At 67.0% G+C, this 87,830-nt stretch carries 86 protein-coding genes, 3 tRNA genes, 1 rRNA gene and 1 riboswitch (1 of these 91 running past the window's edge); of the genes, 48 read left to right on the top strand and 42 right to left on the bottom strand.

Annotated elements, in window-relative coordinates:
• The 4 genes from rrf to JQX08_RS05810 form a co-directional block, all read left to right on the top strand.
• Positions 1-97, top strand: a 5S ribosomal RNA gene (gene rrf, locus JQX08_RS05825); the annotation flags it as partial.
• A gap of 139 nt (positions 98-236) precedes the next feature.
• On the top strand, positions 237-893 hold the full coding sequence (locus JQX08_RS05820; protein WP_204915296.1) for a paraquat-inducible protein A: 657 nt from the start codon (positions 237-239) through the stop codon (positions 891-893).
• A complete protein-coding gene (locus JQX08_RS05815; RefSeq protein WP_204915295.1) occupies positions 880-1,503 on the top strand; it encodes a paraquat-inducible protein A in 624 nt (207 codons plus the stop codon). Before JQX08_RS05820 ends, JQX08_RS05815 begins: the two co-directional genes overlap by 14 nt.
• Complete coding sequence (locus JQX08_RS05810; protein WP_204915294.1) at positions 1,496-3,796, top strand: PqiB family protein; 2,301 nt, start codon at positions 1,496-1,498, stop codon at positions 3,794-3,796. Before JQX08_RS05815 ends, JQX08_RS05810 begins: the two co-directional genes overlap by 8 nt.
• Positions 3,797-3,857: 61 nt before the next feature.
• Here JQX08_RS05810 and mksF read toward each other — a convergent pair whose 3' ends face one another.
• From mksF to mksB, 3 genes are read right to left on the bottom strand one after another with little or no spacing between them, the layout of a single operon-like run.
• A complete protein-coding gene (gene mksF / locus JQX08_RS05805) occupies positions 3,858-6,692 on the bottom strand; it encodes an Mks condensin complex protein MksF (protein ID WP_204915293.1) in 2,835 nt (944 codons plus the stop codon).
• Complete coding sequence (mksE, locus tag JQX08_RS05800; RefSeq protein ID WP_204915292.1) at positions 6,689-7,378, bottom strand: Mks condensin complex protein MksE; 690 nt, start codon at positions 7,376-7,378, stop codon at positions 6,689-6,691. Before mksE ends, mksF begins: the two co-directional genes overlap by 4 nt.
• Positions 7,375-8,628: an Mks condensin complex protein MksB gene (gene mksB, locus JQX08_RS05795; protein WP_204915291.1), complete on the bottom strand. Its 1,254-nt coding sequence runs from the start codon at positions 8,626-8,628 to the stop codon at positions 7,375-7,377. The genes mksE and mksB overlap by 4 nt, the downstream gene beginning before the upstream one ends.
• A gap of 272 nt (positions 8,629-8,900) precedes the next feature.
• Here mksB and JQX08_RS05790 point away from each other — a divergent pair, with 272 nt between their 5' ends.
• The 10 genes from JQX08_RS05790 to JQX08_RS05745 all read left to right on the top strand — a co-directional run bounded on the left by JQX08_RS05790 (position 8,901) and on the right by JQX08_RS05745 (position 20,752).
• Positions 8,901-9,977, top strand: coding sequence for a DUF6160 family protein (locus JQX08_RS05790; RefSeq protein ID WP_239481967.1), 1,077 nt, complete (start codon positions 8,901-8,903; stop codon positions 9,975-9,977).
• A gap of 2 nt (positions 9,978-9,979) precedes the next feature.
• On the top strand, positions 9,980-11,158 hold the full coding sequence (locus JQX08_RS05785) for a hypothetical protein (protein WP_204915290.1): 1,179 nt from the start codon (positions 9,980-9,982) through the stop codon (positions 11,156-11,158).
• Positions 11,145-11,753: a DUF6160 family protein gene (locus tag JQX08_RS05780; protein WP_204915289.1), complete on the top strand. Its 609-nt coding sequence runs from the start codon at positions 11,145-11,147 to the stop codon at positions 11,751-11,753. The genes JQX08_RS05785 and JQX08_RS05780 overlap by 14 nt, the downstream gene beginning before the upstream one ends.
• Positions 11,754-11,764: 11 nt before the next feature.
• Positions 11,765-14,122, top strand: coding sequence for a DUF6160 family protein (locus JQX08_RS05775; protein WP_204915288.1), 2,358 nt, complete (start codon positions 11,765-11,767; stop codon positions 14,120-14,122).
• Positions 14,123-14,365: 243 nt separating this feature from the next.
• Positions 14,366-15,184, top strand: a complete 819-nt coding sequence (locus JQX08_RS05770) for an energy transducer TonB (protein WP_204915287.1) — start codon at positions 14,366-14,368, stop codon at positions 15,182-15,184.
• Entirely contained in the window at positions 15,177-15,632 is a 456-nt protein-coding gene (gene rimI, locus JQX08_RS05765; protein WP_204915286.1) for a ribosomal protein S18-alanine N-acetyltransferase, read from the top strand. The genes JQX08_RS05770 and rimI overlap by 8 nt, the downstream gene beginning before the upstream one ends.
• A gap of 184 nt (positions 15,633-15,816) precedes the next feature.
• Entirely contained in the window at positions 15,817-17,163 is a 1,347-nt protein-coding gene (locus tag JQX08_RS05760) for a flavin monoamine oxidase family protein (protein ID WP_204915285.1), read from the top strand.
• Positions 17,164-17,214: 51 nt separating this feature from the next.
• A complete protein-coding gene (locus tag JQX08_RS05755) occupies positions 17,215-19,128 on the top strand; it encodes a bifunctional metallophosphatase/5'-nucleotidase (RefSeq protein WP_204915284.1) in 1,914 nt (637 codons plus the stop codon).
• Positions 19,129-19,188: 60 nt separating this feature from the next.
• Positions 19,189-19,827, top strand: coding sequence for a carbonate dehydratase (gene can / locus JQX08_RS05750; RefSeq protein WP_204915283.1), 639 nt, complete (start codon positions 19,189-19,191; stop codon positions 19,825-19,827).
• A gap of 16 nt (positions 19,828-19,843) precedes the next feature.
• Positions 19,844-20,752: a DMT family transporter gene (locus JQX08_RS05745; RefSeq protein ID WP_204915282.1), complete on the top strand. Its 909-nt coding sequence runs from the start codon at positions 19,844-19,846 to the stop codon at positions 20,750-20,752.
• Positions 20,753-20,779: 27 nt separating this feature from the next.
• Here JQX08_RS05745 and JQX08_RS05740 read toward each other — a convergent pair whose 3' ends face one another.
• Complete coding sequence (locus JQX08_RS05740) at positions 20,780-21,121, bottom strand: hypothetical protein (RefSeq protein ID WP_204915281.1); 342 nt, start codon at positions 21,119-21,121, stop codon at positions 20,780-20,782.
• A 220-nt stretch (positions 21,122-21,341) separates the two neighbouring features.
• Here JQX08_RS05740 and JQX08_RS05735 point away from each other — a divergent pair, with 220 nt between their 5' ends.
• Positions 21,342-21,503 carry a hypothetical protein gene (locus JQX08_RS05735; protein ID WP_204915280.1) on the top strand — a complete coding sequence of 54 codons (162 nt, stop codon included), beginning with the start codon at positions 21,342-21,344 and terminating at the stop codon, positions 21,501-21,503.
• A gap of 118 nt (positions 21,504-21,621) precedes the next feature.
• Here the strand turns inward: JQX08_RS05735 and JQX08_RS05730 are convergent.
• The 6 genes from JQX08_RS05730 to JQX08_RS05705 all read right to left on the bottom strand — a co-directional run bounded on the left by JQX08_RS05730 (position 21,622) and on the right by JQX08_RS05705 (position 24,935).
• Positions 21,622-21,698 (bottom strand) — tRNA-Met (locus JQX08_RS05730).
• Between the two features lie 126 nt (positions 21,699-21,824).
• Entirely contained in the window at positions 21,825-22,550 is a 726-nt protein-coding gene (msrA, locus tag JQX08_RS05725) for a peptide-methionine (S)-S-oxide reductase MsrA (protein ID WP_204915279.1), read from the bottom strand.
• 31 nt (positions 22,551-22,581) lie between these two features.
• On the bottom strand, positions 22,582-23,097 hold the full coding sequence (msrB, locus tag JQX08_RS05720; protein WP_204915278.1) for a peptide-methionine (R)-S-oxide reductase MsrB: 516 nt from the start codon (positions 23,095-23,097) through the stop codon (positions 22,582-22,584).
• 57 nt (positions 23,098-23,154) lie between these two features.
• The gene (locus JQX08_RS05715; RefSeq protein WP_204915277.1) at positions 23,155-23,439 is read right to left on the bottom strand and encodes a pentapeptide MXKDX repeat protein; all 285 of its coding nucleotides are present in this window, start codon (positions 23,437-23,439) and stop codon (positions 23,155-23,157) included.
• A gap of 67 nt (positions 23,440-23,506) precedes the next feature.
• Entirely contained in the window at positions 23,507-24,289 is a 783-nt protein-coding gene (locus JQX08_RS05710; RefSeq protein WP_204915276.1) for a molybdopterin-dependent oxidoreductase, read from the bottom strand.
• Between the two features lie 10 nt (positions 24,290-24,299).
• The gene (locus tag JQX08_RS05705) at positions 24,300-24,935 is read right to left on the bottom strand and encodes a cytochrome b/b6 domain-containing protein (RefSeq protein ID WP_204915275.1); all 636 of its coding nucleotides are present in this window, start codon (positions 24,933-24,935) and stop codon (positions 24,300-24,302) included.
• 149 nt (positions 24,936-25,084) lie between these two features.
• On the opposite strand from JQX08_RS05705, the gene JQX08_RS05700 reads away from it, so the two are divergent.
• Entirely contained in the window at positions 25,085-25,804 is a 720-nt protein-coding gene (locus tag JQX08_RS05700; protein ID WP_204915274.1) for a response regulator transcription factor, read from the top strand.
• Positions 25,801-27,264 carry a sensor histidine kinase gene (locus JQX08_RS05695; RefSeq protein ID WP_204915273.1) on the top strand — a complete coding sequence of 488 codons (1,464 nt, stop codon included), beginning with the start codon at positions 25,801-25,803 and terminating at the stop codon, positions 27,262-27,264. The genes JQX08_RS05700 and JQX08_RS05695 overlap by 4 nt, the downstream gene beginning before the upstream one ends.
• A gap of 66 nt (positions 27,265-27,330) precedes the next feature.
• Here JQX08_RS05695 and ychF read toward each other — a convergent pair whose 3' ends face one another.
• The 9 genes from ychF to JQX08_RS05650 all read right to left on the bottom strand — a co-directional run bounded on the left by ychF (position 27,331) and on the right by JQX08_RS05650 (position 34,211).
• Positions 27,331-28,431: a redox-regulated ATPase YchF gene (ychF, locus tag JQX08_RS05690; RefSeq protein WP_204915272.1), complete on the bottom strand. Its 1,101-nt coding sequence runs from the start codon at positions 28,429-28,431 to the stop codon at positions 27,331-27,333.
• A 39-nt stretch (positions 28,432-28,470) separates the two neighbouring features.
• A complete protein-coding gene (pth, locus tag JQX08_RS05685) occupies positions 28,471-29,055 on the bottom strand; it encodes an aminoacyl-tRNA hydrolase (protein ID WP_204915271.1) in 585 nt (194 codons plus the stop codon).
• A gap of 30 nt (positions 29,056-29,085) precedes the next feature.
• Positions 29,086-29,688, bottom strand: a complete 603-nt coding sequence (locus tag JQX08_RS05680; protein ID WP_204915270.1) for a 50S ribosomal protein L25/general stress protein Ctc — start codon at positions 29,686-29,688, stop codon at positions 29,086-29,088.
• A 110-nt stretch (positions 29,689-29,798) separates the two neighbouring features.
• Positions 29,799-30,740, bottom strand: coding sequence for a ribose-phosphate diphosphokinase (locus JQX08_RS05675; protein ID WP_204915269.1), 942 nt, complete (start codon positions 30,738-30,740; stop codon positions 29,799-29,801).
• 47 nt (positions 30,741-30,787) lie between these two features.
• Positions 30,788-30,862, bottom strand: a tRNA-Gln gene (locus tag JQX08_RS05670).
• Between the two features lie 47 nt (positions 30,863-30,909).
• A tRNA-Gln gene (locus JQX08_RS05665) sits at positions 30,910-30,984 on the bottom strand.
• Positions 30,985-31,009: 25 nt separating this feature from the next.
• The gene (ispE, locus tag JQX08_RS05660) at positions 31,010-31,858 is read right to left on the bottom strand and encodes a 4-(cytidine 5'-diphospho)-2-C-methyl-D-erythritol kinase (RefSeq protein WP_204915268.1); all 849 of its coding nucleotides are present in this window, start codon (positions 31,856-31,858) and stop codon (positions 31,010-31,012) included.
• Between the two features lies 1 nt (position 31,859).
• Entirely contained in the window at positions 31,860-32,477 is a 618-nt protein-coding gene (lolB, locus tag JQX08_RS05655; protein WP_204915267.1) for a lipoprotein insertase outer membrane protein LolB, read from the bottom strand.
• Positions 32,478-32,480: 3 nt separating this feature from the next.
• Positions 32,481-34,211: a tetratricopeptide repeat protein gene (locus JQX08_RS05650; protein ID WP_204915266.1), complete on the bottom strand. Its 1,731-nt coding sequence runs from the start codon at positions 34,209-34,211 to the stop codon at positions 32,481-32,483.
• 194 nt (positions 34,212-34,405) lie between these two features.
• Between JQX08_RS05650 and hemA the strand changes: the two genes are divergently transcribed.
• The 6 genes from hemA to JQX08_RS05620 all read left to right on the top strand — a co-directional run bounded on the left by hemA (position 34,406) and on the right by JQX08_RS05620 (position 39,895).
• Positions 34,406-35,680 carry a glutamyl-tRNA reductase gene (hemA, locus tag JQX08_RS05645; RefSeq protein ID WP_204915265.1) on the top strand — a complete coding sequence of 425 codons (1,275 nt, stop codon included), beginning with the start codon at positions 34,406-34,408 and terminating at the stop codon, positions 35,678-35,680.
• On the top strand, positions 35,677-36,759 hold the full coding sequence (gene prfA / locus JQX08_RS05640; protein WP_204915264.1) for a peptide chain release factor 1: 1,083 nt from the start codon (positions 35,677-35,679) through the stop codon (positions 36,757-36,759). Before hemA ends, prfA begins: the two co-directional genes overlap by 4 nt.
• Before the next feature lie 79 nt (positions 36,760-36,838).
• A complete protein-coding gene (gene prmC, locus JQX08_RS05635) occupies positions 36,839-37,666 on the top strand; it encodes a peptide chain release factor N(5)-glutamine methyltransferase (protein WP_204915263.1) in 828 nt (275 codons plus the stop codon).
• A gap of 21 nt (positions 37,667-37,687) precedes the next feature.
• Entirely contained in the window at positions 37,688-38,446 is a 759-nt protein-coding gene (locus JQX08_RS05630) for a molybdopterin-synthase adenylyltransferase MoeB (protein WP_204915344.1), read from the top strand.
• On the top strand, positions 38,436-39,230 hold the full coding sequence (murI, locus tag JQX08_RS05625; protein ID WP_204915262.1) for a glutamate racemase: 795 nt from the start codon (positions 38,436-38,438) through the stop codon (positions 39,228-39,230). The genes JQX08_RS05630 and murI overlap by 11 nt, the downstream gene beginning before the upstream one ends.
• Positions 39,231-39,382: 152 nt before the next feature.
• Positions 39,383-39,895, top strand: a complete 513-nt coding sequence (locus JQX08_RS05620) for an acyloxyacyl hydrolase (RefSeq protein WP_204915261.1) — start codon at positions 39,383-39,385, stop codon at positions 39,893-39,895.
• A gap of 69 nt (positions 39,896-39,964) precedes the next feature.
• On the opposite strand, the gene JQX08_RS05615 is transcribed toward JQX08_RS05620, so the two are convergent.
• The 6 genes from JQX08_RS05615 to JQX08_RS05590 form a co-directional block, all read right to left on the bottom strand.
• Positions 39,965-40,282, bottom strand: a complete 318-nt coding sequence (locus JQX08_RS05615; RefSeq protein ID WP_204915260.1) for a YkgJ family cysteine cluster protein — start codon at positions 40,280-40,282, stop codon at positions 39,965-39,967.
• A gap of 85 nt (positions 40,283-40,367) precedes the next feature.
• Positions 40,368-40,832 carry a sn-glycerol-3-phosphate transporter gene (locus JQX08_RS05610; protein WP_204915259.1) on the bottom strand — a complete coding sequence of 155 codons (465 nt, stop codon included), beginning with the start codon at positions 40,830-40,832 and terminating at the stop codon, positions 40,368-40,370.
• 183 nt (positions 40,833-41,015) lie between these two features.
• Entirely contained in the window at positions 41,016-42,440 is a 1,425-nt protein-coding gene (phrB, locus tag JQX08_RS05605; RefSeq protein WP_204915258.1) for a deoxyribodipyrimidine photo-lyase, read from the bottom strand.
• A gap of 1 nt (position 42,441) precedes the next feature.
• Positions 42,442-43,377, bottom strand: coding sequence for a MerR family transcriptional regulator (locus tag JQX08_RS05600; RefSeq protein WP_204915257.1), 936 nt, complete (start codon positions 43,375-43,377; stop codon positions 42,442-42,444).
• On the bottom strand, positions 43,370-43,999 hold the full coding sequence (locus JQX08_RS05595; RefSeq protein WP_204915256.1) for a YbgA family protein: 630 nt from the start codon (positions 43,997-43,999) through the stop codon (positions 43,370-43,372). The genes JQX08_RS05600 and JQX08_RS05595 overlap by 8 nt, the downstream gene beginning before the upstream one ends.
• Positions 44,000-44,152: 153 nt before the next feature.
• Positions 44,153-45,139 (bottom strand): NAD(P)/FAD-dependent oxidoreductase, encoded by a 987-nt coding sequence (locus JQX08_RS05590; protein WP_204915255.1) that lies wholly within the window; start codon positions 45,137-45,139, stop codon positions 44,153-44,155.
• 196 nt (positions 45,140-45,335) lie between these two features.
• Between JQX08_RS05590 and JQX08_RS05585 the strand changes: the two genes are divergently transcribed.
• From JQX08_RS05585 to JQX08_RS05575, 3 genes are all read left to right on the top strand, one after another.
• On the top strand, positions 45,336-46,241 hold the full coding sequence (locus JQX08_RS05585) for a TIGR01777 family oxidoreductase (RefSeq protein WP_204915254.1): 906 nt from the start codon (positions 45,336-45,338) through the stop codon (positions 46,239-46,241).
• Between the two features lie 8 nt (positions 46,242-46,249).
• Positions 46,250-47,278, top strand: coding sequence for a ferrochelatase (gene hemH / locus JQX08_RS05580; protein ID WP_204915253.1), 1,029 nt, complete (start codon positions 46,250-46,252; stop codon positions 47,276-47,278).
• A gap of 145 nt (positions 47,279-47,423) precedes the next feature.
• Positions 47,424-48,794 carry a spinster family MFS transporter gene (locus JQX08_RS05575; protein WP_204915252.1) on the top strand — a complete coding sequence of 457 codons (1,371 nt, stop codon included), beginning with the start codon at positions 47,424-47,426 and terminating at the stop codon, positions 48,792-48,794.
• A gap of 50 nt (positions 48,795-48,844) precedes the next feature.
• On the opposite strand, the gene JQX08_RS05570 is transcribed toward JQX08_RS05575, so the two are convergent.
• Complete coding sequence (locus tag JQX08_RS05570; RefSeq protein ID WP_204915251.1) at positions 48,845-50,119, bottom strand: uracil-xanthine permease family protein; 1,275 nt, start codon at positions 50,117-50,119, stop codon at positions 48,845-48,847.
• A 3-nt stretch (positions 50,120-50,122) separates the two neighbouring features.
• Positions 50,123-50,761: a uracil phosphoribosyltransferase gene (upp, locus tag JQX08_RS05565; protein WP_204915250.1), complete on the bottom strand. Its 639-nt coding sequence runs from the start codon at positions 50,759-50,761 to the stop codon at positions 50,123-50,125.
• A 228-nt stretch (positions 50,762-50,989) separates the two neighbouring features.
• On the opposite strand from upp, the gene JQX08_RS05560 reads away from it, so the two are divergent.
• The 5 genes from JQX08_RS05560 (at position 50,990) to JQX08_RS05540 (ending at position 53,435) form a co-directional block, all read left to right on the top strand.
• The gene (locus JQX08_RS05560; protein ID WP_204915249.1) at positions 50,990-51,547 is read left to right on the top strand and encodes a hypoxanthine-guanine phosphoribosyltransferase; all 558 of its coding nucleotides are present in this window, start codon (positions 50,990-50,992) and stop codon (positions 51,545-51,547) included.
• A 3-nt stretch (positions 51,548-51,550) separates the two neighbouring features.
• Positions 51,551-52,030 (top strand): WbuC family cupin fold metalloprotein, encoded by a 480-nt coding sequence (locus JQX08_RS05555; RefSeq protein ID WP_204915248.1) that lies wholly within the window; start codon positions 51,551-51,553, stop codon positions 52,028-52,030.
• A gap of 52 nt (positions 52,031-52,082) precedes the next feature.
• Positions 52,083-52,571: a hypothetical protein gene (locus tag JQX08_RS05550; RefSeq protein ID WP_204915247.1), complete on the top strand. Its 489-nt coding sequence runs from the start codon at positions 52,083-52,085 to the stop codon at positions 52,569-52,571.
• 64 nt (positions 52,572-52,635) lie between these two features.
• Entirely contained in the window at positions 52,636-52,923 is a 288-nt protein-coding gene (locus JQX08_RS05545; RefSeq protein WP_204915246.1) for a PA4642 family protein, read from the top strand.
• Between the two features lie 98 nt (positions 52,924-53,021).
• A complete protein-coding gene (locus tag JQX08_RS05540; RefSeq protein WP_204915245.1) occupies positions 53,022-53,435 on the top strand; it encodes a VOC family protein in 414 nt (137 codons plus the stop codon).
• A gap of 57 nt (positions 53,436-53,492) precedes the next feature.
• Here JQX08_RS05540 and mqo read toward each other — a convergent pair whose 3' ends face one another.
• Both mqo and JQX08_RS05530 read right to left on the bottom strand, forming a co-directional pair.
• Positions 53,493-55,004: a malate dehydrogenase (quinone) gene (mqo, locus tag JQX08_RS05535; protein ID WP_204915244.1), complete on the bottom strand. Its 1,512-nt coding sequence runs from the start codon at positions 55,002-55,004 to the stop codon at positions 53,493-53,495.
• A 449-nt stretch (positions 55,005-55,453) separates the two neighbouring features.
• A complete protein-coding gene (locus JQX08_RS05530) occupies positions 55,454-55,672 on the bottom strand; it encodes a hypothetical protein (protein ID WP_204915243.1) in 219 nt (72 codons plus the stop codon).
• 174 nt (positions 55,673-55,846) lie between these two features.
• Between JQX08_RS05530 and JQX08_RS05525 the strand changes: the two genes are divergently transcribed.
• Positions 55,847-56,434, top strand: a complete 588-nt coding sequence (locus JQX08_RS05525; RefSeq protein WP_204915242.1) for a YajG family lipoprotein — start codon at positions 55,847-55,849, stop codon at positions 56,432-56,434.
• Between the two features lie 66 nt (positions 56,435-56,500).
• Here the strand turns inward: JQX08_RS05525 and JQX08_RS05520 are convergent, their stop codons facing one another.
• On the bottom strand, positions 56,501-56,707 hold the full coding sequence (locus JQX08_RS05520; protein ID WP_204915241.1) for a hypothetical protein: 207 nt from the start codon (positions 56,705-56,707) through the stop codon (positions 56,501-56,503).
• Positions 56,708-56,916: 209 nt separating this feature from the next.
• On the opposite strand from JQX08_RS05520, the gene JQX08_RS05515 reads away from it, so the two are divergent.
• Complete coding sequence (locus JQX08_RS05515; RefSeq protein ID WP_204915240.1) at positions 56,917-57,204, top strand: hypothetical protein; 288 nt, start codon at positions 56,917-56,919, stop codon at positions 57,202-57,204.
• Between the two features lie 68 nt (positions 57,205-57,272).
• Here the strand turns inward: JQX08_RS05515 and JQX08_RS05510 are convergent, their stop codons facing one another.
• On the bottom strand, positions 57,273-58,436 hold the full coding sequence (locus JQX08_RS05510; RefSeq protein WP_430472501.1) for a 1-acyl-sn-glycerol-3-phosphate acyltransferase: 1,164 nt from the start codon (positions 58,434-58,436) through the stop codon (positions 57,273-57,275).
• Between the two features lie 102 nt (positions 58,437-58,538).
• Between JQX08_RS05510 and JQX08_RS05505 the strand changes: the two genes are divergently transcribed.
• The 3 genes from JQX08_RS05505 (at position 58,539) to JQX08_RS05495 (ending at position 59,663) form a co-directional block, all read left to right on the top strand.
• Entirely contained in the window at positions 58,539-58,721 is a 183-nt protein-coding gene (locus JQX08_RS05505) for a CPXCG motif-containing cysteine-rich protein (RefSeq protein WP_204915238.1), read from the top strand.
• Positions 58,721-58,981, top strand: coding sequence for a putative signal transducing protein (locus tag JQX08_RS05500; protein ID WP_204915237.1), 261 nt, complete (start codon positions 58,721-58,723; stop codon positions 58,979-58,981). Before JQX08_RS05505 ends, JQX08_RS05500 begins: the two co-directional genes overlap by 1 nt.
• Positions 58,982-59,045: 64 nt before the next feature.
• On the top strand, positions 59,046-59,663 hold the full coding sequence (locus JQX08_RS05495) for an SOS response-associated peptidase (protein WP_204915236.1): 618 nt from the start codon (positions 59,046-59,048) through the stop codon (positions 59,661-59,663).
• 32 nt (positions 59,664-59,695) lie between these two features.
• On the opposite strand, the gene JQX08_RS05490 is transcribed toward JQX08_RS05495, so the two are convergent.
• A complete protein-coding gene (locus JQX08_RS05490) occupies positions 59,696-61,831 on the bottom strand; it encodes a methyl-accepting chemotaxis protein (RefSeq protein WP_204915235.1) in 2,136 nt (711 codons plus the stop codon).
• Positions 61,832-61,998: 167 nt separating this feature from the next.
• Here JQX08_RS05490 and JQX08_RS05485 point away from each other — a divergent pair, with 167 nt between their 5' ends.
• Together JQX08_RS05485 and JQX08_RS05480 are read left to right on the top strand one after the other, a co-directional pair.
• On the top strand, positions 61,999-62,814 hold the full coding sequence (locus tag JQX08_RS05485; RefSeq protein WP_204915234.1) for a M48 family metallopeptidase: 816 nt from the start codon (positions 61,999-62,001) through the stop codon (positions 62,812-62,814).
• Between the two features lie 69 nt (positions 62,815-62,883).
• Complete coding sequence (locus JQX08_RS05480; RefSeq protein ID WP_204915233.1) at positions 62,884-63,867, top strand: NAD-dependent epimerase/dehydratase family protein; 984 nt, start codon at positions 62,884-62,886, stop codon at positions 63,865-63,867.
• 10 nt (positions 63,868-63,877) lie between these two features.
• On the opposite strand, the gene JQX08_RS05475 is transcribed toward JQX08_RS05480, so the two are convergent.
• From JQX08_RS05475 to JQX08_RS05455, 5 genes are all read right to left on the bottom strand, one after another.
• On the bottom strand, positions 63,878-64,321 hold the full coding sequence (locus JQX08_RS05475; RefSeq protein ID WP_204915232.1) for a ketosteroid isomerase-related protein: 444 nt from the start codon (positions 64,319-64,321) through the stop codon (positions 63,878-63,880).
• Between the two features lie 102 nt (positions 64,322-64,423).
• On the bottom strand, positions 64,424-65,011 hold the full coding sequence (locus JQX08_RS05470; RefSeq protein ID WP_204915231.1) for a TMEM165/GDT1 family protein: 588 nt from the start codon (positions 65,009-65,011) through the stop codon (positions 64,424-64,426).
• Positions 65,012-65,101: 90 nt separating this feature from the next.
• Positions 65,102-65,221: riboswitch (yybP-ykoY riboswitch) on the bottom strand.
• Positions 65,222-65,259: 38 nt separating this feature from the next.
• Entirely contained in the window at positions 65,260-66,735 is a 1,476-nt protein-coding gene (locus JQX08_RS05465; protein WP_283246508.1) for an amino acid permease, read from the bottom strand.
• A 157-nt stretch (positions 66,736-66,892) separates the two neighbouring features.
• Positions 66,893-67,891, bottom strand: coding sequence for a methyltransferase (locus JQX08_RS05460; protein ID WP_204915229.1), 999 nt, complete (start codon positions 67,889-67,891; stop codon positions 66,893-66,895).
• Positions 67,892-67,924: 33 nt separating this feature from the next.
• The gene (locus JQX08_RS05455) at positions 67,925-68,884 is read right to left on the bottom strand and encodes a 2-hydroxyacid dehydrogenase (RefSeq protein ID WP_204915228.1); all 960 of its coding nucleotides are present in this window, start codon (positions 68,882-68,884) and stop codon (positions 67,925-67,927) included.
• A 144-nt stretch (positions 68,885-69,028) separates the two neighbouring features.
• Here JQX08_RS05455 and JQX08_RS05450 point away from each other — a divergent pair, with 144 nt between their 5' ends.
• Positions 69,029-70,606, top strand: coding sequence for a sensor domain-containing diguanylate cyclase (locus JQX08_RS05450; protein ID WP_204915227.1), 1,578 nt, complete (start codon positions 69,029-69,031; stop codon positions 70,604-70,606).
• Positions 70,607-70,696: 90 nt separating this feature from the next.
• Complete coding sequence (locus JQX08_RS05445) at positions 70,697-71,326, top strand: LysE family transporter (RefSeq protein WP_204915226.1); 630 nt, start codon at positions 70,697-70,699, stop codon at positions 71,324-71,326.
• A gap of 7 nt (positions 71,327-71,333) precedes the next feature.
• Here the strand turns inward: JQX08_RS05445 and JQX08_RS05440 are convergent, their stop codons facing one another.
• Positions 71,334-72,110: an AraC family transcriptional regulator gene (locus JQX08_RS05440; protein ID WP_204915225.1), complete on the bottom strand. Its 777-nt coding sequence runs from the start codon at positions 72,108-72,110 to the stop codon at positions 71,334-71,336.
• A 90-nt stretch (positions 72,111-72,200) separates the two neighbouring features.
• On the opposite strand from JQX08_RS05440, the gene JQX08_RS05435 reads away from it, so the two are divergent.
• Entirely contained in the window at positions 72,201-73,382 is a 1,182-nt protein-coding gene (locus JQX08_RS05435; RefSeq protein WP_204915224.1) for an MFS transporter, read from the top strand.
• Between the two features lie 183 nt (positions 73,383-73,565).
• On the opposite strand, the gene JQX08_RS05430 is transcribed toward JQX08_RS05435, so the two are convergent.
• Positions 73,566-74,741 carry a thiolase family protein gene (locus tag JQX08_RS05430; protein WP_204915223.1) on the bottom strand — a complete coding sequence of 392 codons (1,176 nt, stop codon included), beginning with the start codon at positions 74,739-74,741 and terminating at the stop codon, positions 73,566-73,568.
• A gap of 154 nt (positions 74,742-74,895) precedes the next feature.
• Here JQX08_RS05430 and JQX08_RS05425 point away from each other — a divergent pair, with 154 nt between their 5' ends.
• The 4 genes from JQX08_RS05425 to JQX08_RS05410 all read left to right on the top strand — a co-directional run bounded on the left by JQX08_RS05425 (position 74,896) and on the right by JQX08_RS05410 (position 83,023).
• Positions 74,896-76,578, top strand: a complete 1,683-nt coding sequence (locus tag JQX08_RS05425) for a fatty acid--CoA ligase (RefSeq protein ID WP_204915222.1) — start codon at positions 74,896-74,898, stop codon at positions 76,576-76,578.
• A gap of 219 nt (positions 76,579-76,797) precedes the next feature.
• The gene (locus JQX08_RS05420; protein WP_204915221.1) at positions 76,798-78,756 is read left to right on the top strand and encodes a DUF1302 domain-containing protein; all 1,959 of its coding nucleotides are present in this window, start codon (positions 76,798-76,800) and stop codon (positions 78,754-78,756) included.
• A 28-nt stretch (positions 78,757-78,784) separates the two neighbouring features.
• The gene (locus JQX08_RS05415; RefSeq protein ID WP_204915220.1) at positions 78,785-80,149 is read left to right on the top strand and encodes a DUF1329 domain-containing protein; all 1,365 of its coding nucleotides are present in this window, start codon (positions 78,785-78,787) and stop codon (positions 80,147-80,149) included.
• A gap of 144 nt (positions 80,150-80,293) precedes the next feature.
• The gene (locus JQX08_RS05410) at positions 80,294-83,023 is read left to right on the top strand and encodes a winged helix-turn-helix domain-containing protein (RefSeq protein ID WP_204915219.1); all 2,730 of its coding nucleotides are present in this window, start codon (positions 80,294-80,296) and stop codon (positions 83,021-83,023) included.
• Positions 83,024-83,048: 25 nt separating this feature from the next.
• Here the strand turns inward: JQX08_RS05410 and JQX08_RS05405 are convergent, their stop codons facing one another.
• Positions 83,049-83,906, bottom strand: a complete 858-nt coding sequence (locus JQX08_RS05405; protein ID WP_204915218.1) for a hypothetical protein — start codon at positions 83,904-83,906, stop codon at positions 83,049-83,051.
• A gap of 90 nt (positions 83,907-83,996) precedes the next feature.
• Here JQX08_RS05405 and JQX08_RS05400 point away from each other — a divergent pair, with 90 nt between their 5' ends.
• The 3 genes from JQX08_RS05400 to JQX08_RS05390 all read left to right on the top strand — a co-directional run bounded on the left by JQX08_RS05400 (position 83,997) and on the right by JQX08_RS05390 (position 86,069).
• Positions 83,997-84,665: a TetR/AcrR family transcriptional regulator gene (locus tag JQX08_RS05400; protein WP_204915217.1), complete on the top strand. Its 669-nt coding sequence runs from the start codon at positions 83,997-83,999 to the stop codon at positions 84,663-84,665.
• 71 nt (positions 84,666-84,736) lie between these two features.
• Positions 84,737-85,678, top strand: a complete 942-nt coding sequence (locus JQX08_RS05395; RefSeq protein WP_204915216.1) for an alpha/beta fold hydrolase — start codon at positions 84,737-84,739, stop codon at positions 85,676-85,678.
• Positions 85,679-85,826: 148 nt separating this feature from the next.
• The gene (locus JQX08_RS05390; protein ID WP_204915215.1) at positions 85,827-86,069 is read left to right on the top strand and encodes a DUF3079 domain-containing protein; all 243 of its coding nucleotides are present in this window, start codon (positions 85,827-85,829) and stop codon (positions 86,067-86,069) included.
• An 85-nt stretch (positions 86,070-86,154) separates the two neighbouring features.
• Here the strand turns inward: JQX08_RS05390 and JQX08_RS05385 are convergent, their stop codons facing one another.
• The gene (locus JQX08_RS05385) at positions 86,155-86,997 is read right to left on the bottom strand and encodes a metal-dependent hydrolase (protein ID WP_204915214.1); all 843 of its coding nucleotides are present in this window, start codon (positions 86,995-86,997) and stop codon (positions 86,155-86,157) included.
• A gap of 178 nt (positions 86,998-87,175) precedes the next feature.
• Positions 87,176-87,830, bottom strand: partial view of a metal-dependent hydrolase gene (locus tag JQX08_RS05380; RefSeq protein ID WP_204915213.1) — the 3' portion only. Its footprint extends 182 nt past the window's final position; 655 of the gene's 837 nt are visible here — the last part of the coding sequence; the start codon falls outside the window, past its right edge; its stop codon occupies positions 87,176-87,178.

Here is an 87,830-nt window from a genome sequence, read left to right as displayed (position 1 = left end):
TGGAACCACCTGATCCCTTCCCGAACTCAGTAGTGAAACGACTCATCGCCGATGGTAGTGTGGGGTCTCCCCATGTGAGAGTAGGTCATCGTCAAGCACCTATACCGAACCCCCGATCTGCGTGAGCAGGTCGGGGGTTTGTCTTTGCAGCGCGGAAATATGCACAGGGTTTTGCCGAAACTGGCAGGTACCTGAGGGCGCTGTAGAATAAGGTTCAAACCTCTTGAGCCTTTGCCATGCCCGATCCGGCTGCTTCGCGCGAACTTTCGGAACTCCCCCTGGAGCAGTTGGTTGCCTGCCACGAGTGCGATCTGCTGATGCAGAAACCGCATTTGCGTGATGGCGAGCGCGCGGAATGCCCGCGTTGTGGCTTCGAGCTGTTCGCTTATCGGCATCAGGTGGTGCGTCGCAGCCTTGCCTTAGTGATCGCCGCACTGCTGCTCTACGTCCCGGCGAATTTCCTGCCGATCATGCAGCTCAACCTGCTCGGACAGACCAGCCACGACACCGTCTGGAGTGGTGTGCTGGGGTTGTATGAGAGCGGCATGGTGGGCATCGCGGGCCTGGTTTTCCTGTGCAGCATGGCCATTCCCTTGCTCAAATTGCTCTGCCAGCTGTGCGTGCTGCTGTCGATTCGCTGGGATATTGGGCGCAGCTATGGCCTGCTGATCTACCGTATGTATCAGCACCTGCGTGAGTGGGGGATGCTCGAGGTGTACATGATGGGCACCCTGGTGGCCATCGTGAAACTGCTGGACCTCGCCGATGTCAGCCTGGGTATCGGTCTGGCCTGCTTCATTGGCCTGCTGGTCACGCAGGTGTGGCTGGAGACGACGATGTCGCCGCATCAGATCTGGGAAGCCTTGGCGGGAGACGACCTTGCGCGCGATTGATGCTGGAATCCTGGTGTGTCACGAATGCCACGAGCTTAATCGCGAAGAGCCCGATGAGTCGCATCAGACGTGCACCCGTTGTGGGGCCGTCGTGCACGGACGGCGGCCGAACAGCCTGGTGCGCACCTGGGCGCTGCTGATCACCGCGGCGATTCTGTATATCCCAGCCAACCTGCTGCCGATCATGACGGTCAACAGCCTCGGCAAGGGCGCGCCGTCGACGATCATGGAGGGGGTGGTCGAGCTGATCCACTACGGCATGTTCCCGGTTGCTGCAGTGGTCTTCATCGCGAGCATTCTGGTGCCGACGTTCAAGCTGGTCGGCATTACCCTGCTGCTGTATTCGGTGCAGCGCCATCAGCCGATGTCGGCGCGCCAACGCATTTTGATGTATCGCTTCATTGAATGGATTGGACGCTGGTCCATGCTGGATATCTTCGTTATCGCGATCCTCGTCGCGCTGGTGAAATTCGGCAACCTGGCAACCATCGAGGCAAATATGGGGGCGGTCGCCTTTGGGAGTGTGGTGGTGCTGACGATGCTTGCCGCCATCACCTTCGACCCGCGGCTGATTTGGGACAATACGGAATCGGATGACCACTATGAGTGACCTGCCAAAGGCCAAAACGCGACCTGCTTCCAACTGGTCCGCCATCTGGATACTGCCGCTGATCGCCTTGCTGATTGGCGGCTGGCTCGGCTGGCGGGCCTACTCGCAAGCCGGCATCGATATCGAGGTGTTCTTCGAATCGGGGGATGGCCTGCAGGCCGGCAAGACGGAGGTGATGTACAAGGGTATGCCGATCGGCAAGATCAAGAGCCTGGCGCTCGACAGCACCGGTGGCACGCGTGGCGTAGTGGCGACCATCGAAATGAAGAAGGAAACCGAGCCACACCTGCTGTCCAACACCCGCTTCTGGCTGGTCAAGCCGAGCGTCACCCTGGCGGGGATCACCGGCCTGGAGACCCTGGTGTCCGGTAACTATGTGGCCGTCAGTCCGGGCAATGGGGAGCCGACGCGCAAGTTCACCGCACTGAACGAGCCGCCACCGTTGCCCGATGACACCCCCGGCCTGCACCTGATCCTCAAGGCCGAGCGCCTGGGTTCGCTGAATCGCGGCAGCCCGGTGTTCTACAAGCAGATTCAGGTTGGCCGGGTGAAGACCTACAGCCTGGCGTCGGATCAGAAGACCGTCGAGATCAAGATCTTCATCGAGCCGGCCTACTCCAGCCTGGTGCGCAAACATACGCGCTTCTGGAACGCCAGCGGCATCTCGGTGAACGCCGACCTCAGCGGCCTGAAGATTCGCACCGAGTCGCTGGCAACCATCGTCGCCGGCGGCATCGCTTTCGCCACCGCAGAGAACCGCGCCGACAGCCCGCCGACCGATCCGGCGCTGCCGTTCCGCCTCTACGAGGACTTCGAGGCGGCCCAGGCGGGAATCAAGATCAAGGTCAAGTTCAGCGACTTCTCCGGGCTGCAGGCCGGGCGCACGCCGGTGCTGTTCAACGGCGTGCAGATCGGCACGCTGAAGACCCTGCGCCTGGATGAAAACGACGCCAATACCGCCAACGGCGAGCTGACCATCGACCCGCAGGGTGAGGACTACCTCACCGAAGATACCGAGTTCTGGGTGGTTAAACCGTCGATTTCCCTGGCCGGGGTCACCGGCGTCGAGGCGCTGCTCAAGGGCAACTACATCGCCGTGCGTCCGGGCACCAAGGGCAAGGAGCCGCGTCGCGAATTCGTTGCCCTGGCCAAGGTCCCACCGCTGAACCTCGACTCGCCCGGCCTGCACCTGGTGTTGTTCAGCGATTCGCTCAGCTCCCTGCAGGTCGGCAGCCCGATTCTCTACCGCCAGGTGCAAGTCGGCAGCGTGCAGAGCTACCAGCTGTCGCGCGACCGGCGTCAGGTGGTGCTCGGCGTGCACATCGAGCCGGAGTACGCCAACCTGGTCAACAGCTCGACGCGCTTCTGGAACGTCAGCGGGGTGACCCTTACCGGTGGCATTTCCAGCGGCATCCAGGTCAAGAGCGAGTCGCTGCAGACCCTGCTGGCGGGCGGCGTGGCGTTCGAAACGCCGGATCTCAAGGCGCCGGTGAAGGGCCGCATTCAGCGCTTTCCGTTGTATGACGATCGCGAAGCCGCGATCCAGACCGGCCAGGAAATCCAGATTCGCGTCGACAGCGGTGACGGCCTGAATCCGGGCACGCCGATTCGCTACAAGGGGCTGGAGGTCGGCAAGGTCGAGTCGGTCGAGTTCAGCGATGACCTGCAAGCGGTCATGCTTTCGGCGCGCATCACCAAGGCCGCCAACCGCATCGCGCGGGCCGGCACGCAGTTCTGGGTGGTAAAACCGGAGCTCGGCCTGATCCGCACGGCGAACTTGGAAACCCTGGTCAGCGGTCAGTACCTGCAGGTGCAGCCGGACAGCGGCAAGGGCGCGGTGCAGACGCGCTTTACCGCACTCAGCGATGCGCCGACGACCAGCGTGCGCGAAGCTGGCCTCAGCCTGGTGCTCAGCGCGTCGCGCCTGGGCTCGGTGAAGATCGGCGTGCCGGTGAGTTTCCGCGAGATCACCGTTGGCAAGGTCACTGGCGTCGAGCTCGGCAAGCAGGCCGACCAGGTGTTGATCCGCGTGCTGATCGAGCCGCGTTACGCGCCGTTGGTGCGCAGCGGCACGCGCTTCTGGAACGCCAGCGGCATCGATGTGAATGCTGGGCTGTTCAAGGGCGTGAAGCTGCGCACCGAGTCGCTGGAGTCGCTGCTTGCCGGTGGCGTCGCATTCGCCACGCCGGACAACCCCGGGCCGGCGGCCAAGCCCGGGCAGACCTTCGTACTGTTCGAGGAAGCCAACGAAGAGTGGCTGACCTGGGCGCCGAAGCTCCAGCTCGCCCAGTGAGATAACCGAAAACGACAAGGGCCGCAGTAGCGGCCCTTGTCGTTTCTGGCTTCCGTCGGCGTCAGGCGTCGGCGCTTTCCAGCGCGGCCGCGGCCGGCGTGGTGCTCGCCACCTCGCGGCGCTTGATGAACTTCCAGTCCGCCTCGTCGATGTAGATGCCGCTGGGCCCGCTGCCACCCTCCAGGTCGATGGCGACGTGCGCCGAGACCTGCGGTTTGACCGAGGCAAGGATCGGCGTGAAGCCGAGCTGCGCGCTGGTCTCGATCAGCGCCTGCTGGTTGCGCTCGTCGATGTCCGCCGCCTCGTCGAGGTAGTAGGGCAGGCGGATCTTGCCGGCCTGCTCGCGATCCATCAGGTGCAGCAGCAGGTACATGTTGGTCAGTGCCTTGATGGTCATCGTCGTGCCGTTGGAGGCGGCGCCGTCGATGTCGGTGTGGATCACCGGCTGGCCACCGACCTTGGTGATCTCGAAGGCCAGCTCGAACAGGTCCTTGAGGCCGAGCTGGTTGCCGTTGGCGGCGACCAGGCGCGACAGGTAGTCCTTGGCCTCTTCGTTCTTGGCGTCCTGATCGGCCGACTGGCTGAGGTCGAACACCGACAGGGTTTCGCCTTCCTCGTACTGGCCAGCGCTGTGGATGATCTGGTCGATGTGCTTGAGCGCTTCGCGGTTCGGCGCGAGGACGATGCGGAAGCTCTCCAGGTTGGAGACCTGGCGACGGTTGATCTCGCGGTTGAACAGCGCTAGCTGGTGTTCCAGGTTGTCGTAGTCGCTGCGGATATTGCGCAGCGTGCGGGCGATGTCGGTGACCGCCGCACGGCGCGCCTTGGCCAGGGTCAGCGCCTCGTCCTGGCGGTGCGCGTAGGCGTTGATCAGCAGCTGCAGGCGGCGCTCGGCGTCATCCTCGCTGTCGAACTTGGCCACGCCCTTGAGGCGGATTTGCGCGTACAGCGCGTCGATCTGCCCGTCGATGCGCTGCAGCGCCTGCCAGCTGTCCTGGTAGTCGTTGAGCAGCGGCAGCAGGTTGTCCAGCGAGTCGTCGACCGGGTCCATGAACGGCGTGCCGAACGGCAGGTCGGCGGGCAGCAGCTGGCGACGGCGCAGCGCGTCTTCCAGGGTGCGCTCCTTGGCTTCCAGGTCGGCCAGTTGCCGGCCGACCAGCTGCAGCTTGGCGGACAGCTGCTGGACGCGCTCGGTGAAGGCGTCCGAGGCGCGCTTCAGCTCGTCCTGGGCGGCCTCGTGCTGGGCCAGCGCCTCGAGCTTGGTACCTTCCTCGGCGGCCAGGGTCTGGCTGCGGCGGAAGTCCTCCAGGGCCTTCTGTGCGTCGAGCACCGCCTGGTACAGCTGCTCGGCCTGCGCCTTGCTCGCCGCGCGGTCGGCGGCGACCGCCTGCTGGGTTTTCAGCTGCTTCAGCTCGCGCTCCAGGCGATCCTTCTGATCGCGCAGCGCGGCGCGGTCGGCGAGTGCCTGCAGGGCCGGCGGCTCGATGTGCGAGAGGTCGATGGACAGCCCCGGCACTTCGAACTGATGACCCTTGAACTGATCGAGCACGGTTTCGATGGCCTTGACCCAGGCGTCGCCGTCATCCAGCTGGATGCCTTTCTCGCCCAGCGGCAGGCTGAACAGCGCGCCGTTGAACAGGCGCATCAGGCGGTCGACGTCGGCCTGGGAGAACTCCTCGCGCAGTCGCGAATAGCTGTTGTTGTCGGCATGGTCGAGCTGCAGCTTCACCGACTTGAGGCGCTTCTCCAGGTCGCTGAGACGCTCGCCGAGGTCTTCGGCGGAGAACTGCCGCGACTGCGCCAGCGCGCCGGCCAGCTCGTCGTGGGCGTCCTTGGCGGCGAGCAGCTGCTCTTCGAGGACCTTGGCGTCATCAACCAGGGCAAAGCGGTTCTTCAGTACCGCCAGCTCGCCGAGCCAGCGCTGCACCTCGCTGATTTCGCGCTCCAGGCGCATCAGTTCGGCGGTGCCGCCGCGCTGCTCGTGCTGCAGGCCGTCCTGCTCGCGGCGGTAGTGCTCGGCCTGGATCACCAGCTCCTCGCGGCGCGCGCCGGCGTAGTCCTGCCAGGTGCCGAGCAGCGAGTCGAGCAGCGGTGAGAGGCGATGCAGCTTGCCGCGCAGCAGCTCGCGCTGGGCCACGCCGGCGGCCAGCGCCTCGACCAGCGGGGCGGCGGCGACCAGCGCCTGGTAGTCCTGCTCCATGCGCCGCACATCGCGGAAGGCTTCTTCGGTGGCGGCGATGTAGTCGACGCTGCCGGAGCGCAGGCTGTGCTCGAAGGCGTCGAGGAACAGCTGCTTCAGTTTCGCGGCAGTAATTTCTCTCATATGGAGAAGGTTGATAAACAGCGCGCGGAAGGTCTTCAGGCTCTGCTCGCTGGTCGAGCGCAGCGGGATCAGGGTCAGGTCGAGCGGGATCGAGGTGTGTCCGCCGACCAGCAGACGGCGCAGCTCCTCGGGCTTCAGCTCGTAGGCCTTGATGCTCTCGCGCTCAAGGTTGTTGAACAGCTCGCGCAGGCGCAGGCAGGTGCCGTTCTTCTGGTAGTGGGCGAGGTCCAGTTCGCCGGCGTAGGCGAAGAACTGGTGGCCGAAGCCGCCGCCCGGACCGCGGCCGCCGACGCCGATCACGTGCGGGCCGTGGGGCAGGGCGACTTCGACGAGGATGTAGCTGGTGTCGCTGGCGAAGTAGAACTTGCGCGACTGCTCGAGGCTGTACTTGCCGAAGCTCATGTCCGACATGCGCGCGAGGATCGGGAACTGCAGGGCGTTGATCGACGCCGACTTGCCGAGGTTGTTGGCGCCGTAGATCGACAGCGGTTGCTCCAGGGGGAAGATGCCCAGGCTGTAACCGGCGGTATTGAGCAGCGCGAAGCGGCGGATGCCGTAGCGTTCCTGGGTCATGCGTCTGCCTCCAGCAGGGCTTGTTCTTCGGCGATGGCGCGCGCCAGTGCATCCTCTTCGACGTCAGGCGCGGCATCGATGAGCACGATGTCGTCCTCCACCTCGTCGACCGCCAGCTCCGGGGTTGGCAGCGGTAGGTCGCTGTGCAGGGTGGCGGCGAGGTCGCGGTCCTGCTGCACGCTCAGACACACGTCGAGGAAGCGGTGCATCGGCGGCAGGAAGCGGTAGATGCCGTTGTCCTCGCTGGCGAAGCCGAGCTGAGTGAGGCGGCGCATGACCTTCTCTTCCAGCTCCTCCTGGGTGGTCACCTCGGCCTGCAGGAACAGGTCGCGGTACTTCTCCAGCAGCGGCGGCAGCTCGTCGCGACCGAGGCTGCCGCCGTCGAGTACGGCCAGCGGATCGCGGCCCTGGTCGGCGAGGTGCTCGACCAGGATGAAGGTGAACAGCGCCAGGCGCTGGGCGGTCTTGTTGACCTGCGCACCCATCTGCTCGGGGACGAAGTAGTAGAAGCCGCGGCTGTCGCACACCAGCTCGAAACCGAGTGCGCGGAACAGTGCGCGGTAGGCGTCCTGCTGGCTGGACAGCTGGGCGTAGAGCTCGGCGTCGCGCTGGCTGACGTGGTAGCCCTTGAACAGCTCGCGGAAGATCGGCGCCAGCTGGGAGAGTTCTTTGAGGTCGATGTTCATGCGTTGGACGTCTCGGACTGGGGCGCGATCAGCGCATAGGAGCTCAGGCTGACCTGATGCTCGCGGGTCAGGTAGTCGCGGCGCTCGAGGCGCTCACGCTGGAAACGCGTGTCACGCGACAGGCGCGAAAACCAGTAGAGCAGCTCGTCGGTGGCGCCTTCCGGCTCCTGCTCGAGCAGCCAGAGCATCAGGTCCGGCAGCGGCAGCGCCTGCTGGCAGCGGTCGAGCATTTCCCGCGCGGTCTGCGGTGCGCGCGGCGCATCGCCGCGACGCGTGGCGCTGGCCTTGGGGAAGTGCGCCGGCTTCGGCTCGAAACGGGCGAGGGCATACACGTAGCTTTCCACCTGGCTGGCGGTGCCGAGGAAGTTGCTCTGCGGCCGGGTGAACAGCGGCAGGGCGGCCTGCGGCACGGCGTCCAGGCCCTTGCGGCGGATCGCCGCCAGGGCCAGCGCCGCACCACGGGTCACCGCGTTGTGCCGGCGCGCTTCCTCGCGCAGCGGCAGCAGCAGTTCGCGGGCACGGCGCAGGGTCAGCTGGGCGGTGGTCTGCATCTCGAGGATGCGCGCGTGGGTGCGCAGCAACAGGTCGTCGTCGACCAGTTGGCCGAGGCGCTGCTGGTCGCCGAGCAGTTTCAGCAGCACCTGCTCGACACGGCGCACGCCCTGCTCGAAGGCGCCATCGGCGGCGACCAGCTGGATCATCGGCTCGACGTACTCGTCCCAGGTCGCCAGCACTTCGGCGTAGCGCTGGCGCAGCGGAATCTGCCGGTCGCTGGTCTTGGCCCGTTCGGCCACTGCGACCAGCGCCTGCTCGTCGTTGCTGAGCTTCTTCAGCACGTCGCGCACGCGCATGTCGAGCAGCCGCAGCTGGCGCGCCAGGTCGTTGCCGTCGCGGATCTCGAAGGCGTCCTGGATGTAGCCGGCCAGGCGTTCCAGATGGCGCAGGTAGGCCTCGATCTCCAGGCACAGGCCGAGGCGGTGCTCACGGCGCAGGTAGGCGAGGAAGTCGTGGATCTGTGCGTTCAGCTCGAAGCGGTTGGGGCTCTTGGCCACGGGCACCAGGATGTCCAGGCGAATCCACTGGTCGAGCAGGGCGGTGAGGTCGGCGGGGGAGCCATCGGGCAGTTGCGCGAGGAGTTGGCTGCGCAGTTCGACCAGGCTCAAGGTGCCCTGATCGAAGCGTTCGCACAGCGGCTCGAGCAACGTCCAGTGTTCGGCGAGGGCGCGCAAGACGCGTTTGGGATCGATCATCGAAGGGCTGCTGGCTGGCCTGTGGAAAAAGGAAAGGCCGGATTGTACTGCATCGCACGGCGGCGGATTGAGCCCCAGTCGATCAGAGGTTGGACCGCTCGTGCAGTGTTACGCCGCTGTGGCGTTGGGTAACAGTGCGGCGGCCGACCGATGGCGTTTCACCCGCGATTCTCGACTATGGGTCGGGCCGGCAATTGCCACGCCTGACGCATAGTGGCACTACGGAACCGAGTCCCCAGCGCTCGGCCAGCATAAGAATAAGCAGGTGCCGTATGCCGCCGTCGTTTCTTGCCCTTGCCCGTTGCGCCGTCGTTACCCTCGCCAGCCTGGCGGCGGTGAGCGTGCAGGCGCGCATGGAACCGCTCGCCGATCAGGAGCTGTCGGACATCACCGGCCAGGCCTTCATCAACCTGACCACCGACACCAACGCCCAAGGCATCACTTTCTCGCGGGTCAACTTCGGCCTCGACGTCAACACCCAGCTGAACATCAACAAGCTCGAGCTGGGCAACTACGGGCGCAACGGCGAGTCGGTGCCGGCGGACATCTCGATCAACAACTTCGCCCTCGGCACGGTCAACGCCAACGACACCATCAACCCGTTCCTGATCCGCAACCCCTACCTGGAGCTGGCCTACAAGAACAACCGGGTGGTCGGTGTGCGCATCGGCTTTGGCGAAGCGCAGGGCTTCCTGTCCGGCGACATCAACAGCTTCACCGGCAACCTGGCGATCGACATCTACGGCAGGGGCAGCTACCTGGCCGGCAAGATCAAGGAGGCGCAGTCCAGCTGCTTCTTCAACATCAACTGCACCCTGGCCGACGCGCTGGGCGCGCTGGCCGGCGACGCGGTGTTCAAGGCGCAGGCCGAGCTGGTCTGCGGGCCGAGCATGGCCAACTGCAACGCCGGCGACCCGGATGCGCTGCGCGCGCTGTACGCCGGCCTGAAGGACGGCACGGTGCTGACCATTCCGGAAAACTCCGGGATCGGTTCGTCGCTGGTGTCGATCCTGCTGCCGCTGATCACCTCGCAGGACTGCAAGATGCTCGGCCTGGACACCTGCTTCAACCTGGCCAACTACAAGACCCTGCCGGTCGGCAAGTTCGACACCAACACCCAGCAGTTCACCGACACCGCCAAGGGCGTGTTCATCGCCATGCAGACCGAGAACATCAACTGGCGCGATCCGCAGAACGCCAGCAACTTCATCACCGCGCTGGCCGGCGCGTTCATGAACATGCCGCGCAACGCCGACGGTTCCGGTGCGGTGACCCTCGACTTCGTGCAGGCCCTGCAGGGTGCGGTCCGCCAGGACACCTGCCTCGGCGCCGCGACCCACGGGTGCTGAGCATGCGCCGCCTGAGCTGCCTCGCCCTCGGTCTGCTGAGCCTCGCTGCCCAGGCCGAGTTGCGCGCGCTTGACGACGGCCAGCTGGCCGAAGTGCAGGGCGCCGGCTTCGGCTTCGTCCTCGACCAGGTGCTGCTGGATGCCAGCGGCTCGAAGATCACCGTCAACGACATCACCCGCAGCAACGGCACCACCACCGAGAACATGCCGATCAAGGTCTCCGAGTTCTACCTCGGTGCCGCCGGCAGCAACAAGGGCGCCAACCTCGCGCCGGTCAGCGTCGGTCGCCTCAACTACCCGTTCACCCTCAGCCTCGACAAGGGCGAGGCGATGCGCACCCTCAGCGAGACCTACACCCTGCAGAGCAAGCAGGTCACCGAGGGCGGTACCACCAAGACCGTGCAGTACTGGGGACCGAGCGGCACCACCCAGTGGGTGCAGACCACCCCGGACAACGTCGCGGTGCTCGGCCTGACCTTCCCCGAACGCCTGCAGAGTGGCGGCGGCGAGTGCATCGCCGGCTACACGCGAGCCGGCAGCAACTGCTCCAGCCGCGCCAGCGAGCGGGCCGACTTAGGGATTCGCCTGGACTTCGAGGTGGTCAAGAACAGCCGCACCGACGTGCTCAACATCGACATCGGCGGCCTGGTGATGGACGGCTCCTACCTGCGCCTGTGGGGCGACAAGAGCCGCGCCCAGTTGGTCGGCGAGGCGCGCGTCAACCTGTTCGCCAAGACCCTCGACATCAGCGCCTGCACCATGGCCAGCGGGCAGAGCGACTGCAGCCCGACCGCCGCGCTGGCCGGGACCATCTACACCACCAACAGCTTTGCCAACATCTCGCTGGGCTTCGGCAAGCTGCAGCCGCTGCTGTTCGACGTGACCAGCAACGGCCAGTTCGTCCTCGAACTGCCCAGCCCGGTCAACCCGGCGCTGACCCAGGCGCAGCGCAATACCCAGGCGGCCGACTACTACGCCAACGCGCCGCGCACCAACCTGGTGTTCGACAACCTCAACGTCGGCCTCGGCCGCCCGCCGGCCAACGGCTTCGCCAACATGCCGGGGGCTGCCAGCGGCGCCGGCAACGGCGGCTACACCGGCGGTGGCTACAACTTCGGCCGCAACGAGATTTCCGGGCTGACCATCAACTACATGAGGGCGACCAGCCATGACCTGCGCTAGAGCCGTGCTCGGCCTGCTGCTGGTGCCGCTGCTCGGGCACGCCGAACTGCAGCCGCTGGGCGACGAATCGCTCAGCCAGCTGAGCGGGCAGGGCGGCGTGTACCTGTCCGGCGAGTTCAGCATCAACAAGGACGGCGGTGCGCTGTGGAGCACCCCGGCGACCAACAACCCGGCGCAGTGGACCGCCAGCCAGCGCAGCTGCGCCAGTGGCGGCACCGGCGCGGCGGCCGAGGCCTGCGGCCTGCGCCTGGCGATCCGCTCCGAGGAGGCCGGCGGCTGGTACGTGCTGGACAACCTCAAGGGCATCTTCAGCTTCGAGGGCCTGACCCTGCGCACGCGCACCATCAACAGCGGCTTCAACGGCGACGGCGCGGGCTTCAACCAGGACGTGCTGGAGTTCGGCCTGCCCAACGAACTGCGCTGGAAGCAGGGCAGCTTCGCCTTCGGCGTGGCCAGCAAGGGTGAATGGCGCAACAACGCGATCAGCGCGGCGAACGGCGGCGACGCCAGCTACCAGCAGACCAACATCTTCTCGGCGCAGATCGACGGCAGCATTCGCATGCAAGGCAACGTGCTGGTGTTTCCGAAGAACTGAGGGAGTCGTTCATGCGCAAGACCCTGCTGCTGCTGCCGCTGCTGTTCAGCCCGCTGAGCCAGGCCATGCAGGCGCTCGACGACGAAAGCCTGTCCGGGGTCTCCGGGCGCGATGGCATCAGCATGGAAACCACCGGCAGCGGCTGGTCGGCGAGCAGCATCAGCTACAGCGACGACGGCCAGAGCATCGCCCTCAAGGAGGTCAGCGACCGCCCGCAGATCGCCGGCAGCAAGTCCACCACCAGCCTCGACGTGAGCAACGGCCAGCTGCGCATCGAGCACGCCGCCGCGCCGCAGGTGCTCAACATCAACAACGTCGAGATGGCCGGCAGCAGCAAAAGCTTCGGCGCCTTCAAGGCCTTCTACACGCTCGGCGCCAGCCTCAAGCTGAAAGGCGGCGGGGCCAGCGGGGTGACCGGTTTCGCGGTCGACGACAGCCGCCTGTCGCTGCGCGACGTGACCTTCTACTACCGCGACAACGGCCTCGACCTGATCGTCAACGGGCTGTCCTTCGACCTGTACCTGAACAACGCCTACGTCGACATCGTCAACGGCGGCAGCGGCCAGCGCGTGCAGCTCAACCTCGGCAGCACGCGGCTGGTCGGCCAGCTCGGCGGGCTCAGCCTCGACCTGGCGCACAGCGACCCGGCCGGCGTCAGCGTGACGCCGAGCACCCCGGACACCCGCGACCCCAACTACCTGCGCAGCCTCGGCCAGATCAAGCTCGACCTCAACCTCGGCGGCAGCCTGAGCATCGGGGGCGGCGGCACCAGCGGCAGCGGCCTGCGCATCCTGCCCAACGTGACCATCGCCAACAGCCTGTTCGAGTACAAGGACGAGGGCGTGCTGCGCGCCGAGAACTTCGCCGGCGTGCTGAGCAGCACGTCCGGACTGACCCTCGACCTCGAGCAGGACGGCGCCGGCAGCTACGCCAAGGTGGCCTTCGCCGACCTGCGCCTGAACGCCACCCTCGGCGGCCTGGTGATCGGCAACACTGCCAACCAGAAGCTCGGCAGCCTGGCCATCGACCTCAACTTCCAGGACGACGGCGCCCGGCAGAACTGGCTGAAGCTGCGCCCCGGCGGCGACCCCAGCTCCGGGCTGAAGGGCATCAGCGCCGACCTCAGCTGGAACATGGTCAACAGTTCGGTATCGCTCACCGATAACGGCAACAGCATGTGGTTCAGCGGCCTGCGCACCAACGGCAGCGGGCTGATCACCGTCGACCTGACCAAGAACTGCGCCGCCGCCGGCGCCGGCTGCCACCCGAGCATCTGGGGCGGCTCGGATGCGGGCAACTACGCCGGCCACTTCGACGGCCTGCGCCTGGGTCTCAACAACGTCAAGGGCAGCTACAGCTTCGACGGCCTGCGCGTCGGCACCGCCAATGCGCCGCTGCAGGGCGGCACCGAGCTGCTGGTGCTGATGGAAATCTTCCCGGCCTTCGACTTCAACCTCAACGGCCAGCTGACCATCCAGCCCGGCGGCAACGCCGGCAGCGGGGCGCGCTACAACGCCGACTTCTTCATCACCGACTCACGCGCGGCGATCACCGTCGACGAGACCGGCAAGGGCCTGTGGCTGGCCGGGATGAACTACGACATGCACTTCCGCAACGGCAGCCTGGACGTCACCAGCGGCAGCGGGGTGGGCAGCGACAAGGGCGGCGTCGAGCTGCGCAAGGGCACCTACTGGTCGAAGCTGGACGTCTCCGACGTGCGCTGGGGCGACCGCGCCACCGGCACCAGCCTCGGTCGCGTGGTGCTGCGCCGCTACGAAAGCGGCTCGACCCTGACCCTCAGCTCCGGCGGCGCCGGCGCGCTGTGCGTCGGCGCCGCCGGCACCACCGGCGCGGCCTGCGCGGCGAACGGCGGGCGCTGGGAGGACCGTGGCAACGAAGGGGTGTCGGTCAAGCTGAAGAACGTGTTCGTCCGCGACAGCAGCGGCAACCCGGCGACCAGCGTGTCGACCAACGAGAAGCGCAACCAGGTGATCTGGGAGACCAACCGGCAGAAGGATGCCAACGGCAAGGACATCAACGGCAGCGGCAGCCAGCTGGTGATCGACAACTTCTCCACCGCCGACGGCGACGTGAGCAACCCGAGCAAGAACGACTACGGCCTGCAGGTCGACCTCAACCTCGACGTCGCGCCGACCAAGGTCAAGGTCAAGAGCGGCGCCAACGCCGGGCAGAACGTCACCCCCGATCCGCTGGGTTTCGCGGTCAACGGGCAGATCCGTTTCAAGGAAATCAACGTCGACCGCCTGCAGAACGTCCACCCGACCGGCGGCGCGACCACCGCCATGTACGGCATCAAGGCGCAGAACGCCGACATCCGCGCCAACCTCACGGCCACGCCGATCAACTGAGCACGGCCCACCGCAGGGCGACGCGCTCAGGTGTAGGAGCGAATTCATTCGCGAACCAGGCCGCTCGGAGCCCGTAGGGTGGAAAACCGCGAAGCGTTTTCCACCAGGTGCCGATCCACGGGGCGGCCATCCGCGATGCATTGGTGGATGTGCTGCGCGACATCCACCCTACGGTCGCGCTGTCCTTCCCGGCCGGGCCGTTTCCCGCCACAATTGCACCTGTCGTACCTCAGGGGTGTATCCGTGTTGAATGCCGAGCAGCGCCGTCGCGCGTACTTGAGTGCCATGCAGGTGGTCGCCTGGCTGCCGCGTGTGGCGCTGCCATTCGCCGCGCCGTCGCGCCCGGAGACTCTTCAGCCGGTCGAGGTGGAAGTCGAGCTGGCGCCCGTCGCGGCGCCGCTTGAGCCGGTCGCCGCCCCGGAACCGGTCGCGCCTGCCGCCCCGGCCGTAGCCGCGGTGGCTGCCGAACGACCGAGTGCCGAGCTGGCGCGCGCCGCGCTGGTCAGCCCGCCGGCCAAGCCCGCGCTCGTTGCCGACAGCCCGGAAGCCGAAGCCGCTCCGGCGCCGGTGGAGCGCCAGGCGCCACCGCGCTTCGCCCTGCAGCTGTTGCGTGCCGGCGCGTGCCTGCTGCTGGTCGAATTGCCGACCGGCGAGCCGTTCCAGAGCCGCGACCCGGCCTACCTGCTGCTCAAGGACCTGCTGCGCGCCGCCGGCCTGCCGAGCAGCCCGCAGCTGGTCGGCGAGCCGGTGCGCTGGCCGCTGATGAAGCGCGGCTCGCTGGACCAGGGCCCGCAGGCGGCACTGGAGTATGTGCAGGGCTTTGTCGCCGCGCAGCTCGAGCAGGAGCCGAGCGTCTGCCTGTGGCTGGTCGGCCTGCCGGCGGTGCGTTTCGCCGGTGAGGCGGACGCCGAGGCGTTCAACCGCGAGCTGCAGGTCGATGGCCTCGGCCTCGCCTGGGCGCTGCCGGGCCTGGAACTGCTGATGGACGAACCTGAACGCAAGGCCGAGTTGTGGCGCGCGATGCGCCGGACCATGCGCCGCTGGAACACCGTGAATGAGTGACGATGCAATCAGCTTCCGCCGGATGACCGAGGCGGATCTCGAAGCGGTACTGAAAGTCGAATACGCCGCGTTCAGCCATCCCTGGACCCGCGGCATCTTCACCGACGCGATCGGCTCCTACGACTGCTGGATGATGTTCCAGGGCGGCCAGCAGGTCGGCCACGGGGTGATCAACGTGATCATCGACGAGGCGCACCTGCTGAATATCACGGTCAAGCCGGAAAGCCAGGGCCGCGGCCTCGGCCTGCGCCTGCTCGAGCACCTGATGCAGCGCGCCGCCGAACTGAATGCCCGCGAATGCTTCCTCGAAGTGCGCGCCAGCAACCAGTCGGCCTATCGCCTCTACGAGCGCTACGGCTTCAACGAAGTCGGCCGCCGCCGCGACTACTACCCGGCGGTGGGGGGCCGCGAAGACGCGCTGGTGATGGCCTGCACGCTGGTCGATTGAGGGCGCCAAGCCTGCCGATTGCCGCGGCCTAGTCCGGCCTCGCTCTCCCAGGGGGAGCAGGGCCGGCTCGCCATGCCACGCCGTACTGGCCTGTTTCGCCCCTCGCCCTGGCGGACGCGGCTTTTGTCGGCGTTCTGGTACTGCCGTACCCTGTGCCCGCACTCCGTACAACAAGGATGGGTCGATGAGTCGAGCCGACGTAATCGTCGTGGGCGCCGGGATTTCCGGACTGACCGCCGCCTGGCGCCTGGCCCAGGCCGGCAAGCGGGTCCGCGTGCTGGAGGCCAACCCGCGGGTCGGCGGGCGCACGCTGAACTACCGATTCGCCACCGGCGAAGTGGTCGAGGTCGGCGGCCAGTGGGTCGGGCCGACCCAGCAGCGCATCCTCGGCCTGCTCGCCGAGCTGGGCCTGGAGACCTTTCCGCTGTGGAACCAGGGCGACAACCTGACCCTGTTCGGCGGCAAGCTGAAGCCCTATCGCGGCACCATTCCGCGCTTCGCCCCGCACGTGCTGCTCGACGTGCTGCAGGCGCAGCTGCGCCTCGATCGCCTGGCCCGGCAGATTCCCCTCGACGACCCGAGCCGCCATCCGCGCGCGCTGGAGTGGGACCGCATCAGCTTTGCCGAGTGGATTCGCCGCGCGCTGAAGACCGCCCACGGCCGCCAGGTCATGGAGCTGGTCAGCGGCGCGGTGTTTGCCGCGGCGCCGCACGAGCTGTCGTTCCTCCACGTGCTGTTCTACGTCCGCAGCGGCACCAACCTCGACACCCTGCTCGGCGTGCAGGACGGCGCGCAGCAGGACCGCATAGTTGGTGGCTCGCAACGGATCAGCGAGGAGCTGGCGGCGCGCCTCGGCGACGCGGTGCGGCTCGACGAACCGGTGCGCGCGCTGCGCCAGGACGCCAGCGGCGTCGAGCTGATTACCGACAGCGGCAGCCACTCGGCGGCGCGGGCGATCTTCGCCGTACCGCCGACCCAGTTGCTGCGCATCACCCAGGCGCCGCTGCTGCCGGGCTGGCGCGACCAACTGCTGCAGCGCCTGCCGCAAGGTGCGGTGGTCAAGTGCATGGCGCTGTACGCCACGCCGTTCTGGCGCGCCAACGGCCAGTCTGGCCAGGCCACCAGCGAACGCGGCCCGGTGCGCCTGACCTTCGACAACAGCGTGCCCGGCTCGCCGCGTGGCGTGCTGATGGGCTTCATCGAGGGTGACGAGGCGCGCCAGTGGAGCGCCTCGTCGGCCGAGTCGCGCCGCGCGGTGGTGCTCGAGTGCTTCGCCCGCTATTTCGGCGCGGCGGCGCTGCAGCCGCTGGATTACGTCGACAAGTGCTGGGCCGACGAACCCTTCGCCCGCGGCTGCTACGCCGCGCTGTTCCCGGCGGGGCTGTGGACCGGTGGTGCGGCGCGCCTGCGCGAGCCGCTCGGCCGTCTGCACTTCGCCGGCACCGAGACCGCGACGCGCTGGATGGGCTATTTCGACGGTGCCGTGGAGGCGGGCGAACGCGCCGCCGCCGAGGTGCTACAACAGCTGTAACCGCCGCGCGTCCGTCAGCGGTCGCGCCTGCTTCGACTCTTAGGGATTTCCATGCTGCGTATCCTGCTTACCGCCACCTGCCTGCTCGCCGCCAGCCTGGGCGTCGCCGGCGACCGCGAGTTCACCCTGCTGCACACCAACGACTGGCAGTCGCGGCTGCTCGGCTTCGGCCCGAACAACGAATACACCCCGGCGACCACCGGCGATGACGACACCGTCGGCGGTGTCGCCCGCCTGGCCACGCTGATCGGCGAGCGCCGCGCGGCGGCAGCCGACCAGCCGCTGCTGTTGCTGGATGCCGGCGACTTCACCATGGGCACGCTGTTCCACACCGTAACTCGCGAGCTGGGCGGCGAACTGCGGCTGATGAGCGAGCTGGGCTACGACGCTACCACGCTCGGCAACCACGAGTTCGACTTCCGCCCGCAGGGCCTGGCCGCCATGCTCGGCGCCGCCCGCCAGGCACTCGGCGACAAGCTGCTGCCGGTGCTGTCCAGCAACATCCAGTTCGACCCGGCGCGCCGCGAGGACGACGCGCTGCAGGCGCACTACGCCGCCGGGCGCATCCTGCCGTACAAGGTTATCGAGCGCGGCGGCCTGCGCTTCGGCCTGTTTGGCCTGCTCGGCTACAACGCCGCCGACGTGGCGCCGATGGCCAAGCCGGTGACCTTCGCCGACCCCAAGGAAACCGCGCGGGCGATGGTCAAAAAGCTGCGCGAGGAGGAGCACGTCGACGTGGTGGTGCTGCTCTCGCACATGGGCGTCAGCCAGCAGGCCGATGGCAGCTGGCGCGGCGAGGAGGTGGAGATGGCCGAGCAGGTGCCGGGCATCGACATCATCGTCGGCGGCCACTCGCACACCGCGCTGCCGCAACCAGTGCTGGTCAACGGCCGGGTGCCGGTGATTCAGGCCGGCTCGGAGATCCAGTACCTCGGCGAGTTGCGCATGCGCCTGGCCGGCGACGGCCACCTGCAGGTGCTCGGCTATCAGCTGCACAAGATCGACGACCGCATTCCCGGTGACGCGACCATCAGCACCGAGGTCGAGGGCTTCAAGCAGGTAGTCACCACGAAGATGCTGGCGCCGCACGGCTACCGTTTCGAGCAGCCGCTGGCCAAGGTCGACCGCACGCTGACCCGCGCCTACGACGACCCGGTGCTGGCCAATCTGGTTACCGACGCGCTGCGCCAGGCGACCGCCAGCGACCTGGCGTTCACCGGCAACGGCACCATTCGCGATGACGTGATCCATGGCCGCAGCGGCATCCAGGCGGTCTCCGACCTGTTCCGCATCGCCCCGCTGGGCATCGGCGAGTACGACGACGCGCCGGGCTATCCGCTGATCAAGGTGTATTTCACCGGACGCGAGATCAAGAGCATCCTCGAGGTGCTGCTGCTCGCCTATCAGCTGCGCGACAGCGACAGCTACTTCCCGCGCGTCGCCGGCGTGCGCTTCAGCTACAACCCGTACCGGGTGCCGTTCGACCGGGTCAGCCGCATCGAGATAGGCGACGCGCAGCACGGCTACCGCGAGCTGGACCTCGACGATTCGCGGCTGTACAGCGTCGGCGCGAGCAGCTACGTCGGCAGCTTCACCTGGCTGATCCCCGAGCTGACCAAGGGCCTGCTCGAGGTGGTGCCCAAGGATGCCGCGGGCCAGCCCTACGCCGATATTCGCGCCGCGGTGCTCGATACCGACCCCGCCACCCCGGGCATTCAAGAGTGCAAGGAGTGGCAGGCGATTCTCGACCATGTGCGCCAGCTGCCCGACGCCGATGGCGATGGCCTGGCCGACATCAGCAGCCAGGGCGCCGCGGCCGAGACGCGCATGCAGCGGGTGGCGAGCCTGTCGCCACTGGAGTTGTACCGCAACGCCGGGCGCCTGCAGTGGGGCGCGACGCTGGTGGTCGGCCTCGGCCTGCTGTTGATCGGCTGGTTGCTGCGTCGCGGCCGGTGCCGCCGTTGAGGGTTGCCAAGCCGGCGCACCGTTCGTAAGGTGCGCCGGGCCGACAGAGGAGATGCCGTGATGAACGACCTGCAAGACCTGATCGAGAGGAACCAGCGCTGGGCCGAGGCGATCAAGCAGGAGGACCCGCAGTTCTTCGAGAAGCTCGCCAAGCAGCAGACCCCGGAGTATCTGTGGATCGGCTGCTCCGACGCGCGGGTGCCGGCCAACGAAATCGTCGGCATGCTGCCCGGCGACATCTTCGTCCACCGCAACGTCGCCAACGTGGTGCTGCACACCGACCTCAACTGCCTGTCGGTGATCCAGTACGCGGTCGACGTGCTGCAGGTGAAGCACATCCTGGTCACCGGCCACTACGGCTGCGGCGGCGTGCGCGCCTCGCTGCAGGACACCCAGTTCGGCCTGATCGACGGCTGGCTGCGGACCATCCGCGACCTTGCCTACGAGCAGCGCGAGCACCTCGCCCAGTTCGACGGCGAGGCGCGCGTCGACCGGCTGTGCGAGCTCAACGTGATCCAGCAGGTCGCCAACGTCAGCCACACCACCATCGTGCAGAACGCCTGGCACCGCGGCCAGAGCCTAGCGGTGCATGGCTGCATCTATGGCATCAAGGACGGCCTGTGGAAGAACCTCAACGTCACCGTCAGCGGCCTCGAGCAGCTGCCGCCGCAGTATCGCCTGCGCCCGCTCGGGCCTTGAGGGCTTGCCGTCGTCGATGACAGGCTGGCGTGATTCGCCGGCGCTGGCCTGGGTCGGCCTGGTGCTGGCCAGCCTGTGCTGGGCCGGCAATGCGCTGGTGGCGCGCGCCTTCGCCGGCGAGATTCCACCGTTCAGCCTAGCGTTCTGGCGCTGGAGCACCGCGCTGCTGGTGCTGCTGCCATTCGTCGTTCGCCCGCTGTGGCGCCATCGCCAGCAGCTACGGGCCGCCGGCTGGCGTCTGTGGGCGCTCGCCGCGCTGGGCATCGCCGGCTACAACTGCTTCCTCTACAGCGCGGCGCACAGCACGGCGGCGCTCAATCTGACCCTGGTCAACACCTGCCTGCCGCTGGCGCTGTTTCTCGGCTCCGGCCTGCTGCTCGGCGAATGGCCAAGCCGTCGCGCCTGGTTGGGCATCGGCGTGGCCACCGTCGGCCTGCTGTGGCTGATCGCGCGCGGCAACTGGCAGCTGCTGGCCGGCCTGTCGTTCAACCCCGGCGACCTGCTGATGCTCCTCGCGGTGCTCGACTGGGCGCTGTACACCCTGTTGCTGCGCCGCTGGAGCGCCCACCTGCAGGTGCCGGCACTGGTCCAACTGGGCGTGCTGATCCTGCTCGGCGTGCCGTTGCTGCTACCGCTGTACCTGTTCGAACTGGCGAGCGGCGCGCGCTTCGTGCCGAGCGCCCACAATCTCAGCGCGATCGGCTACACCGCGCTGTGCGCCTCGTTGGTGGCGTACTTCCTATGGAACCACGCCATCCGCGTGGTCGGCGCCGCGCGGGCGGCGCTGAGCAACTACCTGATGCCGCTGTTCACCGCGCTGCTCGGCTGGTTGCTGCTGGGGGAGGGGTTGCAGCCCTATCACTGGGCTGGCGGCGCGCTGATCTTCGCCGGCCTGCTGCTCGCCACCCGGCCGGCGCGCGGCTGAGACCAGCAGCCAGCGCGCGAGCGGTGGTTAGCCCTGACGTGAGCGGGGCGCGGCGATCAGTTGCGGGGGCTGGTGCTTGGCGGCGTCCGATTGCCAGGTCTGCGGCTGCAGGGCACCGATCTTGGGCGAGAAGCTGTCGCCGATCAGCTTCACCGCGAAGCTGGCGAATAGCACATTGAGCAGGAACCAGGTGACCATCAACGCCACGCCGCCGAGCCAGATGCCTAGCGCGATCTGCAGCGTCAGGCTGCGTTGCCGCCCCGGCTTGCGGCCGGCCGGTTGGCGGTAATCGTCCTGCTCATCGAAGTCCGCTGCCTCGCCTTCGCGTGCGCTGAAACTCTCGAAGCGTGTGTTTCTGTCCCGTTGCATCTGCCTACCTTTCCATCCAATCGACTCACCGTGCGATTGTACTCCGCGCGGCGCACTTGATCGCGCGTGTGGAAGGGCGTGGGCGATGCCTTCGCCACGGAGGGTGGCGTGGTGCCATTACGAAAATGTGATGGTGTTCACGTAATGCGGGCGGGTGGGTAGGTCGAAGCTCGCAGGTTGGCTGGTAAGCTCGACGGCAAAAAAAGAGGGGGTGTTACCGATGAAGGAACAACGCAACTTTCACGCCCTGCGTGCCCATATCGACCTGCTGCTCAAAGACGGCGCACAAATCATCAAGCGCGAACCCCTGACCCTGAATGTCAGCGGTCATCTCTATCGCGTGCAGCACGGCATGCTCATCGGTTACGCCGCCGCGGCGTAACGCGTTCTAGCCAACAGCTCGCTGGCGCCGGCAATTCTCTTCGCCGGCCGAAGCTCCCGACGCAATCGCTACCCCAGAAACAACAAAGGCCTACCCGAAGGTAAGCCTTTGTTTTGTATGGTGGCTACGCAGGGACTTGAACCCCGGACCCCAGCATTATGAATGCCGTGCTCTAACCAACTGAGCTACGTAGCCATGCGAGGCGCGCATTATTCTCGGGAGCAGGCAGGCTGTCAAGCCTTCGGTGCGGGGATTTTCTGCGCGTGATCAAGTGCTTAGGTCCGTGCAGCGCTATCAGCGTGGTGCGGCCGGGTGTTCCTCTCACGGATTGACCAGCGCCGGCTCGGCGCGATAGTGCGTGGCAAACACGCGGGCCAGGTTGGCGATCTTCGGTTGGTCGTTGATGACGATGTACATGCTCTGCGGATTGAGGGTCAGGTAGTCCTGGTGGTAGGCCTCGGCGGGGTAGAAGGCCTGCAGGTTTTCGACCGTGGTGGCCAGCGGCTTTTTGTAGGCCCCCGATTGGTTCAGCTGGGCGATGTAGGCCTCGGCGATCTGGCGTTGCTGGGCGCTGGCGGCGAACACCGTCGAGCGGTACTGGGTGCCGCGGTCCGGGCCTTGGCGGTTCAGCTGGGTCGGGTCGTGGGCCACCGAGAAGTAGATCTGCAGCAGCTGGCCGTAGCTGATCTGCACCGGGTCGTAGGTGATCTGCACCGATTCGGCATGAGCGGTATCGCCGGCGCTGACCTGCTCGTAATTCGCGCTGTCGGCGCTGCCGCCGGCATAGCCGGAGAGCGCCTGGCTGACCCCCTTCACGTGCTGGAACACGCCCTGCACACCCCAGAAACAGCCGCCGGCAAACACCGCGGTAGCCGGGGTAGTGGTGTTCGCCGGCTCGTCCATGGCCGGCGGCGGGATGATGACGGCGCGCTCGTTGGCGGCGCCGGGTGGTGTCTGAAGCAGCAGCGTGCCGGCGATGGCGAGCAGTGCGCCGAGCAGCCAGTAGCGCAATGAGCGGGCCGGGTGGGTGATGGTCTGTCTGGTCATGATCTGGCCCCTATGGGCGGGCGGTGATGGTTCAGGCGCTGGCCGGGCGGAAGGTCATGGCCACGCCGTTCATGCAGTAGCGCAGCCCGGTCGGCGGCGGGCCGTCGTCGAACACATGGCCGAGGTGGCCGCCGCAACGGCTGCAGTGCACGGCGGTGCGCAGCATGCCGAAGCTGCTATCGCGGGTTTCACCGACCGCGCTGGGCAGCGGTTGGTAGAAGCTCGGCCAGCCGGTGCCGCTGTCGAACTTGGTCGCCGAGGCGAACAGCGGCTGGTCGCAGCCGGCGCAGGCGAAGGTGCCCTCGCGGTGCTCGTCGTTGAGTGGGCTGGAGTGCGGCGGCTCGGTGCCTTCCTGGCGCAGCACGTCGTACTGCGCGGTGGTCAGCAGCTGGCGCCATTCGGCGTCGCTGTGGCTGACGGCGAACTGCGGCGCGGCGCTGGCCGGGGCTGGGCCGAACCCGCGCTGGCGTGGCCAGGAGGCGAACAGGCCGGCGGCGAGGAGTGCCGAGCCGGCGGTGTAGAGCAGTGATCGACGGCTGTAGAGCATGCTGCTGCCCTCGTTGGGGCCCGCCGGCCGAGGTCGAACGGGCGCAGGGGTGGCGGTCTAGTAGGCGGACTCGGTGTGCTCGCTGGGCGCTTCTTTCTGCATCGCGTCCTTGCTGGGGGCGGCTTTGCCCATGCTGTCCTTCTGCATGCCGTCCTTGCTCATGCTGGCGGGCGGCGCGGCGTCCTTGGCCATGCTGTCGTGTTGCATGGCGTCCTTCGCCATCGAGCTCTTCGACATGCTGTCTTTGCTCATGCTGTCCTTGCGCATGTCATCGCCGGCGAATGCGCTGGCGCTGCCGATGGCCAGGCCCAGAGTGAGGAGGGTGGCGGTCAGGTGTTTCATGGAGGGCTCCTTCAGGGGTTGCTTGCAGTGCGTGCGCAGCCCATGCCGCGCACGGTGGGGGTGCGCGTCAGCTGCCGCCGAACCAGTTGTAGCCCTGGTCTTCCCAGTAGCCGCCGGGGTAGCTGTTGGTGACGAAGATCGCCTTGATGTGTTTGGGGTTCTTGTAGCCGAGCTTGGTCGGCATGCGCAGCTTCATCGGGAAGCCGTACTCGCGCGGCAGGCGCTGGCCGTCGTAGCTGAGGGTCAGCTGGGTCTGGGCGTGCAGCGCGGTGGGCATGTCGATGCTGGTGTAGTAGCCGTCGGCACATTTGAAGCCGACGAATTTGGCGGTGGTGTCGGCGCCGATGCGCTGCAGGAAGTCGGAGAAGCGCACCCCGCCCCAGCGGCCGATGGCGCTCCAGCCCTCGACGCAGATGTGCCGAGTGATCTGTTCGACCTGCGCCAGGGCGCGCAGCTCGTCGAGGCGCCAGCTGCGCTTGTCGGCGACCAGGCCGCTGATCTCCAGGCGGAAGTCGTCTTCCTCGACGTTGGGCGCCTCGTCGATGCCGTAGAAGGCGTTGAACGGGAACGGCTTGGTGATCATCGACGCGGGGTAGGTCGGCGCCAGCGCGTTGGGGTCGAAGATCCAGCCCTGGGCGCGGTCGTTGAAGCGCGAGATGGCCATCAGCGCGGCTTCCACGTGTTCGTCGTCGCTGAGCCGGCAACCGCTGAGCAGCGCCACGCCGCCGAGGGTCAGGTTGCGCAAGAAGCTGCGTCGCGTTGCCGTGGGCAGCTGCGGGGCAAGCAGTTGGCGGGCTTCCTTGAGGATCGCGTCGCCATCGAGCTGGCTGGGGCGTTTGTCGAGGGGCATGGTGAGTTCCTCAGCGGCCGCGGAGCATGGCGAGCAGGGTGCGTGGCACCAGGGCGACCATCGCCAGGTGCACGGCGACGAAGGCGACCAGCAGGGCCATGCTGACGAAATGCACGTGGCGGGCGGTCTCGTAGCCGCCGAGCAGCTCGCGCAGGGTGGCGAACTGCACCGACTTCCACAGCACCAGGCCGGACAGCACCAGGACCAGCAGGTCGAGCATGACGAACAGGTAGGCGGCCTTCTGCACCTGGTTGTAATGGCGCAGGTCGCCATGCGGCAGCCGGCCGCGCAGTGCCGCCAGGCCGTCGTGCAGCACGCCGCGCGGGGAGAGCGGGAAGAAGCGGCGGAACAGGCGGCCGCTGGCGAGGTTCAGCAGCAGGTAGAGCAGGCCGTTGCCGACCAGCAGCCACATCGCCGCGAAATGCCAGTTCAGCGCGCCGGCCAGCCAGCCACCGAGGGTGATGGCGTCGGGGAAACGGAAGTCGTAGAGCGGCGAGGCGTTGTAGATGCGCCAGCCGCTGGTGACCATGATCAGCACCGCCAGGGCGTTCAGCCAATGGGTCAGGCGCAGCCAGCGCGGGTGGATGACGCCGCTGGGCAGGGCGGGTGCAGGGGCGATGCCGGGCAATTCGGATGCGGCGGACATGCTCGGACTCCAGGTCGGGGGCGATGACTTGAGGCTAGTGTTCCGCCGCGCCGATATCGAAGTCCTCACGCAAAGTTAAATTAAATGTGATAACTCGCCGTGCCGTTATTGGCGAGAATGACCACCCGGCCCTGAGGAGTTTTGCGGTGATGGACAGGCCCAAACGCGTGTTGATCGTCGAGGACGATGTGCACATCGCCGACCTGCTGCGTCTGCACCTGCAGGACGAAGGCTATGCCGTCGAGCACGCCGCCGACGGCACGCTCGGCATGCGTCTGCTCGAGGGCGGCGGCTGGGACGCGCTGGTGCTCGACCTGATGCTGCCCGGCGTCGACGGCCTGGAAATCTGCAAGCGCGCGCGCGGCATGGCGCGCTACACGCCGATCATCATCACCAGCGCGCGCTCCAGCGAAGTGCACCGCATCCTCGGCCTGGAGCTGGGCGCCGACGACTACCTGGCCAAGCCGTTCTCGATGCTCGAGCTGGTCGCCCGGGTGCGCGCGCTGCTGCGGCGCAGCGACGCACTGGCGCATAACGCGCGGATGGACGCCGGTCTGCTGGTGCGCCACGGGGTGAGCATCGACCCGCTGGCGCGCGCCGCCGCACTGCACGGCCGGCCGCTGGAGCTGACCCCGCGCGAATTCGACCTGCTGTTCTTCTTCGCCCGCCATCCCGACCAGGTGTTTTCCCGTCTGGAGCTGCTCAACGAGGTGTGGGGCTATCAGCACGACGGCTACGAACACACGGTCAACACCCACATCAACCGCCTGCGCACCAAGATCGAAGTCGACCCGGCCGCGCCGCAACGCATCCTCACCGTGTGGGGCAAGGGCTACAAGTTCGCCGCCGGCGAGGAGGGTGGGGCATGAAGCGCCTGAGCCTGACCCAGCGCCTGTCGCTGGTGTTCGCCGTGCTGCTGCTGGCCTGCAGCGGGGTGTCGGTGTGGCTGCAGGTGATGGCCAGCGAACGCCATGAGCAGGAGGTGGTGCAGCGCCTGTCCAGCGGCTTGGCCGCGCACATCGCCGGCACGGCGCAGCTGATGGACGTCGGTGGCTGGCGTCCGGACGCCGTGCGCGGGCTGTTCGACAAGCTGATGGCGGTGAATCCGGCGGTCGAGCTGTACCTGCTCAACAACCAGGGCGAGATCGTCGGCAATGCCGCGCCGAGCGGGCATCTGAAACGCCAGCAGGTCGACCTTGCGCCGCTGCGTCAGGTGCTCGACGGCGCGCCGCTGCCGGTGCTCGGCGACGATCCGCGCAGTGCCAACGGGCGCAAGGTGTTCAGCGTCGCGCCGGTGCAGGTCGACGGGCGCAACGCCGGCTACGTCTACGTGGTGCTGCAGGGCGAGGCGCACGACGCGCTGGCGGCCGACCTGTCGGCCAGCTCGGTGCTGCGCCTGACCCTGTGGGTGACGGCGATCGTCGCGCTGCTCGGGCTGGTCATGGGCCTGGTCGCGTTCCGCCTGATCACCCGGCCGTTGCGGGCGCTGACCGAGGCGGTGCGCGGCTTCGATGGCCACGGCGAGCGCGCCGCGGCGCTGACCGCGGATGCCGAGGCGGATCGGCGCGGCGACGAGATCGCCGTGCTGCGCGGCGCCTTCGCGCAGATGGGCCAGCGCCTCGCCGAGCAGTGGCGCGAGCTGACCCGTCAGGACCAGCAGCGCCGCGACCTGGTGGCGAACATCTCGCACGACCTGCGCACGCCCCTGACCTCGCTGCACGGGTACCTCGAGACCCTGCGGCTGAAGGACGCCAGCCTGGGCGCCGAGGAGCGCCGTCACTACCTGGACATCGCTCTCGGGCAGAGCCGCAAGGTCGGTCGGCTGGCGCAGGAGCTGTTCGAGCTGGCGCGCCTCGAGTCGGGTCTGGTGCAGCCCGAGCAGGAGGCCTTTGCGTTGCCCGAGCTGGTCCAGGATGTGCTGCAGAAGTTCGAGCTGGCCGCCGAGGCGCGCCAGCAGCAGCTGCAGGTGGAGATGGCCGCGGCGTTGCCTACCGTGCGCGCCGATCTCGGCATGATCGAGCGGGTGCTGACCAACCTGCTGGACAACGCGATCCGCCACAACCCGCCGGGCACGCAGATCGCCGTGCGCCTCAGTGGGCAGCCGCAGGCGGTGCAGGTCGAGGTGCGCGACAGCGGCGCGGGAATCCCGCCGGAGATGCGCGACGGGTTGTTCGCGCGTGCCTCGGCGCTGCGCCGCACCTCGCCGGAGAGCGGCGGGCTGGGGCTGATCCTGGTGCAGCGCATGCTGCAGCTGCATGGCAGCGAGATCCGCCTGGTCGACGAAGGTGGCTCCGGCGCGGTGTTCCGTTTCAGCCTGGCGACGGCCTGAGTGCAGAAACGCAATCGCCGCGCCTCCTCAGGGGAGCGCGCGGCGATCGGTGCAGCAGGCGGTGGCTTAGACGTTGAAGCGGAAGTGCATCACGTCGCCGTCCTTGACGATGTAGTCCTTGCCTTCCAGGCGCCACTTGCCGGCTTCCTTGGCGCCGCCTTCACCCTTGAACTGGATGAAGTCGTCATAGGCGACCACTTCGGCGCGGATGAAGCCTTTCTCGAAGTCGGTGTGGATCACGGCGGCGGCCTGCGGCGCGGTGGCGCCGACGCGGACGGTCCAGGCGCGGACTTCCTTGACCCCGGCGGTGAAGTAGGTCTGCAGGTGCAGCAGCTCGTAGCCGGCGCGGATCACTCGGTTCAGACCCGGCTCCTCGAGGCCGAGTGATTCGAGGAACATGTCCTTCTCCTCGCCGTCGTCGAGCTCGGCGATCTCCGCCTCGATCTTGTTGCACACCGGCACCACCATAGCGCCTTCTTCCTCGGCGATGGCGCGCACCACGTCGAGGTGCGGGTTGTTCTCGAAGCCGTCCTCGGCGACGTTGGCGATGTACATCACCGGCTTGCTGGTCAGCAGGTGGAAGCCGCGCACCAGGCGCTTCTCCTCGTCACCGAGGTTCTTCAGCAGCGAACGCGCCGGCTTGCCTTCGGTGAAGTGCGGGATGAGCTTTTCCAGCAGCGCCTTCTGCGCCAGGGCGTCCTTGTCGCCGCCCTTGGCATTGCGCGCGACCTTCTGCAGTTGCTTCTCGCAGCTGTCGAGGTCGGCGAAGATCAGTTCCAGCTCGATGATCTCGATGTCGCGCTTGGGGTCGACCGAGTTGGACACGTGGATCACGTTGTCGTCTTCGAAGCAGCGCACCACGTGGGCGATGGCGTCGGTCTCGCGGATGTTGGCGAGGAACTTGTTGCCCAGGCCTTCACCCTTGGAGGCTCCGGCGACCAGGCCGGCGATGTCGACGAATTCCATGGTGGTGGGGATCACCCGCTCCGGCTTGACGATCGCGGCCAAGGCATCGAGGCGGTTGTCCGGCATCGGCACGATGCCGCTGTTCGGTTCGATGGTGCAGAAGGGGAAGTTTTCCGCCGCGATACCGGACTTGGTTAGGGCGTTGAACAGGGTGGATTTGCCGACGTTGGGCAAACCGACGATGCCGCAGTTGAATCCCATGGTGTGTCCCTCGCGGAAGATGAATACGGTGAAAAAAGGTCAGGCTTTCTGGCTATGCAGCTTCTGCATGGCCTTGCTCCAGTCGCCGGCGAGCATCTCGGGCAGCGCCTCGAGGGCGAAGTCGACGCTCTTGTCGAGCAGTTCCTGCTCGCTGCGCGGCGCGCGACCGAGCACGTAGCCGGACACCTGGCTGCTGTGGCCGGGATGGCCGATGCCCAGGCGCAGGCGGTAGAAGCCGTTCTGGTTGCCCATCTGCGCAATGATGTCGCGCAGACCATTGTGACCGCCATGCCCGCCGCCGAGCTTGAGCTTGGCAACGCCGGGCGGCATGTCGAGTTCGTCGTGGGCCACCAGGATGGCGTCCGCCGGAATCCGGAAGAAGTTCGCCAGTGCCGCCACGGCTTGGCCGCTGCGGTTCATGTAGGTGGTCGGGATGAGCAGACGAACGTCGCGTCCCTGATGGCTGAATTTACCCACCAGGCCGAAATACTTGCGATCAGCGCTGAGGCTGACGCGCTGGCTATCCGCCAGTCGTTCAACAAAAAGGGCTCCTGCGTTATGCCGGGTCTGGTCGTATTCCGGGCCTGGATTTCCCAGGCCAACGATCAGTTGAACGGCAGTCACGACAGGAGCCCCCTTCAGGCCAGGCGAGTATTACTCGGCAGCGCCTTCTTCGTCCTTCACGCGGGAAGCGTGAATGTTGGCCACGGCCAGGTCGTTGCCGTGCGCCAGGGCAACCAGCTCGATGCCTTTGGCAACGGTCAGGTCGGACAGGTGCAGGGTTTGACCGACTTCCACTTTGGCCAGGTCGACTTCGATGAATTCCGGCAGGTCTTTCGGCAGGCAGGAAACTTCGACTTCAGAGATGGTGTGGGAGACTTCGCCGCCCTGCTGCTTCACGCCAACCGAGGTGGCTTCGTTGATGAAGTGCAGCGGAACGTGAGCGGTCAGCTTCTGGCCGGCAACCACGCGCAGGAAGTCAGCGTGCATCACGTAGCCTTTGGCCGGGTGACGCTGCAGCGCTTTGATCAGCACGGTTTCGGTGGCGCCGTCGACGCTCAGGGCCAGCACGTGGCTGAACGCGGCTTCGTTTTCCAGCAGCTTGGCCAGTTCTTTGGCCAGCAGGCTGATCGATTGCGGGGCTTTCTCGCCACCGTAGATCACGGCCGGAACGAGGTTCTCGTTACGACGCAGGCGGCGGCTCGCACCTTTCCCCAGGTCGGAACGCACGTTGGCATTCAGGGCAAAATCAGTCATTTCACTTCTCCAAAATAACCAAACCGTCCTTCACGCTTGCGACCAGCGTCCGGACGGTTGGGCAAAAAGCCCCGCACGCGGCGGGGCACTTGTCGTTCAGGGATGGCCGCTTAGCGGAACATCGCGCTGATCGATTCTTCGTTGCTGATGCGACGCACCGCCTCGGCGACGACCGGCGCGATATCCAGTTGGCGGATACGGCTGCAGGCCTGGGCTGCGGCGGACAGCGGGATGGTGTTGGTCACCACCAGCTCGTCCAGCTGGGAATTCTCAATGTTTTCGATGGCACGTCCGGACAGCACCGCGTGGGTGGCGTAGGCGAAGACCTTGGCCGCGCCGTGCTCTTTCAGGGCTTTGGCCGCGTGGCACAGGGTGCCGGCGGTATCGACCATGTCATCGACGAGGATGCAGGTACGGCCTTCGACGTCACCGATGATGTGCATCACTTCGGAGTGGTTGGCCTTCTCGCGACGCTTGTCGATGATCGCCAGGTCCACACCCAGCGACTTGGCCACGGCGCGCGCGCGCACCACACCACCAATGTCGGGGGAGACGATCATCAGGTTCTCGAAGCGCTGGTCTTCGATATCGTCGACCAGGACCGGCGAACCGTAGATGTTGTCCACCGGGATGTCGAAGAAGCCCTGGATCTGGTCGGCGTGCAGGTCAACAGTCAGCACGCGGTCGATACCGACCACGGTGAGCATGTCGGCCACTACCTTGGCGCTGATCGCCACGCGCGCGGAACGCGGACGGCGGTCCTGGCGGGCATAGCCGAAGTAGGGGATCACGGCAGTGATACGGGTAGCCGAGGAGCGGCGGAAGGCGTCAGCCATCACCACCAGTTCCATCAGGTTGTCATTGGTGGGGGCGCAAGTCGGCTGGATCAGAAAGACGTCCTTACCGCGGACGTTTTCATTGATCTCGATGCTGATCTCGCCATCGGAGAACTTACCGACGGAGGCATCACCGAGAGGGATATGCAGCTGACGTACGATGCGCCGCGCCAGATCGGGGTTGGCATTCCCCGTAAAGACCATCATCTTGGACACAACGGAGTACCTGTCGGCTGAGGTCAGACCTGGATGAGTCTAGAAAATGGCAGGGGCGGCTGGATTCGAACCAACGCATGGCAGGATCAAAACCTGCTGCCTTACCGCTTGGCGACGCCCCTGTGTCGTGTATTTCGTTGTCTTCGGCTGCGCTTCTCCGAGGAGGAGATGGCAGGGGCGGCTGGATTCGAACCAACGCATGGCAGGATCAAAACCTGCTGCCTTACCGCTTGGCGACGCCCCTGTAGCGAGCACCGAAACAACGAACTTCAGGCCAGATCTTTGAGCCGTCGGTGCAGCATCGAAATGTTGCGACCTTGAGCGACAAAGCTCGGCAGAGTGGCTGGAAGTTGGCGGGCGACTTTATCAGCATCGTCCTGTGTTGGGAAGCTCCCAAACACACAAGCTCCAGTGCCGGTTAATCTAGCCGAAACGAACTTGTTCAACAAGATCAATGCGTTACGAACTGCTGGGTAACGCTTTTCGACTACCGGCTGGCAGTCATTACGACCGCCCCCCTCGAGAAGGCTGCGAACTGTACTGGCCGAAGTATTCCGTGTCAACTCAGGGTCGTTGAAAACTTCCGCAGTGCTGACAAGGACTTGCGGTACGGCGACGAGGAACCACGGCTCCGCCAGCTCGACCGGCTGCAGGCGCTCGCCAACCCCTTCGGCGAACGCCGCGTGGCCGCGCACGAAGACTGGCACGTCGGCGCCCAGGCCAAGGCCCAGAGCGGCCAGGCGGTCGGCATCCCAGTGCAGCTGCCACAAGTGGTTGAGCCCAAGCAGGGTGGTCGCCGCGTCCGAGCTGCCGCCGCCGATGCCGCCGCCCACCGGCAGGCGCTTGTCCAGCCAGATGTCGGCACCGAGCCGGCACCCGGACAGCTGCTGCAGCTGGCGCGCGGCGCGTACGATCAAGTTGCTGTCGTGTGGCACCCCGTCGATCGGGGTGTGCAGGCGGATCTCGCCGTCGTCGCGCAGGGCGAAGCTGAGCTCGTCGGCGTAGTCGAGAAACTGAAACAGCGTCTGCAGCTCGTGGTAGCCGTCGGCGCGGCGGCCGAGGATGTGCAGCATCAAGTTGAGCTTGGCCGGCGCCGGCAGGGTGAGGCGAGCGCTCATGTCACTGGCCGAGCTGGCGCGGCTGCCAGTCCTTGACCACCAGGGTCACGTCGAGGTCCTGGCCGTGCAGCTTGAGGCGTTCGGGTAGCCAATAGCCGTTCTGTTCGGCGTAGCTGAGGTATTCGACCTGCCAGCCATCCTGTTCCAGGTGCGCCAGGCGGCTGTCGGTGTCGAGGGTCAGCTGGCTCTTGCTGTCCGGCGCGGGCAGGCCGCGCACCCACCAGATCAGGTGCGACACCGGCAGACGCCAGCCGAGTTGTTCTTCCAGCAGCGCTTCCGGCGAGTCGGCCTGGTAGCGGCCCTGGTTGGCGACTTCCAGGGTGACTGCGCCGCTGTGCCCGGTCAGGCGCGCGGCGCCGCGACCCAGCGGGCCGGACAGGCGAATGTCGAAGTAGTCCTTGCGCTGCAGCCAGAACAGCGTGCCGCTGCCGGAATCCTTGGGTGCACGGATGCCGACTTTGCCGCTGATCTGCCAGGCGTCGAGCGCGGCGGTCTGCTGCTTGTGGCTTTTCCACTGGGCCGGGTCGCCCTGGCCTTGTACCGATTCGCGAGAAGTGAGGCCGGCGCAGCCCGTCAGCACGACGAGCAGCCCGGCGACGAGCAGGTGGGGTACGCGCATGGGTCAGAGAGTCTCGGAGCCGGTCAGGCGCAGCAGGGTGTCGCGCAGGATGCCGTTGTCGGGTTGTTTCTGCAGGGCGTCGCGCCAGATTTCCCGCGCCTCGCGCTGCTTGCCGGCGGCCCACAGCACTTCGCCCAGGTGGGCGGCGACCTCCGGGTCGGGGAAGCGTTCGACCGCCAGTCGCAGCAGGCGCTCCGCTTCGGCGAGGTTGCCGGTGCGGTAGTTCGCCCAGCCCAGGCTGTCGAGGATCGCCGGGTCTTCCGGGTCAATCTGGTGGGCTTGCTCGATCAGCGCCTTGCCTTCGGCGTAGCGCGTGGTGCGATCGACCAGGGTGTAGCCCAGCGCGTTGAGCGCCATGGCATTGTCCGGTTCGCGCTGGATGATGAAGCGCAGGTCCTTCTCCAGCTGGCTCAGGTCGTCGCGCTTTTCCGCCAGCATCGAGCGGGTGTAGAGCAGGTTGAGGTCATCCGGGAACTGCTGCAGGCCTTGCTGGATCACGCGCCAGGCGGCCTCGGTCTGATCGCGGTTGGACAGTGCCTCGGTTTCGATCAGGTACAGCTGGATGGCGTAGTCGGGCTGGCTGTCGCGGGCCTTGTTGAGGCGCTCGGTGGCTTCGCTGCCGCGCCCCTGGTCGAACAGCAATTCGGTCTGGCGCAGCTGCGCCGGCAGGTAATCGTTGCCGGCGCCGACCAGGCCGTACTCGATCAGCGCGCTGTCCTTGTCGCCGAGTTCTTCATACGCGCGGCCGAGGTTGAAGTGCGCGGCATCGACATGACTCTGCCGCTCGACCAGCTCTTCGAGGTAGACGATCGCTTCCTTCCAGGCCTTGGCTTCCAGGCACACCAGGGCCAGCGAGAAACGCAGGTCGTCATCGTCCGGCGACTGTTGCAGCAGGGTGGCGAACTCGCCTTTGGCGTCTTCCAGGCGGTCCTGCTCGACCAGTAGGCGTGCGTAGGACAGGCGCAGGCGTTTGTCGTCTGGGTGCTGCTTGATGCCTTTCTCGAGCAGCGTCAGCGCTTCGTCGCCGCGCTTCATGCCTTGCAGCAGGCGGGCGCGCAGCAGCAGCGGGGCAACGTCGTGGCTGGCCGCCGGCTGGTCTTCAAGCAGTTTCAGCGCTTCGTCCGGGTGGCCGTCCTGCTGCAGCAGCAGGGCCTTGCCGAACAGCAGCTGGCCGTTGTCCGGGTACTTAGTCAGCAGGCGGTCGAAGCTCTGCAGCAGGCCGGTGCGGGTGTCCGGGTCGGTTTCCGCGGCGGATAGGGCGAGGAAGTCGAAGTGGGTGTCGCCCTGGCCCTTGAGCACGCGCTCCATGTAGTCCATGGATTCGTCGTAGCGGCCGGCGCGGGCCAGCTGGATCGCCGCGGCGCGCTGCGCATCGAGGTTGCTCGGGGCGTTCTTGGCCCAGATCAGCGCGGTGTCCAGGGCGGCCTGGTCGGCGCCGAGGTATTCGGCGATACGGAAGCCGCGCTCGGCGACGCCGGGGTCCTGGGTCGCCTTGGCTTGCGTGGTGTAGTTGTTCAGGGCGATGTCGAAGCGGTTGCGCTGCCCGGCCAGTTCGGCGCTGAGCAGGGAGTACAGCGTGTCTTCGCTGAACGAGCCATACACTTCGGGCTTGGCTTCGGCCGGCGTCGCGGCAGTGTCCTCGACGGGCGGGTTGCCGTCGGGCGACGAACTGCGGAGGGACTGACAGCCACCGAGGAAGACCAGGGCGGCGAGCAACGCAAGAGATCTATTCATATAGAAGAAGGGCGACTTGCCTAGGTTTCACGCATGATGACACAAGCCGTGGGGCAAACCCATGGGGCGGAGGCCCGTCCGAGAGGGTGGTCGCGCAGCTTGACTCGCAAGTTAGGACAATAAGTCGCAGTGGTTGTTCTCCTTGGGGTGACGTAGGACAATTAGCGGCTTCCCGTTTCCGTCAGCGACCCTGCATGGCCTTTCTCGCCCTCGGTATCAACCACAAGACCGCCCCGGTGGAAATCCGCGAACGCGTGGCTTTCACCCCCGAGCAGTTGGTCGATGCCCTGCAGCAGCTTTGCCAGCGCACCGCCAGTCGTGAAGCGGCGATCCTCTCGACCTGCAACCGCAGCGAGCTGTACCTCGAACAGGACAGCCTGGGTGCCGACGCCGTGCTGGCCTGGCTGGCCGACTATCACCGGCTCAACCTCGACGACCTGCGCGCCTGCACCTACGTGCATGAAGAAGACATGGCGGTGCAGCACATGATGCGCGTCGCCTCCGGGCTCGACTCGATGGTGCTCGGCGAGCCGCAGATTCTCGGCCAGATGAAATCGGCGTTCGCCGTGGCGCGCGAGGCGGGGACCATCGGCCCGCTGCTCGGCCGGCTGTTCCAGGCCACCTTCAGCACCGCCAAGCTGGTGCGCACCGACACCGCGATTGGCGAGAACCCGGTGTCGGTGGCGTTCGCCGCGGTCAGCTTGGCCAAGCAGATCTTCAGCGACCTGCATTGCAGCCAGGCGCTGCTGATCGGCGCTGGCGAGACCATCAGCCTGGTCGCCCGCCACCTGCACGACCAGGGCGTGAAACGCATCGTCGTCGCCAACCGCACCCTCGAGCGCGCCAGCCTGCTCGCCGAGCAGTTCGGCGCGCACGCGGTGCTGCTCTCCGACATTCCGCAGGAACTGGTGCACAGCGACATCGTCATCAGCTCCACCGCCAGCCAGCTGCCGATCCTCGGCAAGGGCGCGGTGGAAAGCGCGCTGAAGCAGCGCAAGCACAAGCCGATCTTCATGGTCGACATCGCCGTGCCGCGCGACATCGAGGCGGAAGTCGGCGAGCTGGACGACATCTACCTGTACACCGTCGACGACCTGCACGAGGTGATCGCCGAGAACCTCAAGAGCCGCCAGGGTGCGGCCCAGGCCGCCGAGGAACTGGTCGCCGCCGGCACCGACGACTTCATGCAGCGCCTGCGTGAGCTGGCCGCGGTCGACGTGCTCAAGGCCTACCGCCAGCAGGCCGAGCGTCTGCGCGACGAGGAACTGGCCAAGGCGCAGCGCCTGCTCGCCAACGGCAGCTCGGCGGATGAAGTGCTCGCCGTGCTGGCGCGTGGGCTGACCAACAAGCTGCTGCACGCGCCCAGCGTGCAGCTGAAGAAACTCTCCGCCGACGGCCGCATCGATGCGCTGGCCGTGGCTCAGGAACTGTTTTCCCTCGATGAGGGCACGGACAAGAGCGCCCCATGAAAGCTTCCCTGCTGAACAAGCTGGACACCCTCCAGGATCGTTTCGAGGAACTCACCGCGCTCCTCGGCGACGCCGAAGTGATCAGCGAGCAGACCAAGTTCCGCGCCTATTCCAAGGAATATGCCGAGGTCGAGCCGGTGGTGCAGGCGTTCCGCGCCTATCGCAAGGTGCTCGCCGATCTGGAGGGCGCTCAGGCGCTGCTCAAGGACAGTGACCCGGACCTGCGCGAGATGGCCGAGGACGAAGTGGCCAGCGCCAAGGAGCAGCTCGTCGAACTGGAAAGCCGCCTGCAGCGCATGCTGCTGCCGCGCGACCCGAACGACGGGCGCAACGTGTTCCTGGAAATCCGTGCCGGTACCGGCGGCGACGAAGCGGCGATCTTCTCCGGCGACCTGTTCCGCATGTACTCGCGCTACGCCGAGCGCCAGGGCTGGCGCGTCGAAGTCCTCTCGGAGAACGAGGGCGAGCACGGCGGCTTCAAGGAAGTGATCGCCCGCGTCGAGGGCGACAACGTCTACGCCAAGCTGAAGTTCGAATCCGGCGCGCACCGCGTGCAGCGCGTGCCGGAAACCGAGTCGCAGGGGCGCATCCACACCTCGGCCTGCACCGTGGCGGTGCTGCCCGAGCCCGATGAGCAGCAGGCCATCGAGATCAACCCGGCCGACCTGCGCGTCGACACTTACCGCTCCTCCGGCGCCGGTGGTCAGCACGTCAACAAGACCGACTCGGCGATCCGTATCACCCACTTGCCCAGCGGCATCGTGGTCGAGTGCCAGGAAGAGCGTTCACAGCACAAGAACCGCGCCAAGGCCATGGCCTGGCTGGCGGCCAAGCTGCAGGATCAGCAGGACGCCGCCGCGCACAAGGAAATCTCCGAGACGCGCAAGCTGCTGGTCGGCTCCGGTGACCGCTCCGAGCGCATCCGCACCTACAACTACCCGCAGGGCCGGGTCACCGATCACCGCATCAACCTGACCCTGTACAGCCTCGACGAAGTGCTCGCCGGCGGCGTCGAGGCGGTGATCGAGCCGCTGCTTAGCGAGTACCAGGCCGACCAACTGGCGGCACTGGGCGACTAAGTCCCTGGTGGATGACGCTGTGCGCATCCCCACGCCGCCTGGTGGCTCGATGCAGCGCGATTCACCCTACGAGAAAGCCATGGCCACCATCCAATCCCTGCTGAACAGCGCCGCACTGCCGGATTCGCCGACCGCCCGGCTGGACGCCGAGCTGCTGCTCGCCGCCGCGCTGGGCAAGCCGCGCAGCTACCTGCGCACCTGGCCGGAGCGCGAGGTCGACAGCGCGGTGCTCGAGCGCTTTCATGCCGCGTTGGGTCGCCGCCAGGCGGGCGAGCCGGTGGCCTACATCCTCGGCCAGCAGGGCTTCTGGAGCCTGGAGCTGGAAGTCAGCGCCGACACCCTGATCCCGCGTGCCGACACCGAGCTGCTGGTGGAAACCACCCTCGAATTGCTGCCGGCGACCCCGGCGCGGCTGCTCGACCTCGGCACCGGTACCGGCGCGATCGCCCTGGCCCTGGCTAGCGAGCGCCCGGCCTGGCGGCTGACTGGCGTCGACCGGGTCGCCGAGGCGGTGGCGCTGGCCGAGCGCAATCGCCTGCGCCTGGGCCTCGGCAATGCCGAGTTCCGCCTCAGCCACTGGTTTGCCGCCCTGGTCGGCGAGCGCTACGCGGCGATCATCAGCAACCCGCCGTACATCGCCGCCGATGATCGTCACCTTAGTGAAGGCGACGTGCGTTTCGAGCCGGCCAGCGCGCTGGTGGCCGGGCGCGACGGCCTCGACGATATCCGCGCGATCATCCACGATGCGCCGCAGCACCTGGAGGCGGGCGGCTGGTTGCTGCTCGAGCACGGCTTCGAGCAGGCTGGCGCGGTGCGCGAGCTGCTCGAGCGCGGCGGTTTCGCCCGCGTGGCCAGCCGCCGCGACCTCGGCGGCCACGAGCGGATCAGCCTCGGGCAATGGACATGAGCGTAGGAGCGTGACGTGATGCTGCTCAGCGACGAAGAATTGCTGCGCTACAGCCGGCAGATCCTGCTGGCGCAGATCGACATCGACGGCCAGCTGCGCCTCAAGCAGAGCCGCGTGCTGATCATCGGCCTCGGTGGGCTGGGTTCGCCGGTGGCCCTGTACCTGGCCGCCGCCGGCGTCGGCGAGCTGCACCTGGCGGATTTCGACAGCGTCGACCTGACCAACCTGCAGCGGCAGATCGCCCATGACAGCCTCAGCGTCGGACAGAGCAAGGTCGATTCGGCGATGGCGCGGCTGCGTGCGCTCAACCCGCTGGTGCAGCTGCAGCCGTATCGCAGTGCGCTGGATGCGGATTCGCTGGACGCGGCGGTGGCGGCGGTCGACCTGGTGCTCGACTGCTCGGACAACTTCACCACCCGCGAGGCGGTCAACGCCGCTTGCGTCGCCGCGCGCACCCCGCTGGTCAGCGGCGCGGCAATCCGCCTGGAAGGCCAGCTGTCGGTGTTCGATCCGCGCCGCGCCGACAGTCCCTGCTACCACTGCCTGTATGGCCACGGCAGCGAAGCCGAGCTGACCTGCAGCGAAGCCGGCGTGGTCGGCCCGCTGGTTGGCCTGGTCGGTAGTCTGCAGGCGCTCGAGGCGCTCAAGTTGCTGGCCGGTTTCGGCGAGCCGCTGGTCGGTCGGCTGCTGCTGATCGATGCGCTCGGCAGCCGCTTCCGCGAGTTGCGCGTCAAACGCGACCCGGCCTGCGCCGTGTGTGGGCCCGCCCATGCCGAATAACGCGCCGATCGGCGTGTTCGATTCCGGGGTCGGCGGCCTCTCGGTGCTTGGCGAAATCCGTCAGTTGCTGCCCGCCGAATCGCTGCTGTACGTCGCCGACAGCGGTCACGTGCCATACGGCGAGAAGACCCCGGAGTTCATCCGCGAGCGCAGTCAGGTAATCGCCAGTTTCCTCCTCGGGCAGGGCGCCAAGGCCCTGGTGCTGGCCTGCAACACTGCCACGGCGGCGGCGGTCGCCGACCTGCGCGAGCGGCATCCCGAGCTGCCGATCATCGGCATGGAGCCGGCGGTCAAGCCGGCCGCGGCGGCGACGCGCAGCGGCGTGGTCGGCGTGCTGGCCACCACCGGCACGCTGAAGAGCGCCAAGTTCGCCGCGCTGCTCGACCGCTTCGCCAGCGATGTGCGGGTGATCACCCAGCCGTGCCCCGGGCTGGTCGAGCGCATCGAGGCCGGCGAACTGGACGGCGCCAGCACCCGTGCGCTATTGCAGGGCTTCGTTGCGCCGTTGCTGGCCGAGGGCTGCGACACCCTGATCCTCGGCTGCACCCACTATCCCTTCCTCAAGCCGCTGCTGCGCGAGCTAGTGCCGGCCGCGGTCAACCTGGTCGACACCGGCGCGGCGGTGGCGCGTCATTTGCAGCGCGTACTCAGCGCCCGTGACCTGCTCGCCAATGGCGCCGCCGCCGAGCCGCGCTTCTGGTCGAGCGGTTCGCAGGCCAACCTGGCGGCGGTACTGCCGGTGCTGTGGGGCCCGGCAAAATCGGTCGAACCTTTGCCCTGTTAGGGCGGACAAAGCGTTTAGCGGGTGCGTGAAAGGCTGGACGCCTGACGAACGATGGTGGCTGTTAGGCGTAAGTCGACTTTCACTTGGCGCGGTTATTTCTATAATTCCTAACCAGATGACCCGTTTTCGTCACTCTCAATAAGGAAGTTTTTATGCATCTACGTTCTCTGGCGGTATTTGCAGCTTTGTCCTTGGGGGTCGTGGCTCATGCCTCGGCAGCGGACGTTACCTTTGCCGTCGGGCAGTCCAGCGAGTCGACCATGATCTATCGCCTGGGCACCCAGTTCGACTTCGGCACCAGCTGGTGGCAGAGCGACGTCGGTCGCCTGACCGGCTACTGGGACGCCGCTTACACCTACTGGGACGGTGACGAAGCCTCGAGCAATCACAGCCTGTCGTTCTCGCCAGTGTTCGTCTACGAATTCGCCGGCGAGACGGTCAAGCCGTATGTCGAAGCGGGTATCGGCGTCGCCTTGTTCGCCGACACCGATCTGGAAGACCGCGATCTGGCCTCTGCCTTCCAGTTCGAGGATCGCATCGGCGCCGGCCTGCGTTTCAATGGCCAGGAAGTCGGCCTGCGCGCGATCCACTACTCCAACGCCGGGATCAAGCAGCCGAACGACGGGGTGGAGGCCTACACCCTGCATTACCGCCTCAGCTTCTGAGTCGATCGCGCAGAAAAAAGCCGGACCTCGAGTCCGGCTTTTTTCTGCCCAGCGTTTGCCTGGCGGCGCTCAGCGATAGATCGCCGCCATACCGCGGCGTTCGTCCTGGCACTCGGCCGAGCGCATCTCGAACTCGCGGCAGATCAGTGGGCGTTGTTCGTAAATGCTGCACAGCATGCTGTCGCGGTCGAGGGCGGCACACCAGCCGTCGTCGAGGCGCTTCATCACTTCGCCACCCCAGGCGTCGGCTTCGATAAAGCGCTGCGGCACGCCGGTGTCGGTGATCAGCATGACTTCCAGCTGACAGCAGCAGGCGGCGCAGTTGGAGCAGCTGATGGCCGGTTCGGCGGGCAACTGGGTGAGGGGAATCTGGGTGAGGGCGGGCATGGGCGCGCAGTGTACGGCAGATGTCCGCGGGCCGGGGCGCGGGCCGACCGGCAGCCGCCTCGGTTCTCGCCGGCGCGCCCGTCCTTCAGTAGCGCAGACCGCTGGTGAGCATCGCCCCGGCGTTGCCGAACAGCACCAGTTCGGCGCCGACGCTGTCCCAGTGGGCGCCCAGCGCCGGGATGATCGCCGGGGCCACGCCGTAGCGGTTGAGCGGAATCTTGTCACGGTACTCGCCGCGATAGCCCTGGATGAACCCCGCCGAGAGCTTCGCGCAGACCGGTAGGCTGGCGGCCTCGTAGCGCTTGCCGACATAGGCGTACTGGGTGCGCTGGCGATACGAGTTGCGGAAGGTCGCCGCGCCGATGAAGCGGCCGTCGGCGTTGTGGCGCTCCACACCGATCAGGTTCTGGTGGTTGTTGTGCTCGGGGTCGTGCGACCAGTGGGTGGTGTAGACGCTGGTCTGCAAGTACCAGAACGGTTGGTCGTCGGCCTGGGCGACGCCGGCCAGCAGGGCCAGCGTCGCCGCGCCGAGCAGCATCAGTCTGCGCATCGCGGCGGTCTCCCACTCAGCGGCTGCCGCGGCTGGTGCCGTTCACGCTGGCGGCGAGGAACAGGATGGGGAGGCGTTTCATGGCGCGGTCCTCGTGGTCATCGTGGGGATGAGCAGAGGCTAACGAGGACGCCCTGAACCTCGGCTGAACCTTGGCTGAACCTCAGCTGAACGAGGCGCGGCTCAGTGCCGTGGCAGGTCGCGGAAGGCCTGCAGGGCGCGCGTGCGGCCCACGCCGAGGTCGACAATTGGCGCCGGGTAGCCGGGCGGCGCGAGCAGCCCGCCGAGCGCCGCGGGGTTGTGGATGTCGCGTTCGCTGAGCGCGGCGAGCTCCGGCAGCCAGTGGCGGATGAAGCGCCCATGCGGGTCGAAGCGCTGCGACTGGCTGATCGGATTGAACAGGCGGAAGTACGGCACGGCGTCGGTGCCGGTCGAGGCGCTCCATTGCCAGCCGCCGTTGTTGGCGGCCAGGTCGCCATCGATCAGGTGCTGCATGAACCAGCGCTCGCCGGCGCGCCAGTCGAGCAGCAGGTGCTTGCTGAGGAACATGGCGACCAGCATGCGCAGGCGGTTGTGCATCCAGCCGGTGGCGAGCAGTTGGCGCATCGCCGCGTCGATCAGCGGAAAGCCGGTGCGGCCCTGCTGCCAGGCGGCCAGCTCGTCCGGCGCGTCACGCCAGGGCAGTGCCTCGGTCTCGGCGCGAAACGCACGGTGCTGAGACACGCGCGGGAAGCCGACCAGAATGTGCTTGTAGAACTCGCGCCAGAGCAACTCGTTGATCCAGGTCGCGACGCCCTGGCGGCCGCTGTCCAACTCGCCCTGGTTGGCGTTGAGTGCGGCGCCCAGGCACTGGCGCGGCGACAGCACGCCACAGGCCAGGTAGGCGGAGAGCTGGCTGGTGCCGGGGCGGGCGGGCAGGTCGCGCTGCGCGTGGTAGTCGTCGATCTGGGTATCGATGAAGTCCTGCAGGCGTGCGCTGGCCACCGCCTCGCCGGCCGGCCAGTATGCCGCCAGCGCCGCGTCGACACCCGGCAGGCCGTCGAACGCCGCCGGCAGCGGATCGCTGGCCAGCGGCAGCGGCGCCTGGGCGCGCGGTTTGGGTTGCAGGGCGGGCGAGCGGTCGAGCAGGCGCTGCAGGCAGACCTTGCGGAACTGGCTGAACACCTGGAAGTACCCGCCGCTGCGGGTCAGCACGCTACCCGGCGGCAGCAGCAGTTGGTCGAGGTGGCGGCGGAACGCCACGCCGAGGCGTTGCAGCGCCTGATCGACGGCCTGGTCGCGGCGGGTTTCGTTGACCCCGTATTCCTCGTTGGCCTGCACGCTGCCGATCTGCAGTCGCTCGCACAGCGCGCTGATCGCCTGTGGCGCTTGGCGCCAGGTATCCACGCGGCGGACCAGCAGCGGCACGTTGAGCTGCGCCAGTTCGCCGGCCAGCTCGAGCAGGTTGCGGCGCCAGAAGTCGATCTTGCACGGCGCGTCGTCGTGCGCCTGCCATTGCCCGGGGCTGACCAGGTACAGCGCGACAGTCGGCCCGGCGCTCATGGCTGCGCTCAGTGCGCGGTTGTCGTGGACGCGCAGGTCGCTGCGCAGCCAGAGCAGCTGGCGCATCTCAGGCGCCGTCCAGCAGCTGCAGCTGGCGCAGGTTGGTCAGCACCTCGGCGGGCGTCGCGGCCAGGTGCAGGCTGGTCAACTCGGCCAGTTCCGCGGCGTGGATGGTCGCCGCCGGGCCAGCCAGCAGCAGCGGCACCGGGCACTTGTCGGCCAGGCGCGGCAACTGGCGCAGCACGATGGTCGCATCGAGGCGCTGGCCGGCGTACAGCAGCAGGCCGCGCGGCGCGATCTTCTCCAGCGCCAGGGCCAGTTCGTTGACCGGCGGAGCCTGCTCGAACAACTGCACCGGGCAGTCGCCGCAGCTGATCAGCCAGGCGCATAGCCACAGCTCCGGCGGGGTGGCGAACGGCGTCAGGTTGGCCAGCAGCAGCGGCGCGCCGCCGAGCTGCCGGTTGTTGTGGTAGATCCGCGCGCCGAGCTTGCTGCGCAGCCAGCCGTGCACGAACAGGCGCTCCAGCTGTGCGCCGAACTGCGCCTGCCAGCGCTGCTCGAGACTGGCCAGCAACGGCAGCAGCAGTTGCTCGCACAGCGTGCGCGGCGGATACAGCGCGCTGGCGCCGTCGAACAGGTCGTCGAGGCGCCGCGTGGCCAGCGCGTCGATGGCCAGCAGCATGTCGCGCTGCAGCGCGCGCCAATTGTCGGTGGGCGGCAATGGTGCGCTCGCGGCCTGATCGAGCAGTGCCTTGACCTGGCCGACCGCGACGCCGCGATTCAGCCAGCTAAGCACCGCCTGAATGCGCTCCAGTTGCGCGGCGCTGTACAGCCGGTGGCCCTTTGGCGTGCGCTGCGGCACCACCAGGCCATAGCGGCGCTCCCAGGCGCGCAGGGTCACTGCGTTGACCCCGGTGCGCCGCGACACCTCGCGAATCGGCAGCAGGCCAAGGGCGCGCGCCGCCTGTTCGTCGGTCGCCGCGGCGGTCAGCGGGTCATGCATGGTTGGGGCTCCTCAGGTCAAGGCGGTCCGGGTAGGGCTGCAGGTAGACCTGCTGGGCGATGTATGGGTGCGGGTGGCGCTGGAAGTGCTGCTTGAGGCGGCGCAGCGGCACCGCCAGCGGCAGGTCACCGGCGCCGTAGGCGTCGATCAGACGGTGCAGTTCGGCCTTGTCGACAGGGTCCAGGGCGCGCTTCAGGTAGCCACTGAGGTGCTGCAGCACATTGGCATGCGCGCCACGACTGGGGCAGTGGCGCAGCGCCACCAGCAGCGCGGAGAAGTAGCGCGTGGCCAGTTGCGGTAGCGGTTGCGCGTCTAGGTCGGCGAGTAGCCGGCCGAGGGCACGGTAGGCCCGCGGGTCGCTGGCCAGCAGCAGGTACTTGTGGCGCGCGTGGAAGGTCAGCAGCCGCGGCCGGCTCAGCCCGTCGCGCAGCAGCTCGTGCCAGGCGGCGTTGATGTACACGCAGGTCACCAGGTTGTCGCGCAGGCACTCCGCTTGCGCTGCCGACCACGCCCGGTGCGCGGCCAGCGTTGCGTTGTACAGCCGCGAGTACGGCTGGCCGCTGTGGCGCGGCAGCGCTGCACTCGGCGGGTTGGGCAGTTGTACGGGGCGGGGGGGGGCCATGCGGGCGCGCTCGCGAACGGTGTCGATGGCCTCAGCATAGCGCAAAGCTGTACAAGATTTAATTCGTGTACAGGATTTGTCCAAGTAGTGCGTGCGGCACAAGCGGGGCGGACTCGCCGCACGGCGAGCCAGCTGATCAGGCGGGGAAGTGGCTTACTGCAGGTGTTCGAGCAGGCGCCGCGCGGCCTCCTGGCCACTCAGCCAGGCGCCTTCGACGCGCCCGGACAGGCACCAGTCGCCGCAGGCGTACAAGCCCAGGTCGGCATCGGCGAGCACGCCCCACTGGTGTGCCTGGGCCGGGCGCGCGTACAGCCAGCGGTGCGCCAGGCTGAACGCCGGGGCCGGCACCGCGCAGCCGATCAGTTCGGCGAAGGCGCCGTGCAGTTGCTCGATGACCTGCTCCTTGGGCAGGTCGAGGTGTTCCTTGCTCCAGCTGCTGCTGGCATGCAGCACCCAGGTGTCCAACTTGCCGTCGCGGCCGGGTTTGGAGCGGTTGCGCGCCAGCCAGCTGAGCGGGCTGTCCTGCACGAAGCAGCCTTCGATCGGTGTATCCAGCGCTTCGTCGAAGCCCAGCGCGACGGCCCAGGTCGGCTCCATCGCCACGCTGGCGGCGGCGCCAGCCAGCTTCGGTGCGGCGGCGAGCAGGGCGGTGGCCTGCGGCGCCGGGGTGGCGATGATCACCTGGCTGAACGGGCCGTATACCTGGCCTTCGGTGTCCTGCAGTTGCCAGTGCTGCTGACCGCGGAACACCTCGCTGATGCGGCAACCGAAGTTCACCGGCAAGGCGCCGACCAGCGCGCGGGTGATCGAACTCATACGCGGCGTGCCGACCCAGCGGGTCTGCTCGTCCGGCGAGTAGCTCAGCTGCCCGGCGCTGTAGTTGTACAGATTGGGGGTCCACTCGGCGACCCAGCCGCGGGCCTGCCAGCGCTGCACTGCTTCGAGGAAACGCCGGTCGCGGGCGGTGAAATATTGCGCGCCGAGGTCGAGCGAGCCGGCGTCGCTGCGCTTGCTGGCCAGGCGTCCGCCGCTGCCGTGGCTCTTGTCGAACAGCTGCACGGCCTGGCCAGCAGCAGTGAGGCAATCAGCGGCAGAAAGGCCGGCAAGGCCGGTCCCGATAATGGCAATGGTCGAACTCATGGTCTACCTCGTTACCTTCGGCTCCAGGCTACTTTCTTAGACAGGTGGCGGGCGGGCGAGTTGTCCGGGTTGGCTGACATTCCGCGCGAGCTGTCGCTAATAATTCTGGACGTCGGGTCGCTCAAAAAAAGGCACGTCGCGTTTCGATGAACCACGCTTGCCTTGTATTCAGACTAGGTCATGCGAGGAGGGTGCCATGCATATCTTGTTGACCGGCGGAACCGGCCTGATCGGTCGCGCGCTGTGCCGCCTGTGGCTGGCGCAGGGTCATCAGCTGACGGTGTGGAGCCGTCGCCCGCAACGGGTGGCCAGCCTGTGTGGCGCGGCGGTGCGTGGCATCGGCCGGCTCGACGAGCTGGGCGACGAGCCGCTCGACGCGGTGATCAACCTGGCCGGCGCGCCCATCGCCGACCGGCCCTGGACGCACAAGCGCAAGGCGCTGCTGTGGGCCAGCCGGATCACCCTCACCGAGCAACTGCTGGCCTGGCTGGAGGCGCGCGAGCAGCGCCCGGCGGTACTGATTTCCGGCTCGGCGGTCGGCTGGTACGGCGATGGCGGCGAGCGCGAACTGACCGAAGGTATGCCGCCGGTGCACGAGGATTTCGCCAGCCAGCTGTGTGTCGCCTGGGAAGAAACCGCCCAACGCGCGAGCAGCCTGGGTATCCGCGTGGTGCTGCTACGCACCGGTCTGGTGCTGGCGCGGGACGGCGGCTTTCTCAAGCGCCTGCTGCCGCCGTTCCGCCTCGGCCTCGGCGGACCGCTCGGCAATGGTCGGCAATGGATGCCGTGGATTCACCTCGACGACGAAATTGCGGCAATCGATTTTCTCCTGCGCCATGAGGGCGCCGAGGGTCCCTATAATGCGTGCGCGCCGCAGCCGGCCCGCAACAAGGCATTTGCCCGGGCACTGGGGCGCGCGGTGCGCCGCCCGGCGTTGCTGCCGGTGCCCGAGCTGGCCCTGCGCATCAGCCTCGGCGAGCTGGCCGGGCTGTTGCTCGGCAGCCAGCGGGCGACGCCGCAGCGCCTCGAAGAGGCCGGCTTCATCTTTCACTACAGCGATTTGGACCGGGCCTTCAGCCATTTGCTGGCCCGCCACGACTAGGACCACGCATGACCGACCACGCTCTGCTGCTCGTCAACCTGGGTTCGCCTGCTTCCACCGACGTCGCCGACGTGCGTGGCTATCTCGACCAGTTCCTCATGGACCCTTACGTGGTCGATCTGCCCTGGCCGCTGCGGCGCCTGCTGGTGTCGCTGATCCTCATCAAGCGCCCGGCGCAATCGGCGCATGCCTACGCGTCGATCTGGTGGCCGGAAGGCTCACCGCTGATCGTCATCAGCCGGCAGCTGCAGGACACCATGTGCGCACACTGGCCGCACGGTCCGGTCGAGCTGGCCATGCGCTACGGCGAGCCGTCGATCGAGGCGGCGCTGCTCGGCCTGGCCGCGCAGGGCGTCCAGCGCGTCACCTTGGCGCCGCTGTATCCGCAGTTCGCCGAGAGCACCACCACCACCGCGATCGCGGAGGCGCGCCGGGTCATCGCGGCGCACGGCCTGGGCCTCGAGGTGCGCGTGCTGGCGCCGTTCTACGATCAGCCGGAGTACCTCGACGCCCTTGCGGCGAGTGCGCGGCCGTACCTGGCGCAGGACTTCGACCACCTGCTGCTGAGCTTCCACGGCCTGCCCGAGCGGCACATCCGCAAGCTGGTCAAGCCGCTCGACCCGCAGCATGACCTGCGCGCCGCGGACAGCCGCGGGGTGCGTGCCGAGGTGCTGGCGCGCTGTTACCGCAGTCAGTGCCTGCGCACCGCCGAGGCGTTCGCCGAGCGCGTCGGCCTGCGCCCGGAGCAGTGGTCGGTGTCGTTCCAGTCGCGCCTGGGGAGTGACAAGTGGATCGAGCCCTACACCGAGACGCGTCTAGACGAGCTGGCGCAGCAGGGCGTGAAGAAGCTGCTGGTGATGTGCCCGGCGTTCGTCGCCGACTGCATCGAGACCCTCGAGGAGATCGGCATGCGCGGCAGCGAGCAGTTCGAGGCGGCCGGTGGCGAGCAGTTGCAGCTGGTGCCCTGCCTGAACAACCAGGAGCAGTGGGCGGCGGCCCTGGCGCAACTGGCCGAGCGGGCCGATGGCCGCTTGTAACCTGCAGTGACATTTGCACCAGGGCAGCGCGTGGATTCAATCCGCTGATAATCCCTAAGAGCGATTCTAAGTATTGGTGATGTAGGCCTAAGCTGATAGCGACTTTCAACCGCTACGTCTCGTGCAAGCGGGGCGAGGAGTGCCTATGAACAATAACAACAGCGCCTACCCCTCGAACCTGACGGCCTGGACCACCGTGAGCATCCTCATGGTCGCCTACGTGCTGTCCTTCATCGATCGGCAGATCCTCAACCTGCTGGTTGGCCCGATCCGTCGCGATCTGGTGATCAGCGACACGCAGATGAGCCTGCTGATGGGCCTGTCGTTCGCCCTGTTCTACACGGTGTGCGGCATCCCGCTCGGGCGTCTGGCCGATACCAAGAGCCGCCGTGGGCTGATCGCCGTCGGCGTGCTGTTCTGGAGTATCGCCACCGCCGCCTGCGGCATGGCGCGCCAGTACTGGCAATTCCTGTTCTGCCGCATTGGCGTGGGTGTCGGTGAGGCCGCGCTGTCGCCAGCGGCCTATTCGCTGATCGCCGACAGCTTCCCGCCGCAGCGCCGCGCCACCGCGATGGCGGTGTACGGCATGGGCGTGTACATCGGCTCCGGCATCGCCTTCCTGCTCGGCGGCCTGGTGATCAAGTTCGCCTCGGCGCAGGGTGATCTGATGCTGCCGATCGTCGGTGAAGTGCGTCCCTGGCAGCTGATCTTCCTGATCCTCGGTGCGGCCGGCGTGCTGTTCACCTTGCTGATGCTGGCCATTCGCGAACCGACGCGCAAAGGCGTGGGTGCCGGAGTGGAAGTGCCGCTGGTTGAAGTCGGCCGTTACATCCGCAGCAACCGTCGCACCGTGCTGTGCCACAACCTCGGCTTCGCCGGCCTGGCCTTCGCCGGCTACGGCAGCGCCGCCTGGCTACCGTCGTTTTTCGTACGCACCTACGGCTGGGACGCCGGCCATATCGGCATCGTCTACGGCAGTATCGTCGCGGTGTTCGGTTGCCTCGGCATCGTCATCGGTGGGCGCCTGGCGGACTGGATGGCCAAGCGTGGCCGCCGTGACGCCAACATGCGTGTCGGCCTGATTGCGGCAATCGGCGCGCTGCCTTCGGTGCTGCTCTTCCCGCTCGCCGAAACCGGCAACATGGCCGCGCTGATGCTGGTGCCTTCGGTGCTGTTCCTCAGCATGCCGTTCGGCGTGGCGCCGGCGGCGATTCAGGAAATCATGCCCAACTCGATGCGCGGCCAGGCCTCGGCGATCTACCTGTTTGTCATCACCATGATTGGCCTGGGTATCGGCCCAACCGCGGTGGCGCTGGTCACCGACTTCGTGTTCGGCGACGACAATGCGCTGCGTTATTCGCTGCTCATCGTCACCAGTGTCGCGGTGGTGATCTCGATCGTGTTGCTGGCCAAGGGCCTGCGGCCGTATCGCGAGAGCCTGGAACGCTTGGAACAGTGGAAGGCGCCGAGCGCCGAGGGGACGGTGCAGACCATGCAGAGTGCACCGGCGAACTAAGTCGACTGATACGAAAAAGCCCCGCAGATGCGGGGCTTTTTTTATCCGGCTCAGATGTCCGGTGGCGCGTCCGGAGCCTTGTGCTTCCAGGTCTGGTGGCCTGGCAGCAGCAGGTTCAGCGCAATGGCGACGATGGCGCACAGGGCGATGCCCTTGAGGCCGAAGTCGTCCTGGCCGGTGCCGGAGCCGATCAGCATGCCGCCGATACCGAACACCAGGGTCACCGAGACGATCACCAGGTTGCGCGCCTCGGCCAGGTCGACCTGGTGGCGGATCATGGTGTTCAGGCCGACCGCGGCGATCGAGCCGAACAGCAGGCAGAGAATGCCGCCCATCACCGGCACCGGAATGCTCTGCAGCACGGCGCCGAACTTGCCGACGAAGGCCAGGCTGATGGCGAAGATCGCCGCCCAGGTCATGATCTTCGGGTTGTAGTTCTTGGTCAGCATCACCGCGCCGGTGACTTCGGCGTAGGTGGTGTTAGGCGGGCCGCCGAACAGGCCGGCAGCCGAGGTGGCCAGGCCGTCGCCGAGCAGGGTGCGGTGCAGGCCGGGAGTCTTCAGGTAGTTCTTGCCGGTCACGCTACCCACCGCGATCACCCCGCCGATGTGCTCGATGGCCGGCGCCAGAGCTACCGGCACGATGAACAGAATCGCCTGCCAGTTGAACGCCGGGGCGGTGAAGTTGGGCAGCTCCAGCCAGGGCGCGGCGAGGATCTTGGCGGTGTCGACCACGCCGAAGTAGAACGACAGGGCGAAGCCGACCAGCACTCCGGAGATGATCGGCACCAGGCGGAAGATGCCCTTGCCGAACACCGCGACGATGATGGTGGTGAGCAGCGCCGGCATGGAGATCATCAGCGCCGTCTGGTAGTGGATCAGCTCGGCGCCGTCACCACCCTTGCCCATCGCCATGTTGGCGGCGATCGGCGCCATCGCCAGGCCGATGGAGATCACCACCGGACCGATCACCACCGGCGGCAGCAGGCGGTCGATGAAGCCGGTGCCTTTGATCTTCACCGCCAGGCCTAGGAAGGTGTAGACGAACCCCGCGGCGACCACCCCGCCCATGGTCTCGGCCAGACCGAACTGGCCCTTGGCGAGGATGATCGGGGTGATGAAGGCGAAGCTCGAGGCGAGGAACACCGGGACCTGACGGCCGGTGACCAGTTGGAAGAGGAGGGTGCCGAAGCCGGCGGTGAACAACGCGACGTTGGGGTCGAGGCCGGTGATCAGCGGCATCAGCACCAGGGCGCCGAAGGCGACGAAGAGCATCTGCGCACCGGAGATGACTTGCCGCCACAACGGGTCCTTGTATTCATCCATGGATCAGGCGTCCTTCTGCTTGGTGCCGAAAATCTTGTCGCCGGCATCACCGAGGCCGGGAATGATGTAACCGTGTTCGTTGAGGCGTTCGTCGATCGACGCGGTGAAGATCATCACGTCCGGGTGCGCGTCGTTGACCGCCTTGATGCCTTCCGGCGCGGCGACCAGCACCATGGCGCGGATTTCCTTGCTGCCGGCCTTCTTCAGCAGGTCGATGGTGGCGACCAGCGAGCCGCCGGTGGCGAGCATCGGGTCGATGATCAGCGCCAGGCGCTCGTTGATCTCCGGGGCGAGCTTTTCCAGGTAGGTGTGCGCTTCGAGGGTTTCCTCGTTGCGCGCCACGCCGACCGCGCTGACCTTGGCGCCGGGAATCAGGCTGAGCACGCCGTCGAGCATGCCGATGCCGGCGCGCAGGATCGGTACCACGGTGATCTTCTTGCCGGCGATCTTCTCCACCTGCACCGGGCCGGCCCAGCCCTGGATCTCGTAATGTTCGAGCGGCAGGTCGTTGGTCGCCTCGTAGGTGAGCAGGGCGCCCACTTCCTGGGCCAGTTCGCGGAAATTCTTGGTACTGATGTCGGCGCGGCGCATCAGGCCGAGCTTGTGACGGATCAGCGGGTGGCGGATCTCTCGGATGGGCATGGTGGACTCCGGCGGGCGGGCAAAAATTGCCATAGAGTAAAGCATCGGCCATGCCAGGTGACTCGTCGACCGGAGGGTCACGAAAAAAACCTGTCCGCGAGGACAGGCGGTAGTGCCGAACGCCCGCCAAGTCTTGCTCCCGGCGGGCCGGATGCGTACCTTTGCCGACTTTTATCTTGACGCCCCGATCAACTTCTCGGGGGCCCCGTCGCATTGAGAGGAAATGCCATGTCCATCGATCTCGCCCATGTTCGCCAAGTGATGGCGGAAGCCGATTGCCTGTACAGCGAAGACCAGGTCGAAGCGGCCATCGACCAGGTCGCCGGCGCGATCAACGGCGAGCTGGCCGAGCGCAACCCGGTGGTGTTCTGCGTGATGAACGGCGGGCTGATCTTCGCCGGCAAGCTGCTGCCGAAGCTGAGCTTCCCGCTCGAGCTGTCCTACCTGCACGCCACCCGCTACCGCAGCGAAACCACCGGCGGCGAGCTGTTCTGGAAGGCCAAGCCGGAGATTTCCTTCATCGACCGCGACGTGCTGATCATCGATGACATCCTCGACGAGGGTTACACCCTCGGCGCCATCGTCGACTTCTGCCGGCATGCCGGCGCGGCCAACGTGCATGTGGCCGTGCTGATCGACAAGGACCACGACCGCAAGGCGCGTCCGGACCTCAAGGCCGACTACGTCGGGCTGTCCTGCATCGATCGCTACATCTTCGGCTACGGCATGGACTACAAGGGCTACTGGCGCAACGCCCCGGGCATCTACGCGGTCAAGGGCCTGTAAGCGGTGAGCGGCGGCGCCCCGCGCTTTCTCGATCAGGCACTGTTCGCCGAACTGGCGGCGCAGGCGCAGCTCAGCCCGCGCGGTCGCCAGCACCATAACTTCCATGCCATGGAAGAGCCCTGCCACCGCCTGGCGGTCGGCCTGCAGCCGCACACCTATATCGCGCCGCACCGTCACCTGGCCGCCGACAAGGCGGAAACCCTGCTGGTGCTCAGGGGCCGTCTGGGCCTGCTGATGTTCGACGAGGCGGGCAAGGTAAGCGGCCAGCGGCTGCTGGTTGCCGGCGGCGAGTGCGTCGGCGTCGACCTGCCGCCTGGGGTGTTCCACGCCCTGGTGGTGCTCGAGGCGGACAGCCTGCTGTTCGAGTGCAAGGCCGGTCCTTACCGCGCGCTGGGCGCCGGCGAGCAGGCCGACTGGGCGCCGCGCGAGGGCGACCCCGCTGCGCCGACCTACTTGGCGTGGATGCGCGGGCACTTCGTCTGAGCTGCAAAGCCGCGTGCTAGAGTGGCGCGCCGTTCGTTGTCCGGAGATGTTCATGTCTGTTTCTCGCGCCGCGCTTGCCGCCATCCTGCTGTTGCTCAGTGCCTCGCTGAGCGCCGCCGAGCCACGGCCGCTGCACAGCCAGTTCCTGCCGCCGGACGACCTGGGCCTGCGTCAGGAACAGCCGCAGCTGCAGCAACTGATCCAGATCACCGAGTTTGCGGTGGTCGCCGGCAGCCAGCGCCAGTCCGACCAGCAGCCGATCCCGATCAGCTCGCCGCTGCTGCTGCGTCTGAAGGGCAAGCCGCTCAGCCAGGGTGCCAATGTCAGCCAGGTGATCGTGCACTTCGACGGCGAGAGCAAGAGCCTGAAGAAGCCCAGCTACGATGCCGCCAAGCGCGTGCTGACGCTCACCTATCCGCTGGATCAGTACCCGGTACTGGTCGATCTGCTGCGCCACGGCCCGGTGTACTGCCAGTTCCTCAGCTACCCCAACGGCCACGTCTGGGCCGACCTGCACACCGGCGCGCAGCGCGTGCGTTGAGCCGCGAGGCGGCGCGGTTGTACACTGCCGCCCCCGAGATGTCCGCTTGGTTGTGGAGTGAGCGATGCGTAAAGACAAGAAACAGGTGATTGGCGAAGAGATCGGCGACGAGCAGATCAAGCTGTTCCTCGCGGTAGAACCGGCTGACGCCACGCCGCCGTCGCTGCACAAGCTGATCAAGGCCTACCGCGGCCTGCGCGTCGACGACTTCGAGCGCTTCGTGGCGTTCTTCGTCGCCGCCGGCTACGACCTCGACGCCAAGGATGACAAGGGCCAGGACTTCGTCGCCCTGATCCGCGACCAGCGTCAGGCGCCGCCCTATATCGAGGTGATCGAAGCCGCCCGCGGCTAAGCTCCAATCGATGTAAAAAGCCCGCGCCAGAGCGCGGGCTTTTTCATTTCCGGCTTCTAAACTGGGCCTTTCAGCTCAAGTGATGCCGGGAGTGTTCCATGCAAGTGCAACCCTATCTGTTCTTCAACGGCCGCTGCGAAGAAGCGCTGGCGTTCTACGGTCAGGCCATCGGCGCGCAGACCACCTTCCTGATGCGCTTCAAGGAGGCGCCGGACATGCCGCCGAGCAACGAGTGCGGCAACATCGGCCCCGAACACATCATGCACGCCAACCTGACCATCGGCAGCACCCAGGTCATGGCCTCCGATGGCGCCAGTCCGGACGCGCCGGGCTTCCGCGGCTTCAGCCTGTCGGTGACGGCGGCGAACCCGGCGGAGGCGGAGCAGGCCTTCAACGCGCTGCTCGACGGTGGCCAGGTGGTGATGCCGTTGCAGGAGACCTTCTGGGCGAAGGCGTTCGGCATGCTGGTCGACCGCTTCGGCGTGCACTGGATGGTCAACTGCGAGAAGTGAATCGACAGGCAGAAAAAAACCGCCCCGAGGGGCGGTTTTTTGTGGGCGGCGCGGGCGTCAGACGCTCGGCTCGGCCACCGGGGTCTTGCTGGCCAGTTGCAGCAGCGCGTCGCTGCGGCTGCTGACTTCGCGGTACAGCGCGGCATCGCTCTGCAGCACCTTTTCGCGGGCCGGGAAGATTTCCGCCAGCTTGGCAGTCCAGGCGCCGTTGCGACCGGTGAAGCAGCGCTCGATCAGCTCGAGCATGATCGACACGGTCACCGAAGCACCCGGCGAGGCGCCGAGCAGGGCGGCAATCGAGCCGTCGCCGGCGGCCACCAGTTCGGTACCGAACTGCAGGATGCCGCCTTTCTGCGGGTCCTTCTTGATGATCTGCACGCGCTGGCCGGCGATTTCCAGGCGCCAGTCTTCGCTCTTCACTTCCGGATAGAACTTGCGCAGGGCGTCCAGGCGCTGGTCCTGGGACTGCATCACTTCCTTGATCAGGTAGCGGGTCAGGTCCATGTTGTCGCGCGCCACGGCGAGCATCGGGCCGAGGTTGCCCGGACGCACCGAGAGCGGCAGGTCGAGGAACGAGCCGTGCTTGAGGAACTTGGTGGTGAAGCCTGCGTAGGGTCCGAACAGCAGGGATTTCTTGCCGTCGACCACGCGAGTGTCGAGGTGCGGCACCGACATCGGTGGCGCGCCGACTTCGGCCTGGCTGTAGACCTTGGCTTCATGCTTCTCGACGATCGCCGGATCGTCGCAGCGCAGCCACTGACCGCTCACCGGGAAGCCGCCGAAGCCTTTGCCTTCCGGGATGCCGGACAGTTGCAGGAGCGGCAGCGCGCCGCCGCCGGCGCCGAGGAACACGAAGCGCGCCTGCACTTCACGGTCCGCGCCGTTCTGGGTGTCCTTGATGCTCACGCGCCAGCCGTCGGCGTTGCGCTTGAGGTCGGTGACCTTCTGGTTGCAGGTGACGGTGGCGTCGCCCTGCTGCGCGAGGTAACCGAGCAGTTGGCTGGTCAGCGCGCCGAAGTTGACGTCGGTACCACCGAGCACGCGGGTTGCGGCGATCTGCTCGTCGGCCTGGCGGCCTTGCATCATCAGCGGCATCCACTCGGCCATGGTGGCCTTGTCTTCGGTGTATTCCATGTCGGCGAAGGCGTGGTGCTGGCGCATCGCCTCAAAACGGGTCTTGAGGAAGCCGATGTCCTTGGCGCCGCGGACAAAGCTCAGGTGCGGGATCGGGTTGATGAAGTTGCGCGGCGAACCGAACGAACCCTTGGCCACCAGGTACGACCAGAACTGCTTCGACACCTCGAACTGGGTGTTGATGTGCACGGCCTTCTTGATGTCCACCGCGCCGTCGGCGGCTTGTGGCGTGTAGTTCAGCTCGCACAGGCCGGCGTGGCCGGTACCGGCGTTGTTCCACGGGTTCGAGCTTTCGACGGCACCGGACTCCTGCAGCTCGACGATCTCCAGCTTGAGGCTGGGGTCGAGTTCTTTCAGCAGGACGGCCAGGGTGGCACTCATGATGCCGGCGCCGACCAGCAGGGCATCGACGGTTTGAATTTCGTTTTGCGCCATTAACGCTTCTCCAAGATCTGCAGCACTAGGTTATCGGCACGAGGCCTTGAACGACGGTCAATGCCGGGTGCGGAATTGCCGGAAGTGTTGTGAACCAGGGGGAGGGCTACTGATAGCGCACTGTTCAGACGCAAAACTGTTCATTTTTTCGCCACACTCTTGTGAAGTTTTACAACCCGTTTTTTCACGCTCTTTTGGAGTCGTGAACCTCAGAAATCGTGCTCGGCCGATGTGCTGTCGAGAACTCGAGGTGGCGTGGTTCGCCGGGAGGGGACAGAGCGCAGCGGTAGAGGCGGCACGAAGTGGGCGGCTCTCTGTGGGCGAAGCGGCCTGCTGCAGAGCGCATCAGGCGGGGTGCGGGGCCCGATCAGGAGACGTCCTTATAATCGGGGCGCGATTATAACGGCGAAACGGCGAGAGTTGGGCGTTTCTTTTGTCTAATAGGGCGTTCAGGCGGCCAAGTCGCGGGTGCCCGCGCAGCCGTCGAGACGGGCATCGGCGGGCAGTGGCTGTTGCAGCCAGGACGGGCGACAGGCGCGCACTTCCACCCAGCCTGCTTCGCTCGGCGCCCGGTGCGCCTGGCGGAGGGCGCGGCACACACCTTGCGCGTCGAGTAGGGCGAAGTGGCGCAGCGGTTGGCGTTGGAACAGCAGGGCGAGCATCGACATGGGGCACCGGTAGCGGGAAGTCGCCGCCATTAGCGCATGGCCAAATGACAGCGGAGTGACAGGAACCCGCATGGCACGGGGCGTGTCGAAGTAGAGAGCCTGACGATGGCGGGTCGGGCTGGTTATACTGCCGCCACTTTTTTTCGCGTCCCATCCCTGTCCGGAGAGATGAACATGCTGCATCGCCTGTTGCTTGGTTTGATCGCTGTCACCAGCCTGACCCTGGGCGGTTGCGCCCTCAGCCCGCAACAACTGAGCCCGCAACCCAAGCTGAACAACAACTTCACCGCCGTCGGCCAGGGTCAGCCGGTGGTGGTGCGCGTGGTCGACGGCCGTCCGTCGCCGGTGCTCGGCACCCGTGGCGGCCTGTACTCGGAGACCAGCAACATCAGCGTCGCCAGCGCCGACATCGTGCCGAAGCTGCAGGCCCAGGCCGAAGCGGCGGTGCGCCTGCTCGGCTTCACCCCGACGCCGAACGCCTACAACGCGCCGCAGCTGACCATCACCCTGGCCGAGCTGAAATACCAGTCGCCGAAGGACAGCACCTACGTCACCGAGGCGGACATCAGCGCGTCGTTCCGCGCCGACGTGCAGAACGCCAGTGGGCGTTACAGCGGTCGCTACGGCGCCTCGCTGAACCAGCGCTTCGGCAGCGCGCCGAACCAGCAGACCAACACCAAGCTGGTCAGCGACGTGCTTAGCGATGCGCTGACCCGCACCTTCAAGGATCCGACCATCGCGCAGAAGCTCGCGCAGCAGTAAGACGATCCTCGCGAATCAAGCCCGGCCAGTCCGGGCTTTTTTCTGCCCGGCGTACGGCGCGCCGGTTCAGGCGCTTTCGCCGTAGAGCAGCGGCCGGCCGAGGCCGGTGCGCGAGTCGCGGTCCGGTGCGTCGTGGTAAGGGTGGTCGCCGAGTGCGCAGTAGACCAGCCACTCGCGGTCCTGCGCGTTGAAGGTCAGGGCGTCGACCAGCGCGAGTTGCTCGTCGCTGTGGTCGAGGCGGTACAGCGGATCGACGGTGTGGGCATGCAGCATGGCGCGCTCCGGCAAAGGGCAGGGGCGGGCAGCATCGCCGCCGCAGTTGACGCCGGCGTGACAGCGGCCTGGCATTCGTCGGAAAGCCTCATCCGGCGCGCGGTGCTTCGGTAGACTTCGCGCCGCCGGCTTCGCCGGAACCTTCCATCCCTTTCTCGTCTTGTCGTGGTAGCGCGGTACTCGCCGTTTTACCCTGAGCGGAGTTGATGATGTCGCTGCAGGTGCTGTGGACCCTCGTGCAAACCTATCCCGCCCAAGTGGTGAACGGTCTGGCGCTGTTCTTCGCGCTGGCCGGAAGCTGGCTGCTGCTCGCCACCCGCCTGCGCGAGCGCCGCGCCCTGGCGCGTCTGGCGGCGGAAACCCAGCTGGCCGAACTGGAAGCCGACAGCCTGCCGCTCGACGAGCGCACCCTGCGCATCAACCGCTTCTTTGTGGTGTTCGGCTGGGCCTGTCTGGCCTCGGCGCTGCTGGTTTCCTGGCTGAGCACGCAGCTCTGAGCGGCCGCTAGGACGCAAACGAAAACGGCGACCCGCGGGTCGCCGTTTTGCTGTCTGCCGGAAACGCGCTACAGCTCCAGGCCGGCCTTGAGGCGGTACTGGTTCCGCACCGGCGTGGCGTACTGCAGGATCAGGTAGGGGCGCTGCTCGACCGGGCAGGCGTCCAGGCGGCGCTGCCACTCGCGGCGCGCGGTGGCCAGTTCCTCGGCGGAGAACAGCTGCTCGGCCTGTGGCACGTTGAGCGCCGCGTCGCGCTGCTCCCACTGGGCGTAGGCCAGGTAGTGCACCGGGAACAGCCGGTAGCTGCCGAGAATCTGCTGGTCGACGTCCTGGGCCAGTTGCTTGGCATCGCTGGCCGGCTCGCCGATCGGCGGACAGAAGCTCACGTGCACGCGACCTTTGTAGCCGGTGATGCCGAGCGCGATGCTCTGGTCATCCTCGCCCGCCGACTTGGTGTAGCTGCCGGTGCTGGCGCGGATGTACAGCTCGCGGGCCTTGGCCTGATCGCAGGGGTCGTACTCGTAGCTGATCGACACCGGGGTCAGCTGCAGATCGCGGATCACCTCGGCGAACGGCTCGTCCTTGCGGCACATGTGGAACATCTTGAGGATCGCCGAGTCGGTGCGGTCGTCACCGTCCTTGGCGCGGCCCTCGGCCTGGGCGATCCACACCGATTCGCGGTCGTTGCGCACCGAATGACTGATGTACGCCGACAGCAACTGGAACGCCGCCAGTTTTTCGCGCCGGTTGCTCAGCGAGCGGTGCACGATGAAGCTCTTGTTGAGGCGCATCAGGTCGCCAACGAAGGGCTTCTGCAGCAGGTTGTCGCCGATGGCGATGCGCGGGGTCGGCAGGCCGGCGTGGTACACCGCGTAGTTGACGAACGCCGGGTCCATGACGATATCGCGGTGGTTGGCGAGGAACAGGTAGGCGCTGCCGGCCTGCAGTCGCTCGACGCCGGAATAGGTCACGCCGTCGGTGGCACGCTCGATGGTGCTGTCGACGTAGGGCTCGACCTTGTCCTGCAGCTTGGCCACCGAATCGATGCCGCGGAATTCGCTGCGCAGCCGATGCGCTATAAGTGGTTTAAGCAGTTTGCCGAGCGGGCCGGACAGGCGCGGGTAACGGAAGTGGGTGATGATCTCGAGAAAGGCCGGGTCCGCCGCCAGGCGCGCCAGCACGGCGGGCACCTCGGCGTCGGCGTAGGGTCGGATGGCGTCGAATTCGCCCATCATGTGCTCTTGTAGTGGTGAGGTGGAGAGGGAGCTAGCCGCGTGCGGCGGGGTCGAAAATAGACCGGCGAGTATACGCCAAAGTCACATCGGGAGACCGCGATGCTGGAAGGTCAGGAGTATCAGTGCCCCTACTGCGGCGAGTGGGTCGAGGCCTCGCTCGACCTCTCCGCGGGCGACCAGACCTACATCGAGGACTGCCCGGTGTGCTGCCGGCCGATCGTTTTCGACCTGCGCACTGACGGCGAGAGCTGGACCCTGGACGTGCGCACGGAGAACGACTGATGCAGCGAATCTACGAGCCGCAGGACCTGATCGAGGCCGAGATGTTGCGCAACATGCTGGCCAGCGAAGGCATCGAGGCGCACCTCACCGGCAACCACCTGCTCGGCGCCATCGGCGAGGTGCCGGTGCATGGCCTGCTCGGCCTGCTGGTGGAAAACCACCAGGCCAGCCAGGCGCGCGAGCTGATCGCCGAGTACAATGCCGCGCAGCCGCTGCCGGGCGACGAGCCGGACAGCTACCCCGGCGTGCTGCTCTGCTGAGCCCATTCCCTTCGTCCGTCCTGCCTCGGCAGCTCGCGGGCGCCTGAACCAGGTTGTATACCCCATGTGTGGACGTTATGCGCTGTTCCGCTGGTCGCCAAGCTTTGCGGCGCTGCCGGGTTTTCCCGCCGATCAGGCTCCGCGCTGGAACATCGCCCCGCACAGCCAGGTTCTGCTGCTGCGCGCTGTGGATGGCGAACTGCGCGCCGACCGCGCGCGCTGGGGGCTGACCCCGGCCTGGCTCACCGATCTCACCAAGACCCCGGCGCAGGCGCGCGCCGAGACCCTCGCCGAACAGCCGATGTTTCGTGAGCCGCTGCGCCTGCGCCGCGGCCTGCTGCCGGCCAACGGCTTCTACGAGTGGCGCGGTACGCAGCGCAAACGGCCGTACTGGATGACCGGCGAAGGCTCGCTGGTGCATTTCGCTGCGTTGTGGGAGGAGTACCCGGTGGGCGACGTGCGCTACCTGAGCGTCGCGCTGATCACCCAGCCGGTGGCCAACCAGCGCCGTCCGCTGATCCTCGATGAGGCGGCGCAGGCCGTCTGGCTGGCGCCCGACACCCCGCTGGACACTCTGCAGGGACTGCTCGCCGGCAGCGCGCCACCGCTGCGCGAACGTCCGCTGGCCACGCTGGTCAACGATCCGGCGCTGGATGCCCCGGAATGCCTGACGCCCGCCTGAGGGCGGGCGTCCTACGCTAGCCCGGCGCCTGGTTAGACGCGGAACTGGTTGATCAGGCGGCGCTGCTGCTCGGCCAGCTTGGTCAGCTCGGCGCTGGCGTCGCTGGCTTCGTTGGCGCCACTGGCGACCTGGTTGGCGACCTGGCCAATGGTCACCACGTTGCGGTTGAGGTCCTCGGCCACCGCGCTCTGCTGCTCGGCGGCGCTGGCGATCTGGGTGTTCATGTCGTTGATCACCGACACCGCCTGGGTGATCGACTCCAGTGCATGGGCCGCCTCGGTGGCTTGCTGCACGCTGTTGTCGGTCTTGCTCTGGCTGTCCTCCATGACCTTGACCACTTCGCGCGTGCCGTTCTGCAGTTGCTGGATCATGGTCTGGATTTCTTCGGTGGCCTGCTGGGTCTTCTGCGCCAGGTTGCGCACCTCGTCGGCCACCACCGCGAAGCCGCGACCCTGCTCGCCGGCGCGCGCCGCTTCGATGGCGGCGTTGAGCGCCAGCAGGTTGGTCTGTTCGGCGATGCCGCGAATGGCGACCAGGATGGCGTTGATGTTCTCGCTGTCCTTGGCCAGGGTCTGCACCACGCCGACCGCGCGGCCGATCTCGCCGGCCAGCGCGCTGATCGCCTGGGCGGTGCCCTGTACGGTGCGCTTGCCGTGGTTGGCGGCCTGGTCGGCGTGGCTGGCGGCCTCGGCGGCCATGCTCGCGTTGCGCGCCACGTCCTGGGCGGTGGCGGTCATCTCGTGCACCGCGGTGGCGACCAGTTCGATCTCCGCCAGCTGCTTCTGCACGCCCTGGTTGGTGCGAATGGCGATGTCCGCGGTGTGCTCGGAGGAATCGCTGACCTTCTGCACCGAGGCGACCACCTGGCCGATCATGCTCTGCAGCTTGCCGAGGAAACTGTTGAAGCCGGTGGCGATCGAGCCCAGCTCGTCGGCGCGGTCGCTGTGCAGGCGGCGGGTCAGGTCGCCTTCGCCCTGGGCGATGTCGTCGAGCATGGCGACCATCTGCTTCAGTGGGCGGGCGATGCCGTGGCCGACCAGCCAGACCACTGCCAGGCCGAGTGCGGCGATCAGCAGGCCGACCAGGGCCATGCCGGCCACGTCGGCCTGACGCTGGGCGGCGAGCTCGCCCTGGAGTTTCTGCAGGTCACCGAACACTGCTGCTTCCGGCAGTTGCAGCATCAGCGTCCAGCGCGTGTCGCTGCCGGCGACCTGGAACGGCAGGTACAGCTCGATGTGGCCGTGGTCGTGGTCGATGTCGTACTTGACCTGGTCGGCGGCCAATTGCTTGAGGTTCTTCACCTCGTTCTCGTCGAGGATCTGGCTGGCCGGCTCGCCGAGCTTGCTGGCGTCCTTGGTGTAGGCGACCAGGCGACCGTTGGCGGAGATCAGCGCCATCTCGCCGGCGCCGTCATACAGCTTCTGGTCGGCGCCGACCAGCAGGCGCTGGATGAAGTCGAGCGACAGGTCGGCACCGGCGGTGCCCTTGAACTGGCCGTCGACCAGGATCGGCGCGTTGAACGAGGCCAGCAGGGTCATCTTGCCGTTCAGCTCGTAGGGCGCTGGGTCGATCACGCAATTGCGCTTCTGCTGTTTCGGGCACAGGTAGTACTCGCCTTCTCGCACCCCGGTGGGCAGCAGCTTCTCGCTTTCCAGGGTCTCGCCAAGCGGTTCGACCACCGGCGTGCCGGCGTCATTGCGATGCCACCAGGGCATGAAGCGGCCCTGCGCGTCATGGCCGGGCTGGCCGATGTGATCGGCGTCAGTGCCGGCGAAGGCGTTCGGCTCCCAGGCCACATAGGCATCCAGCAGCTTGCTGTTGGCCGCCAGGGTCTGCTGCAGCAGGTTGGAGATTTCGCCGCGGCTGGCTGCCAGTTGCAGGGCGCCATTGGCGTCGGTCTGGCCGAGCAGCACGTTGGCCTGCGCCAGTTGCGCGGCTAGGGTCATCGGGTATTCCAGCTCGCGCTGGATCTCGCCGACCTGGGCGCGGGCCAGGGCGGCGAGGCGTTCCTTGATCACCTGGCCGAGCAGGTCCTGGGTGCGCTCCTGGACCAGCGCCTGGGTGCGCGCGCCGGCGAACAGCGAATACAGCACCAGCGCGGCGACGACGGCGAGGACACTGGCGCCGGCGAGAGCGGCGACGGAAAATTGGATCGATTTGAGTTTCATGCGGGCACTCCCCACGCGTGAAGACGATACTGGTTCTCGCTTATCGGCAGACCGGCAAAAAATCTTCAGCGTCACGGGTGCAAATCGGCATGCCGTTGGTCTATTGATACGGGCGTCCCAGCGGTCGCCCTCCACGCACGTGAAAGAGTTCTATCAGGAGAGGCACCATGATCTCGTTGTTTCGTCTCGGCGGACTGACCGCCGCTGTGCTGCTGGCGGGATGCCAGGCCGTCAACACTACCAGTGGCGGCGCAGTGGGCGTCGAGCGCAAGCAGTACATGTTCAGCATGCTGTCGACCGAGCAGGTCAACCAGATGTATGCGCAGTCCTACCAGCAGACGCTCAGTGAGGCGTCGAGCAAGGGCCAGCTGGACAAGAGCAGCAGCAACGCCAAGCGGGTCAACACCGTGGCGCAGCGGCTGATCGCCCAGGCGCCGATCTTCCGTCCGGATGCCGCGCAGTGGGACTGGCAGGTCAACCTGGTGGACAGCGACGAGGTCAACGCCAACTGCGGCCCGGGCGGCAAGATCATCGTCTACAGCGGCCTGATCGATAAGCTCAAGCTCACCGACGACGAGCTCGCTGCGGTGATGGGCCACGAAATCGCCCACGCCCTGCGCGAGCATGGCCGCGAGGCGATGTCACGGGCCTATGCGCAGCAGATGGGTGTGGGCATCGGCAGCGCGCTGCTCGGCATCGGCCAGGGTGGCGCCGACTTGGCCAATCAGGTGGTGGAGTACAGCCTGACCCTGCCGAACAGCCGCGGCAACGAGAACGAGGCCGACCTGATCGGCCTGGAACTGTCGGCGCGCGCCGGCTACAACCCCAACGCCGCGCTGACCCTGTGGCAGAAGATGGGCCAGGCCGGCGGCAGTGCGCCACCGGAACTGCTCAGCACTCACCCGTCGGACAGCACGCGCATGGCTAACCTGCAGGCGGCGATTCCCAAGGTCATGCCGCTCTACGAACAAGCCCGCAAGTGATTCGGCTGGTGTCGCCGAAAGCCGCGTCCTAGACTGTCCGCCGATGTTCTTCCATGACAAGGAGGCGTTGTGAAGATTGCCGTACTCGGGGGCACCGGCCTGCTCGGCCACCATGCGGCGCGCGCGGTCCACGCAGCCGGCCACCAGCTGGTGCTGATTCATCGCCCCTCGTCGCGGATCGAGCGGCTGGCCTACCTCGAGCCGGAATGCCGCGCCGCCGAACTGCTCGATCACACCACCCTGACCCAGGCGCTGCGTGGCCTGGACGGGGTGATCTTCTGCGCCGGCTACTATCCGACGCGGCCGCGGCGCTGGCAGGACGACGTGTCCAGTGCGCTGAACCAGAGCAACCATTTCTACGCGGCGTGCCTGGCGGCGCGGCTGCCGCGCATCCTCTACGTCGGTGCGGCGATCTCCCTGCCGCGCCACCCGCAGGGCCTGCCCGGCCACGAGGGGCTGTTCTACGAAGGCATGCCGCAGTGGAAGAACCCCTACCTGCTGTGCAAGTGGGCGCTCGACGAGCAGGCCCGCGAGCAGGCGCGCAGCGGGCTGCCGGTGGTGATCGGGATTCCCGGCATGACCCTTGGCGAGTTCGATGTCGGGCCGAGCACCGGGCGGCTGATCACCGCGATCGCCAGTGGCGAGATGCACCGTTATGTCGACGGGCGGCGCAACCTGATCGACGCCGCGGACGCCGGGCGTGGGCTGCTGCTGGCGCTGGAGAAGGGCCGAATCGGCGAGCGTTACCTGCTCACCGGGCATAACGTCGAAATGAGCGCGCTGACCCGCCGGCTCGCCGAGCTGCTTGGTGTGCCGGCGCCACGGCCGTTGCCCCTGGCACTGGCGCGCCTGTTCGCCGACCTCGGGCGCTGGCGCTACGCGCTGGCCGGCACGCCGCCGAAGCTCAGCGACACGGCGATCGCGGTGATGGCCGGCGGGCAGTTCCTCGATGGCCACAAGGCCCGCGAGGAACTGGGCTTCGTTGCCGACACGCCGCTGGAGGACACGCTGCAGCGGGCCATTCGCTGGTTCCGCGACAACCGGTATCTGTGAGGCGGCGCCGCTAGGGCAGGGCGATTTCCGCGTAGGGCCGGCTGTCCATGCCGAGCTGGGCGCGGAAGCTTTCCATGTCGAACATGGTGCACAGCTCTTCGATTTCGCCGCTGCTGTTGAGGGTCCAGCAGGCCATTGCCGAGATACTCAGCACCTTGTCGCTGACCGGGTAGCCGAGCGCGGATTTTTCGATGGTGCCGATCAGGGTGCTCCAGCTGAACACCTTGTTGCCTTCGGCCAGGCATTCCTCGATCACCACTTCCAGGCCGGGCATGGCCTTGCGGATGTCCACCACCATCTGCACGAAGGCGGCGCTGTTCAGCGGTCGGCCGACGAACGAGCTTTTGTAGAGGAAGGTCTTGCTGTGCATCTGTTCGGCCAGGGCCATACGACCTTTGTTCCAGGTCAGATCGATATGGTGGCGAACTACTTTCTTCATGTCGTCCAGCGTCATGCGTGCTCTCCCTGAGGGCGCCGAAGGAACTGCCCCGCACTCTAGCAGGGCATCCTCGGGAGGCATTGGCCGAAACGCCGGCATGCCGGCGTCAGCCTGACGTCAGAGCCAGCCGCTGAGCTTCATCGCCTCGTAGCCGGCGTACAGCGCCAGCACGGCGAACGCCGCGGCGGCGATGCGGTGGATCAGCGTCAGCGGCAGGCGCTCGGCGGCGAAGTTGCCGGCCAGCACCACCGGCACGTTGGCCAGCATCATGCCCAGCGTGGTGCCGATCACCACCATGGTCAGGTCCGTGTACTGCGCGGCGAGCATCACCGTGGCGACCTGGGTCTTGTCGCCCATCTCGGCGAGGAAGAAGGCGATCAGGGTGGTGAGGAACGGCCCGTAGCGTTTCAGTCGCGAGGCCTCTTCGTCTTCATCGATCTTGTCGGGGATCAGCGTCCACAGCGCCACCGCGGCGAAGCTGGCGGCGAGAATCCAGCTCAGCGTGGCCGCGCCCAGCAGGTTGGCGACGAACGCGCCGACGGCGCCGGCGGCAAAGTGGTTGGCTAGGGTGGCGACCAGCATGCCGGCGATGATCGGCCAGGGCTTGCGGAAGCGGCAGGCGAGCAGGAGGGCGAGCAATTGCGTCTTGTCGCCGATTTCGGCGAGGGCGACGATGCCGGTGGGCACCAGGAGCGATTCGAGCATCAGGGGTTCCAGAGGGGCGGGTCGACTAATCACATATGACACGCACGCCTGCCCACCCCGGGTCAGGTCATGTGTGTCATAGGTCTTGTCAAACCGCGAGCCTGTCTAGGCAGGCTTGGGTCGCACGCGCCATGGTCTGTGGACCAAGTATGTTGACGCGGGCCATACGAGCAGGGCGCTCGTGGGAGACTACTCCCCTAGGACGGGACGCATTGTGCCCAACGCGCCGGCGTTGGGCAACATCTTGCTCACTCGTCGTCGCGCGCCGAGCGCACGTTCATTTCCTCGTAACGGACGAAGCGCGAACCGTTCTTCAACCGGTAGCCCCACCAGATCGCGAGGAACAGCGGCAAGCTGATGTAGGTGGCGACCAGCCCGGCCCAGTCGACGCGTTCGCCGACGAACGCCTGGTAGTTCTGCCCGAGGGTGATCGCCAGGCACAAGCAGAAGGCGAACAGCGGGCCGAACGGGAACCACTTGGCGCGGTAAGGCAGCTCATTGAGGTCGCCGCCCTGCAGGACGAAGCCTTTGCGGAAGCGGTAGTGGGAGATGGCGATGCCCAGCCACACGATGAAGCCGCACATCCCCGAGGTGTTGAGCAGCCAGGTGTACACCGTCTTGTCGCCGACGAAGCTGGTCAGGAAGCACAGCGCACCGATCAGCGTGGTGGCGTACAGCGCGTTGCGCGGCACACCGCTGCGCGACAGGCGGCCGAACAACTGCGGCGCCTTGTTCTGCCGGGCCATGGTGAAGAGCATGCGCGCCGAGGCGTACATGCCGGAGTTGCCGGCCGAGAGGATCGCCGAGAGGATCACCGCGTTCATCACCCCGGCTGCCGCGGCCAGGCCGGCGCGCTCGAACAGCAGGGTGAAGGGCGAGGTGCTGATGTTGTCGCTGCCGGTCTTCAGCAGGCTGGGGTCGGTGTAGGGAATCAGCATGCCGATGACGAAGATCGACAGGATGTAGAACATCAGGATGCGCCAGAACACCTGGCGGATCGCCACCGGGATCGACTTCTGCGGATTCTCCGACTCGCCGGCGGCGACGCCGATCAACTCGGTGCCCTGGAACGAGAAGCCGGCGATCATCGCCACCCCGACCATCGCCTGCAGGCCGCCGACGAAGGGCGCATCGCCGGTGGTGAAGTTGCTGAAACCCGGTGCCTCGATGCCGTGCATGATGCCAAAGATGCTCGCCAGGCCGATGCCGATGAAGATCACCACGGCCACCACCTTGATCAGCGCGAACCAGAACTCGCTCTCGCCGAAGCCCTTCACCGAGAAGAAGTTGAGGGCGAACATCAGCGCCAGGAAGATCGCGCTCCAGTACAGCCCCGGCACATCGGGGAACCAGAAGGTCATCACCAGCTGCGCGGCAACGAGCTCCGCGGCAATGGTCACCGCCCAGTTGTACCAGTAGTTCCAGCCCATGGCGAAGCCGAAGCCTTCGTCGATGAAGCGGCTGCCGTAGGTGCAGAACGAGCCGGAATCGGGAATGTAGGCGGCCAGTTCGCCGAGGCTGGTCATCAGGAAGAACACCATCAGGCCGATCAGCGCGTAGGCCAGCAGCGCGCCGCCGGGACCGGCGGTGGCCACTGTGCTGCCGGAGGCGACGAACAACCCGGTACCGATCGAGCCGCCGATGGCGATCATGTTCAGGTGGCGCGGCTTGAGCGAGCGCTTGAGGTGCTGCGGGGTCTTTTCCGGCGATTTGGCGAACGTCAGTTCGACATCCTTGGTGAGACTTTTCACGGCGATCCTCGACTGGCAGGGCGCGGCAGGGCGCCGATCCTTGGGCTTATGGAGTGTGAGTGCTGACGGCGCAAAAGCAAGTTGCCCCCGCGACCTTGAGGTCGCAGGGTGCATGACGCTCAGTGCGGGCTCAGCCGCGCCGGGCGCGGTAGATGCGGAAGCCCTTGGCGTCGGCCAGGGTCTGGCAGGGGCCGAGGTTGGCCTCGATCAGCGGTACGTACTTGAGGAAGCTGTTGGCCACCAGGCGCAGCTCGCCGCCGGGACGCAGGTGCACGGCGGCCTGGCGCAACAGGTCTTCGCTGGCCTGGTAGTGGGTGTGCACGCCCTCGTGGAACGGCGGGTTGCTGAGGATCGCGCTGAGGCCCATCGGCGCCGCGGCGATGCCGTCGCCGCTCAGCACCTCGGCGTCCAGGCCGTTGGCGGCCAGGGTCAGGCGGCTGCTGGCGACGGCGAAGGCATCGACGTCGAGCATGCTCACCGTGCTGGCCGGGTAGCGGCGCTTGAGCACCGCGCCGAGCACGCCGGCACCGCAGCCGAAGTCGAGCAGGTGACCGGGCGGTAGTTGCTCGAGGTGCTCGAGCAGCAGCGCGGTGCCGCGATCCAGGCGGCCGTGGCTGAACACCCCGGGCAGGGTCACCACCTGCAGCGGTCCGTCGGCAAGCGGCAGTTCGTAGTGCTGCGCCAGTTGTTCCAGCTGCGGCGCCGCCGGCGCGCGCTCGACGTGCACCTGCCACAGCTGGCAATGCCGTGCGCTGTCCAGCTTGCGCGGCTGACCGAAGGGCTGCAGCTGCTTGGCGGCGCGCTCGATGCCGGCGCGCTTCTCTCCGACCAGGAACAGCTCGCCGCCGGGCAGGCGCGCAGCCAGGGCGTTGAGCAGGTAGTCGGTGAGCTCGCGGGACTTTGGCAGGAACAACACGGCGGCGCTGAACGCCTCGGCCGGTGGGCTGACACCGAACTGGCTGCGCCCGGTGAAGCGCGCGTCGAGGCGCGCCTGGTCGCCGGCATGCCAGCTCCAGCCGCGCGCCTGCGGCAGGCGGCCGAGCAGGTCGTCGGAGGGCAGGCCGGCGAGCAGCAGCGAGCCGTCGAACAGCTCGGCCTGACGCAGCAGCACTTCGCTTCGCGGGTCCATCGGGCGTTCCTTTAGTGCAGAAAGCCGCGCAGCTTAGCCGACCGTGCGGATCGCTGCACCGGCGAAGAACGCCTGGGCGTTCTCGCTGAGCTGGCCGACGATACGCTGGCGTGCCTCGCGGCTGCCCCAGGCGTTGTGCGGGGTGACGATCAGCCGCGGGATGTCGCCGGCCAGCAGCGGGTTGCCGTCGCGCGGCGGCTCGACGCTGAGCACGTCGAACGCGGCGCCGCCGAGATGGCCACGGCGCAGCGTGTCGGCCAGCGCCTGCTCGTCGACCAGGCCGCCGCGCGCGGTGTTGATCAGGAACGCGCCGGGTTTCATCAGCTCCAGTTCGCGCGCGCCGATCAGGTTGCGGGTCTGCTCGTTGAGCGGGCAGTGCAGGGTCAGCGCGTCGACCTGCGGCAACAGTTCGTTCAGCGCCAGGCGGTCGGCGCGGGGCGGCCGGCCGGGCAGCTGGCCGAGCAGCACGCGCATGCCGAACGCCTCGGCCAGACGTGCCACCGCGCCGCCCAGCTCACCGTGGCCGAGCAGGCCGAGGGTCTTGCCCTCCAGCTCGACGATCGGGAAGTCCAGCAGGCAGAACTGGTTGGCCTGCTGCCAGCGCCCGTCGCGCACCGCGTCGTGGTAGTCGGGCAGCCGCGTGGCCAGGGCGAGCAGCAGCATCAGGGTGTGCTGGGCCACCGAGGGCGTGCCATAGCCCTGGCAGTTGCACACCGTCACCCCGTGCGCGCGGGCGGCGGCCAGGTCGACGTTGTTGGTGCCGGTGGCGGACAACAGCACCAGTTTCAGCTCCGGGCAGGCGGCGAAGGTCGCCGCGTCGAGCGGCGCCTTGTTGCTGATCGCCACCTGGGCGCCGCGCAGGCGCTCGGCGACCTGCGCCGGCAGGCTGGCGTCGTGTACCACCAGCTCGTCGAAGGCGGCGCGCAGCGGCGTCAGATCGAGATCGCCGAGGTCGAGGGAGGCATGGTCGAGAAACACGGCGCGGTTGGGCATGGCGAAAACTTCCGAAGGAGCGGGGTGGGGAGGGTGCACGATAGCCGATGGGCAAACCCCGGCCATTGCACCTTGGTCTGTTTGAGCAGCAGGCGTTTGCGCCTATGATGCAAGCACTTCATCGCCGACCTCTAGTAGTGGTCTATGACTGAACCGTCTTCCCGTCCGCCGCTTTTCGAACGTCTCTTCGCGCAACGCACACTGCTGCCTATGGCGCGGGTGTTTGTCGTGCTGGTCTGCGTGCTGCTGTTCGCCAGCGTCGCCTGGATGCTCTGGTCGGCGCGCGAAACCCGCCTGCAAGAGGCGCAGATGGCGACCTCCAACCTGGCCTATTCGGTGTCCCGGCATGCACAGGACACCCTGAAGAAAGCCGACACCATTCTGGTCAGCCTCAGCGAGCGCCTGCAGGTCGACGGCCGCGACCCGCAGCAGTTGCAGCGTCTGCACCGCTTGCTGCAGGTGCAAGTCCGGGAGCTGCAGGATCTGCACGGGCTGTTCGTCTATGACCGCGACGGCCATTGGCTGGTCAGCTCGTTCGACACCATTCCGCACGATGCCAACAACAGTGACCGCGAGTATTTTCGCTTCCACCGCGACAACCCCGACCTCGGCCCGCACATCGGTCTGCCGGTGCGTAGCCGCACCACCGGTACCTGGGTCATCCCGCTGTCGCGGCGGCTGAACGACGCGCAGGGACAGTTCGCCGGGGTGCTGCTGGCGACCATCGACATGGACTACTTCCTGCGCTTCTACCGCACCTTCGACACCATGCAGTACGGTGCAATTTCCCTGTCGCTGGACAACGGCACGCTGCTGGTGCGCCAGCCGTTCGCCGAAGCGCTGATCGGTGCCGATCTGTCCGCCGGGCCGGTGTTCCACGACTACCTGCCGCGCCAGCCGGTCGGCAACCTCAGCGGCGTGTCGCTGGTCGATGGCGAGGCGCGGCTGTACAGCTACCGGCACCTGGAGGGCTACCCGCTGGTGGCGACCGCCGCCCTGGCCGAGCGCGAGGTGCTGGCCAGCTGGATGCGCGAAGTCTACGTGCAGATGGGCATCACCCTGTTTGTGGTGGTGCTGCTCGGTCTGTTCGGCTTCCACCTGATCCGCCAGATCAAGGCCGGGCTGGCCACCGAGCAGGCGCTGCGCACCACCCGCGACAGCCTGGAACTGCTCAACCAGCGCCTGGAGAAGCTGGCGCTGGAAGATGAGCTGACCGGCCTCGCCAACCGCCGGCATTTCATGTCGCGGCTCGCCGAGGAAGTCCTGCGCGCCGGGCGCAACCAGCGTTCGCTGGGCTTGCTGATGCTCGACGTGGACTACTTCAAGCAGTTCAACGACCTCTATGGCCACAGCGACGGCGACGTCTGCCTGCGCAGCCTCGGCCGCGTGCTGCGCGCCGCGCAGAAGCGCCCCGGCGACCTGGCGGCGCGCTACGGCGGCGAGGAATTCTGCCTGCTGCTGCCGGAAACCGACGCGGCCGGCGCGCAGGCGGTGGCCGAACAGGTGCGCGGCAACCTCGAGGCGCTGGCGATCGCCCATGCCGGCCACCCGCTGGGCATCGTCACGGTGAGCATCGGCGTGCACGCGCTGGTGCCGGTCGGCGATGGCACCGACGCGGCGACCCTGCTGCACTGCGCCGACCGCGCGCTGTACCAGGCCAAGGCCAAGGGCCGCAACCGCGTGCTGCGCTTCGAGATCAGCCTGTTCAAGGAAAAACTCTGAGGCCGCCATCCGACTGATCGCCGCCAACTGTATCTGGTGAGCGCTTAGGGCGCGGCGTAAGGTGAGCGGCAGTTACTTGCGGAGACCATCATGTACTGGGCGGAATTTCTCACCGTGGCGTTGATCCACCTGCTGGCGGTCGCCAGCCCCGGCCCGGACTTCGCCATCGTGGTGCGTGAGAGCGTGGCCAACGGCCGCCGCGCCGGCACCTGGACGGCGCTCGGCGTCGGTAGCGGGATCTTCGTTCACGTCGGTTATTCGCTGCTCGGCATCGGCCTGATCGTGTCGCAGTCGATCCTGCTGTTCAACGCGCTGAAATGGCTGGCCGCCGCTTATCTCCTCTACATCGGCCTCAAGGCGCTGCGCGCCAAACCGGCCGAGCCGGGCAGCCTGGAACTCGCCGGCGCAGCGCTCGAGCGCAGCGCACGCGGCGCCTTCACCACCGGTTTCGTCACCAACGGTCTGAACCCCAAGGCGACGCTGTTCTTCCTGTCGCTGTTCACCGTGGTGATCAATCCCCACACCCCGCTGTGGATCCAGGCCGGCTATGGCCTGTACCTGGCGGCGGCGACCGCGCTGTGGTTCTGCCTGGTGGCGCGGCTGTTCAGCCAGCCGCGGGTGCGCGCCGGTTTCGCCCGTCTGGGCCACTGGTTCGATCGGGCGATGGGCGCTGTGCTGATCGCCCTCGGGGTGAAGCTGGCCCTCACCCAGCTGCGCTGAGGCGCGGCTAGCCCTTCAAGGCGCTGAGGCGCCCCAGCGCCTGCACGTACTCGCGCGGGTTCTCGCCGAGCAGGCGGCGGAACATCGCGCTGAAGGCCCGCGCACTGCCGTAACCCAGATCGCGCGCCACGCCCTGCACGCTGTCGCCGGCCAGCAGGCGCGGCAGCGCTTCGGTCAGGCGCAGCTGCTGGCGCCACTCCTGAAAACTCATCTGCAGCTCCTGGCGGAACAGCCGCGCCAGGGTGCGCGAGCTGGCGCCGACCTCCTGGCTCCAGTCCTCCAGGGTGTGCGGGTGCTGCGGCTGTTGCAGCAGGCGCAGGCAGATCGCCTGCAGGCGCCGGTCCACCGGCATCGGCAGGTGCAACGGCAGCCGCTCGAGGGCGGCGATCTCGCGCAGGATCAGCTCCTGCACCAGCGGGTAGCTGGCGTGGTCGTCGGCGTGCTGCAACTGGATCGCGCGCAGGATCAGCTCGCGCAGCAGCGCCGTGACCGCCAGCACCTGGCAGGCGGAGAAGCCCCCCGCATCGGCGGTTTCGGGGATGAACAGGGTGCGCATGCGCACCGCGCCGGACATGAAAATCTCATGCTCGACCTCGGGCGGAATCCATACCGCGCGGGTCGGCGGGATGATCCACGCGCCCTGCGCGGTGACCAGGCGCATCAGCCCGCTGGCGGCGTAGAGGAACTGCGCCTGCTGGTGACGGTGCACGGCGACGTGCTGACCGTCGCGGTAGTCGACAGCGATGGCGGCCAAGCGGCCGTGCAGCGGGTACTCGATGAGCATGTCCGGTTCGATGACTTTTATGTCGGGTATGCGTTGTGGCTGCAACCTAGCATGAAGCCTCGACTCCACCAACCCAACGACACCGCTGCCATGAACCGACGCCGCACCATCATTCGCTACATCAACGCCGCCCACATCATCGACCACATGTTCATGCTGATCTTCCCGGCCGCCGTGCTGGGCATGGGCGCCAGCTTCCAGCTCAGCTACGCCGAGCTGATCGGCCTGTCGCTGGGCGGCTTCATCGCCTTCGGCGCCTGCTCGCTGCCGGCCGGCTGGCTGGGCGACAAGTGGGACCGCCGGCACATGCTGCAGCTGTTCTTCATCGGCATCGGCGCGGCGGCGATCCTCACCGGCTGCAGCACCAGCGTGCCGATGCTGGTCGGGGGCCTGACCCTGATCGGCGTGTTCGCCGCCATCTACCACCCGGTGGGTAGCGCCATGCTGGTCGCCCACGCCGAGAACCGCGGCCGCGAGCTGGGCATCAACGGCATGTGGGGCAACCTCGGCGTGGCCTTCGCCGCCTTGCTCACCGGCCTGCTGACCGCGCAGTTCGGCTGGCGCGCGGCGTTCATCCTGCCCGGTGCGCTGGCGGTGCTGATCGGCCTGGCGTTCGCCTGGCAGGTGCGCGCCGAGGCGCCGGTCGAGACGCTCCGCGCCGCCCCGCGCGGGGCTGGCGGCCAGCGCATCTCGATGGGCCTGGTGTTCGGCGTGCTGGCGCTGGTCACCGCCAGCGGCGGGGTGGTGTTCAACGCCACCACGGTGACCTACCCGAAGCTGTTCCAGGTGCGCCTGCACGATTTGCTGGTGTCGCCGGAGAGCCTCGGCCTGGTGGTCAGCCTGGCCTATGCATTCGGCGCCGTGGCGCAGTTGACCATGGGCCGGCTGCTCGACCGCTTCAGCCTGAAGACGCCGTTCGTGCTGCTCACCCTGTGCCGGGCGCCGTTGCTGGTCGGCCTTGCCTATGCCGAGGGCTGGTCGGTGATCGTGCTGGGCGCGGCGTTCATGTTCGCGGTGTTCGGCCAGGTCACGGTCAACGACGCGATGGTCGCCAATTTCGTCGCCCCGCAGTGGCAGTCGCGGGTGTTCGCCTTGCGCTACTTCGTGTCGTTCGGCGCCAGCGCCGCGGCGATTCCGCTGATCGCCTACCTCGAGCCGCGCCATGGCCTGAGCGGCCTATACCTGTTGATGGCCGGTTTCGGCGCGCTGACCTTCGCCGCCGCGCTGGTCTTCCCGCGCACCGCGGCGCACGCCGAGGTGGCACGCGCCTGAGCGGGCGTAGGTCGGTGGCCTACGCTACGCGGCCGGCAAGCGGGTTGTAGGAGCGAATTCATTCGCGATCAGCGGCCGCGGTCGCGAATGAATTCGCTCCTACACAGCACGGCAACGCTTTGGCTGCCCCTGAAAATAGAAAAGCCCCGCCGAGGCGGGGCTTTTTCATGTGGCGCGTAAGCGTTACAGCAGCTCGACGGCCACCGCGGTGGCTTCGCCGCCACCGATGCACAGCGAGGCCACGCCGCGCTTGCCGCCGGTGTTACGCAGGGCGTTGATCAGGGTAACGATCAGCCGCGAGCCGGTCGAACCGACCGGGTGGCCCTGGGCGCAGGCGCCGCCGTAGACGTTGACCTTGGCGTGGTCGAGGCCGTGTTCGCGCATCGCCAGCATGGTGACCATGGCGAAGGCTTCGTTGATCTCGAACAGGTCGACGTCGTCCTTGTTCCAGCCGGTCTTCTTGAACAGCGTGCTCATCGCGCCGATCGGGGCGATGGTGAACTCGCTCGGGTCCTGGCTCTGGGTGGCGTGGGCGACGATCTTGGCCAGCGGCTTGAGGCCACGCTTGGCGGCTTCCTCGGCGGTCATCAGCACCAGCGCGCTGGCACCGTCGGAGATCGAGCTGGCGTTGGCGGCGGTGATGGTGCCGTCCTTCTTGAACGCCGGCTTGAGGCCGGGGATCTTGTCCAGGTTGGCGGTCAGCGGCTGCTCGTCGTCCTTGATCACCACCTCGCCCTTGCGGCTGGTGACGGTCACCGGAACGATCTCGGCGTCCAGCGCACCGCTCTGGATCGCGGCCTGGGCGCGCTTCAGCGACTCGATGGCGTAGGCGTCCATCTCTTCACGGCTGATGCCGTACTTGTCCGCGGTTTCCTGGGCGAAGGAGCCCATCAGGCGACCGGTGCGGGCGTCTTCCAGGCCGTCGAGGAACATGTGGTCCTTGATCTCGCCGTGGCCCATGCGCAGGCCGGTGCGGGCCTTTTCCAGCACGTAGGGCGCGTTGGACATGCTTTCCATGCCGCCGGCGACCATCACCTCGTTGCTGCCGGCTTTCAGCGCGTCGAAGGCCTGCATCACCGCCTTCATGCCCGAACCGCACAGCTTGTTGATGGTGGTGCAGCCGGTGGCGCTGGGCAGGCCGGCGCTGAGGGCGGCCTGGCGGGCCGGGCCCTGCTTGAGGCCGGCGGGCAGCACACAGCCCATGATCACTTCCTGCACGTCGGCAGGCTGGATGCCGGCGCGGGCCACGGCCTCGCGAATGGCAATGGCGCCCAGGTCGACGGCGCTGACAGCGGATAGGCTGCCTTGAAGACCACCCATAGGGGTACGCGCACCGCTGACAATGACGATATCGGACATCGAGGTTTCCTCTGTTTAATGAAGCGTGTTCGGCCGGCGATTCTAAGCGCTGAAAGGTCCGGGCAAATCATTCTTAGGACTGATTCCGACACCGGCGAAGCGCCTTACAGTCTGGTCAGAATCAACAACAATTCCGTTTTGCTCAGGTGTTCCTATGCTCTCGACCCGTCTCATCGCCCCCGCCGACAACGCCTACGCCTATCCGCTGCTGGTCAAGCGCCTGCTGATGTCGGGCAGCCGCTACGAGAAGACCCGCGAAATCGTTTACCGCGACCAGGTGCGCTACAGCTACGCGACCTTCATCGAACGCGTCGCGCGGCTGGCCAACGTGCTGACGGCGGCCGGGGTCAAGGCGGGCGATACCGTGGCGGTGATGGACTGGGACAGCCACCGTTACCTTGAGTGCATGTTCGCCATCCCCATGCTCGGCGCAGTGCTGCACACCATCAATATCCGTCTGTCGTCCGAGCAGATCCTCTACACCATGAACCACGCCGAGGACCGCTTCGTGCTGGTCAACGCCGAGTTCGCCGGCCTCTATCAGGGCATCGCCGCGCAGCTGACCACGGTCGAGAAGACCCTGCTGCTCACCGACACCCCGGAGCAGAGCGTCGAGCTGCCGAACCTGGTCGGCGAGTACGAGAGCCTGCTGGCCGCCGCCAGCCCGCGCTACGAGTTCGCCGATTTCGACGAGAACTCGGTGGCCACCACCTTCTACACCACCGGTACCACCGGTAACCCCAAGGGCGTGTACTTCACCCACCGCCAACTGGTCCTGCACACCCTGTCGATGGCCACCACCATGGGCAGCCTGGACAGCATCCGCCTGATGGGCAGCGACGACGTGTACATGCCGATCACCCCGATGTTCCACGTGCACGCCTGGGGCGTGCCCTACGTGGCCACCATGCTCGGGGTCAAACAGGTCTACCCGGGGCGTTACGAGCCGGACATGCTGTGCCGGCTGATCCGCGAGGAGAAGGTCACCTTCTCCCACTGCGTGCCGACCATCCTGCAGATGGTGCTCAATGCGCCGACCGCCCAGGGCCACGATTTCGGCGGCCTGAAGATGATCATCGGCGGCAGCGCGCTGAACCGCTCGCTGTATGAAGTCGCCAAGTCGCGCGGCATCCAGCTCACCGCCGCGTATGGCATGTCCGAGACCTGCCCGCTGATCTCTTGCGGCTTCCTCAACGAGGAACTGCGCGCCGGCAGCGAGGACGAGCGCACCACCTACCGCATCAAGGCCGGCATACCGGTGCCGCTGGTCGAGGCGGCGATCATGGACGACCACGGCAACTTCCACCCGGCCGACGGCGAGTCGCAGGGCGAGCTGGTGCTGCGGGCGCCGTGGCTGACCCAGGGTTACTTCCGCGAGCCGGAGAAGGGTGAGGAACTGTGGCAGGGCGGCTGGATGCACACCGGTGACGTCGCCACGCTGGACAGCATGGGCTTCATCGACATCCGCGACCGCATCAAGGACGTGATCAAGACCGGCGGCGAATGGCTGTCCTCGCTGGAGCTGGAAGACCTGATCAGTCGCCACGCCGCGGTGCGCGAAGTGGCGGTGGTCGGCGTGCCCGACCCGCAGTGGGGCGAGCGGCCGTTCGCGCTGCTGGTGCTGCGTGACGGCGCCGAGCTGGACGCCAAGGCCTTGAAGGAACACCTCAAGCCCTTCGTCGAACAGGGCCTGATCAACAAGTGGGCGATTCCTTCGCAGATCGCCATCGTTACCGAAGTTCCCAAGACCAGCGTCGGTAAGCTGGATAAGAAACGCATCCGCGGTGACATCGCCCAATGGCAAGCCAGCGGCAGCGCATTTTTGTCCACCGTGTAAGCCTTTCAAGCGACGCTTAGCGCTCCTACCACGCACGCGCTAGGCGTTTTTGCGCTGCTTTCAGGTGATATTGGTCTAGGGTTAGTCCCGGGTAGGGGGACTAAACCCGCGGGCTAGAGTGCTTGGTCACGCAAATCACACTTTCGACTGATCATTAGGTATTAGCCCCTGGCTATAGTCCGCTGCATCCATAACAAAAAAACACATGGAGTAGCGTCGATGACAACAACAAGAACGTTCTGGCGCCTGGCGAAGTTGCCGCTGGCCGTCAGCCTGGCTTCCACCCTCGCGTCACCGGCATTCGCCGTCAGTTTCAACATCGGTGAAATCGAAGGGCAGTTCGACTCGGCGCTCTCCGTGGGGGCCAGCTGGTCGACCGCTGATGCCAACAAGGACCTGATCGGCGTCAACAACGGTGGCCGTGGCCTGTCGCAGACCTCCGACGACTCGCGGCTGAACTTCAAGAAGGGCGAAACCTTTTCGAAGATCTTCAAGGGCATCCATGACCTCGAGCTGAAATACGGCGACTTCGGCGTGTTCACCCGCGGCAAGTACTGGTACGACTTTGAGCTGAAGGACGAGAGCCGGCTGTTCAAGGACATCGACGACCATAACCGCAAGGAAGGCGCGCAATCCTCCGGCGCCCAGCTGCTCGACGCCTTCGCCTACTACAACTATGCCGTTGCCGAGCAGCCGGGTTCGGTGCGTCTGGGCAAGCAGGTGGTCAGCTGGGGTGAAAGTACCTTCATCCAGGGCGGCATCAACTCAATCAACCCAGTCGACGTTTCAGCGTTCCGCCGCCCAGGCGCGGAGATCAAGGAAGGCCTGATTCCGGTCAACATGTTCTTCGTTCAGCAGAGCCTGACCGAGAACCTGTCGGCCGAAGCTTTCTACCAGCTGGAATGGGACCAGACGGTCGTCGACAACTGCGGCACCTTCTTCTCGCAACCCGACGTGGTGGCCGATGGCTGCGACCAAAACCTGGCAGTGCTGACCAACAACCCTGCGCAGATTGCTGCGATCAATGCCGCGCTGCGTAACGTTGGTTTGAGCGTCACTCCGTCGGAGTGGAACGAAGGCCTTGTGGTGCAGCGTGGTGGAGACCGCGATGCACGCGACGGCGGCCAGTTCGGCGTCGCCTTCCGCTACATGTTCGACCCGCTGGATACCGAGTTCGGCTTCTACGCGATGAACTACCACAGTCGCTTGCCGATCTTCAGCGGCGCCGGTCCGAGCGCAGCCAACCAGGCGCGGATCAACGCCGTGGCCAGCGGTGCTGCACAGCAAGGCGGCTTCAGCCCGGCCGCGATTACTGCTGCCGCTTCGCTCGGCGCCGCCGCTTCTGCGGGCAACGGTCAGTACTTCATGGAGTACCCGGAGGACATCCGCCTGTACGGCCTAAGCTTCTCCACCACATTGCCCACCGGCACCGCGTGGAGTGGCGAGTTCAGCTACCGGCCGAATGCGCCGGTGCAGTTGTCGACCACCGATGTGCTGTATGCCGGCCTGAAGAACATGGCGATCACCACTCCGGCTGGCATCGTGCGGCCCTATGCCAATGCTTCATTGCTAGGGGCAGCACCGGGCAGCGATCTGCACGGTTACAACCGCAAGGAAATCTCCCAGCTGCAAACCACCTTTACCCACTTCTTCGACCAGGTCATGGGCGCCGAGCGGCTGACCCTGGTGGGCGAAGTCGGCTGGACTCACGTGGGCGGTCTGGAAAGTACCTCCGAGGCGCGTTACGGGCGTGATCCGGTGTTCGGCCCGGGCGCCTTGCCGGGAACTCTTGGCGGTGCGCCAACTTGCGTCGGGCTCAACATCGCGACCGTTGGCGCGACCGGGCCCCGAGACAACGTCAGTCGCTATTGCGACAGCGATGGCTTTACCACCAGCGACGCTTGGGGTTATCGCGCACGGGCGATCTGGGACTACAACGACGTGATCGCCGGGGTGAACCTCAAGCCGAACGTAGCCTGGTCGCATGACGTAGACGGCTACTCGCCAGGTCCGGGTGCCAACTTCGAGGAAGGCCGCAAAGCCATTAGCTTCGGTCTGGATGCCGAGTACCAGAACACTTACACCGCCAGCCTGTCGTACACCAACTTCTTCGACGGCAAGTTCTCCACTTTGGAAGATCGTGACTTCGTCGCTATGAGCGTCGGCGTAAACTTCTAAGCGGACTGGAATTAGGAAGACGATGATCATGAAAACTAACAAAAGTCTGCTGCAAACCGGTGTTCTGGCGCTTTCGCTGCTGTCTGCCAGCGTGATGGCGGCGTCGGCCGAAGATGCCGCCAAACTGGGCACCACGCTGACCCCGGTGGGTGCCGAGAAGGCCGGTAACGCCGACGGCTCGATCCCGGCCTGGACCGGTGGCCTGCCGACCAACGCCGGCGCGGCGGATGCCAAGGGCTTCCTCGCCGATCCGTTCGCCAGCGAGAAGCCGCTGTTCACCATCACCGCGGCCAACGCGGCGCAGTACAAGGACAAACTGACCCCTGGCCAGCAGGCGATGTTCAAGCGCTACCCGGACACCTACAAGATGCCGGTGTACACCAGCCACCGCAGCGCCGCGCTGCCGGCCAAGGTGGTCGAGGACACCAAGTACAACGCCACCCACACCAAGCTGGTGCAGGGCGGTAACGGTCTGGAGGACTTCAAGACTGCCAACCCGTTCCCGATTCCGCAGAACGGTCTGGAAGCGATCTGGAACCACATCACCCGCTGGCGCGGTGGCAGCGTGCGCCGTCTGGTCACCCAGGCGACCCCGCAGCCGAACGGTTCCTACTCGCTGGTGTACTTCCAGGACGAGTTCACCTTCCGCACCAACCTCAAGGACTACGACGCCAGCAAGCCGAGCAACGTGCTGTTCTACTTCAAGCAGCGCGTGACCGCTCCGGCGCGTCTGGCCGGTAACGTACTGCTGGTCCACGAGACCCTCGACCAGGTCAAGGAGCCGCGTCTGGCCTGGCTGTACAACGCCGGTCAGCGCCGCGTGCGCCGCGCTCCGCAGGTGTCGTACGACGGTCCGGGTACCGCCGCCGACGGTCTGCGGACTTCCGACAACTTCGACATGTACAACGGTGCGCCGGACCGCTACGACTGGAAACTGGTCGGCAAGCAGGAGCTGTACATCCCCTACAACAGCTACAAGCTGGACGATCCGAAGCTGAAGTACTCGGACATCATCAAGGCTGGCCACATCAACCAGGACCTGGCGCGCTACGAGCTGCACCGCGTCTGGCACGTGACTGCGACCTTGAAGGCGGGCGAGCGGCACATCTACGCCAAGCGTGACTTCTTCATCGACGAAGACACCTGGCAAGCCACCGAGATCGACCACTACGACGGTCGCGGCACCCTGTGGCGTGTCGCCGAGGCGCACAACCAGTACTACTACGACAAGCAGGTGCCCTGGTACACCCTGGAAACCCTGTACGACGTACTGTCCGGCCGTTACCTGGCGCTGGGCATGAAGAACGAGGAGAAACAGGCCTACGACTTCAACTACGCCGCTTCGGAAAGTGACTACACCCCGGCGGCCCTGCGCCAGGCCGGCGTGCGCTAGACAACTCTCGCACTTCCCGTGCATTTGACCGGCCTTCGGGCCGGTTTTTTATTGCCTGAGATGACCAGCGCTTCAAATACCCCGGGCAAGGGTCTAGGCTGCGAGCGTCCAGATTGTTGCCCTGCCCACAATCAGAAATCCGGTATGACTGAGCTGTCCAGTAATCCCCGCTCCGCTGCCTTCGCCACTGATTCTGCTGCCGATGGCCGCTTCTTCCGGCCGCCACTCCCCGACGGCCACGTGCCGCGCCCTGCGCTGTGCGAACGGCTGAACGGCGGCCTGAGCGGGCGCCTGCTGCTGGTCTGCGCGCCGGCCGGCTTCGGCAAGAGTTCGCTGGCCGGCGAGTTCTGCCAGCAGCTGCCGGCCGAGTGGCGCAGCCTGTGGTTCGGCCTGAGCCGCCGCGACAGCGATCCGGGGCGCTTCCTCGAACGCCTGCTGACCGGCCTGCGCCGCTACCTGCCGGGTCTCGGTGAAGAGGCACTCGGCGTGCTGCGCATGCGCCAACGCCATCAGCCGTTCGCCTTCGAGGAATGGCTGGATGGCCTGCTCGACGAGCTGGCGGGCAGCCTGGATGCCGCGCAGCCGTTGCTGCTGGTGCTCGACGACTACCATTTGGCGCAGGGTGCGGTGCTCGACCGCTGCCTGCAGTTCCTCCTCAATCACCTGCCGCCGGGCTTGCTGCTGCTGGTCACCAGCCGCCAGCGCCCGGACTGGCATCTGGCCCGCCTACGGCTGTCCAAGCAGTTGCTCGAACTGGACGAACAGGACCTGCGCCTGACCCACGAAGAGTCGGCGACCCTGCTGGCCAGCCAGGGCACCGCGCTGAGCAATGCCGACCTGCAGACCCTGCTGCAGCGCAGCGAAGGCTGGGTCGCCGGCCTGCGTCTGTGGCTGCTGGCCGCCGCCGATGAGCCGGATGGCCGGCTGCCGTCGTTCCACGGTTCCGATGGCTTGATCCGCGACTACCTGCTGGAAGAAGTGATCGAGCGGCAGAGTGCGGACGTGCAGGCCTTCCTGTATGACACCGCATGCCTCGACCGCTTCTGTGCCGAGCTGTGTGATGCGGTGCGCGACAGCCACGACAGCGCAGCGATCCTCCGTCATCTGCAGGCCAACCAGGTGTTCCTCGTGCCGCTCGACGAGCAGGGCCGCTGGTTCCGCTACCACCACCTGTTCTCCGACCTGCTGCGCGCCCGCCCGCAGGAGGGCAGCCAGCCGGCCGCGCGCCTGCACCTGCGCGCCTGCCGCTGGTACAGCGCACAGGGCTGGCTCGACGAGGCCATCGACCAAGCGCTGCGCGCCGGTCAGCCGGACGTGGCGGCCAACCTGGTGCAGAACCTCTCCGAGGTGCAGCTGCTCGGCGAGCAGAACGTTGCCATGCTGCTGCGCTGGAAGATGGACTTGCCGGAAAGCCTGCTCGGCAGCTCGCCGCGGCTGATCGTGCTGTACGCCTGGGCCCTGGCACTGGCCTGCCAGCTGGACGCCGCCGAGGAACTGGCGCGTCAGCTGACGCGCTTCCTGCCGGCGCCCTCGGCACGCGCGCAGCGCTCGATGCTCGCCCAGTGGCTGGCACTCAGCGGGGTGATTGCCCGCGGCCGCGGCGATAGCGCCACGGCCGAGGCCTATTGCAGCGAGGCGCTGGCCAGCCTGCCGCGCGAGCGTACCGGGCAGCGGCAGATGTGCCTGTCGACCCTGGCCAACCTGGCGGTGGTCAAGGGCGATCTGTGGCGTGCCCGTGGCCTCAACCGCGAGGCGCTGGAGCTGGCGCGGCGGGTCGGCAATCCATTGTTCGAGGCGCTGGCGCACTACGACCGCGCCCGCGTGCTGCAGGCCCGCGGCGAAGTGCTGCGCGCCTTGGATGAAGTGCAGCAGGGCCTGGCACGCCTGCACGGCCTGCCGGCGCAGCGCCTGTACGCGGTGCGTGCGCGGCTGACCCTGTACGAAGGCCTGCTGCTGATCCAGCGTCTGCAGCCGGAGGCGGCGCGCATCAAGCTGCTCGCCGGGATCGCCGAGGCGCGCGCCTGTCGCGACCTCAGCCTGCTGATCGGCTACTACCTGCTGGCCGGCCTGGACGGCCGCTTCGGCCGCTACGCCGAGGCGTTCGCCCACCTCGCCGAAGCCGAGCGGCTGATGCACATCTGGGACGTGCCGCCGATCTACTACCTGGCCATGCTGACCCTGGCCAAGTGCGAGCTGTGGCTGCCGCAGGGCCAGCTGGAGCAGGCCGGGCTGTGGCTGACCCGCCTGGCCGAAACCTACAGCGGCGAAGAGGCGGCCAGTGCCCCGGAATTCCACCCGCAACTGCCGCTGCACCTGGAGCTGCAACTCGCCGCGCTGGAGCGCGCCCAGGAGCAATGGCCGCAGGCGGAGCGCCGCCTGCGTGCCCTCAGCTTGCGGGTGCACAGCACCGGCGGGCAGACCCTGGGCCTCACCGCGCAGGTCGAACTGATCCGCCATTGCCTGCGGCACCGCCAGGACCGCGAGGCGCGCCAGTTGCTGCTGCAGTGCCTGGAAGGGGCGATCGGCGGCGCCTTGCTGCCGTTCCACGCGCTGCTGGTCGAGCATCCGCAGTGGTTGCGCGAGCAGCTGCAGGCGGCGCCGCGGTGTGCGGCCGGCGAGGCGCTGCTGGCGCTGTTGCCGGAAGGCGAGGTGGTCGAGGAAGTGGTCAGCGGCACCGCCGAGGCGCTGAGTGCGCGCGAGCTGGCGGTGCTCGAGCTGATCGCCCAGGGCTGCTCGAACCAGGAGATCAGCGATCGGCTGTTCATCTCCCTGCACACGGTGAAGACCCACGCGCGGCACATCAACAGCAAGCTCGGCGTCGAGCGGCGCACCCAGGCGGTGGCGCGGGCCAAGGCGCTGGGGCTGTTGCGCTAACGCCCTGGCGGCAGACCGCGCGCCGTTACGGCGTGGCCGGCGCCGGCAGGCTCAGATCCAGCTTGGCCGCCGGCGCCGCGGCCGGTTTGGCCTGCGCCAGTTGCTGTTCGATATCACCCTGGATCGTCGCCAGCACCGGCAGCAGTTCCGCCATGCTGGCGCGCACCTCGGCGTCCGGGTGCTGCTGGGCCAGCTCGCCGACCCGCGCCAGCAGTTGCGGGCGGATGTCGGCGTCGAGGTGGACGAACAGCTCGGGCAGCTGCTTGCCCAGTTCGGCGGCATACAGGGCGATGTCGTCCTGGTTGAACTGGCGGGTCAGGCCCAGGTAGTCGAGCGCGCTGGAGGTCAGCATGGCCGCCGCGGCCTTGGTCTCGCGCAGGCCCTGCAGGCGCACCGGGTTGCGCTGCTCCTTCTGCGACAGGGTCATCCAGAACTCGGTGGTGAGGGTGAACAGCACCGCCTGCTCGCGCAGCGAATAGGTCATCAAACCGAGCGCTTCGGCGCCGTAGGGCTGCTGCGCGGCACGGAAATCGAAGTACAGGCGCATCAGCTCCTTGAGCTGGAACAGCACCTCGCGCGCTTCGTTCTGGCGCAGCTCCAGCGGCGCGTAGATGTTCAGCTGCGGGCGCAGGTTGTCTTCGCTGACCATGCGCCGGTAGATCGGTCCGGTGAATTCGCCGCTGCGCCGCGGCAGGGCGTTGGCCTGGCTGGTGTCGACCTGCTGCAGCGCCTCGAGCAATTGCCGGTACTGCGCGCTGCCCCACGGCTTGTCGAGGTCGGGGATCTTCTGGCCGAGGTAGAACAGCTCGGCCGCCGACAGCGGGCGCAGCAGAACCAGCAAAAGGATGGCCAGCGGCCAGAGCAGGTGGCGTGATAGCGTCATCGCGAAACAGAATCCGGCAGCGGACGGGCAGGTCTGCAGAGTAGCGAGCCCGCCTGTCGCCGTCACCCTGAGCCTTGGTTGGGAACGACGATGGAAGTGGCAGGCGAGCTGGGCGCGGTGCGGGCGGTGTTCGAGGACCTCGGCGGTCACGACGTGCTGCTGCGCCAGGGCGAGGGCGCGGAGGGGCCGCTGGTCGGCCATCTGCAGCGTACCAATATCCAGCTGGCGGCGATCCCGGTGTTCGTCCGCAAGGGTCTGGCCGAGACCACGGTCAACGACCTGCTGGAAGCGGCCAAGGTGTCGCGGCGCACCTTCTACAAGTACTTCGCCAACAAGATCGAGGTGCTCGAAGGCATCTACCGCACCTCGGTGCTGCTCCTGCTCAGCCGCTTCCGCGAGCTGGAGCACGGCGCCGGCAACGCGCAGGCCTGGTTGCAGCGCATGGTCGACTGCTTCTTCGAGTATCACTTGGCGGTCGGCCCGATCATCCGCCTGATGCAGGAAGAGGCGCTGCGCGCCGACTCGCCGCTGGCGCCGCACCGTCAGCGCGCCCATCAGGAAATGGTCCGTCTGCTGCGCGAACGCCTGGAGTCGCAGGACGAGCAGCAGGACCCGCTGCTCTCGCACACGCTGATCTGGGCGATGGAAGCCGCCTCACTCGACCTGCTGGTGCGCCAGGCGCCGCGCAGCGAGATCGAGCACGCCAAGCAGGTGCTCGGAGCTCTGGTCAGCAGCGCCCTCTGTCTGCGCTCAACCTAGGTTGGGCGGGCAAGCGCGGCGCCGCGTGCTTTGCTAGGCGCCTCAACAAGAACAATGCCCGAGGTGCCCGCATGTCCGCTTCCAGCCTTACCCTCCATCCGCCGCTGGCCGGCGGATTCGCCCGCCTGGGCTTCGGTGCCTTGCCGCTCGAGCGCCTCAAGGCGCGTTACGCCCATGTCGACAGCGGCTCGCGCTTCATCGAGTTGGACGGCTTCAACGTCCACTACCGCGACGAAGGCAGCCGCGACAAGCCGGTGCTGGTGCTGATCCACGGGGTGATGGCTTCGCTGCACACCTGGGACGGCTGGGTGCAGGCGTTCGCCGCGCACTATCGGATCATCCGCTTCGACGTGCCCGGCTTCGGCCTCACCGGGCCGGCGCGCGACGGCGTGTACAACGCCGAGCGGATGACGGCGATCTTCGCCCAACTGCTCGACTACCTCGGAGTGAACAAGGCCGACGTGGTCGGCAACTCGCTGGGCGGCTACATCGCCTGGAACTTCGCCCTGGCCCAGCCGCAGCGGGTCGGCAAGCTGATCCTGGTCGACCCGGCCGGCTACCACATGCACAAGATGCCGTGGATGATCGCCGCCGCCGCACTGCCCGGCGCCACCGTGGCGATGCCGCTGTGGATGCCGCGCGCGCTGGTGGCGCAGGGCATCAAGGAGGTCTACGGCGAGCCGGGGCGGATCAAGCCGGGGATCATCGACCGCTACTACGACATCAGCCGGCGGCCGGGCAACCGCAAGGCGGCAATGGAAATCTTCCGCGTGCTGATCAAGGTCAACCGCGAAGAACTGCACGGCACCGCGCAGCGGGTGGCGAACCTCAAGGTGCCGACCCTGCTGATGTGGGGCGAGCGCGACCGCTGGATTTCGCCGAAGCACGTGCCGCTCTGGCAGCGCGATGTGCCGGGCATCCAGGTCAAGACCTACCCGGGCGTCGGCCACGTGCCGATGGAGGAAATCCCCGAGCAGAGCGCGGCCGACGCCATGCGTTTCCTGCGCGGCTGAAGCGCAGGGTTGCACCGCCGACGGGCCACTGCGGTGGCCCGTGTGGTTTGCGCAGGCCTGCGGAGTGGCGGGCGCTTGATCGGGATCAACATGCCCGGGGCTGGCTTCGCTAACGTGGCAAGCCATACCGCCAGCCCCGAGCATCGCCATGGCCAAGCCCTTTCCTCTCAACCCCAAGCATCCCGAGCGCATCTGCTGGGGCTGTGACCGCTACTGCGCGGCGCATGACCTGGCCTGCGGCAATGGCGCGGATCGCACCATGCACCCCGCCGAGATGCTCGGTGACGACTGGTATCTGCATGGCGACTGGGGTATCGCCGCGCCGCTGGGCGCCGAGCGGAGCAGTGCCGCCGATGTGACGAGCATTCGCTTGCAACCGCTCGCCAGCTGACCGGCGCCTCGGCCGGCCAGCGACAATCTGCGGGCATAAAAAAAGGCCACACCAGGTGGCCTGAAGGGTAAGCGGAACGGGGCTATCAACCGGCGGCGCGGGCCAGCTCCGGGGCGTCGAATTCGCCGCGGGTCGCGTACAGCAGGTCGAGGTTGTTGTGCTGCCAGGGGTGGAAGTCGGCCTTGAAGAAGTCCAGGTAGGGGCGCAGCAGGGCGCGGAAGATGCCGTCCTTGCCCCACATCCAGCTCAGCCCGTCGCGCCACAGGCGCCAGTTCCACAGCAGGCCATCGCGCTTGAGCATGTGGATCAGGCCGCGATGGGTGTCGAGCATGAAGAAGAAGGTGCCCATCACCATCGCCCGGCGCAACAGTTTGCGGTTGCCGCAGACCTGCTGGTAGACGTCGAAGGCCACCGCCTTGTGCTCGGTCTCTTCCAGCGCGTGCCAGCGCCACAGGCGCTGCAGCACCGGGTGGGCGCCGGCCAGGTAGTCCGGGTGCTTGAGCAGGCCGTCGGCCATGATCGCGGTGATGTGCTCCAGGGCGGCGGTGGCGGCCAGCTGGCGCTTCGCCGAGAACTTCTTCTGGGTGTAGCGGATGCGCACCTGGGCGCGTTTCTCCAGGCGGGTGATGTCGTAGCCGAGGTCACGCAGGCGCGCGCTGTATTCCAGGTGCTCGCGGCTGTGGTGGCCTTCCTGGCCGATGAAGCCGCGGATTTGTTCTTTCAGTACCGGGTCGGTGATCTGGTCGCGGAACTGCCGCACCGAGTCGATGAAGAAGCGCTCGCCATCGGGAAACATCACCGACATGGCGTCGAACAGGTGGGTCTTGAACGCATCGCCGCCGTGCCAGTGGCGCGGGAACGGGTTGGGCAGATCGAAGTCCATGTGCCGCGGACGAATGACCAGGCCTTCTGGGGTGGTGCTTGCCATGGAGGACTCCCTGAGTCGTTGTTGATCCATGGCCGCACTATGCGGACCGGGCCGGAAGCGGCAAAGGTCAGCTCCAGCCAATCTGCGAGTCATTTGCGGCCAGGCAGGGGTGCCGCACGCCAGTCCGCCCGCGCTGGGCGGGCGGCCGGCAAGACAGGCGCAGGGTAGGGCGGTGCGATCAGGCCACGTCGGCCGGCGGTGCGTCGAACTGGCGGCGGTACTGCTCGACCAGGTGCTGGTTGTCGTGCTGCCAGGGGTGGAAGTCGCGGCGGTAGAAGTCCAGGTAGACCCTGAGCAGCGGGCGGAAGATGCCCTCGCGCCCCCACATCCAGCGCAGCCCGTCGCGCCACACCCGCCAGTTCCACAGCAGGCCGTCGCGCTTGAGCATGTGCACCAGCCCGCGGAAGGTGTCCTGAGTGAAGAAGAAAGTGCTCTGCAGCATCGCCCGGCGACGCAGCCAGGGGCTGCCGCAGACCTGCTGGTAGACGTCGAAGGCCACCGCCTTGTGCTCGGTTTCCTCCAGCGCGTGCCAGCGCCACAGCTGCGCCAGTGCCGGGTCGGCTCCGGCCAGCCAGCGCGGGTTCTGCAGCACGGCGTCGGCCATGATCGCGGTGAGGTGCTCCACCGAAGTGGTGGCGGCCAGTTGCAGCTCGGGTGACAGGTGCTTGCGGACGAAGCCGAGGCGCCGCTGCAGGCCGCGCTCGAGGTAGTCGATGTCGTAACCGAGGGCGCGCAGGCGCTCGCTGTAGTCGGCGTGCTCGCGGCTGTGATGACCTTCCTGGGCGATGAAGCCGCGAATCTGCTGCTGCAGCAGCGGGTCGTCGATCCGCTCG

The organism is Zestomonas insulae (assembly GCF_016901015.1).
In the GTDB taxonomy this organism is placed as follows: domain Bacteria; phylum Pseudomonadota; class Gammaproteobacteria; order Pseudomonadales; family Pseudomonadaceae; genus Aquipseudomonas; species Aquipseudomonas insulae.
Note: the sequence above shows the minus strand (reverse complement) of the source record. Positions and strands in the feature narration are given on the sequence as shown.

Bases quoted from the DNA above. Each gene is read 5' to 3' on its own strand.
- JQX08_RS05610 (WP_204915259.1), bottom strand. From the start codon at position 40,832: ATGCGCAGACTGATGCTGCTCGGCGCGGCGACGCTGGCCCTGCTGGCC.
- JQX08_RS05530 (WP_204915243.1), bottom strand. From the start codon at position 55,672: ATGTCGATGCTCGCCCTGCTGTTCCAACGCCAACCGCTGCGCCACTTC.
- JQX08_RS05820 (WP_204915296.1), top strand. From the start codon at position 237: ATGCCCGATCCGGCTGCTTCGCGCGAACTTTCGGAACTCCCCCTGGAG.
- JQX08_RS05440 (WP_204915225.1), bottom strand. From the start codon at position 72,110: ATGCTCATCGAGTACCCGCTGCACGGCCGCTTGGCCGCCATCGCTGTC.
- JQX08_RS05485 (WP_204915234.1), top strand. From the start codon at position 61,999: ATGATCTCGTTGTTTCGTCTCGGCGGACTGACCGCCGCTGTGCTGCTG.
- JQX08_RS05455 (WP_204915228.1), bottom strand. From the start codon at position 68,884: ATGCCCAACCGCGCCGTGTTTCTCGACCATGCCTCCCTCGACCTCGGC.
- can (WP_204915283.1), top strand. From the start codon at position 19,189: ATGAACGACCTGCAAGACCTGATCGAGAGGAACCAGCGCTGGGCCGAG.
- JQX08_RS05600 (WP_204915257.1), bottom strand. From the start codon at position 43,377: ATGCATGACCCGCTGACCGCCGCGGCGACCGACGAACAGGCGGCGCGC.
- lolB (WP_204915267.1), bottom strand. From the start codon at position 32,477: ATGCGCGTACCCCACCTGCTCGTCGCCGGGCTGCTCGTCGTGCTGACG.
- JQX08_RS05810 (WP_204915294.1), top strand. From the start codon at position 1,496: ATGAGTGACCTGCCAAAGGCCAAAACGCGACCTGCTTCCAACTGGTCC.
- JQX08_RS05570 (WP_204915251.1), bottom strand. From the start codon at position 50,119: ATGGATGAATACAAGGACCCGTTGTGGCGGCAAGTCATCTCCGGTGCG.
- JQX08_RS05740 (WP_204915281.1), bottom strand. From the start codon at position 21,121: ATGCAACGGGACAGAAACACACGCTTCGAGAGTTTCAGCGCACGCGAA.
- JQX08_RS05755 (WP_204915284.1), top strand. From the start codon at position 17,215: ATGCTGCGTATCCTGCTTACCGCCACCTGCCTGCTCGCCGCCAGCCTG.
- JQX08_RS05395 (WP_204915216.1), top strand. From the start codon at position 84,737: ATGTCCGCTTCCAGCCTTACCCTCCATCCGCCGCTGGCCGGCGGATTC.
- hemA (WP_204915265.1), top strand. From the start codon at position 34,406: ATGGCCTTTCTCGCCCTCGGTATCAACCACAAGACCGCCCCGGTGGAA.
- JQX08_RS05760 (WP_204915285.1), top strand. From the start codon at position 15,817: ATGAGTCGAGCCGACGTAATCGTCGTGGGCGCCGGGATTTCCGGACTG.
- JQX08_RS05615 (WP_204915260.1), bottom strand. From the start codon at position 40,282: ATGCCCGCCCTCACCCAGATTCCCCTCACCCAGTTGCCCGCCGAACCG.
- JQX08_RS05585 (WP_204915254.1), top strand. From the start codon at position 45,336: ATGCATATCTTGTTGACCGGCGGAACCGGCCTGATCGGTCGCGCGCTG.
- prmC (WP_204915263.1), top strand. From the start codon at position 36,839: ATGGCCACCATCCAATCCCTGCTGAACAGCGCCGCACTGCCGGATTCG.
- JQX08_RS05745 (WP_204915282.1), top strand. From the start codon at position 19,844: ATGACAGGCTGGCGTGATTCGCCGGCGCTGGCCTGGGTCGGCCTGGTG.
- JQX08_RS05595 (WP_204915256.1), bottom strand. From the start codon at position 43,999: ATGGCCCCCCCCCGCCCCGTACAACTGCCCAACCCGCCGAGTGCAGCG.
- JQX08_RS05490 (WP_204915235.1), bottom strand. From the start codon at position 61,831: ATGAAACTCAAATCGATCCAATTTTCCGTCGCCGCTCTCGCCGGCGCC.
- JQX08_RS05435 (WP_204915224.1), top strand. From the start codon at position 72,201: ATGAACCGACGCCGCACCATCATTCGCTACATCAACGCCGCCCACATC.
- JQX08_RS05780 (WP_204915289.1), top strand. From the start codon at position 11,145: ATGACCTGCGCTAGAGCCGTGCTCGGCCTGCTGCTGGTGCCGCTGCTC.
- JQX08_RS05560 (WP_204915249.1), top strand. From the start codon at position 50,990: ATGTCCATCGATCTCGCCCATGTTCGCCAAGTGATGGCGGAAGCCGAT.
- prfA (WP_204915264.1), top strand. From the start codon at position 35,677: ATGAAAGCTTCCCTGCTGAACAAGCTGGACACCCTCCAGGATCGTTTC.
- JQX08_RS05545 (WP_204915246.1), top strand. From the start codon at position 52,636: ATGCGTAAAGACAAGAAACAGGTGATTGGCGAAGAGATCGGCGACGAG.
- JQX08_RS05475 (WP_204915232.1), bottom strand. From the start codon at position 64,321: ATGACGCTGGACGACATGAAGAAAGTAGTTCGCCACCATATCGATCTG.
- mksF (WP_204915293.1), bottom strand. From the start codon at position 6,692: ATGACCCAGGAACGCTACGGCATCCGCCGCTTCGCGCTGCTCAATACC.
- JQX08_RS05400 (WP_204915217.1), top strand. From the start codon at position 83,997: ATGGAAGTGGCAGGCGAGCTGGGCGCGGTGCGGGCGGTGTTCGAGGAC.
- JQX08_RS05540 (WP_204915245.1), top strand. From the start codon at position 53,022: ATGCAAGTGCAACCCTATCTGTTCTTCAACGGCCGCTGCGAAGAAGCG.
- JQX08_RS05420 (WP_204915221.1), top strand. From the start codon at position 76,798: ATGACAACAACAAGAACGTTCTGGCGCCTGGCGAAGTTGCCGCTGGCC.
- murI (WP_204915262.1), top strand. From the start codon at position 38,436: ATGCCGAATAACGCGCCGATCGGCGTGTTCGATTCCGGGGTCGGCGGC.
- JQX08_RS05430 (WP_204915223.1), bottom strand. From the start codon at position 74,741: ATGTCCGATATCGTCATTGTCAGCGGTGCGCGTACCCCTATGGGTGGT.
- JQX08_RS05525 (WP_204915242.1), top strand. From the start codon at position 55,847: ATGCTGCATCGCCTGTTGCTTGGTTTGATCGCTGTCACCAGCCTGACC.
- mksE (WP_204915292.1), bottom strand. From the start codon at position 7,378: ATGAACATCGACCTCAAAGAACTCTCCCAGCTGGCGCCGATCTTCCGC.
- JQX08_RS05775 (WP_204915288.1), top strand. From the start codon at position 11,765: ATGCGCAAGACCCTGCTGCTGCTGCCGCTGCTGTTCAGCCCGCTGAGC.
- JQX08_RS05790 (WP_239481967.1), top strand. From the start codon at position 8,901: ATGCCGCCGTCGTTTCTTGCCCTTGCCCGTTGCGCCGTCGTTACCCTC.
- JQX08_RS05650 (WP_204915266.1), bottom strand. From the start codon at position 34,211: ATGAATAGATCTCTTGCGTTGCTCGCCGCCCTGGTCTTCCTCGGTGGC.
- JQX08_RS05385 (WP_204915214.1), bottom strand. From the start codon at position 86,997: ATGGCAAGCACCACCCCAGAAGGCCTGGTCATTCGTCCGCGGCACATG.
- JQX08_RS05705 (WP_204915275.1), bottom strand. From the start codon at position 24,935: ATGTCCGCCGCATCCGAATTGCCCGGCATCGCCCCTGCACCCGCCCTG.
- hemH (WP_204915253.1), top strand. From the start codon at position 46,250: ATGACCGACCACGCTCTGCTGCTCGTCAACCTGGGTTCGCCTGCTTCC.
- JQX08_RS05695 (WP_204915273.1), top strand. From the start codon at position 25,801: ATGAAGCGCCTGAGCCTGACCCAGCGCCTGTCGCTGGTGTTCGCCGTG.
- JQX08_RS05495 (WP_204915236.1), top strand. From the start codon at position 59,046: ATGTGTGGACGTTATGCGCTGTTCCGCTGGTCGCCAAGCTTTGCGGCG.
- JQX08_RS05510 (WP_430472501.1), bottom strand. From the start codon at position 58,436: ATGGGCGAATTCGACGCCATCCGACCCTACGCCGACGCCGAGGTGCCC.
- JQX08_RS05405 (WP_204915218.1), bottom strand. From the start codon at position 83,906: ATGACGCTATCACGCCACCTGCTCTGGCCGCTGGCCATCCTTTTGCTG.
- JQX08_RS05710 (WP_204915276.1), bottom strand. From the start codon at position 24,289: ATGCCCCTCGACAAACGCCCCAGCCAGCTCGATGGCGACGCGATCCTC.
- JQX08_RS05575 (WP_204915252.1), top strand. From the start codon at position 47,424: ATGAACAATAACAACAGCGCCTACCCCTCGAACCTGACGGCCTGGACC.
- JQX08_RS05470 (WP_204915231.1), bottom strand. From the start codon at position 65,011: ATGCTCGAATCGCTCCTGGTGCCCACCGGCATCGTCGCCCTCGCCGAA.
- JQX08_RS05415 (WP_204915220.1), top strand. From the start codon at position 78,785: ATGAAAACTAACAAAAGTCTGCTGCAAACCGGTGTTCTGGCGCTTTCG.
- JQX08_RS05785 (WP_204915290.1), top strand. From the start codon at position 9,980: ATGCGCCGCCTGAGCTGCCTCGCCCTCGGTCTGCTGAGCCTCGCTGCC.
- mqo (WP_204915244.1), bottom strand. From the start codon at position 55,004: ATGGCGCAAAACGAAATTCAAACCGTCGATGCCCTGCTGGTCGGCGCC.
- ychF (WP_204915272.1), bottom strand. From the start codon at position 28,431: ATGGGATTCAACTGCGGCATCGTCGGTTTGCCCAACGTCGGCAAATCC.
- JQX08_RS05460 (WP_204915229.1), bottom strand. From the start codon at position 67,891: ATGGACCCGCGAAGCGAAGTGCTGCTGCGTCAGGCCGAGCTGTTCGAC.
- JQX08_RS05735 (WP_204915280.1), top strand. From the start codon at position 21,342: ATGAAGGAACAACGCAACTTTCACGCCCTGCGTGCCCATATCGACCTG.
- JQX08_RS05520 (WP_204915241.1), bottom strand. From the start codon at position 56,707: ATGCTGCATGCCCACACCGTCGATCCGCTGTACCGCCTCGACCACAGC.
- JQX08_RS05680 (WP_204915270.1), bottom strand. From the start codon at position 29,688: ATGACTGATTTTGCCCTGAATGCCAACGTGCGTTCCGACCTGGGGAAA.
- upp (WP_204915250.1), bottom strand. From the start codon at position 50,761: ATGCCCATCCGAGAGATCCGCCACCCGCTGATCCGTCACAAGCTCGGC.
- JQX08_RS05620 (WP_204915261.1), top strand. From the start codon at position 39,383: ATGCATCTACGTTCTCTGGCGGTATTTGCAGCTTTGTCCTTGGGGGTC.
- mksB (WP_204915291.1), bottom strand. From the start codon at position 8,628: ATGATCGATCCCAAACGCGTCTTGCGCGCCCTCGCCGAACACTGGACG.
- rimI (WP_204915286.1), top strand. From the start codon at position 15,177: ATGAGTGACGATGCAATCAGCTTCCGCCGGATGACCGAGGCGGATCTC.
- JQX08_RS05425 (WP_204915222.1), top strand. From the start codon at position 74,896: ATGCTCTCGACCCGTCTCATCGCCCCCGCCGACAACGCCTACGCCTAT.
- JQX08_RS05410 (WP_204915219.1), top strand. From the start codon at position 80,294: ATGACTGAGCTGTCCAGTAATCCCCGCTCCGCTGCCTTCGCCACTGAT.
- msrB (WP_204915278.1), bottom strand. From the start codon at position 23,097: ATGCTCTACAGCCGTCGATCACTGCTCTACACCGCCGGCTCGGCACTC.
- JQX08_RS05550 (WP_204915247.1), top strand. From the start codon at position 52,083: ATGTCTGTTTCTCGCGCCGCGCTTGCCGCCATCCTGCTGTTGCTCAGT.
- JQX08_RS05445 (WP_204915226.1), top strand. From the start codon at position 70,697: ATGTACTGGGCGGAATTTCTCACCGTGGCGTTGATCCACCTGCTGGCG.
- JQX08_RS05700 (WP_204915274.1), top strand. From the start codon at position 25,085: ATGGACAGGCCCAAACGCGTGTTGATCGTCGAGGACGATGTGCACATC.
- JQX08_RS05515 (WP_204915240.1), top strand. From the start codon at position 56,917: ATGTCGCTGCAGGTGCTGTGGACCCTCGTGCAAACCTATCCCGCCCAA.
- JQX08_RS05450 (WP_204915227.1), top strand. From the start codon at position 69,029: ATGACTGAACCGTCTTCCCGTCCGCCGCTTTTCGAACGTCTCTTCGCG.
- JQX08_RS05715 (WP_204915277.1), bottom strand. From the start codon at position 23,439: ATGAAACACCTGACCGCCACCCTCCTCACTCTGGGCCTGGCCATCGGC.
- ispE (WP_204915268.1), bottom strand. From the start codon at position 31,858: ATGAGCGCTCGCCTCACCCTGCCGGCGCCGGCCAAGCTCAACTTGATG.
- JQX08_RS05390 (WP_204915215.1), top strand. From the start codon at position 85,827: ATGGCCAAGCCCTTTCCTCTCAACCCCAAGCATCCCGAGCGCATCTGC.
- msrA (WP_204915279.1), bottom strand. From the start codon at position 22,550: ATGACCAGACAGACCATCACCCACCCGGCCCGCTCATTGCGCTACTGG.
- JQX08_RS05590 (WP_204915255.1), bottom strand. From the start codon at position 45,139: ATGAGTTCGACCATTGCCATTATCGGGACCGGCCTTGCCGGCCTTTCT.
- JQX08_RS05505 (WP_204915238.1), top strand. From the start codon at position 58,539: ATGCTGGAAGGTCAGGAGTATCAGTGCCCCTACTGCGGCGAGTGGGTC.
- JQX08_RS05500 (WP_204915237.1), top strand. From the start codon at position 58,721: ATGCAGCGAATCTACGAGCCGCAGGACCTGATCGAGGCCGAGATGTTG.
- phrB (WP_204915258.1), bottom strand. From the start codon at position 42,440: ATGCGCCAGCTGCTCTGGCTGCGCAGCGACCTGCGCGTCCACGACAAC.